At 48.4% G+C, this 115343-nt stretch carries 113 protein-coding genes and 1 other annotated feature (2 of these 114 running past the window's edge); of the genes, 26 read left to right on the forward strand and 87 right to left on the reverse strand.

Annotated elements, in window-relative coordinates:
- The 4 genes from glnA to hflX all read right to left on the reverse strand — a co-directional run.
- On the reverse strand, positions 1–1035 hold the 5' portion of the coding sequence (gene glnA, locus P402_RS0111055; protein ID WP_026828747.1) for a type I glutamate--ammonia ligase. Its footprint begins 312 nt before the window's first position; only the first 1035 of its 1347 coding nucleotides appear in the window; its start codon is at positions 1033–1035; its stop codon lies off the left edge, out of view.
- Positions 1036–1080: 45 nt separating this feature from the next.
- Complete coding sequence (locus P402_RS0111060; RefSeq protein ID WP_026828748.1) at positions 1081–1479, reverse strand: MerR family transcriptional regulator; 399 nt, start codon at positions 1477–1479, stop codon at positions 1081–1083.
- A gap of 140 nt (positions 1480–1619) precedes the next feature.
- On the reverse strand, positions 1620–2897 hold the full coding sequence (locus P402_RS0111065) for a methionine gamma-lyase family protein (RefSeq protein WP_026828749.1): 1278 nt from the start codon (positions 2895–2897) through the stop codon (positions 1620–1622).
- Positions 2898–2899: 2 nt separating this feature from the next.
- Entirely contained in the window at positions 2900–4141 is a 1242-nt protein-coding gene (hflX, locus tag P402_RS0111070) for a GTPase HflX (RefSeq protein WP_026828750.1), read from the reverse strand.
- Positions 4142–4277: 136 nt separating this feature from the next.
- Here hflX and P402_RS0111075 point away from each other — a divergent pair, with 136 nt between their 5' ends.
- Positions 4278–5252: a tyrosine-type recombinase/integrase gene (locus P402_RS0111075; protein WP_026828751.1), complete on the forward strand. Its 975-nt coding sequence runs from the start codon at positions 4278–4280 to the stop codon at positions 5250–5252.
- A gap of 65 nt (positions 5253–5317) precedes the next feature.
- Here P402_RS0111075 and hfq read toward each other — a convergent pair whose 3' ends face one another.
- From hfq to P402_RS0111100, 4 genes are all read right to left on the reverse strand, one after another.
- Positions 5318–5569 carry an RNA chaperone Hfq gene (gene hfq, locus P402_RS0111080; RefSeq protein ID WP_026828752.1) on the reverse strand — a complete coding sequence of 84 codons (252 nt, stop codon included), beginning with the start codon at positions 5567–5569 and terminating at the stop codon, positions 5318–5320.
- Positions 5570–5614: 45 nt separating this feature from the next.
- On the reverse strand, positions 5615–6547 hold the full coding sequence (gene miaA, locus P402_RS0111085) for a tRNA (adenosine(37)-N6)-dimethylallyltransferase MiaA (RefSeq protein ID WP_026828753.1): 933 nt from the start codon (positions 6545–6547) through the stop codon (positions 5615–5617).
- A 461-nt stretch (positions 6548–7008) separates the two neighbouring features.
- Positions 7009–8007, reverse strand: coding sequence for an ABC transporter permease (locus P402_RS0111095; RefSeq protein ID WP_026828754.1), 999 nt, complete (start codon positions 8005–8007; stop codon positions 7009–7011).
- Positions 8000–8920, reverse strand: coding sequence for an ABC transporter ATP-binding protein (locus tag P402_RS0111100; RefSeq protein WP_026828755.1), 921 nt, complete (start codon positions 8918–8920; stop codon positions 8000–8002). Before P402_RS0111100 ends, P402_RS0111095 begins: the two co-directional genes overlap by 8 nt.
- A gap of 126 nt (positions 8921–9046) precedes the next feature.
- On the opposite strand from P402_RS0111100, the gene P402_RS0111105 reads away from it, so the two are divergent.
- Positions 9047–9811, forward strand: coding sequence for an SGNH/GDSL hydrolase family protein (locus P402_RS0111105; RefSeq protein WP_026828756.1), 765 nt, complete (start codon positions 9047–9049; stop codon positions 9809–9811).
- 86 nt (positions 9812–9897) lie between these two features.
- Here P402_RS0111105 and P402_RS0111110 read toward each other — a convergent pair whose 3' ends face one another.
- Positions 9898–10254, reverse strand: a complete 357-nt coding sequence (locus P402_RS0111110) for a DoxX family protein (RefSeq protein ID WP_026828757.1) — start codon at positions 10252–10254, stop codon at positions 9898–9900.
- A gap of 193 nt (positions 10255–10447) precedes the next feature.
- Between P402_RS0111110 and P402_RS0111115 the strand changes: the two genes are divergently transcribed.
- Positions 10448–11596, forward strand: coding sequence for a S1C family serine protease (locus P402_RS0111115; protein ID WP_235188868.1), 1149 nt, complete (start codon positions 10448–10450; stop codon positions 11594–11596).
- A gap of 78 nt (positions 11597–11674) precedes the next feature.
- Entirely contained in the window at positions 11675–12925 is a 1251-nt protein-coding gene (locus P402_RS0111120; RefSeq protein ID WP_026828759.1) for a lysine N(6)-hydroxylase/L-ornithine N(5)-oxygenase family protein, read from the forward strand.
- Positions 12926–12984: 59 nt separating this feature from the next.
- On the opposite strand, the gene P402_RS0111125 is transcribed toward P402_RS0111120, so the two are convergent.
- Positions 12985–13845 (reverse strand): DUF4003 family protein, encoded by an 861-nt coding sequence (locus P402_RS0111125; protein WP_026828760.1) that lies wholly within the window; start codon positions 13843–13845, stop codon positions 12985–12987.
- A 126-nt stretch (positions 13846–13971) separates the two neighbouring features.
- Positions 13972–15684 (reverse strand): ABC transporter ATP-binding protein, encoded by a 1713-nt coding sequence (locus tag P402_RS0111130; RefSeq protein WP_026828761.1) that lies wholly within the window; start codon positions 15682–15684, stop codon positions 13972–13974.
- Positions 15685–15899: 215 nt separating this feature from the next.
- On the opposite strand from P402_RS0111130, the gene P402_RS0111135 reads away from it, so the two are divergent.
- Complete coding sequence (locus tag P402_RS0111135; RefSeq protein ID WP_026828762.1) at positions 15900–17342, forward strand: C40 family peptidase; 1443 nt, start codon at positions 15900–15902, stop codon at positions 17340–17342.
- Positions 17343–17386: 44 nt separating this feature from the next.
- Here the strand turns inward: P402_RS0111135 and P402_RS0111140 are convergent, their stop codons facing one another.
- Positions 17387–18574: a helix-turn-helix domain-containing protein gene (locus P402_RS0111140; protein WP_026828763.1), complete on the reverse strand. Its 1188-nt coding sequence runs from the start codon at positions 18572–18574 to the stop codon at positions 17387–17389.
- A 120-nt stretch (positions 18575–18694) separates the two neighbouring features.
- Here P402_RS0111140 and P402_RS0111145 point away from each other — a divergent pair, with 120 nt between their 5' ends.
- Positions 18695–19963: an MFS transporter gene (locus P402_RS0111145; protein WP_026828764.1), complete on the forward strand. Its 1269-nt coding sequence runs from the start codon at positions 18695–18697 to the stop codon at positions 19961–19963.
- A gap of 19 nt (positions 19964–19982) precedes the next feature.
- On the opposite strand, the gene P402_RS0111150 is transcribed toward P402_RS0111145, so the two are convergent.
- Positions 19983–20993, reverse strand: coding sequence for an LLM class flavin-dependent oxidoreductase (locus P402_RS0111150; RefSeq protein WP_026828765.1), 1011 nt, complete (start codon positions 20991–20993; stop codon positions 19983–19985).
- 167 nt (positions 20994–21160) lie between these two features.
- Between P402_RS0111150 and P402_RS0111155 the strand changes: the two genes are divergently transcribed.
- The 3 genes from P402_RS0111155 (at position 21161) to P402_RS0111165 (ending at position 23031) form a co-directional block, all read left to right on the forward strand.
- On the forward strand, positions 21161–21649 hold the full coding sequence (locus P402_RS0111155) for a pyridoxamine 5'-phosphate oxidase family protein (protein ID WP_026828766.1): 489 nt from the start codon (positions 21161–21163) through the stop codon (positions 21647–21649).
- A gap of 126 nt (positions 21650–21775) precedes the next feature.
- Positions 21776–22747, forward strand: coding sequence for a cation diffusion facilitator family transporter (locus tag P402_RS0111160; protein ID WP_026828767.1), 972 nt, complete (start codon positions 21776–21778; stop codon positions 22745–22747).
- Entirely contained in the window at positions 22744–23031 is a 288-nt protein-coding gene (locus P402_RS0111165; RefSeq protein WP_026828768.1) for an MGMT family protein, read from the forward strand. The genes P402_RS0111160 and P402_RS0111165 overlap by 4 nt, the downstream gene beginning before the upstream one ends.
- A gap of 42 nt (positions 23032–23073) precedes the next feature.
- On the opposite strand, the gene P402_RS0111170 is transcribed toward P402_RS0111165, so the two are convergent.
- The 9 genes from P402_RS0111170 to P402_RS0111210 form a co-directional block, all read right to left on the reverse strand.
- Entirely contained in the window at positions 23074–23586 is a 513-nt protein-coding gene (locus tag P402_RS0111170; protein WP_026828769.1) for a hypothetical protein, read from the reverse strand.
- A gap of 79 nt (positions 23587–23665) precedes the next feature.
- A complete protein-coding gene (locus P402_RS0111175; protein ID WP_026828770.1) occupies positions 23666–25312 on the reverse strand; it encodes an aromatic amino acid hydroxylase in 1647 nt (548 codons plus the stop codon).
- 60 nt (positions 25313–25372) lie between these two features.
- Positions 25373–25576, reverse strand: a binding site (T-box leader).
- Positions 25577–25640: 64 nt separating this feature from the next.
- A complete protein-coding gene (locus tag P402_RS0111180) occupies positions 25641–26786 on the reverse strand; it encodes an FUSC family protein (protein ID WP_026828771.1) in 1146 nt (381 codons plus the stop codon).
- 117 nt (positions 26787–26903) lie between these two features.
- The gene (locus P402_RS0111185) at positions 26904–28838 is read right to left on the reverse strand and encodes a PTS fructose transporter subunit IIABC (protein ID WP_026828772.1); all 1935 of its coding nucleotides are present in this window, start codon (positions 28836–28838) and stop codon (positions 26904–26906) included.
- Between the two features lie 16 nt (positions 28839–28854).
- Positions 28855–29775, reverse strand: coding sequence for a 1-phosphofructokinase (pfkB, locus tag P402_RS0111190; RefSeq protein ID WP_026828773.1), 921 nt, complete (start codon positions 29773–29775; stop codon positions 28855–28857).
- Entirely contained in the window at positions 29772–30518 is a 747-nt protein-coding gene (locus P402_RS0111195; RefSeq protein ID WP_026828774.1) for a DeoR/GlpR family DNA-binding transcription regulator, read from the reverse strand. The genes pfkB and P402_RS0111195 overlap by 4 nt, the downstream gene beginning before the upstream one ends.
- Before the next feature lie 231 nt (positions 30519–30749).
- Positions 30750–31577, reverse strand: a complete 828-nt coding sequence (locus P402_RS0111200; protein WP_026828775.1) for a fumarylacetoacetate hydrolase family protein — start codon at positions 31575–31577, stop codon at positions 30750–30752.
- 97 nt (positions 31578–31674) lie between these two features.
- Complete coding sequence (locus P402_RS0111205) at positions 31675–33120, reverse strand: SulP family inorganic anion transporter (protein ID WP_026828776.1); 1446 nt, start codon at positions 33118–33120, stop codon at positions 31675–31677.
- A 69-nt stretch (positions 33121–33189) separates the two neighbouring features.
- Entirely contained in the window at positions 33190–34098 is a 909-nt protein-coding gene (locus P402_RS0111210; protein ID WP_026828777.1) for a TetR/AcrR family transcriptional regulator, read from the reverse strand.
- A 164-nt stretch (positions 34099–34262) separates the two neighbouring features.
- On the opposite strand from P402_RS0111210, the gene P402_RS0111215 reads away from it, so the two are divergent.
- Positions 34263–35738, forward strand: coding sequence for a DHA2 family efflux MFS transporter permease subunit (locus P402_RS0111215; protein WP_026828778.1), 1476 nt, complete (start codon positions 34263–34265; stop codon positions 35736–35738).
- 55 nt (positions 35739–35793) lie between these two features.
- Here the strand turns inward: P402_RS0111215 and nrdG are convergent, their stop codons facing one another.
- The 15 genes from nrdG to P402_RS0111285 form a co-directional block, all read right to left on the reverse strand.
- The gene (nrdG, locus tag P402_RS0111220) at positions 35794–36252 is read right to left on the reverse strand and encodes an anaerobic ribonucleoside-triphosphate reductase activating protein (protein ID WP_026828779.1); all 459 of its coding nucleotides are present in this window, start codon (positions 36250–36252) and stop codon (positions 35794–35796) included.
- Positions 36227–38068 (reverse strand): anaerobic ribonucleoside triphosphate reductase, encoded by a 1842-nt coding sequence (locus tag P402_RS0111225; protein WP_034769930.1) that lies wholly within the window; start codon positions 38066–38068, stop codon positions 36227–36229. Before P402_RS0111225 ends, nrdG begins: the two co-directional genes overlap by 26 nt.
- Before the next feature lie 270 nt (positions 38069–38338).
- Complete coding sequence (locus tag P402_RS0111230) at positions 38339–40378, reverse strand: ATP-binding protein (protein ID WP_026828781.1); 2040 nt, start codon at positions 40376–40378, stop codon at positions 38339–38341.
- Between the two features lie 118 nt (positions 40379–40496).
- Positions 40497–40925 carry a zeta toxin family protein gene (locus P402_RS16510; RefSeq protein ID WP_235188869.1) on the reverse strand — a complete coding sequence of 143 codons (429 nt, stop codon included), beginning with the start codon at positions 40923–40925 and terminating at the stop codon, positions 40497–40499.
- Positions 40922–41020, reverse strand: a complete 99-nt coding sequence (locus tag P402_RS17195) for an AAA family ATPase (RefSeq protein WP_235188870.1) — start codon at positions 41018–41020, stop codon at positions 40922–40924. Before P402_RS17195 ends, P402_RS16510 begins: the two co-directional genes overlap by 4 nt.
- Positions 41021–41062: 42 nt before the next feature.
- Positions 41063–41743, reverse strand: coding sequence for an LrgB family protein (locus P402_RS0111240; RefSeq protein WP_026828782.1), 681 nt, complete (start codon positions 41741–41743; stop codon positions 41063–41065).
- The gene (locus P402_RS0111245) at positions 41736–42125 is read right to left on the reverse strand and encodes a CidA/LrgA family protein (RefSeq protein ID WP_026828783.1); all 390 of its coding nucleotides are present in this window, start codon (positions 42123–42125) and stop codon (positions 41736–41738) included. The genes P402_RS0111240 and P402_RS0111245 overlap by 8 nt, the downstream gene beginning before the upstream one ends.
- 175 nt (positions 42126–42300) lie before the next feature.
- Positions 42301–44112: a DNA mismatch repair endonuclease MutL gene (gene mutL / locus P402_RS0111250; protein ID WP_026828784.1), complete on the reverse strand. Its 1812-nt coding sequence runs from the start codon at positions 44110–44112 to the stop codon at positions 42301–42303.
- Positions 44113–44125: 13 nt separating this feature from the next.
- Positions 44126–46657 carry a DNA mismatch repair protein MutS gene (gene mutS / locus P402_RS0111255; RefSeq protein WP_026828785.1) on the reverse strand — a complete coding sequence of 844 codons (2532 nt, stop codon included), beginning with the start codon at positions 46655–46657 and terminating at the stop codon, positions 44126–44128.
- A 66-nt stretch (positions 46658–46723) separates the two neighbouring features.
- Positions 46724–47161, reverse strand: a complete 438-nt coding sequence (locus P402_RS0111260) for a RicAFT regulatory complex protein RicA family protein (RefSeq protein WP_026828786.1) — start codon at positions 47159–47161, stop codon at positions 46724–46726.
- A gap of 177 nt (positions 47162–47338) precedes the next feature.
- Positions 47339–48097 carry a DNA-3-methyladenine glycosylase family protein gene (locus tag P402_RS16515; RefSeq protein WP_235188871.1) on the reverse strand — a complete coding sequence of 253 codons (759 nt, stop codon included), beginning with the start codon at positions 48095–48097 and terminating at the stop codon, positions 47339–47341.
- A 12-nt stretch (positions 48098–48109) separates the two neighbouring features.
- Entirely contained in the window at positions 48110–49378 is a 1269-nt protein-coding gene (locus tag P402_RS0111270) for a DUF445 domain-containing protein (protein ID WP_026828787.1), read from the reverse strand.
- A 115-nt stretch (positions 49379–49493) separates the two neighbouring features.
- Entirely contained in the window at positions 49494–49781 is a 288-nt protein-coding gene (locus P402_RS0111275; protein WP_012369943.1) for a hypothetical protein, read from the reverse strand.
- Between the two features lie 128 nt (positions 49782–49909).
- Entirely contained in the window at positions 49910–51367 is a 1458-nt protein-coding gene (locus P402_RS0111280) for a phytoene desaturase family protein (protein WP_026828788.1), read from the reverse strand.
- On the reverse strand, positions 51364–52986 hold the full coding sequence (locus tag P402_RS0111285) for a DUF3153 domain-containing protein (protein ID WP_026828789.1): 1623 nt from the start codon (positions 52984–52986) through the stop codon (positions 51364–51366). The genes P402_RS0111280 and P402_RS0111285 overlap by 4 nt, the downstream gene beginning before the upstream one ends.
- 514 nt (positions 52987–53500) lie before the next feature.
- On the opposite strand from P402_RS0111285, the gene P402_RS0111290 reads away from it, so the two are divergent.
- From P402_RS0111290 to P402_RS0111305, 4 genes are read left to right on the forward strand one after another with little or no spacing between them, the layout of a single operon-like run.
- Positions 53501–54496, forward strand: a complete 996-nt coding sequence (locus tag P402_RS0111290) for a siderophore ABC transporter substrate-binding protein (RefSeq protein WP_026828790.1) — start codon at positions 53501–53503, stop codon at positions 54494–54496.
- On the forward strand, positions 54497–55516 hold the full coding sequence (locus P402_RS0111295) for an ABC transporter permease (protein WP_051525158.1): 1020 nt from the start codon (positions 54497–54499) through the stop codon (positions 55514–55516). It abuts the gene before it with no gap.
- 8 nt (positions 55517–55524) lie between these two features.
- The gene (locus P402_RS0111300) at positions 55525–56580 is read left to right on the forward strand and encodes an iron chelate uptake ABC transporter family permease subunit (RefSeq protein ID WP_235188907.1); all 1056 of its coding nucleotides are present in this window, start codon (positions 55525–55527) and stop codon (positions 56578–56580) included.
- Positions 56577–57329: an iron ABC transporter ATP-binding protein gene (locus P402_RS0111305; protein WP_026828793.1), complete on the forward strand. Its 753-nt coding sequence runs from the start codon at positions 56577–56579 to the stop codon at positions 57327–57329. Before P402_RS0111300 ends, P402_RS0111305 begins: the two co-directional genes overlap by 4 nt.
- A gap of 75 nt (positions 57330–57404) precedes the next feature.
- Here P402_RS0111305 and P402_RS0111310 read toward each other — a convergent pair whose 3' ends face one another.
- The 24 genes from P402_RS0111310 to P402_RS0111425 all read right to left on the reverse strand — a co-directional run bounded on the left by P402_RS0111310 (position 57405) and on the right by P402_RS0111425 (position 82325).
- Complete coding sequence (locus P402_RS0111310; RefSeq protein WP_012369936.1) at positions 57405–58577, reverse strand: glycine C-acetyltransferase; 1173 nt, start codon at positions 58575–58577, stop codon at positions 57405–57407.
- Complete coding sequence (tdh, locus tag P402_RS0111315) at positions 58577–59668, reverse strand: L-threonine 3-dehydrogenase (protein ID WP_026828794.1); 1092 nt, start codon at positions 59666–59668, stop codon at positions 58577–58579. The genes P402_RS0111310 and tdh overlap by 1 nt, the downstream gene beginning before the upstream one ends.
- Before the next feature lie 95 nt (positions 59669–59763).
- Positions 59764–60630 (reverse strand): 2-oxoacid:ferredoxin oxidoreductase subunit beta, encoded by an 867-nt coding sequence (locus P402_RS0111320; protein WP_026828795.1) that lies wholly within the window; start codon positions 60628–60630, stop codon positions 59764–59766.
- Positions 60617–62368, reverse strand: a complete 1752-nt coding sequence (locus P402_RS0111325; RefSeq protein WP_026828796.1) for a 2-oxoacid:acceptor oxidoreductase subunit alpha — start codon at positions 62366–62368, stop codon at positions 60617–60619. The genes P402_RS0111320 and P402_RS0111325 overlap by 14 nt, the downstream gene beginning before the upstream one ends.
- A gap of 202 nt (positions 62369–62570) precedes the next feature.
- On the reverse strand, positions 62571–62831 hold the full coding sequence (locus tag P402_RS0111330) for a stage V sporulation protein S (protein WP_012369932.1): 261 nt from the start codon (positions 62829–62831) through the stop codon (positions 62571–62573).
- A 29-nt stretch (positions 62832–62860) separates the two neighbouring features.
- Positions 62861–63655: a TIGR00282 family metallophosphoesterase gene (locus tag P402_RS0111335; RefSeq protein ID WP_012369931.1), complete on the reverse strand. Its 795-nt coding sequence runs from the start codon at positions 63653–63655 to the stop codon at positions 62861–62863.
- Positions 63656–63706: 51 nt separating this feature from the next.
- Complete coding sequence (gene rny / locus P402_RS0111340) at positions 63707–65269, reverse strand: ribonuclease Y (protein WP_026828797.1); 1563 nt, start codon at positions 65267–65269, stop codon at positions 63707–63709.
- 193 nt (positions 65270–65462) lie between these two features.
- Positions 65463–66506 carry a recombinase RecA gene (gene recA / locus P402_RS0111345; protein ID WP_026828798.1) on the reverse strand — a complete coding sequence of 348 codons (1044 nt, stop codon included), beginning with the start codon at positions 66504–66506 and terminating at the stop codon, positions 65463–65465.
- A 101-nt stretch (positions 66507–66607) separates the two neighbouring features.
- Complete coding sequence (locus tag P402_RS0111350) at positions 66608–67852, reverse strand: competence/damage-inducible protein A (protein WP_026828799.1); 1245 nt, start codon at positions 67850–67852, stop codon at positions 66608–66610.
- A 70-nt stretch (positions 67853–67922) separates the two neighbouring features.
- Positions 67923–68501, reverse strand: a complete 579-nt coding sequence (gene pgsA, locus P402_RS0111355; protein ID WP_026828800.1) for a CDP-diacylglycerol--glycerol-3-phosphate 3-phosphatidyltransferase — start codon at positions 68499–68501, stop codon at positions 67923–67925.
- A 64-nt stretch (positions 68502–68565) separates the two neighbouring features.
- On the reverse strand, positions 68566–69456 hold the full coding sequence (locus P402_RS0111360; protein WP_026828801.1) for a helix-turn-helix domain-containing protein: 891 nt from the start codon (positions 69454–69456) through the stop codon (positions 68566–68568).
- Between the two features lie 27 nt (positions 69457–69483).
- A complete protein-coding gene (locus P402_RS0111365) occupies positions 69484–70266 on the reverse strand; it encodes a DUF3388 domain-containing protein (RefSeq protein ID WP_012369925.1) in 783 nt (260 codons plus the stop codon).
- A gap of 94 nt (positions 70267–70360) precedes the next feature.
- Positions 70361–71065, reverse strand: a complete 705-nt coding sequence (gene ymfI / locus P402_RS0111370) for an elongation factor P 5-aminopentanone reductase (protein WP_026828802.1) — start codon at positions 71063–71065, stop codon at positions 70361–70363.
- Between the two features lie 3 nt (positions 71066–71068).
- Complete coding sequence (yfmH, locus tag P402_RS0111375) at positions 71069–72340, reverse strand: EF-P 5-aminopentanol modification-associated protein YfmH (protein WP_440287198.1); 1272 nt, start codon at positions 72338–72340, stop codon at positions 71069–71071.
- Complete coding sequence (gene yfmF / locus P402_RS0111380) at positions 72337–73590, reverse strand: EF-P 5-aminopentanol modification-associated protein YfmF (RefSeq protein ID WP_026828804.1); 1254 nt, start codon at positions 73588–73590, stop codon at positions 72337–72339. The genes yfmH and yfmF overlap by 4 nt, the downstream gene beginning before the upstream one ends.
- Entirely contained in the window at positions 73587–74138 is a 552-nt protein-coding gene (locus tag P402_RS0111385) for a cob(I)yrinic acid a,c-diamide adenosyltransferase (RefSeq protein ID WP_026828805.1), read from the reverse strand. Before P402_RS0111385 ends, yfmF begins: the two co-directional genes overlap by 4 nt.
- A gap of 31 nt (positions 74139–74169) precedes the next feature.
- The gene (locus P402_RS0111390; protein ID WP_026828806.1) at positions 74170–75897 is read right to left on the reverse strand and encodes an ATP-binding protein; all 1728 of its coding nucleotides are present in this window, start codon (positions 75895–75897) and stop codon (positions 74170–74172) included.
- 2 nt (positions 75898–75899) lie between these two features.
- Positions 75900–76616 (reverse strand): response regulator transcription factor, encoded by a 717-nt coding sequence (locus P402_RS0111395; RefSeq protein ID WP_026828807.1) that lies wholly within the window; start codon positions 76614–76616, stop codon positions 75900–75902.
- Positions 76617–76803: 187 nt separating this feature from the next.
- Entirely contained in the window at positions 76804–77970 is a 1167-nt protein-coding gene (gene ccsB / locus P402_RS0111400; protein ID WP_026828808.1) for a c-type cytochrome biogenesis protein CcsB, read from the reverse strand.
- Positions 77967–79508, reverse strand: a complete 1542-nt coding sequence (gene resB, locus P402_RS0111405) for a cytochrome c biogenesis protein ResB (RefSeq protein WP_235188872.1) — start codon at positions 79506–79508, stop codon at positions 77967–77969. Before resB ends, ccsB begins: the two co-directional genes overlap by 4 nt.
- A gap of 21 nt (positions 79509–79529) precedes the next feature.
- Positions 79530–80120, reverse strand: coding sequence for a redoxin domain-containing protein (locus P402_RS0111410; RefSeq protein WP_026828810.1), 591 nt, complete (start codon positions 80118–80120; stop codon positions 79530–79532).
- 126 nt (positions 80121–80246) lie between these two features.
- Positions 80247–81008 carry a pseudouridine synthase gene (locus P402_RS0111415; protein ID WP_014969990.1) on the reverse strand — a complete coding sequence of 254 codons (762 nt, stop codon included), beginning with the start codon at positions 81006–81008 and terminating at the stop codon, positions 80247–80249.
- Entirely contained in the window at positions 81008–81580 is a 573-nt protein-coding gene (gene scpB / locus P402_RS0111420; protein ID WP_026828811.1) for an SMC-Scp complex subunit ScpB, read from the reverse strand. The genes P402_RS0111415 and scpB overlap by 1 nt, the downstream gene beginning before the upstream one ends.
- Positions 81570–82325 (reverse strand): segregation/condensation protein A, encoded by a 756-nt coding sequence (locus P402_RS0111425; protein ID WP_026828812.1) that lies wholly within the window; start codon positions 82323–82325, stop codon positions 81570–81572. The genes scpB and P402_RS0111425 overlap by 11 nt, the downstream gene beginning before the upstream one ends.
- Positions 82326–82419: 94 nt before the next feature.
- Here P402_RS0111425 and P402_RS0111430 point away from each other — a divergent pair, with 94 nt between their 5' ends.
- A complete protein-coding gene (locus P402_RS0111430; protein WP_026828813.1) occupies positions 82420–82884 on the forward strand; it encodes a DUF309 domain-containing protein in 465 nt (154 codons plus the stop codon).
- Between the two features lie 31 nt (positions 82885–82915).
- Here P402_RS0111430 and P402_RS0111435 read toward each other — a convergent pair whose 3' ends face one another.
- The 10 genes from P402_RS0111435 to P402_RS0111480 form a co-directional block, all read right to left on the reverse strand.
- Positions 82916–83263, reverse strand: a complete 348-nt coding sequence (locus P402_RS0111435; RefSeq protein ID WP_026828814.1) for a GNAT family N-acetyltransferase — start codon at positions 83261–83263, stop codon at positions 82916–82918.
- A 196-nt stretch (positions 83264–83459) separates the two neighbouring features.
- Positions 83460–83987, reverse strand: a complete 528-nt coding sequence (locus P402_RS0111440; RefSeq protein WP_026828815.1) for a type 1 glutamine amidotransferase domain-containing protein — start codon at positions 83985–83987, stop codon at positions 83460–83462.
- Between the two features lie 97 nt (positions 83988–84084).
- The gene (locus tag P402_RS0111445; RefSeq protein ID WP_012369909.1) at positions 84085–84522 is read right to left on the reverse strand and encodes a peptidylprolyl isomerase; all 438 of its coding nucleotides are present in this window, start codon (positions 84520–84522) and stop codon (positions 84085–84087) included.
- Between the two features lie 103 nt (positions 84523–84625).
- Positions 84626–85630 carry a S66 family peptidase gene (locus tag P402_RS0111450; RefSeq protein WP_026828816.1) on the reverse strand — a complete coding sequence of 335 codons (1005 nt, stop codon included), beginning with the start codon at positions 85628–85630 and terminating at the stop codon, positions 84626–84628.
- 86 nt (positions 85631–85716) lie between these two features.
- Complete coding sequence (locus tag P402_RS0111455) at positions 85717–87018, reverse strand: pyrimidine-nucleoside phosphorylase (RefSeq protein ID WP_026828817.1); 1302 nt, start codon at positions 87016–87018, stop codon at positions 85717–85719.
- A gap of 50 nt (positions 87019–87068) precedes the next feature.
- Complete coding sequence (locus P402_RS0111460) at positions 87069–87881, reverse strand: purine-nucleoside phosphorylase (protein ID WP_026828818.1); 813 nt, start codon at positions 87879–87881, stop codon at positions 87069–87071.
- A gap of 19 nt (positions 87882–87900) precedes the next feature.
- A complete protein-coding gene (deoB, locus tag P402_RS0111465; protein WP_026828819.1) occupies positions 87901–89073 on the reverse strand; it encodes a phosphopentomutase in 1173 nt (390 codons plus the stop codon).
- Between the two features lie 124 nt (positions 89074–89197).
- Positions 89198–90082: a site-specific tyrosine recombinase XerD gene (gene xerD, locus P402_RS0111470; protein WP_026828820.1), complete on the reverse strand. Its 885-nt coding sequence runs from the start codon at positions 90080–90082 to the stop codon at positions 89198–89200.
- Positions 90083–90207: 125 nt separating this feature from the next.
- The gene (fur, locus tag P402_RS0111475) at positions 90208–90690 is read right to left on the reverse strand and encodes a ferric iron uptake transcriptional regulator (protein WP_026828821.1); all 483 of its coding nucleotides are present in this window, start codon (positions 90688–90690) and stop codon (positions 90208–90210) included.
- Positions 90691–90786: 96 nt separating this feature from the next.
- The gene (locus P402_RS0111480) at positions 90787–91323 is read right to left on the reverse strand and encodes an NUDIX hydrolase (RefSeq protein ID WP_026828822.1); all 537 of its coding nucleotides are present in this window, start codon (positions 91321–91323) and stop codon (positions 90787–90789) included.
- 186 nt (positions 91324–91509) lie between these two features.
- Between P402_RS0111480 and P402_RS0111490 the strand changes: the two genes are divergently transcribed.
- Both P402_RS0111490 and P402_RS0111495 read left to right on the forward strand, forming a co-directional pair.
- Complete coding sequence (locus P402_RS0111490; protein ID WP_051525159.1) at positions 91510–92364, forward strand: aldo/keto reductase; 855 nt, start codon at positions 91510–91512, stop codon at positions 92362–92364.
- A 68-nt stretch (positions 92365–92432) separates the two neighbouring features.
- On the forward strand, positions 92433–93089 hold the full coding sequence (locus P402_RS0111495; RefSeq protein WP_034769938.1) for a type 1 glutamine amidotransferase domain-containing protein: 657 nt from the start codon (positions 92433–92435) through the stop codon (positions 93087–93089).
- Between the two features lie 85 nt (positions 93090–93174).
- Here P402_RS0111495 and P402_RS0111500 read toward each other — a convergent pair whose 3' ends face one another.
- The 11 genes from P402_RS0111500 to P402_RS0111550 all read right to left on the reverse strand — a co-directional run bounded on the left by P402_RS0111500 (position 93175) and on the right by P402_RS0111550 (position 102679).
- Positions 93175–93789 (reverse strand): hypothetical protein, encoded by a 615-nt coding sequence (locus P402_RS0111500; RefSeq protein ID WP_026828825.1) that lies wholly within the window; start codon positions 93787–93789, stop codon positions 93175–93177.
- Positions 93790–93922: 133 nt separating this feature from the next.
- Positions 93923–94459 (reverse strand): PadR family transcriptional regulator, encoded by a 537-nt coding sequence (locus tag P402_RS0111505; RefSeq protein ID WP_026828826.1) that lies wholly within the window; start codon positions 94457–94459, stop codon positions 93923–93925.
- Between the two features lie 135 nt (positions 94460–94594).
- Positions 94595–95188, reverse strand: coding sequence for an NUDIX hydrolase (locus tag P402_RS0111510; protein ID WP_026828827.1), 594 nt, complete (start codon positions 95186–95188; stop codon positions 94595–94597).
- Positions 95185–95766, reverse strand: a complete 582-nt coding sequence (locus P402_RS0111515; protein WP_026828828.1) for a CDP-alcohol phosphatidyltransferase family protein — start codon at positions 95764–95766, stop codon at positions 95185–95187. The genes P402_RS0111510 and P402_RS0111515 overlap by 4 nt, the downstream gene beginning before the upstream one ends.
- Position 95767: 1 nt before the next feature.
- On the reverse strand, positions 95768–96658 hold the full coding sequence (locus tag P402_RS0111520; protein ID WP_026828829.1) for an ABC transporter ATP-binding protein: 891 nt from the start codon (positions 96656–96658) through the stop codon (positions 95768–95770).
- Positions 96630–97376: an ABC transporter permease subunit gene (locus P402_RS0111525; RefSeq protein WP_026828830.1), complete on the reverse strand. Its 747-nt coding sequence runs from the start codon at positions 97374–97376 to the stop codon at positions 96630–96632. The genes P402_RS0111520 and P402_RS0111525 overlap by 29 nt, the downstream gene beginning before the upstream one ends.
- Positions 97373–98137, reverse strand: coding sequence for an ABC transporter permease (locus tag P402_RS0111530; protein WP_026828831.1), 765 nt, complete (start codon positions 98135–98137; stop codon positions 97373–97375). Before P402_RS0111530 ends, P402_RS0111525 begins: the two co-directional genes overlap by 4 nt.
- Complete coding sequence (locus P402_RS0111535) at positions 98124–99317, reverse strand: ABC transporter substrate-binding protein (RefSeq protein WP_026828832.1); 1194 nt, start codon at positions 99315–99317, stop codon at positions 98124–98126. The genes P402_RS0111530 and P402_RS0111535 overlap by 14 nt, the downstream gene beginning before the upstream one ends.
- Positions 99318–99332: 15 nt before the next feature.
- Positions 99333–100082: an SDR family NAD(P)-dependent oxidoreductase gene (locus tag P402_RS0111540; RefSeq protein WP_235188873.1), complete on the reverse strand. Its 750-nt coding sequence runs from the start codon at positions 100080–100082 to the stop codon at positions 99333–99335.
- The gene (locus P402_RS0111545) at positions 100075–101061 is read right to left on the reverse strand and encodes an MBL fold metallo-hydrolase (protein ID WP_026828834.1); all 987 of its coding nucleotides are present in this window, start codon (positions 101059–101061) and stop codon (positions 100075–100077) included. The genes P402_RS0111540 and P402_RS0111545 overlap by 8 nt, the downstream gene beginning before the upstream one ends.
- Before the next feature lie 178 nt (positions 101062–101239).
- Positions 101240–102679 (reverse strand): NADP-dependent glyceraldehyde-3-phosphate dehydrogenase, encoded by a 1440-nt coding sequence (locus P402_RS0111550; RefSeq protein WP_026828835.1) that lies wholly within the window; start codon positions 102677–102679, stop codon positions 101240–101242.
- 215 nt (positions 102680–102894) lie between these two features.
- On the opposite strand from P402_RS0111550, the gene P402_RS0111555 reads away from it, so the two are divergent.
- Positions 102895–103773 (forward strand): chemotaxis protein CheV, encoded by an 879-nt coding sequence (locus tag P402_RS0111555; RefSeq protein WP_026828836.1) that lies wholly within the window; start codon positions 102895–102897, stop codon positions 103771–103773.
- Positions 103774–103883: 110 nt separating this feature from the next.
- Here the strand turns inward: P402_RS0111555 and P402_RS0111560 are convergent, their stop codons facing one another.
- A complete protein-coding gene (locus P402_RS0111560; RefSeq protein WP_026828837.1) occupies positions 103884–104249 on the reverse strand; it encodes an Hpt domain-containing protein in 366 nt (121 codons plus the stop codon).
- A 120-nt stretch (positions 104250–104369) separates the two neighbouring features.
- Here P402_RS0111560 and P402_RS0111565 point away from each other — a divergent pair, with 120 nt between their 5' ends.
- Positions 104370–105305 carry a magnesium transporter CorA family protein gene (locus tag P402_RS0111565; RefSeq protein ID WP_026828838.1) on the forward strand — a complete coding sequence of 312 codons (936 nt, stop codon included), beginning with the start codon at positions 104370–104372 and terminating at the stop codon, positions 105303–105305.
- Positions 105306–105434: 129 nt separating this feature from the next.
- Here P402_RS0111565 and P402_RS0111570 read toward each other — a convergent pair whose 3' ends face one another.
- Entirely contained in the window at positions 105435–106538 is a 1104-nt protein-coding gene (locus tag P402_RS0111570; RefSeq protein WP_026828839.1) for a PP2C family protein-serine/threonine phosphatase, read from the reverse strand.
- A gap of 123 nt (positions 106539–106661) precedes the next feature.
- Here P402_RS0111570 and ytzI point away from each other — a divergent pair, with 123 nt between their 5' ends.
- Complete coding sequence (gene ytzI / locus P402_RS16945) at positions 106662–106832, forward strand: YtzI protein (protein WP_152538833.1); 171 nt, start codon at positions 106662–106664, stop codon at positions 106830–106832.
- A gap of 123 nt (positions 106833–106955) precedes the next feature.
- Entirely contained in the window at positions 106956–107498 is a 543-nt protein-coding gene (locus tag P402_RS0111580; RefSeq protein ID WP_026828840.1) for a hypothetical protein, read from the forward strand.
- Positions 107499–107537: 39 nt separating this feature from the next.
- On the opposite strand, the gene P402_RS0111585 is transcribed toward P402_RS0111580, so the two are convergent.
- The gene (locus P402_RS0111585; RefSeq protein ID WP_034769946.1) at positions 107538–108125 is read right to left on the reverse strand and encodes a YdcF family protein; all 588 of its coding nucleotides are present in this window, start codon (positions 108123–108125) and stop codon (positions 107538–107540) included.
- 151 nt (positions 108126–108276) lie between these two features.
- A complete protein-coding gene (locus P402_RS0111590) occupies positions 108277–109098 on the reverse strand; it encodes an endonuclease I family protein (RefSeq protein ID WP_026828842.1) in 822 nt (273 codons plus the stop codon).
- A 334-nt stretch (positions 109099–109432) separates the two neighbouring features.
- Here P402_RS0111590 and amyS point away from each other — a divergent pair, with 334 nt between their 5' ends.
- A complete protein-coding gene (gene amyS, locus P402_RS0111595) occupies positions 109433–110974 on the forward strand; it encodes an alpha-amylase (protein WP_026828843.1) in 1542 nt (513 codons plus the stop codon).
- Between the two features lie 62 nt (positions 110975–111036).
- Here amyS and P402_RS0111600 read toward each other — a convergent pair whose 3' ends face one another.
- Complete coding sequence (locus tag P402_RS0111600; protein ID WP_026828844.1) at positions 111037–111651, reverse strand: NAD(P)-dependent oxidoreductase; 615 nt, start codon at positions 111649–111651, stop codon at positions 111037–111039.
- A 224-nt stretch (positions 111652–111875) separates the two neighbouring features.
- Here P402_RS0111600 and P402_RS0111605 point away from each other — a divergent pair, with 224 nt between their 5' ends.
- The 4 genes in view from P402_RS0111605 to P402_RS0111620 are tightly spaced (at most 23 nt apart) and all read left to right on the forward strand, a layout consistent with a single transcriptional unit that may run on beyond the window.
- On the forward strand, positions 111876–112799 hold the full coding sequence (locus P402_RS0111605; RefSeq protein WP_026828845.1) for an AAA family ATPase: 924 nt from the start codon (positions 111876–111878) through the stop codon (positions 112797–112799).
- A complete protein-coding gene (locus P402_RS0111610) occupies positions 112768–113871 on the forward strand; it encodes a DUF58 domain-containing protein (RefSeq protein ID WP_235188909.1) in 1104 nt (367 codons plus the stop codon). The genes P402_RS0111605 and P402_RS0111610 overlap by 32 nt, the downstream gene beginning before the upstream one ends.
- 23 nt (positions 113872–113894) lie before the next feature.
- Positions 113895–114761, forward strand: a complete 867-nt coding sequence (locus P402_RS0111615) for an ABC transporter permease subunit (protein ID WP_026828847.1) — start codon at positions 113895–113897, stop codon at positions 114759–114761.
- Positions 114758–115343: the 5' portion of an ABC transporter permease gene (locus P402_RS0111620; protein WP_026828848.1), read on the forward strand. 434 nt of this gene lie beyond the right edge of the window; 586 of the gene's 1020 nt are visible here — the first part of the coding sequence; its start codon is at positions 114758–114760; its stop codon lies beyond the right edge, outside the window. The genes P402_RS0111615 and P402_RS0111620 overlap by 4 nt, the downstream gene beginning before the upstream one ends.

The raw sequence follows: 115343 nt of genomic DNA on the forward strand, positions 1-115343 counted from the left end.
GGCTGCCGGGTCGACTGAACGGACTTCAATCCGTGTCGAGAGACCACGTGCTGCCGGTACACGGACGAGTGGTGAACGGTTACGAGCTGACCATGCCACGTAGCAAGGTGCTTCATAACCTGGAACAAGTCGTTTGTACGAGTTGACTGTCGGGTTACAGACTGCTGTGAAGGCACGTGCGTGCTTCAAGATACCAGCCGTGAACGCACGAGCATCGTCAGACAGTTGCATGTTGCTGTTTCCTTCATCGAAGAAGACATTTTCGTTGCCTTTAAAGAGGGACATGTTAGCATGCATTCCTGAACCGTTAACACCGTAAAGTGGTTTTGGCATGAATGTCGCGTGCAAGTTATGTTTCGCTGCAATTGTCTTAACAACGAGTTTGAACGTCTGGATGTTATCCGCTGTCGTGATCGCATCCGCATATTTGAAGTCGATTTCGTGTTGTCCTGGTGCGACTTCATGGTGAGATGCTTCGATTTCAAAGCCCATGTTTTCAAGCTCGATGACGATTTCCTTACGGCAGTTTTCACCGAGATCGACTGGTGCTAAGTCGAAGTAACCACCTTGGTCATTGAGTTCAAGTGTCGGACGACCGTTTGCATCCTTCTTGAACAAGAAGAATTCAGGCTCAGGACCTACGTTGAACGAAGTGAACCCAAGCTCTTCCATTTCTTTAAGTACCCGTTTGAGTTGACCACGCGGATCTCCGGCAAACGGTGTGCCATCTGGATTGTAGATGTCACAGATGAGACGTGCGACTTTACCCGTTCCGTCTTCTGTCCATGGGAAGACCACCCATGTGTTGAGGTCTGGGAAGAGATACATATCTGATTCTTCAATCCGGACGAATCCTTCGATTGATGAACCATCGAACATCATTTTGTTATCAAGTGCTTTTTCCAATTGGCTGACTGGAATTTCAACGTTCTTGATTGTACCGAGGATATCTGTGAACTGTAAACGAATAAAACGTACATCCTCAGCTTTAGCGATTTTCATAATGTCTTCTCGTGTAATGTTGCGACGTGTCATGTGACAAATCCCCTCTCCGGCTCTTTTTTATATGGTAACAGGTGCTTACTTGAAAAATCGTCCGAGCTCACCTTGAATGAGTGACGTTTTTCCATGCCGCCCTGCTTCCTGCAATTCATTTTTCAGGAGTTTATACAATTCGCCATCAGATAATTCCGGACGGGTCGTAACGACCTTCTCCGCAACTCGTTCCCGTTTGACAAGATCATTGTCAAAAATCATTTTGATCCCTGCGATATTCAGTCCCTGGTCTAGATATTCCTTGATCGTCAACAAGCGATCGACATCGTTGAACGAATAGAGGCGACGTTTCGTCTCTGTCCGCTCCGGCTTGATCAATCCTTGTTCTTCGTAATATCGGATTTGTCGGGCAGATAACGCGGTCAACTCTTGAACGACTCCGATGGGGAATAGTGGCTTGGACTGTCGTGATAAGTCTGCCATTTCGTTCCTCCTTTTTCCTTACCTCATGAGAATAAACCTCTGTGAGGCAAGTTGTCAAGAGATGTAAGGAAAGTTAACACGACTTTCTTACAAGTCAGACGTCCTGCGTAACAGAGGTCTTTTCACATCAAGCTATTTTTTTAAACCTGTTGCGGCTGAATCAATTGTTGATCCATCAGTTGATTGACGGCCGAGACAATCGCAATTTTGACGTGACTGTAAGTCAGTCCGCCTTGGACATATGCCGTATATGGCGCCCGAATCGGACCGTCTGCCGATAATTCGATCGATGACCCTTGAATGAACGTTCCGGCAGCCATGATGACATCGTCCGCATAACCCGGCATATAGTCCGGAATCGGCAATGCTTGCGCATTGACTGGAGACGCCGCTTGGATTGCCTGACAAAAGGCAATCATCGGTTCCGGGGCATGGAAAGACACCGACTGGATTAAATCCGTCCGTTCCGCTGCATAATGCGGTGCCGTATCAAATCCGAACTGTTCCATCATGCTCGATGTGAACATCGCCCCCATCAGCGCCTGGCTGACCGTATGCGGAGCCATGAAGAACCCTTGATACATGTCCTGCAGCGAATACAGTGACGGACCGGCCTCGGCCCCGATTCCCGGTGTCGTCATCCGGAACGACGCGCGTTCAATCAAATCACGGCGTCCGACGAGATAGCCGCCCGTCTTCGCGAGACCGCCACCCGGATTTTTGATCAGTGAACCCGCCATCAAATCGGCACCGACATGGGTCGGTTCGATCGGTTCGACAAATTCACCGTAACAGTTGTCGACGAAAACAATCACGTGCGGATATTGCGCCTTGATTGCTTCAATTGCTTGACCGATTTCCGCGACCGGTAAACTCCGGCGCGTCGCATACCCTTTGGAACGCTGAATCCCGACGACCTTCGTCTTGTCCGTGATCCGGTCGAGAACCGCCTCAAGATCAATCGTCTCTGCCTGTTTCATCTCGACGACGTCATACGTGACACCGAGTTCTTTTAACGAGCCGCGGCCGTCACCGCGGATGCCGACGATTTCTTCTAACGTATCGTACGGTTTACCGGTGATATACAGCAGTTCATCCCCCGGCAGCAACAAACCGAACAAGGCGATGCCGATTGCGTGAGTCCCGCTGATGATTTGTGCCCGGCACAGTCCGGCTTCCGCTCCGAAGACCGATGCATAAATCCGTTCAAGGTTATCGCGTCCTTCGTCGTTGTAGCCGTAACCGGTCGACGGCATGAAGTGAAAATCACTCACTTTATGTTCCCGGAAGGCATTCAGGACACGGAACTGGTTCTGTTCCGCGACTTGTTGTGCCTTGCGAATGCCTGGTGCGATTTTTTCTTCCGCCCGCTCGACGAACGGACGAATTGTTTCATAATGCGTTAACTCTGTAAACATGCTTACACCTCGTATTGTTTCAATGTCGAGTACAGACGTGTATCTTTGCGCAAATAGCCTTTTAAGGTCACGGATCCGTCCTCTTCATATTGTTCTGTTAAATTCATCATGACTTCTTTTGCCGGATTGTAATGGGCAAACGCGTTGACCGGAATCCGGATTTCGAGATATTCGAGAATCTCACTGATCGCTTTTTCGATTTCAACGGTCAGGCGTTCGATATCCGCCGGATCGAGTGCCGAAATCAACAGTTTCCCACCTGTGAACAAGTCCGTCAGTTGATCTTTTTTATTGAAGACTTCGAGTTGCGGGATATCCCCGGCTCCAAGTTCATCGAGTACATCATTTGTTGTCTGCATCTGATTGAGATAATGTTCGCTTGACGCATCGATGACATGAATGATCAAGTCCGCCTCAAGCACTTCTTCGAGTGTCGAGCGGAACGCGGCAATCAGTTTCGTCGGCAAATCCTGAATGAATCCGACGGTATCGGTCAAGAGAATCTGCCCGCCTTCCGGCAAGTCGAACTGACGTGTCAACGGATCGAGTGTCGCGAACAATTCATTTTTCTCGTATGTGTCGGCATTGGTCAACCGGTTGAAGATCGTTGACTTCCCGGCATTCGTATAACCGACGAGCGCGATTTGGAACGTCTGGTTTTCTTTCCGGCGTTCGCGGTAGCGGGCACGGTGGGCAACCGATGTTTCGAGCTGTTTCTTGATTTCGTCGACACGACGACGGATGTGCCGGCGGTCGGTCTCAAGTTTTGATTCTCCGGGACCACGTGTCCCGATTCCACCGCCGAGCCGAGACAACTGCGTCCCTTGTCCGCTCAAGCGCGGCAGCAGGTAACTCATCTGGGCGAGTTCGACTTGGAGCTTCCCTTCCCGCGACTGGGCACGGCCGGCGAAGATATCGAGAATCAACTGGGTCCGGTCAATCAATTTGATTGATTCCGGATCTTCGAGGGCAATCCGGATGTTTTTCATCTGTCCCGGTGTGACTTCGGCATTAAAAATAATCAAATCCGGTTCAAGTTCCTGTGCCAACGCAACAAGTTCCTCGACCTTCCCTTTTCCAATAAACGTGCGGCGGTCGATCGATTGACGCTTTTGATCGAGTCGTCCTACCACGACGGCGTGCGCAGTCGTAACGAGTGCTTCGAGCTCCGCGACCGATTCTTCATAAATATGATCCGGCACACCGGGGAGCTGACAACCGACGACGATGACGCGTTCTGACATATAATCATTCCTTTCAAAATAACAAACCTTCTGCGTTCCTAATCATACCACATGGACCTGTCGTCTGAACATTTTTGGACAGGAAACATCCGTTCGGTTTATGATAGAGAAAAGCATCTTATACAGGAGGTCTGTTATGGCACGCGAACGGCTTGACTATACCTTGCCGGAATTCATCGAACGGTATCTGTTTTTCCTCAGCGCGAGCGGCAGGCAGGACTCGACGATCCGGCGTTACCGCTATGATCTGATTGAAATCCACCGTTATATGACGGAAGTCGATCAGCCCCTCGAAACGATCGACGACTTCAAGGCGATTCCGCTCGAGACGTGGAAAACGTTCATCAATGACTATCTGATTGAAGAAAAGTTGTATCAACAGGCAACGGTCGCCAGGATTGTCACCGTCCTCAATCAGCTGAACTACCAGATTCGTCAGACAAAATCGAAGCTGATCGAATATGCCCAGCCAACACATGAGCTGACACCGCACCATGTCGCGTCACTAGCCGAATACGAGCAACTGATCCGGACGAACCGTTCCGACCGGGGATTGACGGACCATCAACTCGTCGCACGGCCGTATTTGATTGACCGGAACGAACTGATTTTACGGCTCTTTTACCGTTACGGTCTTCGCGTCCATCACATCATCGGTCTGAAGATGCAGGACTTGAATTTTGCACAGCGGGAGATGACCGTTCATGACCGGCTTGGTAATGCCTACCTGTTGAATCTCGAACGTGACGATCAGGATTTAATGCTCACCTATTTAAAGACGATTCCGGAACCGGTCCGTCCCCGGTACCACTCAACCGATCCGTTTTTCGTCGCCTTTGACTTCTCGCGGATGACGTTCCGCTGGGTCTACAGTAAAAATGCCCCGAAACAATTGTCGATCGTCATGATTACGAAGATGATGCGCCAGTTAAACGAACGGTCCGATAACAAACGGATTATCACGCCGTCGATGTTGCGGAACAGTTTCATTCTCGGAACGTATCTCGAAGAGTTAACGAAAGAGGAACGGTTGACGAAGACTTGTCTCTATAAAGAAGTTTCGCTCCGGCGTTATGCGGAAGCGGTCGACAGGCTGAAGGATTTGTTGTAACAAAAAAAAAGGAACAACGCCGTAGCATTGTCCCATCGAGTAGGCGGCCCCCCGGCCGTCTTTTTTTAACGTGTGATTTCTTCCGTTTCCGCCTCTTGTTCATACAACGTCACATTCCGTGCCGGTGCGAATGTCGAGATGGCATGCTTGTAAATCAATTGTTGTTTGCCTTCTGATTCCAAAATGACGGTGAAATTATCAAACGACTTGATCAATCCCCGTAACTGATACCCGCTGATTAAAAATACTGTTGTCGGAACTGAATCTTTACGCAATTGATTTAAGAAATAGTCTTGAATGTTGTACGTTGCCTTCATAAGCCCCCGTGCCCCCTCTATTTTTATCTGTTTTTTTACTTCAGGCTACTCCGATTTAACCGCTTTCAGAAACCCTACTGTTCTATCATAGATAATTTTGAAGTTTTCTTCAAATGAAAGCCTTCCCATTTCAATCCAATTTCCGTCAAATTGATGGCGAAACCAGGTCAATTGCCGTTTTGCGAAGCGGCGGGTGTTGCGCTTTAACGCGTCGACAGCCGGCTCAATCGGCGCGCCATCCAACACCGGCATGATTTCCTTGTAGCCGATCGCCTGCATCGCTTTCGTTTCCTTATAACCGGCTGCGACTAACTGCTCGACTTCCGTCAGCAGTCCTTGATCGAGCATCAGATCGACACGCTGGTCGATCCGGGCATACAATTGGTCCCGGTCCTCCATATGTAAGACGAACAACAGACTGTCGTACAAACTTGGTTCACTGCCCGAGACTTGCGTTTGTCCGCTCATCGCGACTTCAATCGCCCGGACGACCCGTTGGACATTGTTTGGATGAATCGCATTCGCCCGGGTTGCATCAAGCTGCCGCAAACGATCATGGAGGGCTTGTGCGCCCTCATCTTTGGCAAACTGTTCCAACTCCTGCCGTAATGCCTTATCTTCCGCCTGGACGGTAAATTGATAATCATACAAAATCGCCCGGATATAAAGCCCTGTCCCGCCGACGATAATCGGTAACTTACCTTTCGCCGCAATTTCATCGATTGCCGTACGGGCTAACGTCTGGAAACGGGCAACACTCATCTCGTCATCCGGATCAACTAAATCAAGCAGATGATGCGGAATCCCTTCCATTTCTTCGTGCGTCACCTTCGCTGATCCGATGTCCATCTGTTTATAGACTTGAACGGAGTCACCCGAAATGATTTCGCCGTTTAATTTTTTTGCTAATTCAATCCCTGTCTTCGTTTTTCCGACGGCGGTCGGCCCAACGATGACAATGACGGGCTGTTTACTCATGACATCACCATTCCTAGCTTATACGTGTTTGTAGTCAGTGTATCATATCTGCCTCCAGCTCAGACACGACAAAAAAACCGCCGCCTTTATGAAAGGAGACGGTTCAATGAGTTCTGTTAGACACGGCGGATAAAGTCGTCATAGACCGCGCTAAATACACACCACCCACAAATGACTAAGCCTGTCAGCATAATTCCCCAATCAGCCATGTTTGGCACCTCCTCTGTCGTCTTTACATACCTTTTGACAAATCCAGGCGTTCGTAAACCCTTTCAAGCAGGTTTGACACCAATTACTGGAATCGCTATGATAAAAGTACGATTGTTGCGTAGCGCAGAAGCTGACCTGCATCGGCTTCTTTTAAGAGGGATTCCCCTCTTGATTCCACGCAGATGCCCGACATCTGCAAAAAGTCCCTTTTCCATTACGGAGAAGGGACTTTTTTTTCGTTTAGACTGAAATCAGTACATATCTTTTTGCGTGAAGTTCCAGAACGCCACAATCAATGCGCCAATTGTCCAACAGAGTAAGACAGCGAGCGAAAACGGTAACGTCATCCCTTCAATCGGCGGTGCTTGTCCATCCAGGTAGTTGATTAAGCCAAAGTTCACGTTGACGAGATATTTCGAACTCGTCCAACTTGAACCAAGTGTCGTCAACAATGTGCCGGAAATCAGGACGGCCATCATGATTCCGATACCGGTTGCCGTGTTTTTGACGAGCACGGATACCATCAAGGCAATCGTCGCGACGACCGCAGTGACGATCCAGGCGAGACCAATCGCCATCAACAGATATTCCCACATCGGAATCGTATGCACGAATTCCGTCGAGAACGTTCCGCTCGGTGAGGCTTGGAATCCGGTCAGTATCGGCGCGGTCCACCCGTCATATCCAAGGACGATTCCGGAAATCGCATAACAGACGGCGGCGGTCAGGGCCATCAGCATCGACGTATACAACAACGTTGTCAGCCATTTCGCCATCAAAATTTTCCGACGGCGGACGGGACGGGACAGTAAGGTCTTGATTGTTCCGTCATTTTGTTCCCCGCTGACGATATCCGCCATGATGACGATGATGAAGAGCGGGAGAATCAGCGTCAATCCTTGAGAGAAGAATATCCGGATGAAGGTTGGTGCCCCCGGATAATTCGGATTGATGTCATTATCGAGATAGTATTGATTTTGTTTTAAGTCAAACTCTAGAAACTGACGAAACTCGTCTTGAATGCTGCTTGAGGCCAAACGGTTTTGCGTATCGACGATATCTTGTTGCAATTCGACACGCCAGTCGAGTGTACCTTGCTTCTTGATTTGCTCTTGAATGTCCCGATACTGGGCATACGTAAACATCGAGACGAGGACAACTAAGATGATGGCGACGACGGCAAACCGTTTTTTCGAGGCAATCTTCATGACTTCGTTTCGGATCAGTCCGAGCATGTTCGGATTACGCAATATGATCTCCTCCTGTCAATGTGATGAAGAGATCTTCGAGCGTCTGGACTTTCCGTTCGATCGTCCACACTTCGACGCCCGCTTCAAACAATTGTTTGTTGAGCGTTGGTGTCTTGCTGGCGTCCATTAACGTATGGACGGTATTCGCGTCGACGATTTCCGAGACTTGGACGTCAGGAGACGCCGACAGGATTTCGTTCGCCTTGAAGGCATCATCGACACGCCAGTCAACACCCGGTGCAAGTGACTCGACCAGTTCCTTGACCGTTCCGACCTGGACGATTTTCCCGTAACTCATGATGGCGACACGATCCGCCAGCATCTCGATTTCCGCCAGGATATGACTTGAGACAAGGACTGATAAGCCCGTTTCATCAACCAGCTTCCGGATGAATTGGCGTAAATCACGAATCCCCATTGGATCGAGTCCGTTCGTCGGTTCATCAAGAATCAAGACATCCGGACGGCCAAGCAAGGCTTGGGCAATCCCGAGACGCTGACGCATACCGAGCGAATACGTCCGGACTTGATCGTCGACCCGTGCTGTCAAATCGACCAAATCGATGACTTCCTGAATCCGGGCTTCATCGACGTTTGGTAACATCCGTGAAAAGACTTGCAGATTTTCGCGCCCCGTTAAATATTTATAGAGCTCCGGGTTTTCAACAATCGAACCGATTCGTTGCATCGCTTGCACAAATTGTTTGCGCACATCAAAGTCGCAGACGGTGATTTTACCGGATGTCGGTTTGATTAAACCAACAAGCATCCGGATCGTCGTCGTCTTTCCGGCACCGTTGGGTCCGAGGAATCCGAATACTTCACCGGGAAAGATTTCAAATGAAATATTATCGATGATTGTTTTCTTTCCAATGACTTTTGTGACTGATTCTAATTTTACAGTTGGTTTCACGTCTCTCACCTCTTACTATCCATTCTAGCGGAATAATGAATGATTTACCTTATTGGAACACTTCAAAACCGCACATTTCGAAAAGTTTTGCTACAATCATAGTAATAGCAAAAGGAGGAACGGTTCATGAAACGATATCTTTGGCCACTTTTTTTAATAGTTTCTCTTATTTTAACGGCAGTCTTCGGGTACGGTTTTGCCAGTGCCTATAACGATGTCGTCAATCCCCCGAAACGGGCTGTCTTGACGCCGACAAAGGAAGACCCGGTTAAAAAGGGCGGTACCTATGTCGCACTTGGTGACTCCCTGACACGTGGTGTCGGTGCCTCAAACGGAAACAGTTATGCCGCCATCGTCGGTCGCGATCTTGTCAAAAATGACCGCGTCGAACGTTTCCAAAATCTTGCCGTCAGCGGTGCCCGGACGGAAGATCTCTTAAAACAATTGAAACAAAAAGAAGTCCGTCGTACGTTGTCCCAAGCAAAAGTCATCTCGGTGACGATTGGCGGTAACGATTTGTTTAATCGTGGTGAAGGGGTCGCAAACTTTGATGCCAAAAAGACAGGTGCTACAATTACAACGGCTCAAACCAACCTTGCCAAAACGTTCCGCATCTTGCGGGAAGAAAACCCGGATGCCGTCATCTTCTATGTCGGACTCTATAATCCGTTCCGCGCCAGTGAAAACGGCAAAGCGTTTGACGCAATCGTCCAGGACTGGAACGCTAAATCCCGGACACTTGGTCTGAAATACGATATCGAAATCATCGATACGTTCAACCTCGTCCGTGATGTCAAACGTGATCTTTCAAGCGATCAGTTCCACCCGAACGACTCGACATACGAAGATATTGCTAAAGCAGCCATTCTCGCAGTCGAAAAACGTTTTTAATCGAATAACAAAAAGGGTTATCCGAAAGCAGTTGTTCCGCTTCCGGATAACCCTTTTATTCTGTCCGTGCTCCATCCCGTGCGTCTCTATTTCAAGCGTTTAGCAAAGGCAATCAAGACCCACTGTAACGGCAAACGACCCCATAATCCCCAAGCCGGTAATGTTTTCCCGTTAACCGGTTTCGGATTGACCGCCATGTTGATATTCGCCGGTAAGACGGCATATAAAAACGCCGGTAACGTCTTGCGAACACAATCAACGCCCCGTCCGGACAGCAACATCAAACCGTACAGGATTTCGATGACACCTGTAACTTGGACGAAAAAACGTTTGAACGGGATGAAAGCGGGCATAATCTTAACAAATCCCTTTTCATTCCGGAAATGACCGATTCCGGCAAACAATAAACCGGCACCGTACAGAACACGTAGTACATACTTCATCTGAATCTCTCCCTTTGTGACTAAGTTTGTTACTAAGTACGAAACACATTCAGTGTACCGAACTGACCGGCTCTACTCAACTGTTTGAGATTGTTGTCGAATTATGGGGAATGATGAGGCATTTTGGAAAAACCACCGTAATTTCATTCCGTTCGATTAAATCTGATACATTAATATTAGAAAAAAACACCACATGAAGGGATGGATTTCGATGGCAGGAAAAACAAGACAACTCTTACCGGGACTTACCGGAGGCATCATCGGTGCTGTACTTACCGCGACGGTCGCCTTTCCGATTTTGATGGATCAAGAACAGCAAGTCGCCGATACGCCACTCTCAAACGGGATGCCAAAACAAATTTCGACGACGACAAGCGATCCGGTGACGAATGCCGTCGCAACGGCACAAAAATCTGTCGTCACGGTCACGAACTATCAATCAGGTAATTCGATGAGTCAGGAAGAAGCAGCAGCGGGTTCCGGCTCAGGTGTCATCTATAAAAAAGCAGACGGCAAAGCCTACATCATCACGAATCACCACGTCGTCGACGGTGCCTCTAAACTCGAAGTCACGTTAAACAATGGAAAAACACTCAGTGCCAAATTATTAGGCAGTGACGAAACGTATGATTTAGCAGTGTTGGAAGTCAATGCCAGTGATGTCCCGTCCGTCATCACACTTGGAAAATCGGCTGATTTGAAAGCCGGTCAAACCGTCCTTGCGATCGGGAATCCGCTCGGTGAGTTCCAAAACTCCGTCACCCGCGGAATCGTCAGCTCAAACGACCGGACCGTTCCAGTCGATACGAACAAGGATGGACAGGATGACTTCAATACAACGGTCATCCAGACCGATGCCGCCATCAATCCGGGGAACTCCGGTGGTGCCTTGATTAATGAACAAGGACAACTGGTCGGAATCAACTCGATGAAGATTGCCGAGACCGGGGTCGAAGGAGTCGGCTTCAGCATCCCGATTGATGATGCCTTACCGATTTTAAAACAGCTCGAAACAAACGGTAAAGTCAAACACCCGACGCTCGGTGTCTCATTGCAGGATGTCTCGGCCTTCCCTGCCGGCTATCTGCTCGATCAAGTCAAACTGCCGGAATCACAAAAAACAGGTGTCGTCGTCATGTCCGTCGAGCCGAACAGCCCTGCTGCCTCCGCTAAATTAAAAACTGGTGATGTCATCACGAAAATCAACAATGAAGAAATCAAGAGTTTTGTCGATATCAAGACGGCGCTTATTAAATCCGATGGAAATGTCACCTTGACCATCATCCGTGACGGTAAAGAACTGAACGTCTCGACAAAAACAACGACAACGGACCAACTGTAAACAACTGACAAGATACGTTTCAACCCCCTCCCATATCGGGTATTGTTTTATAACAATATCGATTGGGAGGCTTTTTTTATGTATGATTTGATTGGCGTAGGTATCGGACCGATGAATCTAGGGTTAAGTGCTCTGGCTCATCCGACACCTTTACGAACATTATTTTTTGATGAAAGCGAACAATTTTCCTGGCACCCCGGGATGATGATTAAAGATTCGATGATGCAGACAAGCTTCATTTCCGATCTCGTCACATTGGCCGATCCGACCAGTCCTTTTACGTATCTGAACTATTTACGATCCATCAACCGTTTGCATACGTTTTATTTTTATGAAAAATTACTTATTTCTCGACAAGAGTATAATTCCTACTTGAAATGGGTCTCGACTCAACTCGAAGATTTACATTTTTCTACCCGTGTCATCGATATTCAGGATACAGGTGACAGTTATGAAGTATTGGTCGAAGAAGTCGCGACCGGTAAACGGACGACTTACGAAACACGAAATGTCGTGCTTGGGACCGGTTCAAAACCTTCGATTCCGGAAAGCTTTGACAAAGGAGTCATCCACAACACCCAATACGTCATGGAAAAAGAAGCCATCCTGCAACAGGATAAAGTCAGTATCGTTGGTTCCGGTCAAAGTGCGGCCGAAATCTTCCTCGATTTGCTGACCAGTGACCGGAAAGAGACATTTGAACTCGAATGGATCTCCCGTTCGACGATTTTTGAAACACTTGAAACCGGCAAACTGGGTGAAGAAATCTTTTCTCCGAGTTACGTCCGTTATTTTAACAGTCTGCCGTTAGCCGTCAGACAAGAAGCAGTCACAAAATTCACCCGGTCACAAAACGGGATTAGTCCGGAAACATTGCAAGCGATCTATGAACATTTATATGATTTATCAAATGAAGAACAAAATCGTGTAAAAATCCGTGCCAATCTGGAAGTCGATGAGATTTCGTACGAGAACGACTTTACCATCACGATGCGGCATACGGAACTGAATGACCAACGGACTTCAAAAACCGGCGCCGTAGTCGCTGCGACCGGCTTCGTTCCATCTCTCCCCCGCTTCATCAATCGACTTGAGATCGAGTTTGAAGGTGAACAGCAGGCATGGAAGGTCGATGCCAACTACCGGATCAGCCGAACCGTTTCAACAAATCATCATTTGTATGCGACAACGAACCTCGAACTGTCGCACGGTCCGGCAGCTGATAACCTGGGCATGTCTGTTTCACGCAATCAACTCATCTTAAATGATGTCGCTGGCAAAGAATTGTATCCGGTGGAACAACATGCAACCTTCACGACGTTTGACTAATCATCGGACATATCAATAGATCCTCGGCGAATTCGCCGAGGATCTATTTTGATTATTTCTCACGGTTTTTTCGTCAGCTCGAGCGTCGCTAAAATCAGTAAGGCCGACTGCAGACGACTTTGACCGTTTTTCGCGAGCAACAGGTGAAACGCAATCAACCAATTGACCTCATCCGAAAAGCGGTTCCGGGACCGCTCCCGGTCGACGACACGCGTCACATAAATCATATCGACCCTCTCGGTTGTCTCGAGTAAAGCCAGTAATGGGAAAAGCCGGTCCCAAATCCGAAGTTCCCGTTCTTCGAGCATTTCACACCAGGCTTGGATCCGTTTCTTTTGACCGTCGAATGAAGTGGAGGCAGCTAGAATCTGTGCCGTCATCAAACGTTCGCTCGAAGGGCCCATCCATCGTTCAAGCCATCGTTCTGCTTGTTCGACCGTTTCGATGAAGGCTACCGGAAGACTTTCCGTCTCCATCAGCGTCGACGTCACAACGTATTGTTTAGCGAGATTGAGGACAGGATGCGTCTGCCGAAGTTGTTCCAGGATTGGAAATGCATCGATTCCTTGTTCGCGGTTCAAGACTTCGCCGAGCGCAAAGAACGGCCGGACAGCCTTTTCTTTAATAAAGCGTCGTTTGATATGTCGTTCCGCCTCAATGACCCGTTCGAGCAGCCGCTCCGGTTCCGAACTGTTGAGTTGGATATGCGAAATCAAGAGCGGTGTATACCGGCTGCGCAGAGCTGAAAACCGGGTCGTCTTCTGTTTGACGATCTGCATCATCCGATCATATGCCGCTTTGTCAAAAACCGTATTGTGAATCGTATATGACAAGGCAAAAAAGCGGTGGAAATCATGTGAAGATTCTCCGTGTAACGTCGAATAGGTTTCATTATAGTTTTCACAAAACAAACCGTACATGTCCCCGTCCTCCCTTCTCTTATATGTTCCCGCTTCCTGTAAAATCATTCCGCCTTTATCCCGTAGATAAAAAAGATAAAAAAACGGAAGCCATGCTCATCTTGAGGATGAGTTGACTTCCGTTTATCAGACGCGTTGGCGGTCAAGGAGTCGTGCGAAGTATCCTCCGTTTTCGACCAGTTCTTCGTGTGTCCCGTCTTCAACGATTCCGTCTTTCGTCACGACCAGAATCCGGTCCGCTTGACGAATCGTCGCCAGACGGTGTGCGATGATCAGCGTCGTCCGGTTTTTCGATAATTCAGCAAGCGATTCCTGAATGATGGCTTCCGTTTCGGTATCAAGAGCCGACGTCGCCTCATCCAGAATCAGGATCGGCGGATTTTTCAAGAACATCCGCGCAATCGCCAACCGTTGTTTTTGTCCACCGGACAGCTTCAATCCCCGCTCCCCGATCTCGGTGTCATATCCGTCCGGTAAATCAGCAATCATCTGTCCAAGGTGTGCCCGTTCTGCCGCCTCGACGATGTCAGTCCGACTTGCCGTCAAATTCCCGTAGGCGATATTATCAGCAATCGTACCAGAAAACAGGAAGACATCCTGTTGAACGATGCCGATTTGTTGCCGCAACGACGATTTCGTCATCTGCCGGATATCGATCCCGTCAATCGTAATCGCACCGTCCGTCACATCATAAAACCTCGGAATCAATGAACAAATCGTCGTTTTCCCGGCACCGGATGTCCCGACGAAGGCAATCGTCTGACCCGGTTCGATCGACAGACTGATGTCTTTTAAAATCAAACGCTCCGCTTCATAACCGAAGCTGACGTCATCAAACCGGATAGCACCCGTTAGCGTCGATACTTGAATGGCATCCGGAGCATCCTTCAGTTCTTCATCATGATCAATCATTTCCAGGAACCGTTTAAAACCGGCCATTCCTTTTGGATAAAGTTCGAGCAACGCTGTAATCTTATCAATCGGTTTCAATAAGATGTTCATATAGAGAATAAAACCGACGAGTTCGCCATAACTGAGTTTTTTTGTATAGCTTAGATAAGCTCCGACGACGAGGACAGCGAGCGTCATCAGACGTGTCGTCAGATAAATCCCGGACAAACTCGTACTCATGACTTTGTAGGCATTGATCTTCGACTGCCGGAACGTTCGATTGTCTTTTTCGAACCGCGCCACCTCATGGGCTTCATTCGTAAAGGATTGGACGACACGGATTCCGGACACACTGTCCTCGACACGCGAATTGACTTCGGCAATATTGCCGTACATCCGGTCCCATGACCGGTTCATCCGGACATTGGCATAGCTGATCAACCAGATCAGGAAGGGAACGGCAATAATCGTAACCAGTGCAAGCGGCACATTGATCGTCATCATGATCGAGAAGGCACCGAGTAATGTCATGACGGCAATGAAGGCATCTTCCGGACCATGGTGAGCGAGTTCGCCGATGTCAAACAAATCATTCGTGATCCGGCTCATGATATGTCCCGTTTTAGTGTTGTCAAAAAAACGGAATGATTGCTTTTGGACGTGACCAAACAATTGACGCCGCATATCCGTCTCGATGTTGATCCCGAGCTTATGCCCAAAGTAGTTGACGACGAACTGCATCAGCGTGCTGATGACATATAAGCCCAGTAATCCGACACTAACTAAAATAATCCAGTTCAACTCCCCTTCTGGTAGCAACGAATCGATGAACCATTTGACAGCAAGCGGAAAGGCCAGCTCAAGCAGTCCAACGAACAAGGCGGATGAAAAATCAAGCCAAAACAACCGTTTATGCGGTATGTAATACTGATAAAACCGTTTTAACATGCGAGTCCTCCTCTCAAATTATCTTTAGTGTACAGGATTACTGAAAATAATTCTCGTTTACAAATCCTGCTTCTTTTTTTGAAAATAGTTCGAATTTCTTTCTCAAAAAATATATTTTAAAAACAGGTAAATCCCCGAACTCTTATGACAAAATGGTAACAACGATTCGATTCATGATCGAACTAGATTCATCATTCGGAAGGGAGCCACACTACGTGAAAAAGACTTTTCTCACTTTGACGACACTTGCGCTGATCAGCTCAGCTACCGGCGTCGAAGCCGCATCAACGACACTCATCTTGACAGACAACGTCAACATCCGGACTGCTGCCACTACTTCCGCTCCAGTCATTACCACCCTAAAAAAAGGAACAACCGTCAACGCAATCAAGAAGACCGGATCCTGGTACGAGATTCGTCATCAATCCAAAAAAGCTTTCATCACTGCCGCTTACGTCAAAACGGTTCCAGCAAAAGCACCGACAACTACGACCTACATAACGAACACCTCGTCCGTCAATGTGCGTGAGAAAGCAACGACTGCTTCCAAATCGCTTGGTAAACTGGCGAAGAACGTCAGTCTTTCCGTTAAAAAGAAAACCGGTGAATGGTACGAAATCAATTACAAAAACAAATCTGCTTATGTCCATACGACACTGGTCACTGCTAAAACATCGACCGTGACGACAGGGTCAAAACCGCCGGTCACGACACCGGTCACACCACCTGTTTCAACGGCTGTCAAAGCTGTCGATTCGTCAAAACAATATGAAGTCAACGCAAAAGAAGGGTTGAATGCCCGTCTGTCAGCGTCAACGACAGGTAAGATTTACAAGACGTTACCGCACAAAACCGTCTTAAAAGTAACGGGATCGCTTGATAAATGGTATCAAATCCAGCTCGATGGAAAAGACCTCTATGTCGCTTCGAGTTATGTCTCAGCGACGGCTAAGGATACACCACCGCCGCCTCCTTCGACACCGGGTGTTTCGGTCACACCGGTCGACCAGTCGAAAACGTATAAAGTCGATGCGCCGACCGGCTTAAATGTCCGGACCGCTCCATCGACGGCATCGACCATCTTTACACAACTCGCACACGGATCCACTGTTCAGGTTTCTGGTGAAACAACAGGAACGTCTGCTGGTTGGTACCAGATTAAAATCGGGACCGCTTATTACTACGTTGCGAAGAGCTACATTACGACCGGCTCTGTCTCTACTCCGGTAACACCACCGGTCACGCCGCCAACGACGACGATTCCGGCATCAGGTATCATGGAAAAAGCCATCGCCATCGGTCAACAATATCTCGGCACGCCGTACGTTTGGGGTTCAAGCAGCCCTGTCAACGGTGGATTCGATTGCTCCGGCTTCATCAACTATGCGCTGAATACGGCCGGTTACAAAGTGGCACGGACGAATGTTAACGGCTATTGGAACAATGACGGCTACCTCGGTCAAAAGTTATCGAAATTACGTCAACCGGTCCGCGGCGACATTATTTTCTTCGAAAATACGTATGCAGCCGGTCCGACGCACATTGGCATCATGTTGAACAACGATCAGTTCATTCATGCCAACACACCGTCACTCGGGATCAGTCGCCTGTCTGAGCGTTACTGGACACAAAAATTACTTGGTTTTAAATCACTTTAATCCAACAGGACCAACTGGGTGATATCCCGATTGGTCCTGTTTTTTTACGTTAATTCCGCTAAGGTATGCTCAATTTTTTGTTTGAAATGACCAGGTGATAATTGTTTTGTCAATTCTTCTACTTCTGCTTGACGGTCTAATCCAACTCCGGCCCGCATCGCAAACGCGAGCGCATATAACATCATCGCGTGATCATACTCACCACCGGCCCGCCATAAGTGCGCATTCCTCCAAATTTTCGAAACGGCGCTCTGCAGATCAAATGTGAGTTCCTCTTTTGAATCATTCCACAAACAAAGATAGACTTCGAAATATCCGATGTAATGAAGACAGGCTTCAATCTCGACTTCGATCAGCCGTTCACGTGCCTCACGAATTCCGGCGTAATCCTCACGGTGGACGGCGATTGATCCTTTCGTCAAGTCGACAAGGATTTGATCAAGTGCCGTTGCTTCCGTGAACAAAAAGAAATGCCGTAATTTTTCGAGTTCAAATTCTGCTGCTTCATAGTCCTCTTCCAAACTTAAAAATAGGGCAAGCAGCCGGTGGTAGTTACTGACATCACTGTAGACACCCTTCTCCCGCATATAGCGGATCCCTTCCCGTAAGAAAACGATCGACTGACTCCAATTATCGTTAATCACACTGACACGAATCGCCTGTAACATTTGATAGTCAAGAAACGTTTCATGCGCAAGCGGGACATCTTGAAAAATCATCATCCCGTCAATCTTTCGGTACGCTTCTTCGTAGCGGCGCAGGAAAAATAAAAAATACACTTTTGAAATCTGTACTTTAATCTGTTCATCCCGCAATCCGAGCTGTTTAAATACGTCTTCTGCCAGATCGAAGTAATACAAGCCTTTTTCCGTATCGGAAAAACGTAAAGTACTTCCATACTCGTAATATATTTGTCCTTGCCAGTAAGAATTGATGGCGGGCTCCAAATACGGTGCGAGCATCACCGCAATCTGTTCCTCTGCATAATAACCGCTTGCAGCCGAATTGATTTTTTCAATCACTTGCTTCATTTCAACGGCACGCGGATCAATCAATAACTCGTCGATGGAGACATTCAGACGTTTGGCAATCGATTGTAACGCCGGTAAGGACGGTGTCGCCTTTTCGTTCTCGATCATACTGAGCATCGACTTCGTCATGATGCCGTCTGCGACATCAGACTGCGTCATTTTTTTTGCTTTCCGTACACTTTTAATGCGTTGTCCAAGCATCGGTGGCACCTCACATATCAAATAAGTTCAATTAAATTTAACTTTTGTATTTACAATCCTCCCCTGTTCCTCTAGTATAAAGGAAAGTTCAATTTAATTGAACAAAAAGGAGGGATTATGATGTCGAAAAATTTACAACGGTTGCTGTTCGGTAAGTTTTGTTCATTATTTGCCGCCAGTCTGTTTACATTTGTTGCCGGTCTGACCGTGTTACGGGAAACGTCGTCCGGGCTTCAGTTCGCACTTGTTTTACTCGCCGGGACACTGCCGCGGATTCTGTTATCCCCCGTTGCCGGTGTTCTGTCTGATCGCTGGAACCGGAAAAAAATCATCGTCACGACTGAGGCATCGAGTGCCTTCATACTCACCGTATTTGCAAGTTACGCGACCTTTTTTCCTGTCCATACGATTCATTACATGATTGTCAGCGCCCTTTTGACTGCTCTGTCGACATTTCTTTCCGTCACCTTGATGAGTTCATTGACGCGCCTGATCGATGATGCGGAATTACAGCGTGGTAATTCCCTCATTTCAAGTATCAGTTCCCTTTCCTCAATTGTTGCTCCGATGCTTGCCGGTTTCCTGTTAGCCTTTGCACCGATTCATCTCTTCACCCTCTTACCATTAAGCTTGTTTTCCCTCGCCGCGCTTTGGAACATGCGGCTGACGTTCCGGGTCATCCCTTCTGTCAGTGAAGAAAGTTCGCCTTCACTCTGGGCAGACTTTCAATCAGGCTACCGTTATTTGTTCAAACAACGTGTCCTGACGACGCTCATCTTGATGGCACTTGTTTTGAATTTCTTTTTCATCGCCTTAGAAGTCATTTATCCGATTATTTTACTCGATCATCTCAAGTTTACAGCTTTTCAGTTCGGAACGATTGAAGCGGCTTTAGGTGTGGGGCTCTTACTTAGTTCACTGATGCTTGCTCTACCTCGCTTTACAATCAAGCGTCCATTAATGACATTGTTTCAGTCAATTGCTTTAGTCGGTATGCTGTTTCTTTCACCCCTGTTGCCGTTACTCGACATCGTTCCATCGAACTGGATATTTGGTTATTTTCTTATCTTCTCCTTCACGGTAGGGTTCATCATTCTCCGGGCAAACATTCCGATTCAACTGCTCGTGCAGCGTCAAACAGACCCTGTGTACTTAGGGCGTGTCATGGGTGTCATGGAATCACTCGCGATGGGAATCATTCCGCTCGGTATGTTGTTATTCGGCTTCTTAAGTGATCATGTCTCGCTCACCCTAATACTCGGAATCAGTTCATTTGGCTTACTCGTGACGGTCGGTATCGGATTCTTCCATTTGCGGCACGATATCAAAATGGAACGCTTACCGGAAAACCAGCTTGAAACAGAAAAAACGTCCACCCCAGCGAGCTGAGATGAACGTTTTGATAGACTTAAACCGTTGCTTTGACTGCATCCATGATCAGACGGAGTGATTGTTGTTTCGCGTCCTTGTCGGCAATCATCGAAGCAATCATCACTTCATCTGTTCCGTACGAATCTGCGAGATTTTGCAACTGACGTGCGACGTCCTCGGGATTTCCGACAATCATCCGTTTCCGGTTTTCGGCAATCCGGAACTGGTCTTGGAACGAGTACTGGTAAGCGGCTGCTTCCTCCGGAGTCGGTGTGCCTGTTGACGAGACACCTTTCTCAAGCAGGAGCAAAGACAAATCAAGACTCGAAGCCAAACGTTCCGCTTCTTCCGTCGTTTCGGCACACGTTACGAAAATTGAGACAAGTGTTTGCGGTGTCGCGTTGAACGACGTCGCCATGAAGTTATGACGGTAGTAATCCATCACTTCCTGCCCGCCTTGTCCGTTGATGAAGTGGGCAAAGGCGAATCCGAATCCGCGTTGCGCGGCATTCAAGGCACTGCCGCCGCTTGATCCGAGCAACCAGGCTTCTGGTGTCGTATCGACTTCCGGTGTTGCGACGAGTCCTGCAAACCGGTGATCAGCCGGTGCCCCGTCTTTTAAATAATCGACGAGATCATCGAGTTGTGCGCCGTAGTCGGCTCCACCGAACCGCGGTGACGACCCTTCCTGGAGTGCGCGGGTTGCGAGCGGCATGCCGCCCGGTGCCCGACCGAGTCCCAAATCAATCCGGTTCGGTGCAAGACCTTCGAGGACACGGAAGTTCTCGGCGACTTTATACGGGCTGTAATGCGGTAGCATGACGCCACCTGAACCGAGACGGATCTGTTTCGTAACGGCAGCCATGTAGGCGATCAGAACTTCCGGGCTTGATCCGGCAAGTGTTTTCGCAAAGTGATGTTCCGATACCCATAACCGCGTATAACCGAGTTCATCGGCAATCTTCGCAAGTTCAACCGTTTCATGTAAAGCTTCTGATGGCGTCTGTCCTTTTGAGACCGGCGACTGGTCTAAAATACTTAATTTCATCTATAATCTCTCCCTATGATGTTGACTTCATGCCTAAACTGTACGCCTGTCGGATAATCGAATGCAATAAAACTGCCTGTTTACCGGATGGCGACGTTTTCAATTTGAAATTCAGGGAACATTCTTAAAGTAGCCGCAACAAAAACTTAAAGGATGAGGTGTTTTTCATGTCAACGAATCATACATCAAACCAAGAAGCTGTCGAAACGGTCAAAAAATTAATCGATAAAATCGAAACGGCGATGCTGACGACCGTCTCTGATGAAGGTCTTGTCTCACGTCCAATGCAAACTCAGGATATCGAGTTCGATGGCGATCTCTGGTTCCTTACATCAAAAGAAACAGGCAAATATAACGAAATTCTTAAAAATCCGAACGTCAACGTCGCGTATGTCGACAAATCATATGTCTCAATTCGCGGGAAAGCGGAATTCGTCGAAGACGTGGCCCGTAAAAAAGAACTGTGGAGCCCACGTTATGAAGCGTACCTCGGTACGACATACGAAGATCCAAAAGTCGTCTTGATTAAGGTCAACACGGAAGGCGCTGAATATTGGGAAACTGGAAATACAACAAAATCCGTCAAACAACTGTTGAAAAAAGCAGTCGGCAACGATGACTCAAACGAAATCAACAAAAAAGTAGATTTAACGTAAGTCTCTTTTAGACCAAATCGTCTTTCGACGATTTGGTCTTTTTTTGTTCGAATTGGTTTTAACGGGACCATCTGGTGTAACATACTACTATTAGTAATCAAGTTTGTTAGCTAAAGGAGACGCATTATGGGAGAATTCATTACATTATTAAAACGCGGTAACCGTTCCGCCTTGACCGCTGGCATCGTTAACTCGATCATTGCCGTCATCAAAGCAGTTGCTTATGTCTTAACGGGAAACGTCGCGATGTTCGCCGAGATGATGCACACGTTCGGCGATGCTGCCAACCAATTTTTCGTCTTCATCGGATCCGCCCTCAGTAAGAAGGCACCAACAAAACGGTTCCCGAACGGATTTGGTCGTCTTGTCAACCTCGTATTGCTCGGTGCGATTTTATTCGTCGGCATCATGGCCTATGAAACGATTCATGAAGGGATTGCCCACATCATTCAACCAACCGAATCAACCGGTTTTTGGATCACCTTGTCCGTCTTATTCGTCGGTGTTGTCCTAGAAAGTGGTGTCTTTTATAAAGCGATGCAGGAAATCGCACATGATGCCCGCATCACGACAAAAGGTCCGAAACTGATTCTCGACAGCTTCCGTGCCTTAAAGCAGGCAAAACCGGCGACACGCCTTGTCTTCCTCGAGGATTTAGTCGCAACGGCCGGCGGTCTCGTCGCGATGATCGCCGTCATCATTTCGCATCTGACACCGTTCCATCAGGCGGAAGGGATTGCGTCGATTATCATCGGACTGATGATGTTTTATGTCGTCGGCAATGTCTTTTTACAAAATGCAGCCGGAGCCCTCGGTGAAGCCGATGAGACGATGGCAGCACGGCTCGGCGGTCTCATCATGAAAGATGCCGACGTTCGCGACATCAGCAAGCTCGAAGTCATCAAGGAAGGCGATCATTTCCATGTCGAAGTCGAGATTGAAGTTGATCCAGCGTTGACGATTGCGCAAGCGGATGACATTAAAGACCGCCTCGAACTGAAAATCCGTCTGCAACAAGGAATTATTGATGTCACGATCGGGTTTGATGAAGATGACAAGGTTCAGCAATACATCGTCTCGACCAACGAAACGCCTTGATTCCGTTCACACAAGAAGTCATTGATGTCATTCGTTCGATTCCGGCAGGACGCGTCATGACGTACGGTCAAGTCGCACGGCTTGCCGGAAACCCGCGGGCCGCACGACAAGTGGCTCGGATTCTTCACAGCCTCAGCCGGACGGAACACTTGCCCTGGCACCGCGTGTTAAATGCTAAAGGTGAGATTTCACTCGACGGTGACGAACAGCAATTGGCACTCGAGGCGGAAGGTGTCGTCTTTGAGCGTCCCGGGAAACTGTCGTTATCCCGTTATCAGGTCTAACAAAAAGGAAGTAAACCGCATGTGCGGCTTACTTCCTTTTTTTCAGGCTTTTTCTTTCATTTGACGTAAGACTTCTGCCTCCAGCTGCGGTTCCGGCGGCAACCAGCCTTCCGGTTTCATGACCTTTTGGTCGGATTCCCGGAAAATCGGTTGACCGTCCGGACCCAGTTTCGCCATGTTTGCCTGTTGGACGATTTCAAACAATGGACCGGGTTCAAGTCCCGCTTCAACGAAACTGCCCATGATGAAGTACAGAGCATCCGTTAAGGCATCGCCTTGACCAACCAACCGTTCAACTTCCGTCGTCGGATAGGTTTCTTTCAATGATTTTTGAACCGCCTGATCCAGTCCTGTCTTAAACGTCTCGATTGCTGCCAAAAAATCGGTTTCGTCCCGCGACGACTGATGCAGAAACTCAACGACTGCTTCTTCCGCTGTCCAGGTTGCCCGTTTAACTCCGCGTTCGAGTGGAATTGCTGTTGGTTGGTCCGCCCCCGGGTGGCGGAACGTCTGATGGAACTGTTTGACGTCCTGATAATAGTTCGGTTGTTTCATATCGATCACTCCCCTGTTCCGTTTCACTTTCACACGGTTTCCATTTTAACAGGTTTCAGGAGATTTCTCGATGCTTGGATTACCGCACATGGTCAAGCAGGCGCACGCCGCGACTGATCAACTCTTCCCGTTCGACCGACGTCTGCTTCAGACGGTCAAGATCGGCAATCAACCGAGGCTGATCGACTTCATCTGCCAATTCAAGTAATTCAAGACGCAACAACCAGGCATCCGGTAATTGAGTCAACGTCCGGTCAATCAGTTGTGGCAACAGTTGACGGTCGGCCCGTCCTTCACGCATTTCCCGAACCGCTTCAAAGATCGGATCAGCCGCTGTCAACGGACGTTCGATCCGTTCGAACTCAACCGTCTCCGGAATCGGTTTTAACGCTTCGACTTCTGTTCCCGGGAAGGCGGATGTGATGTCTCCGACTACCAGTTCCATCCGGTCCATTGCCGTCGTTTGACCGTCGTTCGTTAATTGAGCGTCTTCCAAGACGACGAGTGCCCGATGTCCGTTGACGTTTTGAATCGCTGAAATCTGTCCTGTGACGTGAACTGCACCTTCTGTCCAGTCCAGCTCTTCCCCGACTTTGACCTGGAGCAAGACTTCGTTCAACTCCGGTCCGTGAAGGAGTGTAAAGCCTTCCGGATGATCGGCCAGCCCTTGACCTGTCATGACTTCACCTTTCGCAGCAAGCGCCGTCGGACCGGTCAGCTTGACGAGGTGCAGAGATTCATGGATTTCCTGTGTTGCCGGTACACCGACGAGCGAGATGCCACTGTCAAAGACAAGCGTCGAAAGGTTGCCTGACTCGACGGCTTTCGTTAATCCGTGGATGCCGCCGCGGACGTATGACATCGTCTGCGCGAACTCTTCCAGGGCTTCCCGAAGCTGTTCGAATGATTCGCAGACAAACAGTTCTTTTTGCATGCTCGTGACGTCATGTTTCGTCGCCAGTGCTTTCGCAAGTGAAAACGGATGTTTTGTGACAGCGTCCGTCAAACAGTGCCGGCTTTCGCCGACCGATGACAGAAGACCGGCTCCGTAGATTTGTGGATTGTTGATATCGCCAATCAGACCAAACTCAACCGTCCACCAAAACAGACGTGAAATTTCATTTGCTTCGGAAATACCAGTCACATGGGTCCGGGTTTCAGCAAGTGCGACTTCCGCCTGCTCGATGTCTGCCGGTGTCGAGAACGGACTTTCTTTGACGATCGTTAGTTTCTTCAGTGCCTTGAAGACATCATGCTCGGCTTTATGGTTAAAGGCATGTGCCCCGATTTCACCAAACCGGCGAACGAATTCCGCGTACGTCGGATTCATCAAGATCGGCGCGTGACCTGCCGCCTCGTGCAAGATATCCGGTGCCGGTGTGTAGAGGATGTTATCGACTTTTCGGATATCGGTTGCGATCGGCAACAGACCGTGACCTTGGAAGTCAAAGAACGCAACGCCGGGAATCAAGCCGTCAACGGCAACCGTTCCCCATCCGCCGCGGCTTAAGTTCGCCGTCATATCGCGGACATCCGGAATCCGTTCCGGACTGATGCCGGATGCAGCCAACCCTTCAAGGTATGCCGGATGTGCCGTATCTTGTAAGGTATTTAAATTCAGTCGCATGACGTAACGCCAGACCGCATGATCCGTCGGCGTGTAATCATCGTAGTGCTGCGGTGCGACGTGTGGTTGTAAGTGACTTGGAATGATTGGTGTAGACATATGAATTTCCCCCTTGAAAGTAGATGAACAACAAAAAGTCCCTGCCGAACAAAGATGTTCGACAGGGACGACAAAAGGCCGCGGTACCACCCTGATAATCTACGTAGACATAGATCGCTTCATTACGGGATAACGGTTTTCTCCGCTTGCATGGCAAGAGACTCGGAAACTGTAATTCGATTCAATCTGTGTACACGTTCGCAGCGCCACGTGCTCTCTGAAACAGGGAGATTGTTTCTACTTCGGTTTCGTCTTCGTCCAACTTCTTTTGTTCTGTTATGCTGTTATGCTGTTAGCAACTAAAGTGCTGTTAAGAAGGACTATACGCTTACTTCTGACTTTCGTCAATCGCTTTTTTTCGTTTAAAGCGGTTAAATGTTTTATCACGGACTGATTTTTGTTCAATCGACAGCGACGTTACATGGCGGCGAAGCGCCCCGTTCAGCCGTTTTTCAAACAATTCCAGTTCCTGAATCCACTCGTTCATCGCGACGACGATCGGCAGGATTTCCATGATGATTTCTTCTTCCAGTTCATCCCGGTCAAGGAACGAGTGTTTGACGAAGGCAATGTTTTCTTTGACGAGATCTTCCATCGCGAGCGGTTCTTCCGTCAGTAACAGATCATACGTCAGCAAGACCTTTTCCTGACGCTGGGCAATGTGCATCAGATGATAGAACAGCTCACTCCGCAAATCATCAGCAATCGAATTCAGTGCCTTTTCCCGCTCCCGGAAACGTTCTGCAGTCGCGACACCCCGTTCTAAACACGACTGCATATGTTGCAGAATAATCAGGTTACGCAGTAACGAGACATGCCGTTGCCGGGATCCGCGAATTTCTTCCCGGTGCAGATTAAACAACGTCTTCGTTTCGAGCATCGAACGGCTCATTTTGTCGATGGCTGACCGGTAAGGTGTGACTTTCCCTTCAAAGGCAATTGCCCGGGTCACGACGAGCAGCTTCTCGAACAGTTTCGATGCTTTCTGATAATAGACGTTCCCGTAACGCGGCGGGAAAATCAGCGCATTGACGCCGAGGGCACAACCAATCCCGAGCATGACGAGTAAGTAACGGATCAGGACGATTTGCCACAATGGATCCGTCGCCCCTTCGACACTTTCCAGGATGACGATAATCATCAACACGACATGGGGAATCGTCCGGCCGAAACCAAATGCCAGCAAAATCGAGATGGCGGCCATGATGACGATTCCGATTGCCAGTGGATTAGCCGGGTTGTCACCTAGAATCCATAACGAGACAAGCGTCAGGAAGGCTCCGATCAGGTTAGCTTCTGCTTCCTCGAGGAATTGTTTCCATGTCTGATACACGGACGGTAATAACGTTGTAGCTGCTGAAATCGCAGGTAGGATTGGGCTTAGATTAAACAGGTTACTGATAATCAGCGCCAAAATGACCGCAAGTCCGGTCTTGATGGTACGTGGTCCGATTTGTAAAGACTGACCGCCCATATACAAACCTCCTTTTATAGTGGGGATACGCCCCCTATTCTTGCTCTAATACCCGAAAAACGCAATTAAAAAATCACTCCAAGACTTCTTGGAGTGATTTTATCGAATCTTTTATGCTTACGAAGCTTTTGTTCCTGTACCAGAAGTCATTTCTTTTTTCGCGACTTCTTGATCGACGAGCGGTTTTTTCAAGATCGAGAGGATCGCGGCTCCGACGAGTGATCCGATTAAAATCGCACCTGCGTAGCTGAGTACTGCCATTAATGTGCCTGATGGTCCGTCAAGTAATGGGAAGACGAACACACCGCCGTGTGGTGCCGGAAGCAACACACCGAAGACGATTGTCAACGCACCGGCGATTGCTGAACCGATGACGCTTGACGGGATGACACGAAGTGGATCTGCTGCTGCAAATGGAATCGCACCTTCTGTGACGAATGACGCGCCCATTGCGTAAGCGGCGATACCGGCTTCGCGTTCTTGTGGTGTAAATTTCTTACGTGCGAACAACGTAGACGAGAATGCTACGAGAAGCGGTGGAACCATACCACCAGCCATGACGGCTGCCATGACTTCCGTGTTTCCTGCTGTTAAAGCAGCTGTTCCGAAGACGTAAGCTGTTTTGTTGATTGGACCACCCATATCGATTGCCATCATCGCTGCGACGAGCATACCGAGCAGGATGGCGTTACCGCCACTGAGACCGTTAAGTGAATCTGTTAACCATGTCATGAAAGCAGCGATTGGTTCGTTGATGACAAGCAACATGATCATACCTGTGATGAATGAACCGAACAGCGGGTAAAGCAAGACCGGCTTGATACCTTCAAGAGCTTTCGGAAGACCTTGCAAGACTTTGACGAGTAAGAGAACAACGTAACCGGCAAGGAAACCGGCGATCAGTCCACCGAGGAATCCGGCATTTCCTTGACTTGCGAGGAAACCGGCAATCAAACCTGGTGCGAGACCTGGTTTATCGGCGATCGACATCGCGATGAATCCGGCAAGAATCGGAATCAAGAGACCAAAGGCTGCTTTACCAATCGACATCAATTGAGCGGCAAATTCGTTGTATGAAGGATCTTCAGGATTCGCTGAGTTAATGCCCCAGAAAAAGCTAATTGCGATTAAGAGTCCACCGGCAACGACGAGTGGTAACATCGCGGAAACCCCGCTCATCAAGTGTTTATAGAAACCACCACGTGCTGGTTTTGAGCTGTCGCTTGATCCACTACCTTTATAAACCGGTGCATCCTGTTTGACGGCACGGTCAATCAATTCTTTTGGTTTACGGATTCCTTGAGCGACCGGAACTTCAACAACGTGTTTCCCGTTGAAGCGGTCCATTTCGACAGCTTTATCCGCAGCGACGATGATCGCTGTCGCTTCTTGAATGTCTTGACTTGTCAGACCGTTTTTGACGCCGGTCGAACCGTTTGTCTCAACTTTGATCCGTACACCCATTTCTTCCGCTTTTTGACGGAGTGCATCTGCCGCCATATACGTGTGGGCGATGCCGGTCGGACAAGCTGTGACGGCAAGAATGTATGGGGCGTCCTGTGCGACGTTTGAAGACGAGACATCGACTGGACCTTCTTCTTCCCGTTCTTTCGCTTCGATGGCAGCAATCACTTCATCTTCCGAACGGGCCGAGAGAATCGTATCGCGGAACTTCATGTCCATCAGATACACCGACAGTTTGGATAACGTTTCAAGGTGGGCGTTATCGGCATTTTCGCCGGCTGCAATCATGAAGAACAAACGGCTTGGTTGTCCATCGAGTGCTTCGTAATCGATGCCTGTCGAACGTCCGAAGGCGATAGCCGGTGATTTGACGGCTGCCGTCTTCGCGTGCGGAATCGCAATTCCTTCGCCGAGTCCAGTCGTACTTTGCGCTTCCCGCGCCAAGATGGCTTCGCGGTAAGCCGAGCGGTCATTTAATTTTCCGGCACGATCGAGTACATCCACCAATTCATCGATGACGGCTGCTTTGTTCGACGAACGTAAATCGAGTTGGATCGTATCACGTGTTAACAGGTCTGTAATTTTCATGAGTTTGTCACTCCTTTTAGGATTGAATGAGTTCAACGACTTGGACATCGGTCAATAAACGGTCAATATCTTCTTTTGTACATAAACCAAACGAGTAAGCGGAAGCACTGCCTGTCGTGACCGCGTAACGGAATGCTTCTTCCGGCGGTCGCCCGAGGGCGTAACTGGCGACGAATCCTGCGACAAGTGAATCTCCGGCACCGACTGAGTTGATCAGTTTACCGGCTGGTGTGTTCGCCGTGAAGGCACCCTGCTTATTGACGAGTAAGGCTCCGTCCCCTGCGAAGGAGATGATGACATTTTCCGCGCCGCGCTCAACGAGTTGTTGGGCGTACGGGACAGCTATTTCTTTTGAAGTGATGTCGACATCAAAGATTTCGCCCAGTTCGTGGTGGTTCGGCTTAATCATGAACGGACCGAGCGGCAACACTTCAAGCATTGCTTCTTTCGTCGTATCGACGGCGAACTTAACGCCCCGTTTCGTCAGGACTTGCGCAATCTTCCGGTACAAATCTTGTGGCAGACTGCTTGGAATGCTGCCGGCGAAGACGACGATGTCACCTGTCTGCATCGTTTCGAACGCTGCCAGTAGTGCCTGTAACTCTTCATCCTTGATTTTAGGACCTGCTGCGTTGAGTTCTGATTCCTGATCGGCACGGATCTTAACGTTGATCCGCGTTTCGTCGGCAATCGGTGTGAAGGCTGTCAAGACGCCTTGCTTTTCCAGTTCGTCACGAATAAATTGCCCCGTACTGCCACCTAAAAATCCAAGAGCTTCCGTCTCGACGTCGTAATTTCTTAAGACTAACGAGACATTGATTCCTTTCCCGCCTGCTACTTTTTCCGCTTGTTCCACACGATTGACTTGTCCGGCCTCAAATACGGGCAACGTGACGTAATAGTCGATCGATGGGTTGAGTGTTAGTGTATAAATCATTTCGCGTTCACCACCTCTGTATATTGACTGTATTTCGCTTCTTGTTCGCTTGATGTCATCGTAATGATCGTTGCCGCACGTAGTGACGCGACCCGGCTAAAACTGATTTCATCTAATTTCGTCTCATCAACTAACACATAAGACTTTTTCGCTAACTCAATCGCGGTCTTCTTAACGAGTGCCTCTTCCGGATCTGGTGTCGTAAAACCTTGATTCGGATGAACACCGTTCATCCCAAGGAAAGCGACATCAAAATGGTAAATCAACATTCCTTCACGTGCATTATACCCAACGAGTGCCTGGGTCGAATGCTTGAGTTGCCCTCCGACGACGAACGTCGGGATACGGTGATAGAGTAACGTATTCGCTAGAGGAAGACTGTTCGTCACGACTGTAATCGCCTTTTGTTCGAGGTAAGGAACGATGGCTAGTGTCGTCGTTCCTGCATCGAGATACACATACATCCCGTCTTCGATCAAATCGGCCGCAGCTTTCGCGATCCGGTCCTTCTCTTCGACGAAACGGTCACTTTTCTCGAAATAACTCGGTTCATCAATCTGCATATGGTTGGCTGTCGCCCCGCCGTGAACCCGCCGTAAATGACCGGCTGATTCAAGTTGTGATAAGTCCCGGCGAATCGTTGATTCACTGGCTCCCGTCTGATCCACAATGGTTTGCATTTTGACGACTTCTTCCCGAGCGAGCAGCTCGAGAATCAGTTGATGGCGTTTTTTCGTTAACATGAGTTTCCCTCCACATCCTTAATATAAAGCGTTTACATTAAAAAATCAATCAAAATCATTCATTTTTTTATGTTTTTCGTTAAAAAACCTTCAAAATACGACTTTATTCGACAATAACATCCTGTTATACATCTATTATACATCAAAATCAGTCATATCATGACCGTTTCCACAAAAAAACCGCTCATTCTCTGAGCGGTTTTAAACAATACAGTCATCTGATATTGAATTTTATGCTTTAACGTGATTTTGCAGATGACCGATTCCTTCAATCGAAACATCCACGACATCTCCGTCCTGAAGATATGTCGGCGGCTTCATACCGTGCCCGACGCCGGCCGGTGTGCCTGTTGCGATGATATCCCCTGCTTCAAGTGTCATTCCGTGGGAGACTTCCGTTAAAATCGTCACGACATCCCGTAACATCAGCTTCGTCGAACCCGATTGCCGCAGTTGACCATTGACGCGGGTCTCAACCAGTACATCTGCCGGATCAAAGCTGTCTTCCGTTACGATGACTGGACCGAACGGACAAAAACCATCAAGTGATTTACCGCGGAAGAACTGGACATGCTCTTTTTGCAAGTCACGTGCCGTCACATCATTGACGATACTGTAACCGAAGACGTGATCCAGCGCATTTTCCGGCGTCAAGTCACGACCGGATGTCCCGATGATGATTGCAAGCTCGCCTTCATAATCAAGTTGCTCGGTTAAATCCGCATGCCGCTCGATTGCTTCAAACGGACCGACGATTGAACTCGGCGCTTTCGTGAACAAAACGAACTTTCCAGCCCCTGCCGTATCCATCTCCTTGATGTGATCGGCATAGTTCTTCCCGACACAGATCACATTACGCGGCGGTATGTAGGGTGCCAGTAACCGGATGTCGTCGTTCAGCCGTGGTGCGACATCCAAATCAAGATCCATCTCGAATCCCCGTGCGATGACTTCAAGCAACGAATCCGTATAAACCTGCGCCGTCACGTCATACCGGTAACCTGCTTCCTCGACCCCAATCCGTGACTCTCCTTCTTGCTCAAACCGAAACCATTTCATGACTATTCCCCCTTTTTTCCAGTATACCGAAAAGTCTCTCCGGCCGTCTGCTTTCGCAAAAAAGAACCGTCCGAAATATATCTCGGACGGTTCTTCTTCAAGCGATGCGACGGGCTAACCGGTCGACAAGTGCCTGTGATTCTTCATTTAAGGAAACCAAGTCGACTGACACACCTGCTGCCTGATATTTCAAGACGACGGTTTCAATCGCTTCCGTCGCCGAATCATCAAACAGATGCGCTTGTGTGAAATCAAGCGTAATCCGTTCGAAGTCGCTATCTGCCGGCAAATCGAATTGTTCGACGAACGCTGTCGTCGACGCAAAGAAGATTGGACCGTTGATCCGGTAGACGACGTTTGTCCCTTCGACCTGACGTTTGACAGCAATTCGCGAAATTTTCGACGCGAACAGAATCGCGGCGAGTAAAATCCCGACCAGTACGCCCATCGACAAATCATGCGTCAAGACCGTCACAAGAACCGTGGCCAACATGACAGCGGAATCACTTTTCGGAGAATCTTTCAGCATTTTGAATGATCCCCAGTCAAATGTCGCATACGAAACAAAGAACATGACACCGACGAGTGCCCCCATCGGAATCGTCATCAGTAAATCGTTCATCGTCACCATCAACAGCATCAGAAAAGCTCCTGCCGTAAATGTCGACAGTCGACCGCGTCCACCTGATGTAACATTGATGACCGATTGACCAATCATCGCACAGCCCGGCATTCCGCCAAAGAATCCAGCCACGATATTGGCGATTCCTTGTCCGCGGGATTCGGTTGCTTTATCCGACGTCGTACCGGTCATCTCATCGACAATCCGTGCCGTCAACAACGATTCAATCAATCCGACAAATGCGAGTGATAAAGCATACGGGAAAATGATTTGCAGCGTCTCAAGCGAAAACGGAACGTTTGGCAAGAAGAAACTTGGAAGTGAAGCTGAAATTTGTCCCATGTCGCCGATGATCCGTGTATCCAGCGAAAAGGCAACCGTTAAGACCGTCATGATCGTAATCGCGACGAGTGGTGCCGGAATCACTTTCGTAAACCGCGGGAAAATCAGGATAATGGCAAGAGATGCCACGACCATCGCATACATGATCCAGTTCTGCCCTTCAAACTGCGGCAATTGTGCCGAAAAAATCAAAATTGCCAAGGCATTGACGAATCCGACCATGACGGCTCGTGGAATAAAACGTAATAATTTTGCGACACCGGCGACGCCCAAAATAATCTGGAAAATCCCGGCGAGAATACCCGCTGCCAGTAAGTAATCCACACCATGATCTTTGACGAGCTGTACGACAACGAGCGCCATCGCCCCGGTTGCGGCTGAAATCATCCCCGGACGGCCGCCAGCAATCGAGATGACGATGGCAATGATGACGGACGCATATAAGCCGACCATCGGGTTGACTCCGGCAATCAAGGAAAACGCGATTGCTTCCGGAACCAGTGCCAAGGCAACAACGATTCCGGATAACAGGTCCGCTTTCGGTTGCAGGACCCATTCTTTTCTCCATTGTGAAAACATCTAATTCCTCATTTCTTTATGTTCGAACATTTTTTTAAAATAGGACGTTTCACCTGAAACGACAAGCCTTTATTGTAACAGTGTCCGGATTCGGACGATTTCATCGACCATGTCCTGATAACGGACCATGATTTCCTGACCGGTGAAGATCGGATCCTCCTGCAACGTCTCGAGTGCCCGCTTCAGCAGATGGATTTTCGGTTTTTTCCGTTCCAGTAATTCTTCATAGATGAAATCGAGCACTTCATCGTGAGCTTCCTTTGATTCCTCCGAAATGGCGGACAGTGTGATCAGCCGTTTCATATGAGCATTCGTCTTCTCGAATAAATCTTTCCGGATGACGACCTCATCTTGCGGACGGTCGAGCCAGACCGACAAGAAGCGCGGCGGAATCAATTGTTCTTCCGTCCGGCTGACATCTTCGACGAGATGCGTCAACCGGTTGAAGACATAACGGACGACCCGCTCCGGTTGCGTGTTCCGTTCCGATTGCCGGAAGAAGTACATCGCATATTGCAACATTCCCGTATAAATGACGGCTAAATCGAGCAGATACGGTGTTTTCGCTTCTCCGAATAAATCGCGCAATCGATTATATGTCCATTCGATCTCGAGCAGCCGGTTATTTTCCATGAACGCTTTTAATTCTTTTTCATTAGAAGCAATCGCTTCTTCAAACAACGTATACAGTTTGTACTTCTGCATTAGTTCGAGGTAGCAGTTCCCCTGCTGAATGAATGTCTCGTAATCCGAGACGTCGCGTCCGACCAGGATTTCTTTTCGGGCGTTACGCATCTTTTCGAAGACCGTGTTGAACACATCAATGAACAGTTCGTTTTTCGACGAAAAATAATTATAGAACGTTCCTTTGGAGACGACACTTTGGTCTAAAATGTCCTGGATCGAGGTTGACTGATATCCTTTTTCAACGAATAGTTGGTAGGCAGCATCAAGGAGCTGTTTCTTTTTCGGGTTCATAACATTATCCTTTTCTTTAAATGATCTGTTTTTCAAAAACCACTCATTTACTTTAGTGTATAAAGCAAATAATTTGTAATGTTTTGCTTCAGACGGTAAGATAGCTAAGTCGTAGAATCAGTGTATAACAAAATAGACTTACTGTACAAAAGGAGCATAACGAAATGCAATCAACGAAGCAATCATCTCGTCTTTATTTAATCTTAGCGGTCTTGATGGCCGGCGCCTTCGTCGCCGTCCTGAACTCGACGCTGTTAAATATCGCTTTACCATCCATCATGAAATCATTCAACATTGAAGCCAGTACGGCGCAATGGCTGACAACCGGCTACATGCTGGTCAACGGAATCATGATTCCGACGTCGGCTTTTCTCGTTCAAAAATTTTCGACTCGCCAGTTGTTCTTGACGGCGATGGGCTTATTCTCAATCGGTACCATCGTCGCCGGTCAAGCCGATCTGTTTCCGGTCCTGCTCGGCTCGCGGATGTTACAGGCGTCCGGTTCTGCCATCATGATGCCGCTGTTAATGAACGTATTGTTAAACGGCTTCCCAATCGAAAAACGCGGACAAGCCATGGGGATTTTCGGTCTTGTCATCACGTTCGCACCCGCAATCGGTCCGACATTATCCGGTTGGGTGCTGGAACATTACGAATGGCGGATGCTGTTCCATATCGTCACACCGATTTCCCTGCTTGTCCTCGTCATCGGATTCTTCTTATTAAAGAAAGAAGTCGTCACGAGTACACTGCGTCTCGAAAAACTTTCACTTGTCTTATCGAGCTTTGGGTTCGGTGGATTACTGTACGGTTTCAGTTCAGCCGGTTCGGCCGGTTGGGGATCGTGGACAGTGATCGGCGCCCTTGCCATTGGTGTCATCAGTCTCGCCTCGTTCATTATACGCCAATTCCGGCTCGATGAACCGATGCTTGAGTTCCGAATCTTTAAATATCCGATGTTCGCTTTATCGCAAGCCATTTCAATGGTTTTAAACATGTCGATGTTCTCGGCGATGATCCTGATGCCGATTTACGTCCAGACGATTCGCGGTATCTCACCGTTCCACTCCGGACTGTTGATGTTGCCGGGTGCACTCGTCATGGCCTTCATGTCACCAATCACCGGTCGTCTGTTTGACCGGTTCGGTGCCCGGGTTCTTGCGATAATTGGTCTGTCCTTGACGGTTCTGACGACCTTCTTCTTCAGCCGTCTGACAGCGGATACGGCGTATTCGTTCCTCGTCATCATGTACACGTTACGATTCCTCGGGATTTCAATGGTCATGATGCCGGTCATGACAAACGGGTTGAACCATATCCCGCAACACTTGACACCGCACGGGACAGCGCTCAATAACACGTTGTCGCAAGTCTCCGGTGCAATTGGTTCAGGACTGCTCGTCACCGTCATGACAACACGGACCGCCGGGTATGCAAAAGAATTGGCTGCAAGCGCTACGCCAACGACCAATCCGCAAACGATCATCACGCAATCGATGGTCGAAGGCATCAACGATACGTTCTTCATCGCTACTTTGCTCGCATTACTCGCTCTAGGTTTATCCTTCTTCATTAAAAAACGGAAAGTCGATCAAGACGTCGTTCACATCGAAGAAGCACGTGAAAAAAAATACGCATAATCATCAAACAGGTCGTTTCCTCTCTCATTGTCATGAGAAGAAACGACCTGTTTTTTCATCCGAAAAAGCTTTGAAGCTGTTTCTTATTTAAGATCCGTTGATTGGTACTGCCACGAATCGATAAGGAGTAATCGTGAAGTGTCTTGATATACCGTCCGTCGATCAAACCATCAACTCTCGAGAGAATCCGTCGGGCCAGAGCGTCATCAAGCAACTGTTCGAGCCGGTAACCGGTAAACAGATAGATATCATACCCGGTCAATGCATTGATCAGCTCGTATAACGCCTCTTGTTGCAAAAACGGTTCTCCGCCGGAAATCGTCACCCGGTGCGAACCAATCTGTCGAATCTGTTCAACGACATGCTGCAAGCTGTAGTCCTCTCCGCCTTCAACCGCCCAGGAATCCGGATTATGACATCCGGCACAGTGGTGAGGACAACCGGCAAAAAAAATGACCGTTCGCAGACCCGGACCGTCGACGACGGAATCAGCGAGAATGTGAAGTAGTCGCATGCTGCACCCGATCCCGTTCTTCTGCCCGTTTCGCAGGATTCCACCGGTCCATCGTTCCGACCAGGTATCCGGTGATTCGGCGAATCCGCTCGATCTCTTCTCCACCACACACCGGACAGGAGTATTCAATCGTCTGTTCCGTCCGGCACGTCAGACACCGGTCAATCGGATGATTGATTGAACCGTACCCGATACCGGCTTCTGCCATCAAGCGGACGATATCTTCGATCGCTTCCGGGTTTTCCGCGAGTGCTCCGTCCGTCTCGACATAGGTGATGTGTCCGCCGTTGCATAACGCATGAAACGGTGCTTCCAAACGGATTTTTTCGCGGATGGTCACACTCGTATCGACCGGCAGATGAAACGAGTTCGTATAATACGATTTATCGGTCACACGTTCGATTACACCGAATTGCTCTACATCCGCGGCCGTGAATTTTCCGGATAATCCTTCTGCCGGTGTCGCGAGTAAAGAAAAATTCAACCCGGTTTTTTTCCCGTACTGATCGACGACCGTCCGCATCAATCGAATCAAGGCTTGTCCAATCCGGTGGGCGAGTTCCGATTCCCCGTGATGTTGTCCCGTCAGGATGATCAACGCTTCCGCCAAACCAATGAACCCGACGGATAACGTTCCTTGCCGCAAGACGGGTTCGACCCGGTCTGATCCAGACAGCGTATGTCCGTCCCGCCAAATATGCCGATATAAAAAGGTAAACTCGTCCGCTGTCCGATTCGCCTGGTAATGGTACCGTTCAAGCAATTGTTCGCAAATCACTGCCGTATAGGTGGAGACGGCTTCAAACATCCGGTCCAGACTCTGCGTCATCATGGCCAGGCGAACGAGATTCAGACTCGTAAACGACAGATTCCCCCGCCCGACGACGGACGCTCGACCTTGCCGGTTCTCAAGGACACGTGTCCGGCAGCCCATGTACGCCACTTCTTCGTCCGGTTCACCATCCGGTGATTGGTTGAACGGGGCATCGAGAAAGGCAAAGTTCGGAAACAGACGTTTCCCGGTCACTTCGGTCGCCAGTTGAAACAAATCATAGTTCGGATCCTCCGAATGAAAATTGACCCCTGTCTTAACCTTAAAAATCTGAATCGGAAAAATCGGTGTCTCCCCTTTTCCGAGTCCTGCCCGTGTTGCTTCGAGAAGTGCGCGAATCAACAATCTGCCGAACGTTGAGGTATCCGTCCCGTAATTGATGGAGATGAACGGGACTTGCCCGCCACCACGTGAATGCATCGAATTCGTGTTATGAATAAACGCTTCACAGGCTTGATAGGTCATTTCATACGTTTCTGACATCGCATAGGCCCGCTTGCGTCGGTTGGACCATTTCGGGACCAATTCCCGGATTTTCTTCAGTTGCCGCTGAAAGGTTTTTTCGACAAACGGAGCGAGATCGTAATCAAACATCGGATAGGACTGCCCGCCGTGCTGCATGTTTTGATTCGCCTGCATGATGATGGCAGCAAGTGCCAACGCCGAGCGGATATCCTGTGCCGGACGAATCGATCCGTGAGTCATCGTAAATCCTTCCGTTAACAGCCGGCTAAGCGGCAGTTGGACACAGGTCGTCGTTCCGGTCACATAATAGTCGGCATCGTGGATATAGATGATATTTTCAGCAAGCGCCTGTTTCGCTTCGGTCGACAACAACATGTCCTGCATCATCTGTTTTGCTGCGGCACCCGCAAGACGGTTTAGCTTCCCGAGTGGTGATTTCCCATCGACATTGGCATTTTCCTGCATCTCATCCGTTGACGGATGTTGAACGATTTGTTCGTATAACGTCTGTACGTCCATCTTCATCTCTCCCTAAAGTCGTGTGGTTTCTATCTGTATCCCCACTATAGCGAGAGCTTTCCGAGACCGGCAATCCCTGCATATCTGAAACGATTTGCAAGCAAAACCGTCACTTCGTCACGAAATGTTTTCAGAAAATCGGACGAAATTCGGTCTATCCAACGTTTCCTCTCGCCTCTCTCGATATGAGAAACCTCACTTCCAACGAAAAAAGACAGGGCAGGAAAAGCGGATGATTCTTTCCGCACTCCCTGTCCTGTCCGATTTGAATTAATCCATTTCAATCAATGTATCGGAGACACTTGGTAACAATACCTTAAATACGGTGCCTTCTCCTAAAATTGATTCAACATCAATATTTCCATCATGTGCCCGAACGATTTCTTTACAAATTGAGAGGCCTAAACCCGTTCCACCGATTTTCCGGCTGTCGGAATTATCGACCCGGTAAAATTTACTGAACAGGTGTGGCATCGCACTGCTTGGAATCCCCAAGCCGAAATCCCGGACACTCAATTCAATCTGATTGTGGTGATGGGTCAAGGAAATGACGATATCGCCACCATCCGGTGAATATTTGATCGCATTGTTCAGTAAGTTTCCAATCAACTGTTTCATGCTGTTTTTATCCGCATTAATCAAGAATTCATGTTGCTCATCCACATCGAGTTGCAAGCGATGTTGTTCCGTCGCCGCTTGATAAAAACGTGTCTGTTCCCTCAAGACATCGATCAGATCAAACACTTCTTTATCATACGACTGTTTGCCGGACTCCATTCGTTGAACGTTCAAGAAATCGCTGACCAAATCCGTCAGCCGTTTTGATTCATCATGAATCGTCTGCAGATAGCGTTTATTCCGTTCGGGATCAAGCTTTCGTTTAAGCATCAGTTCGGTAAACCCATAAATCGACGAGAGCGGTGTCCGCAGTTCGTGTGAGACGGTGGAAACGAGCTCCGACTTCATCCGGTCGATTTCGGTCTCCGCCGTGACATCGCGGAAAACGAGAATCGTTCCTTTCGCCTGTTCGCCCTGGGTGATCTCTTCCGCATAAACCTGAATGAAATATTCTCCTTGATCAATCGATAAAGAGAACATCCCTTCCGGAATCTGACCGGACAAGACTTCTTCGAAATACGCTTCGAACGCCTCTTTTTGGTCAACCTGTTCAAACATCGTCTCAGGCCGTACTTCGAGGAAGGTCATCGAATCATTGTCTTCTTCAATTTGCAAAGATTCGAAGATATCAAACAAGGCTTGGTTTCCGAGAATTGCTTTTTCATCATGTTTGATATATAAAATCGCTTCCCGGACTGAATTGAGGAGTTGGGCGGTTTCCTTTCGTTCATACTCCATCTGCTCGTATAACGACATCCGCATCAGAGAAATGGCAATCTGTTTCGAGAACGATTCCAGTTCATTTAATTCCTTTTTATTAAACGCTTGATCGAATCGTGCCAAGTAGAGACATGCAATCAACTCTTCTTTTGCCGGATCCATGATGGGAATGACCCCTTCATAGATGTAGTACGGAAAGCCGATCAACGTATCGTTGGCCACTTTTTTCGACGAGTTCGCCATCTCTTTTGAAATCATCACCCGTTTGAGCAGCAACGATTCTGTTTTCAGACTTTCCTGTTGTTCCTCCGTCATCTCTTTTGGGACGACCGAAGAAATTTCATTGTTTTTAATGAGCAACAAGGCGCCAAACTCTGTTTTCGTCAAACGCACGATTGTACTGATGACCGAGGAGTAGTCAAACAAGCTTTCCTTTGAGGCCAACGTCTCAATCAATTCGTTTCGGTCTTGCAGATGCAGTTCGTTCGAACGTGTCACTTCCAGTGCCCGTTCTAGTTCGTTTTGTTTTTCTTTCAGCGTTTCTTGATTTTGTTCCATCAGTTGATTTTTACGGGATAATTCCGTATGTTGTGAAGAAATTGAACGCGCCATTTGATAGAAGGATCGTGTTAACTGACCCACTTCGTTTTCAATCGGAATGTCGTGTTCGAGCGAAATCGATTTTCCTTCCGCCAAACGCTGACTTTTGATATTCAATTCGTGTAACTGCATTGTCGACCGATGAACAAGCGGCCGGACAATGAACAATAAACATAAAAGAAAAATCAATAAGTTCAAAAACCAAAACCATTGTGTTTGCTGAAGCTGATCGAGAACCTGTTCTTTTGTCTGACCTGCTGCATTGTCGACATACAGATAACTGACAACAGACGTCACCACACCCAGTGCGAAGACACTGTAAAAAATCGCCATCAACTGTCTCCCTAATTTTTCGGTCATCCATTGTTTCATATTCATAAAAGCCTCCTACTAAAACTAAAAAAAATAAAGATCTGATGCGAGACTTGCATGCCGCATCACACCTTTATTTCCCTCAATCGTTTGGTTTCAATCCTTCTATTCCCAGCACTTAGTCAGGCGGCATCAGCTGAATGTCACACAATAGACCAATCACATCAACGATTTGCTGTTTTGACAAATCATCCGTATCGACATGGTTGGAGAAAACAGGATGTGCCAAGGCACGTAAACGTTCATCCGCCTGTCGTCCTCCCCATGATTGTGCGCGTTCGAAACGGCTTCTCAGACGACGCCGGATGGTTGCTGGACTTGCCATCAGCGCCACGTGTTGCACCTGATGCCCATTGCTTCTTAAGGCGCCGATGATTTCGTCAAAATAATCCGGATTTGTCAGCGTCATTGGTACGATGATGACCGCAGACGGCTGGTCCAATTGTTCGAGTAATACCAGATTCAACTGACGCCACAGCGGCTCATCTTGAAAATCATCTGCCAGCGTTTCGCGTGGAAGTTGCTGACGTAACAGCTGACCGGTCAATTCAGGATCAAACAGATATGATCGATTCGTTGCTGTAATCCTTGGGCAGCCATCGTTTTACCGACACCAAACGTCCCATTAATCCAAATAATCATTGTTCGGATGTACCACCTTTTTTTCCTTGGAAGTATTTTCCTTCAATATACCATTTGAATAATCCACGGTGCAAGGACACTGGCCAGGACAGCCGTCAACACCATCGTCAGCAGACCAACCGCCCCTTCACGCTGATCGAGACTCATCGATTTCGTCGCCCCCATGACATGGGCGATCGAGGCCAAACCGACGCCGCGACTGACGAAATGCCGAATCTTCAGACCGGTCATCAGTCGTGGACCGACGATTGAACCAACAAGCCCTGTCACAAGAACAAATGTCGCCGTCAAGGCGAGTGTTCCGCCGGACCGTTCCGAAATCGCCAAGGCGACAGGTAGCGTGACCGACTTCGGCAACAAGGCCAGATTCGTCGTCCGTTCAAGATGCAAGAGCAGTCCGAGCATTAAATCCGATGTTAATGCAATCAGCGTTCCGATACCGACACCAAGCAAAATCTCCGGAATAAAACGACGGACGTGATGACGGACATGGTAAAGCGGAATCGCGAATGCCGTAATCGCCGGTCCCAACATCTTTGATAAATACTGTCCGCCTGACATATAAACGGTGTGTGATGTCCCGCTCAGCACTAAGATGACAATGACGGCAGACGTCACTGTCAAAATCGGCAACATCCAGATAAACGGGTATTTCTGATACAACCAAAAGGCTCCGGCAAATAGCAGAACCGTCAGCATGAACCAAAGCAATGCTTCACTCATGTATGGTCCCCTCCTCTTTCCGGCGTGCCAGACGGTCGACGATGTACGCCGATCCGGTCAAGGTCAGCAAACTGCTGATGACAAGAATCACAAGCACTTGCAGACCCGATTGACGCATAAAATCGGTATAGTCCATGATGCCGGATAACGCCGGTACAAAAAACAGCGGCATGACCAACAATAGGAGCTTTCCCCCACGCTCCACATGGTCGATTTGAAGCAGACGGCTTTTTAATGCCAGATACAATAAAATCAATCCAATGATGTTTCCCGGTAACGGCAAATGCAAAGTCAGACTGATCCAGTCGCCAATCATGGCAAAACAAGAGATTAGAACGATTTGCAGGATAACGGTCACACCCAGTAAAGTTTTTGAACGCATAATGATTTCCCCTTATTTAACGTATTCGGGATTCATTATCCGCCTCACTTTGTGAACAATCAATGAAATGAGCTAGATTTGTCGAAGTAACCGTTCTCACAGGCAGAGAACCGTTTTTCTGTCACAATACAGACTGAAAACAGACCAATCTGTGTGAAAACAGATTGGTCCTTCTTTACATGACGCGCTTAAAGAGTTTTTCCAGCTCATAGGTCGTCCATTCGATGATGACCGGTCGACCGTGTGGGCATGTGAACGGCATGTCGGTTTTCGCAAGATCGGCAATCAATTGACGCATCATCTCGTGATTAAGAGGATGATTCGCTTTGATTGATTTTTTACATGCCATCATGATGGCGGCGTCCTCGCGGTAACTTTCGAGATCCACCTTCCGTTTCATCAAGGCTTCATCCATCAATTCCTGAATCGTCTCCTCTTGGCGATGGGACGGGAACCACGTCGGAACTTCACGGACGATGAAACTTTGTGGACCAAACGATTCCAATTCGATCCCGACATCACGCAATAACGGCAGGACTTCATCCATCCGTCGCATATCATCGCTTGCGATCTCAAACGTGTACGGCAACAACAGCTGCTGCCGTTGTTCGAGCGGGCGGCCGAACATGACTTTATACGTTTCATATTTAATCCGTTCCTGGGCGGCGTGTTGATCAATCAGATACATGCCGTCCGCTCCGGCACAAACGATATACGAAGAATGAAGCTGTCCGATGACATCGAGATGCGGAAACTTCGGACCGGTTGCGATCGGCTCGTCTACTTGTTCCGGTTGCAGGTGTGCTTGCGGCTCAATTGATGGCTCCCGGTTTGGTGTCACGGTCCGGTCATCACCCGTCTCCGTTCGTTTCGGGATCGGGTAGTTCCAGACCGACCGTGATGACAACTCTTCAACCGGTTCCGCAACGTAAGAAAACTCTAACTTCTCCTGTGCACTCGGATCTCTTTTTGGTTTCGGCGGGGTGACTTTCGGGATCAACGTCTGGCGGCTGAGCGTCAACCGGATCGTTTCTTGAATCAGTTGACCCAGTTCTACTTCTTTTGACAGGCGGACTTCCCGTTTCGCCGGATGGACGTTGACATCTATCAACAAGGGATCCATCGTCACTTCAATCACAGCAATCGGAAAACGACCAATCGGCAATAGTGTATGGTATCCATTTAAAACCGCTTGCGTCAGCGCGAAGTTTTTGACCGAACGTCCGTTTAGAATCAGCGTGATGTAATTTTTCGAAGCGCGTGTCACTTCCGGTTTGACGAGATGACATGTCAGCTGATAATCGGCCGTCGCTCCGGTCGCGACGAGTGTTCCTTGAATCGTCTGATGTCCGTAAACGCTGGCCAGTGCCTGCCGGACGTCTCCGGATCCGTTCGTCTGAATCAAAACTTTTCCTTCATGGACAGCGTACAGTTTGACGTCCGGATGGGCAAAAGCGACCCGGTTCAGGATATCCGTTATGGCTGCCAGTTCCGTATGCGTCGTCTTGAGGTACTTCAGTCGAGCCGGTGTATTAAAAAATAATTGCTCGACCGTCAGTTCCGTTCCGCGGTTCATCGCAATCGCCGAACGCTCCGTCAATGTCCCGTAATCAAGTGTCAGCTGAACCCCTTCCTGGTCTTCCCGCTTCGTTTTCAGCGTCACTTTACTGACGGACGCAATCGAGGCCAATGCCTCTCCCCGGAAACCAAGTGTCTTGATCCGGAACAAATCGTGTTCATCCTTGATTTTGCTTGTCGCATGGCGGACGAAGGCAAGTTCTGCATCTTCCGGATAAAAACCGTGACCGTTGTCACGGATCGTCATTCGTTTCATACCCGCTTCTTCCAGTTCAACATCGATTTGCGTCGCACCCGCATCGAGTGCATTTTCGACCAGTTCTTTAACGACAGAGGCGGGGCGTTCAACGACCTCACCTGCCGCAATCCGGTTCGCTAATGAATCCGATAGTTCCCGAATGATTCCCATGTGTTACGCCTCCTTACTTTCTTGCTTCTGCCTGCAGACGGTACAACGTGTTTAATGCTTCAAGCGGTGTCATGTTAATCAGATCAAGCGTCTGAATCGTTTCCCGCACCGGATCTGGCTCGGCAAAGAGACTCAGCTGATCGACGGGTTCCGCCTGAACGACTGCAGGCGGCGGAGACACAATCGCCCGCTCCTCAGTTTGTTCGAACTCCGATAACAAGACTTCCGCCCGGTCAATCAAGGAATCCGGCAGATCCGCTAACCGTGCCACATGAATCCCGTAAGATTGATCGGCTTTTCCGTCACGGACTTCATGCAGAAAGACGACTCGTCCATCCTGCTCGACCGCCCGGACATGGACGTTCGCGAGCCGCGGCATCGACTCCTCAAGAATGGTCAGTTCATGATAGTGCGTCGAGAACAATGTTTTGGCTCCGACATGCTCGGCGATGTGTTCGACGATAGCTTGCGCGAGGGCCATTCCGTCATATGTCGATGTACCGCGACCGATTTCATCGAGGAGAATCAATGATTGGTCGGTTGCCCGGGTCAAGGCCTCTTGTGTCTCGACCATCTCGACCATGAAGGTGGATTGTCCACTGACCAAGTCGTCGGCGGCTCCGATCCGCGTAAAGATTTGATCAAAGACCGGTAACTCTGCCCGGCTTGCCGGTACAAACGATCCAATCTGATGCAGCAAGGCAATCAGGGCAAATTGACGCATGTACGTCGATTTACCGGACATGTTTGGTCCCGTGATCAACAGCATTTCCCGATCCTCGTGTAAGGCGATGCCGTTCGCGACATATTCTCCGCGCGGCAGGACCGTCTCGATGACCGGGTGACGTCCGTTTTCGATAATCACGTTCCGTCCTGTAATCGTTAGCGGTCGGACATAGTCATGACGTTCTGCGATTTCCGCCAAGGCGACGAGGACATCCAGTTCCGCAATCCGCCGACTGACCCGTTGCAGGCTTTCAATCTGTGTTTTGACTTGATCCCGGACTTGGCAGAACAGTTCGTATTCGAGGGTAATGCTTTTTTCTTCCGCCCCGAGAATCAACGCTTCCTTCTCTTTTAGTTCCGGCGTGACATACCGCTCGGCGTTCGCAAGCGTCTGTTTGCGTTCATATCGTCCTTCCGGCAACAGTTTGGCGTTGGCCCGCGAGACTTCGATATAGTACCCGAATACCCGGTTATAACCAATTTTCAGCGTCTTGATACCGGTCGCCTGACGTTCACTCGCTTCAAGTGTTGCCAGCCATGTCTTTCCGTCTTTTGATGCCATTAGTAGTTCATCCAGTGCCGGGTCGAAGCCCGGTTGGATCATCCCGCCTTCTTTCGTCGAGATTGGCGGGGCCTCGACAAACGCACGGTCCAGCAAGTTAGTCAGTTCCTCATGTGGATCGAGCCCGAGTGCCAGTTGTCCCAAGCGGTCGCTCAACAGTTCCTCAAGCGCGGCTTGAATACGCGGAATCAAGCGGAGCGTCGATTTCAATTGGACGAGATCACGGGCAGAAGCTGTCCCATATCCGACTTTCGCGACCAATCGTTCCAAATCGTATACTTCCCGCAGCGTATCTTTCAACTGTTGCCGCTCAAAATAATGCGCCAACAATTCTTCGACGGCGTCGAGCCGTTCTGTAATCGTCCGTTCCGACAGCAATGGTTTTTCGAGCCAGCGTTTCAGCATCCGTCCGCCCATCGCTGTTCCGGTCACATCTAACAGACCGAGCAATGACCCTTTTTTATCGCCGGTCCGAGCAGAACGGACCAGTTCCAGATTCTTGACGGTATTCGGCTCCAGTTGCATAAAATCAGCCGCTTCATAGACCAGCGCCGGTTGTAAATGCGCAAGCGACCGTTTTTGCGTATCGTGCATATACGCGTACAAGACAGCAAAGGCATCTGCTTGTGCCGCATCAATCGCCCGGTCACCGTGCGGATGACTTTCCCGGCGTGTACTTTCCGTCATCGGAATCTGCAGATGGCTGAGTGCCGCTTCGTGTTCTCGCGTCGTGATGATGATTTCGCGCGGCAGGATGATGCTTAACTCCTTCGCGACCGCATCAAGCGTCGCAACACTCGTCAAGGCACTTTCTCCGGTCGAGACATCGCCGCGGGCGATACCGAATCGTCCATCCTGTTCGACGACTGCAACGAGATACCGGTTTTCTTTTTCCGTCAACGACGACATCAAGGTCCCCGGCGTGATGACTTGGACGACTTCACGTTTGACGAGTCCTTTCGTCAACTTCGGATCTTCGACCTGATCGCACAAAGCGACTTTATAACCCCGTTCGATCAATTGTTCGATGTAGCCGTTTGCCGCATGGTGCGGCACACCGCACATCGGGATCGGGTGTTCGGCATTCTTGCCGTTTTTGGCCGTCAATGTCAATTCCAGTTCATGTGCCACTTGTTTGGCATCCTCAAAAAATAACTCATAAAAATCACCGAGACGATAAAATAAAAAGGCATCGGGATAATCAGCCTTAATGGAAAAATATTGTTTCATCATCGGCGTATTGTGGACTGCTTCCATGATTTTCACCTCATTCGCGTAAAAAGCCGACGGGAATCCGTCGGCTTTTCCAATTCAGTTCATTGATTAATAGCCGCAACCGCCGCTTTTATTTTCTGCTTCCATACCGCTGCCTGTTTTCCCCGCCAAGACATCGCCATCTGTCGCTTCGATGATTTGATCCGTGATTCCGTTTGAGATCGTCACCGTCACATATTGAAGAAGTCCGTTTACTTCTTCCTGGGATTCTTGGAATTGTTGCACGACCGGCATCTCGTCGAGTTCTGCGAATAATTTATCCAGTTTTGCTTCGACACGTGCCAATGCTTCCGTTTTACCGTAATGCTGGCAGTTGACTGCTTCTTTTTGCAGGAACTTGATTTGTTTCATCATCTTTTGAACTTTTTCGTTCCCGTTGATGTTCGCTTCAGCAGCTTTGAATCGTTCTACTTCTGATGTCTCAGAAATCATTTTCGCGATTTCATTGGCCTTTTCGATGATTTGTTCATCTGTGTACATAAACATTCGTCCCCTCTATCGGAAGCGGTGATCCCGCTACGCTTATCGTATCTACGAACGATGACTCGTTCTTAACGCATTCATTATACCGTTCTCTTCAAGGGGTGACAAGAATAGTTCCTTATTCAATCGATCGCCACAACAAATAGGCGGCATGACTGCGGTACGGCGCAAATTCTTCCGCTAACAGGACCGCTTCTTCGACACTTGGACGACTCCACGCAACCGTTCGAACGCCCGTAAAATGCCAATGTCGGACGCTGGAAACAAATCTTCCCGTCCATAGCCAAACATCAAAACGTTTTGCACTGTCCAGGGACCGACCCCTTTTAGGGCAATCAATGTCTCGGCGATCGTTGCGTCAGACGCTTCCGTCAACTCGTCAAAATCAATCTCGGTCCGCGCTGCACCAAGGAGATACTCGACTTTTCGTCCGGATAGTTGAAGTGCTCGAAGCTGATCCGGTTCGATTTTCCGTAACTGGTCTGCCGTCGGCGGGAAAATCACCCCGTCCTGTTCCGTTCCGAACGTCCGGCAGAACCGTTCCATCAGGACTTGCGCAAATGCCAGATTAATTTGTTGATGAATGATTGACCGGATCAGTGCAGTAAACGGACTGATATCGAGCACAAGCCGCTCCGCTCCGAACGTCGCCACGACTTCCGAAAGCGACGTCTTTGATAGGTGCTGACTTGGATTCATCGTATCCAGACGAAACCGACGGCACAATTGCTGCACCATCGGTTCCCGTGGACCTTTCCCGGACAAAAGAAGTGTCCGAGGCCCGGATGCTTCAATCTGACCGACGAACTTTCCTTCCGGCAACAAAAGCGGGACAAACAATCGACCGTCCTGTTCGACTTGTAAACGGTCACCGCGAAGTCGCTTCCGGATACCGGCAAAGTCATACTCCTCTTCTAAAATCACTTGTTCCTGCCACATACCATCGCTCCCTCAGCCAATGAATAGTTTGATTCCACCCAGAATCAGACCAATGAAAAAACCGCAAATCGCGCCGTTGACGCGAATCCATTGCAAATCGTTCCCGACCTTGTCCTCAATCATATGAATTAACGTTTCCGTATCAAAACGATTTAAGTTTTCCCGGACCAAGCCACCGATTTTTTGATGGTTTTGATCAACGAACCGAACAAGCTGGTCTTTCATCCAACGGTCACTTTCTTCTTTGAACGTCGGATGTTGATCCCACTCGTTCAGCGCTTGGTTCATCAATGGTAAAGCACGGCTTTCCCAGAAGGAGTCGGATCCTAAATACGTTTTCAGCTCCTCGATTCCTGCCGTGTAGGCCCGGTTCAAGACCGGTTGCAGATCAAAGCGATCCACTTCCGCTGCTTTCCATTGGTCAATTTTGGCAAGCCGCTCTTCATCTTGAATCAATTGCGCTAAATTTCGGCGGACGTGATCGAGAATCGCCAGACGGTTCGGATGATGCACTTTTTTCATATCTTCAATCACACTCAGCAGAACCGATTGAATGACAAGACTCAACCGTTCTTCCGAATAAACCTTTTGTACCGTCTTCGCCGTAACGCGTAAAAAGGTATTTTTTTCTTGATCAATCATCGCGTGATACGCCAGGCGTCCAATCTGATCACGAATCACGGGGTCTTCGAGCAACCGTTGCCCGTAACCGAGTAATTGATCGATTGCGAGTTCATCAAGGCGCCGTTCCTCGTTTAATCCCATCAATCGTTCTGCCAATCTTTTTGATGGATAAGCTTTGACCGTATCGGAAATCCGCTCATCGACGACTTTCAGAATCGCCTCTTTCGGCAGTTTGTGCAAAATACCGGTCAACAGTTCCGTGACCGTCGAACGAAACGCCGGTAACAGGACAATCGAACGCAATAATTTGATGAAACGGTCGGCTAGCGTCATATGCCGCAACTTTTCGACGATACTCTCTTTATTGAGCAAATCTTTTTCGAGCATCTGGACGATTGACTCGATGACCCGCTCCCGGTTTTTCGGCAAAAGGTTTGTATGGGGAATTTTCAGTCCGAGCGGATGGCGGAATAACGCTGTGATGGCAAACCAGTCCGCAATCCCGCCGACAAGGCCTGCTTCAAAACCGCTTTGCAGCCAAAACACCCAATCGTTTTCTTTAAACGGCAACGAGGCAATAAAGCCGACTGCCATAAAAATCAGGGACACGGTCGCGAGACGACGGGTCGATGATTTTGGTTTTATTTGTTGTTGCAAGATGGTTCCTCCTTCTCGCTGCATTTTTTGTCATACTTCGTATACGTTATGAAACGCATCCAAGTTTCGACATGAAAGAGTCCCAGCCTCATCCGGACTGGGACTCATTATGTAGTTAAAACGTAAACTCACCGAAATTTTCGCCGTCCCATGTTGCTGTGGCCGTCGATACAAAATAGACGAGTCCGTTTCCAAATGTATTTTCCATCAATGAAACGATTTGATGGCCGGCTGTCTGTTCGACGAACGCCAAGCGGACTTCCTCTTTTCCTTGATAAATCCGTTCATATACGCTTAATCCCCGGGCATTGATGAAGGTGCGGGCGTTTGTAAAAATCAACGGACCGACTTCCGGACGACGTTCTTGAATGAAATGTTGACACTTGTCCTCAAACTGATTCAATCTCGTTCACTCCTTCTCTCTCTTTTTCGCTCATGATTAACTACTTCCCGTCTCGCCTCAATCATAATCCTGTTCTCCAAAAAAAGCGACCATCCGGCCGCTTCTTTCATGATTTACCAAATTCTTTTCTAAATCTTCACACCAAATTCCCGGGCCACATGAATGGCGGAAGTCGTCGCCCCAATCGTTCCGGCACCCGGAAACACAGTATCCCCGATGATATAGAGTCCCGGGACACCCGTCCGAAACGAGGCAGCGCGAAACAGACTGGTTGACGGCAATTGCGGATATCCACCGACACCGCCATCCGGACGTGATGTATAGCGGACCCAGGCACCCGGTCCACCGGGATGGCGCTCGATGACTTGATTTCTAAAACCGGGAAATTCACACTCTAAAATCGTTTCGAATTTTTCCTGCATGGTTTCGACTTGCCGGTCATAACGCTCCCGGTCGTCACGTGCGAACTGACCAATCGGAATATGACAGGACATCGTCAACGTCCGACACCCGGCCGGTGCCCGATCGATGTCTCCTGTCCGAGATAAAGAGATGAACGCATGACCCGACGGTAAAATCGGATTGTGAATTTGCCGAAATGCGTGGTCATCTTGAATGATTGTCTCAGGAATCGCCGCATAATACGTAAACGTCGCCCACTGCGTTAAGTCAGCTTGCCGCTTATACGTCCGGCGTAATACCGGCCGCAAGGAGGGTCCGACCAGTTGTTGCATCGCTTCAATCGGCACGGCACCGATGACGGCATCTGCAAGTAAGAGTCGTCCCCGCCGGTCTTCCAGTAAAAAACCATCCGCCGTTTGACGCACAGAGGTGATTTTACGACCGAGCAACACCGTCGCGCCGTCCGTTTCAGCAGCAGCCTTTAAACGTTCGGCGATCCGATAGAGTCCACCCGGAACATAATACGCCCCGTCATGATAAATCGATAACGCAACAGCTCCAAGCAACGCCGAAGCTTCTTTTCCCGTCTGCATACTGTCGAGTAAAATCCCGTCGATCAGTTGTGCAAAAATTGTCCCGTCCAACTGATGTTTCCGGAGAATGTCACCAATCGTCCGCGTCAGATAAGGTAGTAATGGCAAACTTGCTTTTGTTTCTTGGACGATCATCCGCGCATCGTGCAACGTCTTAAGCGGTAATGCCGGTAATGCCTGCATCAACGGTCGGACGTGCCGCTGAATTCGATCCAGTTCATCAAAAAAGTGTTGAATCGAGTCTGCCTGATCGCGGAACTGATTCTTCAGATGTGCGATGAAACGGTCACGGTCACGATAATAGAGGATGTCATGCCCTGCCAGCTTGATTGCCATGACGGTTTCGAGCAACTCGACAGGCTGGTCGATTTGCAGATGCTGCAACACCCGGTCATGAATACCGCCGGACTCAAAACCCATTCCGAGTGTCGCTCCGACCGGATAGGTGAAGTCTTTTCGGGTAAACTTACCCGCTGACCCGCCCCATTCACGGCTTCCTTCGCACAAAGTCACGTCATGCCCGTTTCGAGCGAGTAACGCTGCAGCGGTGACTCCCGCTATTCCGCCTCCGATGATGACAATCCGTTTCATGACGGTTCCTCCTCTGTTTCTGTGACTAGATTTTCTTTAAACAAAAAATTGCGGACTTCTTTGAAAACCGGTTCCCGGCGATGGATCGTAAAATGATCATATTTATAAGATTTCGTTTTGATGTTTTCCGTATACGCATTAAGCGCAAACGAGCTTTTGAGCGGAATCAAATTGAAGTCTCCGCCTTTCGCCCCAAAAGAATAGACCAGCACATCCCGTGGCCATGTGTCCAAGCGATCCTTCAGATTTTTCATCGCCGCTGAATTTTCAGCCAAATCCTGAATCGCCGGACTGTTTGTATTCGTCCCGAACGGAGCAAGTGTCAATCCAAGCGTCGCATAATCCGAACCGCTGATCGGTGCATCGAGCGTCACCACTTTCCGGACATGGTACGGAATATCTTCTTTCAGCGTATAGGCGACGACATCGACCCCGCCCATACTGTGGCCGACCAGTTGGATGTCCGTAAAAGTCGCCTGTTGCTTTTGGTCATACTGTTCAATTGCTGCACTGAGCCATTTTTGTTGATTAGCAAGACTGGCTTCATCGTCTTCAAAGACGATTCGGACAAGCGGATACCCGGTAGTAGATGGTTTGACGTCACACGCCACTTTCCCGTTACGCGAGACATCACACCGTCCGCCGTCATCTGCCAGCTTCTTTTTCGTGAAATCATCAATCATCGGCAGGAATGTCCGCTCTGTCCCGAACAATCCATGGACCATGAACGTCGGTGTGATTTCCCCGACCTGTTGCGTGACAATCTGCTTTGTCGGCGGCGGGGCACTCGACGTCTCGTCAGCAAAGAACCACCAGGCACTGCCGCCGACTAGCAGACAGACGAGTACTGAGATGCCAATTGTCTGAAGTTGTCGGCGCCGTAATTTCCGGACATGATGGACAATCCAGAATACGAGCAGACAAACACCAATCAACAGGACGATCCCGGTTACGATCCAGCCGGTCGGATTCGGAACATAGGCAATCAGCTGTAACTGGTTGTCCTTTGTGCCGTACAGTTTCCACGAAACATTGTTATGGTTCGCCCAGTCGATTTTTTCCCCGTTCTGCAGACCAATCACTTTCGGTCCATGAAGATTGATTTCGATATCCGCCTGCCGAAGATAACGATCAGCTAATTTTTTAACTTGTCCAGTCGGCTGATAGCCTTTGATGTTCAACCGGTCAATACTCAAATCAATGTTCGTATCCAATCGATACGTATTAAACCAAAATCCTTTTTCCTGTTTGACTTCATACGTCGTATCCGGTGGGATGAGAATACCGCCGATCCCTGTTTTCCATTCATCTTTAATCGTTGCCAAGTCTTCAAATTTAGCAAATTTCTTTTTCATCCGGATACCTTCATAATCATCCTGCGTCCTGAACGTCTCTGCCGCGTACCCGTTCTTCTCAGCCTGTTTGACATACGTATTCCAGTCCGGATTCAAATTAAGTAGTCGCGCTACAGGATGCTCTTTTGCAGCATATGTCGTTTTTAAGGTGACACTTTTATCGGTATGGACCGTCGCATCATATTGAATACGGATACATCCCCCAAGTACCATTGCCATCAAGGCAAACGACAGGACAATAAGTTTTTTTCGTTTGCTGATCAAATCGTCACACGCCCTTTCTCTCTCCTATCGTCTCATTTTCTTTTCCCTAAGTCGGAAGTCCTCATGCTTCAAAATAAGAATGTCCAAAAAAATGTAACAGACTTTAACCTGTCACACTCTATTTATTTAGATACTTGGAAACCATTCCAATCTCTTTTCGCTACTTTTTCAGAAGAATAGTAGCTGATTCCATTTTTAATCTTTTAAAATCCATTATTTTCGCCATTATAACAATTCTTATAGCGGTTATCAGCAATTGAGTGCCTGTCCTTCAGCATATGATTTTTGAAAAATGTGTAATGATTTTTATTTCCGTATAGTTTATAGAAATAAAAAATCGGAAAGTCCGGCATACCAAATTTGTCATTGCATCTCCATTTTTTGTTTGTTATCATTCAACTTGAATATGACAATGATAATCATTATCAATTAATTCGTGAGAGATACAAACACCTACATATTCACGAACGGATTGAGTTGATGCATTGTCCACATCAAAAGGAGATGAATCAAAATGGGGACACTCAAAACATCGATGGTGATCAGCTCTCTCGCCTTCCTACTCGCCGCGTGCGGTACTGCAAACGAAACGACTACGACGGACAGCAAGAAATCTGCCGCTGAAACGGTCGAAATCACTGATGCACACGGTACAGTCAAGGTACCTGTAAAACCGAAGAAAGTCGTGGCACTCGATAACCGGACATTCGAGACACTCGCTGCCTGGGACGTTGAACTCGTTGCTGCTCCGGTCGGACTGTTACCGGCGGAATCACCTTACGCCAAGGACAAGGACATCGTCGACGTCGGGATGCACTTCGAGCCGAACCTCGAAGCGATTGCCGGGGTTGATCCCGATGTCGTCATCGTCGGTCAACGCTTTGCGGACTATTACGATGACATTAAAAAGTTGGTCCCGGAAGCAGCTGTCATCGATCTCGACATCGCGTTACCTGAAGATTCCGGAACGCCGGGTGAACTGTTAATTAAAGGTCTCGAAGATACGACACAGACACTGGGTCAAATTTTTGCCAAGGAACAAGAAGCAGACCGACTCGTCACGACCTTCGAACAATCGATTCAGGACGTGAAAAAATCCTATAACGGAAAAGACAGCGTCATGTCGGTCATCGTTTCAGGTGGAGACATCGGTTTCTCTGCTCCGATGAGCGGTCGTGTCTTTGGACCGATGTATGACATCTTCGGCTGGAAACCCGCACTTGAAGTCAAGCAAAAATCAGGCAACGATCAAGGAGACGAGGTTTCGGTCGAAGCGATCGCACAAAGCAATCCGGACCGTTTGCTTGTCTTAGATCGTGACGCCCCGCTCGGAAACGCAAAAGATGCTGTTCCCGCAGAAGACGTCATCGATCGTGCACCGGCGCTCCAAAAGACGACAGCCGTCAAAGAAGACCGGATTGTGTATACACCAAAGGATATGTACTTGAACGAGTCGATTCAGACCTATTCGGAATTTTTCCAAAGCGTTTCGAAAGCGTTCGTGAAGTAAATGGAACAGACTAAGCCGCAACAAGTGAATGGAAGTGTTGAGCCGAATGCTCGACCTTCCTTTTCTGTCGTTTGGACGCCGCCGTTCATCATCGCTCTCCTGATCATCGGTCTGCTTGCCGTTACTTCCCTGTTGACCGGAGTCTATGAACTCAGCAACACGGCGAATGACTTTTCTATGTTTTGGATTACACGTGTTCCGCGAACAATCGCCCTGATGCTGACAGGTGCAGCGATGGCGATGGCGGGACTCGTCATGCAGCTGATTACACAGAACCGGCTCGTCGAACCGACGACGACCGGTACGATTGAATGGGCGGGACTTGGACTATTGACCGTTTATCTGCTTGTCCCGGCACCGACACTGATGATGCGGATGACCGGTGCGATCGTATTCGCTTTTATCGGCACGATGGTGTTCTTTTGGTTCCTGCGTTCGGTCCAGCTCCGTTCTTCGCTGATCGTACCGATCATCGGACTGATGCTCGGCGCTGTCATCTCGGCCATTTCCACTTTCTTAGGTTTATACTTCCGGGCGAGTCAGGCACTGGAAGGATGGTTCGTCGGATCGTTTTCATCCGTCCAGATCGGTCGCTATGAATACTTATGGATTATTGTCGGGGTCACGTTTTGTATCTTTTTTCTCGCCAATCGCTTAACGTTGGTCGGTCTCGGTGAAGATATCGCGACCAGTCTCGGTATTCATTACAACCGTCTCATGATGCTTGCGACAGGCCTGATCGCTCTATCCGTCGGAATCGTCGCGACGGTCATCGGAAATTTACCGTTTCTCGGTCTGATCGTTCCGAACCTTGTCTCGATGATGCGCGGTGATGACTTGCGCAGTAACTTGCCATGGGTCTGCGTCATCGGGATGGGGACGGTTCTCATCAGTGATTTGGTTTCGCGGACGTTGATCCGCCCCTTTGAACTGCCGGTCTCACTGATCCTTGGAACAGTCGGTGCAGCAGTCTTCATTCTCATCCTATTGCGGCAACGAAAAAGAGGAGGTATCCGATGAGTACAGTCATGCACCGAAAACCAAAACCCTACCGAAGTGAACGAATAACCGCTCATACAAGTGACCGGAATGCTTCTGCCTTCCCGTCCAAACGACATGCACGCCGCTACTGGATCTTGTTGTCCCTGTTTCTGTTCGGTGGACTGCTCTGTTCCCTTGGTCTCCTTCTCTACAACAATCCGGTACCCGTTCAGTCACCTTCCTTTTGGCCGGTCGTCGAACGCCGGATCACAGCCGTCGCGACGATGGCGATTGCCGCACTCTGCCAAAGTCTCGCCACCGTCGCCTTTCATTCGGTCACGAATAACCGGATCATCACGCCGTCCCTGCTTGGATTCGATGCGCTGTACTCAACGATTCAAACGTCGATGATCTTTTTCTTTGGTGCAGGGGCTCTGATCGGTTTTTCCGGAACGGGAGCCTTTTTGACACAAGTCGGTCTCATGCTCGTGATGAGTCTGTTGCTCTACGGATGGCTGTTATCCGGAAAATATGCCGATTTACAACTCCTGTTGCTCGTCGGGATCATCCTTGGCACCGGACTGAATTCTCTTGCAAGCTTCATGAGACGGATGCTTGACCCGTCTGAATTCGATATTCTGCAGGCCCGATTGTTCGGTTCAGTCACGAATGCCGATTCTGCCTATTTTCCAATCGTGATTCCGGTCGTCCTGATCGTCAGTGTCTTGTTGTTCCTGTCGGCGAACCGTCTGAATGTCATCGCCCTCGGAAAGGACGTCGCGACCTCGTTCGGCGTCAATCACCGCCGAAGCGTCATCTATATCCTCATCCTTATTTCCCTGCTCATGGCGATGTCGACGGCACTGATCGGACCACTGACGTTTTTCGGTTTTCTCGTTGCCACACTCAGTTATCAGGTCGCTTCCACGTATGACCATAAGTACGTCTTGCCGATGGCCTTTTCGATTGGTTTTCTCGTTCTGACGAGTGCTTATTTCTTTATGTATCATATTTTCAATGCACCGAGCGTCGTCTCCGTCATCATCGAACTGTTTGGCGGTTTGATTTTCTTAACGGTGTTATTACGAAAGAGGTCCTTATGATTAAATTAACGCAAGTCAAAAAAACGTATACGGATCATGTCCAGATCGGTCCGCTTGAGTTAGAGATTCCGAAAGCGGGTCTGACCGCACTGATCGGACCGAACGGCGCCGGTAAATCGACGACACTGATGATGATCGGTCGTCTGTTGCAACTTGATGAAGGACAGATTCAAGTCGCAGGACTCGATGTCTCAAGCACGAAGTCAAAGGATTTAGCAAAAATCATGACGATTCTTCGTCAGGAAAATCATTTCGTGACCCGGCTGACGGTTCGCCAACTGGTCGGATTTGGCCGGTTCCCCTACTCGCAAGGGCGCATGACACTGGAAGATGAGAAAATCACGTCAAAATACATCGACTTTCTTGACCTGACACCACTTGAGAACCGTTACCTCGATGAACTGTCAGGCGGACAACGTCAACGGGCTTATGTCGCGATGGTCTTGTGTCAGGAGACGGACTACGTGTTGCTTGATGAACCGCTCAACAATCTCGATATCGCCCGGTCCGTCCAGATGATGGGATATCTGCGTCATGTCGCGGATGAGCTTGGAAGAACGATCATAACCGTCTTACACGACATCAATTTTGCGGCGAAATATGCCGACCATATTTGTGCGATGAAACATGGACAGATTGCTGCATTCGGTACGGTACAGGAAATCATGGTCGCAAACACGCTCTCCGATATTTTTGAGACCGATCTCGAGATTATTGACGGACCATACGGACCGATTGCCGTTTATTGAAATCAAGCATGAGGAACACCAAAAAGGGACGGCGCATCGTAGTGATGTGCCGTCCCTTCTATGTTTTCGTACCTTTTAAATCAATTCCAGCTCTTGACCGACTTGTTTAAACGCTTCGAGCGCTTGCTCCAAGTCTTCCCGTGTATGTTCGGCTGTGACGATTGTCCGGACACGTGCTTTACCTTTGGCAACAGTCGGGAAGGCAATCCCTTGTGCAAAGACACCGTGTTGACGCAGGCGGTCTGACAGCTGATGGCATAATGCTTCGTCGCCGACGATGACCGGTGTGATCGGCGTCGTCGACGTGCCGATATTAAAGCCGAGTTCCCGTAATCCGTGTTTGAAGAATTCCGTGTTTTCCCAGAGACGGTCAAACAGTTCTGTTTCTTCTTCCATGACACGAAGCGCTTCCCGGTTCGCTTCAACGACTGCCGGCGGATGGGACGTCGAGAATAAGAACGGACGGCCTTTATGAATCAGATAGTCTTTGACGTGTTGTTCACACGCGACGTACCCGCCGAGAACACCGATCGCTTTTGAGAGTGTCCCGACTTGCAACGCGACCCGTCCGTCGAGACCGAAGTGATTAACGGTTCCGCGGCCACTTTTTCCGAGAACACCGGATGCATGGGCATCATCGACCATGACGAGGGCATCATATTTTTCAGCCAGTTCAACGATTTCTGGGAGTGGCGCGATATTACCGTCCATCGAGAAGACACCGTCCGTAACGACGAGACGTGTCCGCGCGTCTTGTGTTTCCTGCAGAGCCGCTTCCAAGTCCGCAAGATCGACGTGATTGTAAATCCGGCGTTTCGCTTTTGTCAGACGAATCCCGTCGATGATTGATGCATGGTTCAAGGCGTCAGAAATGACGACGTCTTCCGGTCCAAGCAAGGCTGACAACACACCGAGGTTTGTCGCGAATCCTGATTGGAAGACAAGTGCCGCTTCCGTATGCTTAAAGGTCGCCAGTTCCCGTTCGAATGCTTGGTGCATTTCGAGTGTTCCGGCAATCGTCCGGACCGATCCTGTTCCGGCACCGAATTCAAGAGCAGCGTCCGCTGCCCGCTTCGCGAGACGCGGGTGCGCCGCGAGTCCGAGATAGTTGTTCGACGACAGTTGAATCAATTCTTTCCCGTCGACCGTCACCCGGTTGTGCTGGGCACTTTCGAGTGCGACGAGTTCTCGGAACGTCCCCGCTTGTTTCATCTCTTCTAATTCTGTCCGTAAATGCTCAAAACCCATTAATTCGTCCCCCTTGGTTGTAGTACGACCTTTCCACATTTCCCTTGTCGCATCAATTCGAATCCTTCTTCAAACCGTTCGAGTGGTAACGTATGCGTGATCAACGGTTTAACATCGACTTTTCCGCTCGATAGGAAGGCCGATACCTGACTCCATGTCTCATACATTTTCCGGCCTGTGATCCCTTGCACGCGGACACCTTTAAAGACGACATGATTCGTCAAGTCGATTTCGACCGGTTTGACCGGCAGACTCAAGATGTTAACGTCTCCTCCTGCTGTCACCATCTCGAATGCTTGACCAATTGCGACCGGATGACCGCTCATTTCGCAGACGACATCAATGCCGTCCCCGTCCGTCATCATCCGGACCCGCTCGAGGACATCTTCATGACGCGAATCGATGACGACATCCGCGCCCATCGTCTTCGCAAGCTCTAAACGGTACGGGTTGACATCAATTGCGATGACTTCCGCAGCTCCTGCCGCTTTCGCGACGGATACGGCCATCAGACCGATCGGACCACAGCCGACGACTGCCACCGTTTTCGCACTGACATCACTTGCAAGGACCGTATGGACGGCATTACCCATCGGTTCTTGAATCGATGCGATAGCGGCCGGCATGTCCTCCGGATTGACCCAGAGATTTTCTTCCGGCATGACGACGTACTCGGCAAAACAACCTTGTGTGTCGACACCGATGATTTTTGTGTTTTTACAAATGTGATACTGCCCCCGCAGACACTGTTTGCATTGATGACAGACGATATGTGTTTCCGCCGAAACACGGTCGCCGAGTTTCAGACGCTTCGTCCCTTCACCCAGTTCCACGACTTCGCCTGAAAACTCATGTCCGAAGACGTACGGCGGATTAACGCGTGACGCCGCCCAGGCATCCCATTCGTAAATATGGACATCCGTCCCGCAAATTGAAGTCGCCTCGACACGGATCAAGACTTCACCGCGTTTTGGTGACGGAACCGCCACTTCTTTCAAGACAGCGCCAAATCCCCGTTCCTCCTTGACGAGTGCCCGCATCGTTTTTACTTTTGTCGTATCTTCTACAGCTGTCACTAGTTTTGTCATCATTCCCCGACTCCTTCGTGGTCCTTGCCTCTTTCTCTAATCGGTCCAGACCAAGTATTGAGCATCCCCAACTAACCAAACAATCATTCACTTCTAGTTTACATGAATTCAGCCGCAAGTTTACCAAATGTTTCTTCATTCATATCGAGATTTGCAAAAGTCAGCCCCTGATCGGCATACCCGTCGATTTGTGACTGATAATCCGGACGCGAATCGTCTTGATAAATCAAGCCCATGACGAGACCGTTATGTTCGTGGACGACCCGTTTTGCAAGGTCCAGATTCGTCGCATCATAGTCATCGAGATCATCCAGTTTCGTCAGATTCTGTTTAAACCAGTCGTACGTGTTGACTTTATTGAACGTCACACACGGACTGAAGACATTGATGAAGGCAAATCCTTTATGTTGCGTCGCCTGTTCAATCAGACTCGTCAATCCTTTTAAGTCATTCGAAAAACTTTGGGCAACGAATGTCGCGCCTGCCGTCAAAGCGAGTTCGACTGGTGAGACACTCTTTTCGATCGATCCTTTGGGCGTCGACTTCGTCTTAAAGCCGAGCGCCGACGTCGGTGACGTCTGTCCCTTTGTCAAACCATAGATTTGATTGTCCATGACGATGTACGTCATATCGACATTTCGTTTGAAGGCATGAATCGTATGTCCCATCCCGATGGCGAATCCGTCTCCGTCACCACCGGACGCGATGACCGTCAATTCACGGTTCGCCATCTTGACGCCTTGGGCAATCGGTAACGACCGGCCGTGAACGCCGTGGAACCCGTACGTATTGATATAACCGGAAATCCTTCCCGAACAGCCGATGCCGGAAATCAAAGCCAGCTCCTCCGGCTCCAGTCCGACATTTGCGACTGCCCGTTGGATGGCTGCTTGAATCGAAAAGTCGCCGCAGCCGGGACACCAGTTCGGTTTGACATCGTTTCTGAAATCTTTAAAGGTTGCCATGGAAAACCCCTCCTGCAACGACTTGTTCCACCACTTCCGCCGGATAGAACGGATCGCCGTTGAATTTTAAAATATGTTCAATTTTTTCTGCAAAACCGCAATTCATCTGAATCAGTTTCGCGAGTTGTCCCGTCGCATTGTACTCCACGACGACGACCTGTTTTGCCCGTTCGAGATGCGGACGGACGAGTTCACTCGGAAACGGATGCATCTGCCGGATATGGAGATGGTCGACGTGAATGCCTTGTTCTTCAAGACGCGGCATTACTTCTTCAATCGTTCCGCGCGTCGAGTTAAAACCGACAAACAGAATATCTGGTGCTGCATGCTGTTCTGTGACAAGGACCGCATCCTTCATCCGGAACTGACTTAACTTCCGGAGGCGTTTCGTCATTTGATCGACCCGGTTCTTCGTCGCTTCCGACGGACGGCCTTCTTCGTTATGTTCGACTCCCGTCACGTGATGGATGCCATGTTTTGTGCCTGGGACGACACGCGGACTGATCCCGTCTTCCGTCACTTCATACCGTTTGAAGTACGCTTTCCCTTCAAGTTCCGGCAGTTCATCCAGCATCAATTTCCCGCGACGGATTTCAACCCGATTGACATCGAGCGGTTCGACAGACTGTTTCCCGAGCGATAACATCAAATCCGTCAAAAGAATGACCGGACATTGGTATTCTTCCGCGATGTTAAACGCTTCGGCTGCATCGTAAAACGCTTCCTCGACCGTCGACGGCGCGAGGACGACTTTCGGAATTTCACCGTGTGTGCTGTAAATCATCGCCATCAAGTCGGACTGTTCCTGTTTCGTCGGCAGTCCGGTCGAAGGCCCCCCCCGCTGTGTATCAATGATGACAAGCGGCGTTTCCGTCATTCCGGACAAACCGATCGCTTCTGCCATCAGCGACAGACCGGGTCCGGCTGATGCCGTCAAAGCACGCACGCCGGCGTAGTTGGCACCGATTGCCATCGTGACTGCGGCCAGCTCATCTTCCGTCTGAACGACGGTTCCACCGAACTGCGGTAATTTTTTAATTAAGTACTCCATGATTTCCGACGATGGCGTGATTGGGTAGGCAGCCATCAGACGGGCCCCCCCGGCAACCGCACCAAGCGCAATCGCATCGTTGCCGATCATGAACATCCGTTGCTGTCCGTCTGCCGGATCGAGGACGAAACGTTCCGCTGTTCCAGCCATCGCTTCGAATGCCGCTGCCCCTTCGCGAATCGCCGATAAGTTTTTCTCGACCATTTCCGGTCCTTTGCGGCCAAAAATCTGTTCCACGACCGCCTGGAAACGTTCCGGTGCAATCCCGAGAATCGCACTCGATGCCCCGATTGCAACCATATTCTTCATCAACGACGTTCCGAGTCCTGAGGCAATTTCCGTAAAAGGAATCGGATACAGGACAGCACGTGTCTGGTCCGGGTTGGTCGGATTGAACTTCGCGTCGGCGATGATGATCGCGCCTTGACGCAACTCATGGAAATTGACGTCGATTGTCTCCTGGTCAAAGGCGACCAGAATATCGAGATCGTCGGCAACGGTCCGGACTTCGTGTGTCGCGACCCGGATTTTGTTGTTCGTATGTCCACCTTTGATGCGTGAAGAAAAATGACGGTATCCATATAAGTAATAACCAAGGCGGTTCAAGGCAATGGCAAAGATCTCACCCGTCGACTCGATCCCTTCCCCCTGCTGACCGCCTACTTTCCATGACAATTGATTGTACATCGACGTTCGCTCCTTTTATCCCCTGAAATGATTGAAGCTGTCTGCTTCACTATCCTCCCCCATGATACCGATTTCCCGATACTTGTACAATGCTCCTCTGGCGAATCAGTTGATTTTTTCCGGCTGTCCGCCATAAAAAAAGACCATCTACTCCAACGAGTAAATGGTCTAGTTTAACGTAGGACCTATGTCCAATGATGCATCATCGTGGTTCAATGATTAGTTTGATTGCCGTCCGTTCCTCGCCATCAATCATGATGTCGGTAAATGCCGGAATACAGATCAAATCCATGCCTGCCGGTGCAACAAATCCTCTTGCGATTGCCACCGCTTTGACGGATTGATTGAGTGCACCTGCTCCGATTGCCTGAATTTCGACAGAACCTTTCTCTCGAAGTACACCTGCGAGCGCTCCGGCGACCGCATTCGGATTCGATTTAGCTGATACTTTCAGGACGTCCATGCATGTACCTCCCAATCAAAAATCAAAGCTCAATCAAAGAAAATCGATTGATCCGTCAAGTGGATGCGTTCAATCTTCGTTGCTTTTTTTGATACATCATCAATATGAATCAAGACTCCATTTAATTGTTCCCGTCCTTCTGCAACTTCAAACCGGGTTGGGAGCTGTGTTTTAAATTTTCGTAAGACATCTTCTTTTCGCATCCCGAGGACACCGTCGAGCGGTCCTGTCATGCCGACATCCGTGATGTAAGCCGTTCCGCCTTCAAGAATCCGTTCGTCAGCTGTCTGGACGTGAGTATGTGTCCCGACAACCGCTTGGACACGACCCGCCAAGTGATAGCCCATCGCAATTTTTTCACTTGTTGCTTCCGCGTGGACATCAACGAAAATCGCATCGACCTCGCCTTCGACTTCAGCAATCAGCTCATCCACAGTCCGGAAAGGATCGCCGAGCGGTGGCAAGAAAACGGTTCCCTGGACGTTGATGACCGCGATTTTCTTGTTGCCGACTTTTAAGACCATCATCCCGCGGCCGGGTGTCCCTTCCGGATAATTCGCCGGACGGACAATCCGGTCCGCGTCATCAATCCAGTCAAAGATATCGCGATTGTCAAACGTATGGTTACCCATCGTGACACCGTGGAACCCAAGTTCTAGTAACTGATGATAAATCGATTTCGTGATTCCACGGCCATGCGCTGCATTTTCTCCATTGACGAGCATGACCGTCGGATTGTATTTGGATTTAATACGTGCCGTGAACTGCTGTAAGATATGACGGCCGGGTGCCCCGACGACATCTCCGATAAATAAGATTTTCATGAAACATACCTCCAAGTAATTAAAAAAAGTGGCGGTCGCCCGCCACTTTGCTTATTTTGCGTATTCGACCGCTCGTGTTTCCCGAATGACCGTGACTTTGATATGACCCGGATAATCGAGTTCTTCTTCGATTTTTTTCCGGATATCGCTTGCCATCTTATGGGCAAGGACATCGTCGACGACATCAGGACGAACGATGATCCGTACTTCACGACCAGCTTGAATCGCAAAGGACTTCTCTACCCCGTCAAACGATTCTGAGATTTCTTCCAGACGTTCAAGACGTCGGATGTAACTCTCGAGTGTTTCTTGACGTGCACCTGGACGGGCGGCAGATAAGGCATCTGCGGCTGCGACCAGAACGGAAATGACAGATGTCGCTTCCGTATCCCCGTGGTGGGAAGCAATCGCATTGATGACGGTTGGATGTTCTTTGTACTTCGTACCAAGTTCCACACCGATTTCAACGTGACTTCCTTCCACTTCGTGGTCAATCGCTTTCCCGATATCGTGCAGGAGACCGGCCCGTTTCGCAAGTGTTACATCTTCTCCGAGCTCAGCTGCCATCATACCGGCAAGATGCGCGACTTCGAGTGAATGGAACAATACGTTTTGACCGTAACTCGTCCGATACTTCAAGCGACCGAGAATTTTGACGAGATCTGGGTGAATCCCGTGAATGCCGACATCATATGTCGCTTCTTCACCGATTTCACGAATCCGTTCATCGACTTCCCGACGTGACTTGTCGACCATCTCTTCAATCCGTGCCGGGTGAATCCGACCGTCTTGAACGAGTTTTTCAAGTGCCATTTTTGCCACTTCCCGGCGAATCGGATCAAACCCGGATAAGATAACCGCTTCTGGTGTGTCATCGATGATTAAATCGATACCTGTCAACGTTTCAAGCGTCCGAATGTTTCGACCTTCACGACCGATGATACGGCCTTTCATTTCGTCATTCGGCAAGTTGACGACAGAAACCGTCGTCTCTGCGATATGTTCCGCGGCGAACCGTTGAATCGCAAGTGAAAGAATGTTGCGTGCTTTTTTGTCTGCTTCTTCTTTTGCTTTTTGTTCGATTTCTTTTTGAAGAATCGCTGCGTCATGCATAGCAGCTTGTTTCGTCTCATCCATGATGATAGCTCTAGCCTCGTCTTGCGAAAGATTCGCAACACGGACGAGCTCTTGGCGTCCCTGTTCATACAGGTCCTCTACTTTGCGTTCTAACTCTTCAGCTTGATGCTTCCGTTTCGCGATCTCTGCATCCCGCGTATTGATTTGTTCTTCCTTACGGTCGATGGAATCAACACGGCGATCGAGTGTCTCTTCTTTTTGGAGCAATCGTCCTTCTTGTTTCGTTAACTCTTGACGACGTTCACGAAGCTCTTTTTCGACTTCTGTCCGAAGTTTAAAAGCTTCATCTTTCGCTTCGAGCAATGCTTCTTTTTTCGTTGCTTCCGCTGATACTTGTGCACGTTCCACGATTTTCGTCGCTTCTGTTTCCGCGCCTTGAATCTTCGCTTCTGCAATCGATTTCCGCAAGAAGTAGCCTACGATGAATGCGATCAGTATTGCGAGGAGAAGTATGACAATCCAAGTTGTTGTACCCATGGGTTCACCTCCCCTTTACAAGGTGTTTCTTAGTTCATTTCGGTTATTCATCGAAGCTGTCTAAAAAACGTACATCTATATTGTAAGGATAGCACTCGTTCATTGTCAACGAACGGGCGGGAAAGAATTCCTATGTTTTCCTCTTTTCAACAAAAAAAGAGCAGAATCTGAATCGATTCCACTCTCTCTCGGCTTATTCTGCAAACAAATCTTCGTCTTGACCTTCTTCAAAATCAACTGGATCTTTGCGGTCAACGAGACCGTGATGCTCACGAATCAACCGTTCGACCTCATCCGCAACATCCGGATGTTCAATCATGTATTGTTTCGCATTTTCACGTCCTTGACCAAGACGCTCGGAATTGTATGAATACCAAGCTCCACTTTTTTGGACGATATCGAGATCTGTTCCAAGATCAATCAATTCACCAAATTTCGAGATTCCTTGTCCATACATGATATCGACTTCCGCTTGTTTGAACGGCGGAGCGATTTTATTTTTAACGACTTTCAGTTTCGTCCGGTTTCCGACGATATCTGTACCGTTTTTCAATGCTTCTGCACGACGGACTTCAAGACGGACTGATGAATAGAATTTCAAGGCACGTCCACCTGGAGTTGTTTCCGGGTTACCGAACATGACACCAATTTTTTCACGAATCTGGTTGATGAAGATGACGATTGTTTTTGATTTGTTTGTCGCACCAGACAATTTACGTAACGCCTGACTCATCAAACGGGCTTGCAGACCCATATGCGAGTCACCCATTTCGCCTTCAATCTCGGCTTTCGGGACAAGTGCCGCTACTGAGTCGACAACGAGGATATCGACAGCTCCTGAACGGACTAAAGCTTCAGCGATTTCAAGTGCCTGCTCTCCTGTATCCGGTTGTGATAACAGTAACTCATCGATGTTGACACCCAGTTTGCTAGCATAAGCCGGATCAAGTGCGTGCTCAGCATCAATGAATGCCGCCTGTCCGCCTTGTTTTTGAACTTCAGCAATCGCATGAAGCGAAACTGTCGTTTTACCAGAAGATTCCGGACCATAGACTTCGATTACCCGTCCACGTGGATATCCACCTGCACCGAGCGCTATATCTAATGTGATTGATCCAGAAGAGATTACGGATACTCTCTGATCTGGGCTTTCACCTAGTTTCATGATTGAACCTTTACCAAATTGTTTCTCAATCTGGCGTAATGCCATCTCAAGTGCTGCTTTACGATCACTCACGTAGCAGGCCTCCTTTTATTTATCTTACTGAGATTATTGTACTTCTTTTGAGACCGAATAACAAGCATTTTACGAACATTTATTCGTATAGTTGAAAGAAATCATCTTTTGCCCATTTCGTCTGTCGGGCTGATATTTTGGAGGAGCATGAAGTAAGCATCCTTGACGGAACGTAATCTAATCATACCACGGTCGAAGGCCGGATACGTCAATTCAAGCACTTGTGTACCGCTTGTTTGTGCCAGCGCACAATAGACTGTTCCGACGGTTCGTCCACTGTTACTTGTCGGTCCGGCTTCACCGGTCAGGGCGATGGCAAGATCCGTCTGATAGAGTTTGCGTGCCCCTTCCGCCATCGCAACGGCAACGTCCCGGCTGACTGCCGTCTGTTCATCAAGCAATGTCTGCGGCACCCCGAGGACGTTCACTTTCGCGTTATCCGCATACACGACGGCGCTGCCCCGGAAGACGTCACTTGCTCCTTGAATGTCGGTCAAGCCGCTCGCAAAAGCACCACCAGTTAACGACTCCGCTGCTGACAAGGTCAAGCCGGCTTCCCGGCACCGATTCAGAACGACTTCAGGTAAACTCGTTTCTCCGTAGCCGTAAAAATGGCTTCCGACTTCGGCAAGCACTTGCTGCTCAAGCGCATCGAGCATGTCGAGGGCGACTTGTTCATCAAGCGCCTTCGCAGTCAGACGGAGGCGGACTTCCGCCAATTCGGCGTACGGGGCGACGGAAGGATTGCGGGCTGTCCGGATGAGCTCTGCCAATCGGTCGTTTAATGCCGACTCTCCGATGCCGAAGAAACGTAATGTTCTGGATTTAATCGTTTCCTTGCCTAACAAGTGGTCGAAATGGTCTGCAATGATCCGCTTCATTTCCCGTGGAACACCCGGCAACAGAATATACTGATGATCTGCTGTATGAACGGACATCCCTGGTGCAAGCCCCGCTTGATTCGTTAGCACATCGGCTTGATCGATGACAAGGGCCTGTTTTTTTTCGTTCTCCGTCATCGTGCGTCCCCGCGTTTTTAAAAATGCCTCAATCCGGTCGTAGGCCGGTTGATCCACATGAAGCGTCCGTCCGAGCAGTTCCGCCACGACCTCTTTCGTCAAGTCATCTTCCGTCGGTCCAAGCCCCCCGGTAATGACAATCAATTCCGCCCGTTCCTGGGCCCGTGTGACGACTTCGACCATCCGGTCCCGGTTATCTCCGACGACCGTATGGTAATGCACGTCAATGCCGCATGTCGCAAGCCACTCCGATAAATACTGGGCATTCGTATTCGCAATTTCCCCTAACAACAATTCACTTCCGACAGCAATGATTTCTGCTTTCATTTTACATCCCCGCTTTCTTGACTATACGAAAAGACTGTTCGGGTTGACGAACAGTCTTGTTTGATCCAACTTACATGGATTTCGTAATTAATTTGATATTTTTCGAGAAATACTCGACTCCTGAATAAATTGTTAAAATCAACGCCAACCACATCGTGATTTCCGCAAAAGGAATGTTGAGTAAGGCAAATCCGATATCATGCAGTAAAAAGGCAATGATTGATGTCAACTGGACCCAGGTCTTCGCTTTTCCGGAATTTCCGGCTGCCAGGACGATTCCTTCATCTGAAGCGACGAGACGGAGTCCTGTTACAGCGAATTCACGGCATAAGATGATGACGACGACCCAAGCGGCGACGAATTCAAGTTCGACTAAATAGACGAGTGCCGCAGCGACAAGCATCTTGTCGGCAAGTGGATCCATGAATTTACCGAAGTTCGTGACCAGTTTATTTTTCCGGGCAATATACCCGTCGAGCCAATCGGTGATGGCGGCGACGGAAAAGATCATCGCGGCGACGAAGTGGGAAACCGGTAGTTCCGCTCCTAAGACATCCCACTGTCCCCAGTCTGGATTGATGGCTAAGACGGCAACGAACACGGGAATTAGTAACACGCGTAAGACCGTTAATTGATTGGGCAAGTTCATTCTCGTATCCCTCCTTTTCGGGTTATGTATGCCAGCAAAACGGCTGACATGAAGAAGACACGCCTTATGGCGTGGCTACTTTCTTCAAGTAAATATTTTGAACGAGGAGGGAGCGGTTAAGCTTAAGCTCCTGATTATTGACGAGAATCCGGTCGATTCCTTTGATGGAACCGATTCGAATCCGAATCACGTCCGTTTTGGCATTTTTGACGACGATTGGATTTGGATCTGACGCATTGATATGGTCAGGCGCGAGTGCTTGTCCTTCTAAAGAAGTATCCCGTACACCAACAAATGGTGACGGTGACGCATCTTTTTTAATCTGAATGGATACACTCATTGTACCATCTGCCGGTACTTCATAGGTGATGTCTTGACCGGCTGTCGTTTTGACTGCCAACGGTTTCTTCGTTTCTTTTTTAACAGGTTCTTCTTTTTTCGCCGGTTCTTCTTTCGGCTTTTCCGCTACCGGTGCATCGGCTTCCTCACTTGGTGCGTCACCTTCGTCAATCGTGACCTCACTTTGTTTCGGCGTCGCCGTTTTCGTTCCGTCACCGTCCTGGAACGCCTGGAATCCGTAATACAAGGCAACACCGATTGCAAAAATCAAAGCAATGATGATGATATTCGGAATCCAACGTTTGGCGACACTTTTCTTCGGTGCCGTTGACTTGGAATAAGTGGCCCGGCGAGACAGCTCAACGACAGGTTGTGCTTCCGGTTCCGGCAGGTCACGTTTGTAGGTTGCAAACACTTCGTCGACATCAAGACCAAGTGCTTCTGCATACGTCTTGATAAAGGCACGTGCATAAAAGGCACCCGGCAATTGTTTATAGTCGCCTTCTTCAATCGCAACAATGTAACGTTTTTGAATTTTTGTCGTACTTTGAATTTGTTCAAGAGAGATTCCTAACGTCTCCCGTTGTTCCTTTAAGTAGGTTCCGAGCTCAGTCATCGGTAACACACCTTCCATTTTCAATACTTATTCGAAATTGAACCAATCGTTCCCGCCATGGGCACGAGGTGGTTCGGTGACAATGATTTCTTCTGTCGAGTTGCGTAATTCAATGATGTAATCAAAATCATCCCACGTGTATTCGCTCGATTTAACAAAAGCATCTGGGTGTTCGACGATTTTTGTAGCCGGTAGCCGCATGACTTCACGTAAAATCTGCCAATGCCGCTCGTCGAAATGACGCTGTGAGACAAGCGCATCGATGATATAAACATAGTCGCCTGTCCGTTCATCGTCGAACAATGAAGTCCGGACGGTCTGTTTGATTAACGTCGATGAAAGAAATAACCATTTTTTATTGGCACTGACACTCGCCGCCACGATTGATTCGGTTTTCCCGACACGCGGCATACCACGAACACCAATCAACAGGTGTCCGTCCTGTTTGCAGAGTTCCGCCATGAAATCGACGAGAATCCCCAAATCTTCCCGGACAAAACGGAACGTCTTGATTTCGCCGCTACTGTGGTCGATGTAACGACCATGGCGAATCGCAATCCGGTCCCGGAGTTTCGGTTTACGAAGCTTAATCACATCGATGGTCGTCATCGTCTTTAAGATGGCTGCAAGTCGCGGGATTTGATCCGGTTGCTTGGTTTGAAGCAACATGCCCCGACGCTGGTGATCGACACCGTTAATCGTGACAATCGAAATATGTAGCATCCCCATGAGTGACGCGATGTCCCCTAATATCCCAGGACGATTGACGTTCAGTTCGTACTCCAGATACCACTGTTCGAATTCACTCACGCGCCCAGCCTCCTCTTCAAATCGATTATCCATCCCTCATGTTAAATGATTTTTTGAAAAATGAAAAGCATTCCCCTAAGCAAATTTCACCGGACTACATCCATCCGCCGTCAATTTTAAGAACGGCACCGTTCATGTAAGCCGAATCTTCTCCCATTAAATACGTTATGGCGGATGCGACTTCCTCGACCCGTCCAAAACGACCGGCCGGAATTTCGGCAAGTGCCAAGTCCCGGTCTTCTGCTGAAAAGACGGCATTCATCGGTGTCTCAATCCAGCCCGGTGTAACGGCATTCACCCGTCCGTTCATCGCACCAAGCTCTTTACTGTACGACTTGACGAACCCAAGTTGTGCCGCCTTGCAGGTCGAATAGACGACTTCACCGGCCGCACCAAATTCTCCTAATACACTGCTGACGACAACAATCGAAAGCGATGTTGAAAAAGCTTTTTGACTAGTCAAGGTCTGGGCAATCCGGATCAAGGATTCGACATGCAACGTCATCATCGACTCGATCGAGGAACGGGACTGATCGACGAGCAGACCACTGAAACTCGTCCCGGCAATGTGAACGAATCCTTCGACAGACGGTAACCCGTCACAAAATGTCATCAAGTTCTCCCGGTCAGACAGATCGCCTGTGACGATTTCCGTCGTCACAGGCAACTGTTGGACCATCTGTTCGAGCTCATGTTGTTTTTGGTGGGTGTGGAGGACCAATTCATGCCCTTCCGCTGCCAATCGTAAGACTGTTGCCCGCCCAATTGCTCCGCTTGCTCCCGTAATTAAAATCCGCATCGGTCAAGCGTACGGTTTAACGATTGAAATCGCACGATTTTCAAGCGCGAACAATTCATCGAACCGGGCTTCGATTTCTTCTTTTGTAATCGATGCAATCAAGGTCGGTAACGTGAATAGATTCGTTCCGGCAAGTGCATGACGTGAGAATTGATTAGCAATGAATTCGGGTGAGTTCAACGACCGTAAGAACTTTCCTTGCATCATATTACGTTTCCGGACGACTTCCGTCTCTTCGAACTCGGGACGAACAGATAATAATTTTTCATATGCTGTGATGAAGCGGTCCGGATCTTCCGTCTCCATCCCGAATGTCGCAAATGCAAATTCTTCTTCACTCGAATAATCAAAGCTGAACGTATCATCGATCAGGCCGTCTTCATACAGCTCGAGATACGTCGAAGACGTTTGGTCAAATAACAGGTGTAACAACAGTTCGCTTGTCAGTTCCCGACGCAATTGTTCCTGTCCACCGAGTGAACTGTCTTTATAACCGATCAAGACTTTTGGTGACTTGACGTCCAGTTCCAGTTCAAATCGTTTACGGAAGACATTTTTCGGCTCGATACCGTAATCACGTTCGATTGCCGGACGATCCGTGTAATCTTTTTTCGCCTGATTCGCTTTGATCAAGGCAAGCGTCTCGGCGGGATCAATATTACCGACGACGAACAGGACCATATTGGACGGATGATAGAACGTCCGGTAACACGTATAGAGATCGTCCGCTGTAATTTGATCAATTGATTCCGGCGTACCGGCGATGTCGATCCGGACCGGATGTTTCGCATACATCGATTCGATCAGACCAAAAAATAAACGCCATCCCGGATTATCTTGATACATCTGGATTTCCTGTGTGATGATGCCTTTTTCTTTTTCGACACTCTCTTCCGTGAAGTACGGATCCTGGACGAAGTCAATCAACGTTTCAAGATTTTGTTCAATCAACGATGTCGCAGAGAACAGATACGCGGTACGCGAGAACGATGTGAAGGCATTCGCCGATGCACCGAGTCGCCCGAACTCTTGGAAGACATCCCCTTGTTCCGACTCAAACATCTTGTGCTCAAGAAAATGCGCGATGCCATCCGGGACATTGACCCACTGTCCATCTTTTTTAAAGCGGTTATCAATCGATCCGTAACGCGTCGTAAACGTCGCATACGTCTTTTCGTAACCTTTTTTCTGAAGTAAATACACAGCAAGTCCGTTATCGAGCTGCTCAAAAAATACTGTTTCGTCTGTATCGTGATACGTCAACTGTTCCATTATTCTTCACCTCGCAATAGATAAACTGCCTCAAGCTCGATCGTTGCTGCTAAACGGACGACATCCTCACGTGTTGCCGTCTCGATGAGATGAATCTCATCTTCAAGCGTCAGTCCCCGCATCTTCGATCCATTCAACCAGCCGATCAATTGTCCCGGCTGATCCAGAATTTGCCGACGGGCATTGATTAACATCGCCTTCGTCTGCGTCAGTTCCTCATCCGTGAACTGCCCCGCTTTGAGATCCTTCAGTTGTTCGCCGATAATCGTCTCGGCTCGCTCCGCCTGTTTTGTCTCGACGCCGGCATAGACGTAAAGTGCACTGTTCAAAGCTGCATAACGGGATGCTGCGTAATACGCGAGACTTTCTTTTTCACGGACATTCATGAACAGCTTCGAATGCGGGAATCCGCCGAATAGCCCGTTAACAATTTGCATCCGAATTGAATCAACGGACGTCGGATCGACACTGACACGATATCCCAAATGCAATTTACCTTGTTTGATTGGTTGCGTCTCTGATGAACGTTTGACACCCATCACTTGTTTTTGAGCCGGAATATAATGACTTGCCTTTTCCTCGTGGGAAGGTAAGAACGATAACGCATCTTCCATCTCATCTTGCGTGACATGACCGACGACAAATACATCAATCCGGTCCTGTTCGACCATCGAACGATATGTATCGCGTAAGGAAGCCGGTGTGATTTGTTCCAGTGCCTCAAGTGTACCGAGTGAAGATAACGAAACCGCTTCTCCCGGTGCCATCAGCTCGAGCAAACGCTGTTGGGCAAAACGCATCTTATCATCGTATAACGAGCTGATCCGGAGAGCATGCAAGCGTTTTTCTTGTTTGACGAACTGTTCCCGGAATCCACCCTCTGTCAAGTCTGGATAAAATATCATCTGTTCGAGTAGATCAAGTGCCTCCTGAAGCAACGTCTCATGTCGGACAAGGTCGCCGCGAACAACATCGAGTTGGAATGAGATAACATGTTCTTCGCCGAATTTCGAGGCATCGGCATATAGACCCGCATCGTATAGTGTCTCAAGAGGTTCCCGTAAAGCTTTCATCGACGGATAGGCGGCTGTCGACTTCTCCATGATATATGGCAACAAGGCACGGCTCGTCAGCGTCTTCTCTTCGAGTGGTGCTGAAAACGTCACGAGGACCGTCGTCGTCTTGAATTTATCGGTCGGAACGAGATGAAATGTCGTTCCTTTTTTGTTCCACGTTTGAAATGACTGACTCATGCTTCTCCATCCTTTCGTTTAAACACATGGGCACTGCGTAAATATTCGATGTCCGCTTTTTCATTGACCGCGTTTTCGTAACGGGCCGCTGTAAAGAAGAAATCGCTTAGACGGTTGATGAACGGTAATAAATGGTGGGCCTGTTCGACATCCACCATCGCCCGTTCGACACGCCGGCAGACAGTCCGCGCAACATGCAGGCAAGCTGCTGCTTCCGTGCCTCCAGGTAAGATGAACTTATCGAGCGGCGGCGACAGTTCCGTTAGACTGTCAATCCAACTTTCGAGATCTTCTGTAGCAGTCGTGCTCAGACGGGATGCTTTCGGTTCGACATACATTAAGTCACTCCCGCAATCGAACAAGACGTGCTGGATAACTGTCAATTGTTCTTTGACTTCGATTGATGTCGCTTTTGTCCGGGCCAGTCCGACAAAACTGTTCAGTTCGTCCAGTTCGCCCATTAGTGTAATCCGGACATCATTTTTTTTGACACGTCCACCGACGAGTGATGTATCTCCCTCATCACCTGATTTAGTATAGATTTTCAAACGACTCACTCCTATAGCGAAAGGAAGCGAATCATAAAGTTCGCTTCCTTTGTTTTTTTGGTAATTGAATTCGGAAAATGGATCCTTTACCCAGCTCACTTTCGACCTGGACTTCCCCATCGTGCGACCGGACAACGTTTGCAACAATCGCAAGACCGATTCCAGTTCCTGTCTTGCCACGTGTCCGGGCTTTGTCCGCCTTGTAAAAACGGTCAAAGACGAACGGAACATCTTCTTCCGGAATACCGTCCCCTGAATCAATTACAGATAAAGATATAGTTTCCCTATCTTCCGTGATTTCAATCTTAATTTGGCCATCTTCCGTATACCGCAACGCATTTCCAAGCAGGTTCGTCATCACTTGATCCATTTGATCCGGATCGGCTTCAAACTGAGCGTCAGGACCGGTCACTTCAAATGAGACCCGCTTTTCAAGCCCCATCTGTTTGAACTTCTTGATCATCCGGTTGGCGAACGGAACCGCATCGATCGATTCAATCCGTTTTTCCTGATACCCGGCTTCCATCCGTGCCAAATCAAGCAAATCATTGACGAGGCGGGACAACCGTTGTGACTCATCGTAAATGATGGACGCAAACTCTTTTGTCGCCTCATCACTTTCCGTCATACCGTCGACAATCGCTTCTGAATAACCTTGCAACATGACGAGCGGCGTCCGCAATTCATGACTGACGTTTGCGACGAAGTCGGCACGCATTTTCTCGAGTTGCTGGGCTTCCGTCATATCACGCAGGACGGCAACTGCTCCGATTTGCTCTTCCTGCTCAAGCAACGGGCTGACGATGATGATATAAAAGCGGCCATCCCGTTCAAAGGACACCGTCATTTCTTTTTCTTTGCGCATAACCGTCTGGAACAATTCGATCAACTCATCCGGAACCGGTCCCCCCGCCAAAAATGCCTCGGCCGGCGGATTAGTTGCCAGTAACTCACCTGATTCCGAGAAGGTCAAGACTCCGTCCGCCATACACCTTAGGATGGACGATAACAAATGACGTTCCTTATCAAGATCCGTGACATACTGATTGAGTTGACTGCTCATTTCATTAAACGCAAGCGCCAAATCACCAATTTCGTCACGCGAACGCTGGGTCAGACTCTGATCAAACTTTCCTTCACCGGCCTCGACGACTGCTTGACGAATCGTGCGGAGCGGTGCCGTAATCCGGGTCGACAGGAAGAAGGCAAAGACGGTCGTTCCGATGATTGCCAGCAACACACAGAGCTGAATGATTTGTCGTGCCCCTTCATTCGCCTGTTCGATGTTCGTCAACTGTTCGATCAGATACATCGTCCCGCTGCCGCTTTCCGTGATGAACGGAGCACGGTAAGCAAGTGCCGCTTTTCCATTAAACGTCTCATAGTTCCCGATGGCCGTCTCCCCTTCTTCACCGTCAACGGCTTTCCAGTTCTGACGTTCGAGTTCTTTGATGATCCGCTTTGCTTTTGTTTCCGAGATATTCGTTTCGACCGTATTGTCCTTCGTCGTCGCAATCAAGGTCGCCCCGTAAATATCGGTAATCTCGATAGCGGTCGCCGATCCTTCTTCCAGTCCGCTGTGGGCCTGAAAGACCGTTTCGACCTGCTGACCGAGTTTTGCCAGATGGCCCCGCTCCTGTTCGATATGGAATGAATTAAAAAATTCGAGTAATAAAATCGTCAAGGCAATCAAGACGACGGAAACGAGTAATAAAATCGTCCCCCACAATTTAATGACGACGCTCTGTAACCATTTCATCGTCAGGCGGGATTATTCTCGAACTTGTACCCGACACCCCAAACCGTCGTGATCATTTGGGCTGCACTTGGTGACAGACGGTTCAGTTTTTCACGCAGTCGTTTGACATGTGTATCGACGGTCCGTAAGTCTCCGAAAAACTCATAGTTCCAGACTTCTTTCAGTAATTGTTCCCGCGAAAAGACTTTATCCGTCTGTTTCGCCAGGAAATACAGCAATTCATATTCTTTTGGTGTCAAGTTGACTTCCTGCGATTCGACTGTCACCCGGTGGGCATCATTATCAATCGTCAAATGCGGGAAGACGATGACGTCTTTTGTTTTCGCATCCGTATGCAGGAATTTTGTTGCACTGGCCCGGCGTAAAATCGCTTTGACGCGGAGTACGACTTCACGGGGACTGAACGGTTTGACGATATAATCATCCGCGCCCATCTCAAAACCGTGAACCCGGTTCGTCTCTTCGCCTTTTGCCGTCAGCATGACGATCGGTGTTGCTTTCGTTTTACGCAGTTCTTCACAGACCTGCATGCCATCAAGCTTCGGCATCATCAAATCAAGTAGAATCACATCATATTCCGTTTCAAGTGCCATCTCGAGAGCCGTTTCTCCATTGTCGGCTTCTTCAATCGTAAAGTTCTCACGTTCGAGATACATTTTTAATAAACGTCGAATCCGTTCCTCGTCATCAACGACTAAAATACGCGCTTCTTCTGACATCAGTTGATTCCTCCCATGAACTAATCTGTCTCACTCTATCCTACTACTCTCCTAGTATACTATGAAACAAAAGAAATAGCGTCTCTGACCGCGGAAATCAATCGTCTCGCCCAAAAAAGGATGGACGACGGAAGTTCTCTTCCGTCGTCCATCCTTGAATGATGATTCTACTAGTTGATTTCGTTACTTATGCGTATGAGTGAAGACCGGCAACGACCAAGTTAACGAAGACGAGGTTGAACATGATGACGGCAAATCCACCGACACATAACCACGCTGATTTTTTACCGATCCAGCCGCGCTGAATCCGCATGTGCAGGTAGAAGACATAGAACAGCATGGTAATCAAGGCCCATACTTCTTTCGGATCCCAACCCCAATAACGGCTCCAAGCCATCTGTGCCCAAATCATTGCAAAAATCAATCCACCGAGAATGAAGACCGGCAAACCGATTGCGATCGCACGGTAGCTGATTTCATCTGCTGTCTCAAGATCAATCTTACGGGCGATTGGTTTGAGGCTCTCTGCCAAACGTTTCCGTAAAATGACGAAACGAAGCAGGATGTATAAGACGAAACCGCCAATCAGTGACCACAAGACTGTATTGACTTTATTGGCATTGAGGAAATTCGGCAATTCGATGACAGCGCCAGAACCGGAAATGATTTTTCCGTTTTCAGGACCTGTTAAGACCGGCATCGTATAGTCATGTTGCATCGTCGCACCGTTTTTCGCGACATATTCGATCGTCGAATTCGTTCCGAGTGCGTTAAACAATAATCCGACAATGATATAACCGACGACACACACGAGTGAGAACATGACGACTTCAAGCCATGTCCGTGTTTTCGATTCTTTGTTGAAATCTGTCGCATGGATCAAGTACAGCAATCCGGTCGCGAAGCTGACCGCAAGAATTCCTTCTCCGAGTGCTGCCGTCGTGACGTGAATTTTCAACCAGACACTTTGAAGTGCCGGAATCAACGGTTGAACTTCATCTGGGAACATCGACGCGTAAGCGATGACAAGCAACGCGACCGGCATCGCAATTAATCCCAGGACGTTATTACGGTAAATACCATAGACGATCAGGAAGCCAAGCACCATCATCATCCCGAAGAATGTCGTGTACTCATATAAGTTCGAGACCGGTACGTGTCCGGCTCCTGCCCAACGTGTAAAGAAGTAACCAAGCTGCGTTGCAAATCCAAGGATTGCGAGTGAGAAAGCAATCTTACCGGAACGGGTCGGTCCCTTTTTCCCACTGGTCGCAACTGCAAAGAATCCGGTACTGATCAGATATAAGATAAAAGACGTAAGCAGTAAATTACCGCTTAAACTAAGCAGATTCATTTCGATTCCCCCTCTTCCCGCAACTTCTGCCGGTCTTCCAGTTGCGGAAGTCCCACTTCAGTCAAGGCGAGATTGACTTCTTTTTGAAGTCCAAGTGCGTTTTTATTCGTAAATCCGGCAATGTTAATCTGCCCGTTTGTTTCTTTTAACCAGAGTCTGCGGTGTGGCCAGTACATGCCGAGCAACAGCCCGACCATGAAAATCATACCGCCTGCAAATAAGAACGGAAGCGTCAAATCTTTTTTAATCCGGACACCAGAGATGTTCGACAGTTCCGTACCGGCGAAGCCCATCTTATATTGGTTTTCATCGCCGCCGACATTGAGCTTAATCCCGATCAGACTCCGTTCACCTTTTGGATGTTCCGGTGATTTGATTGTAAAGACAAACGCCGGATTAACCGGCCGTGACGAATTCGTCGTTGGTTTTCCGTCTTTGACGACGAAGTCCGGCAAGAAATCTTTCAGTTCAACATCATAACCGTTCTTTAATTTGTAGGTTTCTTGCGGATTGCGCAAGTCGACTTTAATCGTATCGATGACTTTACCCGTCTTCTGATTCTCGATGTTGAATGACATCGTCTTGAATTCCGGATCCGCTGCATATTGTTCCTGGAAGACTTGATAATTTCCGAATTCAAACGGTTGGTTTACGGCGGTTTCACCGGTTTTAACTTTTTCAAGTTTCGGTTTGAAATCATCCATCATTCCGGTTTTTTTATACAACGTCATCTGCGTATCATAGTTTTTCGGAACACTTCCGCCGGCCCGTTTCAAAGCTTCTCTGAATTTCTCAGGCTCTTTTGCCGGGTCATAAAACTCGATGTTAAACGAGTTGTTCTCGAGATAATACTGATTATCCGTCGCTTCGACCGGCAACGTTTCGCCTTCACGAATCCAAAGCAACTCGTCTTCGTGCATGCCGGGAACGATTCGCAACATCGCTCCACCAAAGAACAGGACAAGCCCGATATGGTTGATATACGGACCCCAGCGGCCAAAACGTTGTTTCTCAGCGAGCAAGGAACCGTCTTGTCGGCGGACCTTGTAGCCTTTTTTCTTCAGCAACGGTTCGATGGCATCAATCTGTTTAACCGTCCCAGCCGCTTCAGCGCCAAATCGCTGACCGCCCATGAAACGGTCGGACTGGATGACCGGTTGTTTCTTCAACGCACGATACAGCGGGAAGAAACGGTCGATCGATACGATAATGATCGATAACAGTAGTAACGTAATCAGTCCAATGTACCACCAGGATTCAAACAAGTTATGGAAGCCGAGGGCATAATAAATTTCACCGGCCGTGCCATATTCTTTACCGTAAAATTCTTCCGGCGGAACCGCTTGCGGAATGTACATTTCCTGCGGGAAGATGGTTCCGACTCCGCTCGCGATGATGATTAACCCGATCAACCATAAGCCGACTTTAACGGATGAAAAGAACGTCCAGGTCCGGTCGATCCACGATTGATTTTTTCGTTTTGAACGAAGCTCGGCTTCCTCATAACGCATATCCAGTTGCTTATATTCCTGCTGCATCATAAATTCCCCCTCGATGCGTTACTCGTTTGCTTTTTTGATCATTTCTTCTAACTTCGCTTGGTCAATTTCACCTTCATACTTTTCAACAACCTTACCTTCTTTGTTGATGATGAAGGTCACCGGCAGGTTATAGATGCCGTATGCTTTCTCGACGGCACTGTTCGTATCCATCAAGACCGGATAGTCGGTTCCTCCGATTTCCTTGATGAAGCTTGATACTCGGACCGGTGTCTCACCGACGTTGACTGCTGCAAAATTAACACCTTCTTTTTGCATCATGTCGTAATTATCGTTGATCAACGGCATTTCTTTTTTACATGGCTCACAGAATGTACCCCAAAAATTGAGTAAGAGTCCTTTGCCTTTGTACTCGTCCATCGTATGTTGTTTTTCTCCATACAAATCGACAAGTGCAAATCCTGGCGCGTCATCTCCGGCAAGGACACGACCGTCCTTATCACGTGTCGCCTGATCAACAAACTGCATGATAACGACCGCACCGGCGAATAATACCATCGTCATGATCATTAACCGCCAAAATGAACGTTTTTTCTTCTTTTGCTTCGCGGCTGCTAGCCGCTCATCCGGGTTCTGATTCGTTTTTTTCATGTTGCACCGCCTCCACCCATATTGTACTTGAAATCGCTTAATTGTTGACAGAATGTGAAATACGTTAATCGTTTTGTCACAAACAAAGAAAACTCAACCCGCAGGCTGAGCTTCTCGCTTTACAAATTAACGTTTTTTTGTGTTCTTACGTCTTTTCGTAGGGGGAGCAACCGGATCCGCCAGCTCACGCAATTGATTGACTTCTTTTTTCGAAAGTTCACGCCAGTCGCCTGATGTTAATCCAGCAAGCGTCAGGAAACCAAACTGTTCCCGTTTCAACTTGATGACTTCTGCGCCGAGTGTTTCGACCATTTGACGGACTTGACGGTTATGGCCTTCATAGATGACCATTTCTAAAATCGCGGTATTCTTTTTCTTATCGACATCGCGCATCTCGACACGTGCTTTACCAGTCTTGAATCCGTCCGGCAAGACGACACCTTTTTCGAGACCTTTGACATGATAGTAGTCCGGCACGCCTTTGATTTTGACGATGTAACGTTTCGGTACTTTGTATTTCGGATGGAGCAAGAGATTCGAAAACTCGCCGTCGTTCGTCAACAGCAATAATCCGCTTGTGTTGTAGTCGAGACGACCAACCGGGAACACGCGGTGACCCGGAGGAACAAGATCGACGACCGTTTTACGGCCTTTATCATCTTCTACCGTCGAGACGACACCTGTTGGTTTATAAAGCATGTAGTAGACGTGTTCTTCACGTTCCAGTTTGACACCGTCGACTTCGACTTCCGCACGTCCGCCGACTTTCGTCCCGAGTTCCGTGATGACTTTCCCGTTGACTTTGACGCGACCTTCTGTGATCAATTCTTCTGCCTTGCGTCGTGATGCGACACCGGCTTGGGCAATAATTTTTTGTAGACGTTCCATTAATTTATTCTCTCCTCTAGTGACGGTTCATTCCGGAAAAACAAATCCCCGTCCGCTTCAAGTGTTTCTTCAAACTCAAGCGGCGGCAATTCTTCGATACTGTTCAGTCCGAAGTGATCCAAAAAATGATCCGTCGTTTTATACAATTTGGCACGCCCGACGCCTTTGGCGCGTCCGGCTTCATCAATCAATCCTTTTGCACTTAACGTGTGGATGACACGTTCCGTCTTTACACCACGGATGACTTCAATGTCCGCGCGGGTAACCGGCTGTTTGTAGGCGATGATGACGAGTGTCTCCATCGCAGCGCGTGACAGGCTGTCCTCTGCAAGAGACCCGGCATACGCCTGCACATACGGTGACATTTCTTTACGGGTGACCATCTTGAAGACACCGCCGGATTCGACGATTTGCAACACCCGTTCGTCCGCTTCAAATATTGTCTGAAGGGCATGTAACTGTTCCCGAGCCGCTGCCTCACTGATTTCAAGGACTTGACTCAGACCACGCGGATCGATTCCATCGTCTCCGACGACGAATAACAAACTTTCAATGATTCGCTCATACGCCAATCTGATTCTCCTCCTTCACTAAGGCACGCAACAAGATGTCGTCGTTCATTTGCTCACAGGCGACGACCCGTTGTTTGACCAGTTCGAGTACGGCCAAAAAGCTGACGACCAATTCTTCAACGGTCGGTTGTTCCGTAAAGAAACCAAAAAATGTCGTTCCTTCATTGGCAAAAACATATTCCGAAACATGAACCATCTGCTGTTCAAGTGTCCGTTCTTCCCGTTTGACGGTTTTCGAACGACGTACTTTCCAGGCGACGCGTTGGCGCATTTTTTCATAAGCACGCAACAAATCACTAAAAGACAGGTTTCCACTATAATCTTGATTGTCCGCATCCAGATACGTCATCAAGTCTTCCGGCTGTTTTGAAAACAGTTCGAGCCGCGCTTCTTCCTTTTCCTTTAAGACAAGTGCAGCTTCTTTGTATGCTTTATATTCAATCAGTTGCTGAATCAACCCTTCACGTGTCGGATCCTCTTCAAAATCCGGAACTTCTTCGAAATCCGTCTGTTCGACAGGTAACAGTTGTTTACTTTTTAATTGCAGGAGCGTCGCTGCCATGACAAGGTATTCACTCGCAACATCCAGTTCGAGATGTTGCATGGCCCGAATATAGGACACATACTGATCCGTGACGATCGATACGGAAATGTCATACAGGTCAATCTCTAGTTTACCAATCAAATGCAACAACAAATCCAACGGGCCTTCAAACGCATCCATCTTTACACTGTATGATTCCATGATTCTCCCTGCCCATCAACGTTTTTTGCGCCTTAGTATACCACACATCACCTGATTTCGACTATGCTATATTAAAAGGAAAGGAGATCAATCCATGCATCCAATCGAACAATTTGCCTTTGAATTCAATGTCCAACACGACTATTTTGAATGCCACGAAGTGCTCGAAGAACTGTGGCAGGCCGGGCAACGACAAGATGAATCCCTCGTCGCCTTGATTCAGCTTGCCGTCGCCCGCTATCATCACCGCCGCGGCAATGTAGCCGGGGCGATGCGGACCTACCCGAAAGCGTTCCAAAAACTTGAACGCCATGCCGGGTCACTTTCCAGTCAAGGAATTGACGTCTCCCGACTGCTTGCCTTACAACCATTGTTCATGCAGCCCGACTACCAGCATATTCCGTTGCCACTCGCTGACGATTTGGAACAACGGATCAGCAGTCTGCCAATCGAACAGTTGCAGGACCTATCGTTCTTGCGGCATAAACATGTCCTCCGGGATCGACAGGACGTCATCACGGCACGACAGATGGCACTTGCAGCACGTCAAAAAAAATGAAAAACCGGTCCGTAGCTACATGGACCGGTTTTTATTGATTTTTCCATTTCTCAACAAGTCGACTCGTTTCGTCCGTTGCACCCGTGATTTCTGTCCGCAACATCTTTTCTGCTGCATCGAGTAACATATACGACATCCGTTCCCCGCGGAACGATGGCGACAAGGCGATATGTTTCAATTCAGCGTGGCCATCCACTAATTGAAATCCGATGATGCCGATAAAATCTTCATCCTGTTTATAGAGATACAACTGCTGATTCTCATCTTGTTCATAGGTTTGAACCGTTTCAAGCAAATACTTCGGATCCTTCACTTCGCACGAAAAAGCGATTAACCCCATCGCGGTCCGTTCATTCAACTTTTTATATTTTACTAGCATCTGATTCTACACCTTCCTAGTTTCAACAACTCTCAGGAACATGATCAACTGAGACTTGTTTATTCTACACCTTCTCGACCTGAAATGCTTCACTTTTCGTCAAATCGACTAAAAAGATGGGCGGGTCGTCTTATTTAAAACGAGGCCTCCCTGTCCGTTGACAGAGAGGCGAACTCGTACAATAAGATGAGGAAGATTAGTTTGCTCCTTCAAGGACCTTGATGAATTCGCGCATATAATCCGGCAAATCGGGCGGGCGACGGCTCGAGATGATGTGTCCGTCGACTACAACCGCTTCATCGTGCCAAATTGCTCCGGCGTTCGTCATGTCATCCTTGATTCCAGGTGTACTCGTGACGTTGATTCCTTTTAACACACCGGCTGAAATCAGGACCCATCCGGCGTGACAAATCTGACCGATCGGTTGTTTCACCTGATCAAAGTGACGGACCATCGCGAGGACGGAATCGAATCGCCGTAATAAATCCGGTGACCAGCCGCCCGGTACTAAAATCGCATCATAATCTGCCGGATTAATCTCGTCAAACGTTTTGTCTGACACAATCGGAACACCGTATTTTCCGATATATTTTTCATCAGCCTTTTCACCGACGATGTCAACAGTCGCTCCTTCTTCGCGTAACCGGTGAACCGGGTACCACAGCTCTAAATCCTCAAAGTCGTTACTGACAAGTTGAATAATCTTTTTTCCTGCTAACCGCATCATAAATCGCTCCTTCATTTTTCAGTTCTTGTTGTCACTTCCCGTATTGAGCGAAAAAAAAACTTCCCTTCTTTGATCAAAGAAGGGAAGAAATCACTTACGCTTCGACGCGAATTTCTTTAATGCCAGCGCCTTGTTTCATTTTTGTCGCATGTTCAAGACCTGATGTCACTTGTCCGAAGACTGTGTGAACGCCGTCGAGGTGTGGTTGCGGCTCGTGAACGACGAAGAATTGGCTTGAACCTGTGTTACGGCCTGCATGCGCCATTGAAAGCGAACCGGCTTTATGTTTGTGCGGGTATGATGTTGACGTTTCGCACGGAATCGTCTTACCTGATCCGCCTGTACCGTTTCCGATCGGGCAACCGCCTTGTGAGACGAAACCAGGGATGACACGGTGGAAGTTCAATCCATCGTAGAAGTTCGAGTTCGCAAGGTTCTCGAAGTTTTCTGTTGTGATCGGTGCATCGTCGTTAAACAATTCAAACTCAATTTTATTTCCGTCTTCTAATAAGATATATCCAGTTTTTTGCATCGTATACCAACCTTTCGTGCTTTTCAGCTGTGGTGTTCGCCACGGCATTCGTGGCTCCGTTACCTAGTGTATCAAATCTTCACAAAAAACGCAGGTTTTTTACTCATTCCACTGCCGATTCGAGAATTTCGAGCTGAACGGTTTCACCGGCAATGACCGATATCCGAATGCCGTTTGGTAACGGGAAGACCGGGTCGGTATGTCCGAAGTCTGCTCCGAGAACGATCGGGAAGTCATAACCGCGGGTCGCCCGCAACAGAATGTCCTTCAGCGGGAAGTCCGGATCAAACTCGACTTTACTGTGAAAACGTCCGACGACGATCCCGGAAATCTTATCATACGCTCCGAGATGACGGAGTTGCGTAAAGTACCGGTCAATCGTCTCCGGCGTTTCACTTTCGTCGTCTTCAAGCATCAGGACCGCACCGTCAAGCGACGGCATGTATGGTGTCCCGGCAAGCAACAGCAATGTCCCAAGGTTACCGGCAACGATTGGTCCCGTCCCCTCGCCTGTACGGGCGACGACGTACCCCTCATTGACGACGTGCGTCCGTCTCCGGTCATCATTGATGTCCCAGCGCAGGCCTTCATCCGTCCATTCATCCGATGCTTCGATTTGACCGATCGGTTCCGTCTGCATCAACATTTTTTCAAACCATTTTTTTGTATAGTCATCGAGACCATGCAGTTGACCAAATTGCGGTAAAATAGCAGGCCCGACGAATGTCGTTAATCCGGTCTTCGTCTGGATGCCGGACAGCAGTGCCGTAATGTCGCTGTATCCCATGAAGATTTTCGGATTATTCCGGATCAAGTCGTAATCGAGTTCATCGAGCAACTGATGCGAGTTAAAGCCGCCGATCGTCGCAATGATCGCTTTGACATCCGGGTTTTGAAACGCCATATGTAAATCTTGAAGCCGTTCCCCGATTGTTCCTGCCGTATGACTGTGAACCGCTGTCGCATTCGGCATGACGAGGACCTTAAAACCCATCCGTTCCAGTGTTTCAATCCCCCGTTGCAGACGACGCGGTACATAAGCTGCGACCGCAGAAGCCGGCGAAAGAATCGCAATCGTATCGCCGACGTTTAATTGAGCTGGTTTCATTTGTGTTCCCCCCTCACGTTCTTCATTTCACTATAACAAAAAACAACCGACTGGGAAAGAAACCCAGACGGTTGTAAGAAAAAACCTTATTGAATGACCGCGTGAACGAGCGGACGTGCTTCCGGCTTCGTGTCACTGATGTGATACGCGTGATCCATTTTTTCGATGGCTTGATCAAGCGTTTCTTTGTTCGAACGGAGTGTCGCGATGACATCACCGACTTCGACTTTGTCGCCGACTTTTTTGAACAATGTGACGCTTGCTGCATGATCGATGACATCCGTTTTCGTTGCACGGCCTGCTCCGAGAATCATCGCTGCAACACCAACTTCATCGGCAATGATTTCTGAGACGTATCCGGCTTTCGACGCGACGAAATCTTTTTCGAATTTCGTTTCGAGTGCTTTTGACATATCGTCGACGAGTGACGCATCGCCGCCTTGTGCTGCGATGAATTTCTTGAAGACGTCAAGTGCTGCTCCGTTTGCGAGACGCGACTCGAGATCCGCATACGCTTCGTCGAACGTCGGATAGAACTCACCGAGGACTGCCATGTGTGATGCAATCGTCAAGGCGATGACTTTCAAATCGCGTACATCTTTCCCTTGCAGGACTTCAATTGCTTCTTTGACTTCATTCGCATTTCCGATTTCGTTTCCGAGCGGCTGATCCATGTCCGTGATGACGGCAATCGTCTTCCGGTTAACACTTTTACCGATTGATACCATTTCTGTCGCAAGTGCTTTCGCGTCTTCAAATGATTTCATGAACGCGCCTGAACCTGTTTTAACGTCGAGGACGATACTGTCAGCACCGGCTGCGATTTTTTTCGACATGATCGAGCTTGCGATCAACGGAATCGAGTTGACCGTCGCTGTCACATCACGCAATGCGTAGAGTTTTTTGTCAGCAGGTGTCAGGTTCCCTGTTTGACCGATGATAGCCATCTTGATGTCGTTGACTTGTGTCACGAACGCTTCTTCCGATAACTCCACATCAAATCCTGGGAAAGCTTCGAGTTTGTCGATTGTTCCGCCTGTATGGCCAAGACCACGTCCGCTCATCTTCGCGACAGGAATCCCGATTGATGCGACGAGTGGTGCCACGATCAGACTGATTTTATCACCGACACCGCCTGTTGAGTGTTTGTCGACCTTTTTACCGTGGATACGTGACAAGTCGATGACATCACCAGACTCGACCATCGCCATCGTCAAATCCGCGATTTCGCGATCTGACATACCTTGATAGAAAATTGCCATCGACATCGCTGACATCTGATAATCCGGAATGTCACCGTTCGTGAAGCCTTCTACCATCGCTTTAATATCAGCAGTTTGTAATTCGCCGCCGTCTCGTTTTGTTGCAATCAAATCTACCATACGCATAATAAGTTCCTCCTCAAGGGGTCGTTCGTATTTTTATCGAGCTTAGATTCTTACATTTTTTTGATTGAACCGCGGACAAGTGACAGGAAGTGGGCACGGACACGTTCTGTCGTCTCCATGACTTCTTCGTGATGAAGCGGTTGATCGAGAATTCCGGCTGCCATGTTCGAAACACACGAAATTCCAAGTACGCGCATGTTCGAGTGGCGGGCCACGATGACTTCCGGCACCGTCGACATTCCGACGACATCTCCGCCGAGCAACCGGGCGAGTTGCACTTCTGCCGGTGTTTCGTATGTTGGACCCGTGTTCCCGAAGTAGACACCTTGACGGACTGTAATACCGAGCTCATCGGCAGTCTCTTGCGCAAGACGCAACAATTCCGCATCATACGGTTTTGACATGTCCGGAAAACGTGGTCCCATCTCATCAACGTTTTTACCAATCAACGGGTTTGTTCCGAAGAAGTTGATGTGATCCGTGATCAACATCAAGTCACCCGGTTCAAATGCTTCGTTACAAGCGCCGGCTGCATTCGTGACGATCAGTGTTTCGACACCGATTGCTTTCATGACACGGACCGGGAATGTAACCATTTCCATCGAGTAGCCTTCATAAAAGTGGAAACGTCCTTGCATCGCAACGACTTGTTTGCCTTCAAGGGTACCGAAGACGAGTTGTCCGGCATGACCTTCTACTGTCGAGACCGGGAAGTTCGGAATATCACTGTATGGAATCGCAATCGGATTTTCGATATCGTCTGCGAGGACACCAAGTCCTGAACCAAGAATCAAACCGATTTCTGGTTTTGCCTGCATTTTACTCTCTAAATACGCACGTGTTTCATTCCAATTGACTGTCATCTGAATCGCTCCCTTAAAATTAAAGTTCTGACAAGAAACTCTTACCGTGTGCCGGTAGCTTCACATTGAAGTTTTCCGCAACCGTTGCTCCAAGGTCGGCAAACGTCGAACGGATACCTAAATCTTTGGCAACACCGTTTTTCGAATAGACCAACAGCGGAACATACTCACGGGTATGATCTGTTCCCGGATGGACCGGATCATTTCCGTGGTCTGCCGTAATGATCAACAAATCATCTTCTTGCAGACGGTCAAAGACTTCCGGCAGACGGGCATCAAATTCTTCTAATGCCTGACCGTATCCTTGTGGGTCGCGACGATGACCGAACAATGCATCAAAATCGACGAGGTTCAAGAAGCAAAGTCCCGTAAAGTCACGGTCGAGTTGTTTGACGAGTTGATCCATGCCGTCCATGTTTGATTTTGTCCGAATGGCGTCCGTGACTCCCTCACCATCGAAGATATCAGCAATTTTACCGAGCGAGATGACATCGAGACCCGCTGTTTCGAGTTCGTTCATGACAGTCCGGTCAAACGGTTTCAGCGCATAGTCGTGGCGATTTGAAGTCCGGACCCATGCTCCTTGCTCACCGAGGAACGGACGGGCGATGATCCGGCCGAGCATGTATGGATCGTCGCGCGTGATATCACGGGCATACTCGCAGATACGATAGAGTTCTTCAAGCGGAACGACTTCTTCGTGTGCTGCGATTTGAAGCACGGAGTCTGCTGATGTATAGACAATCAAAGCACCTGTCTCGACATGTTCCTGTCCGAGTTCATCGAGAATTTCTGTCCCTGATGCCGGTTTGTTCCCGATGATTTTCCGTCCAGAAAATGTTTCCAGGCGACCGATTAAATCTTCCGGGAATTTCTCAAAGACGCGGAACGGCGTGTCAATCCGCAGGCCCATGATTTCCCAGTGACCGGTCATCGTATCTTTACCGGCTGAGACTTCTTCCATTTTTCCGAAAGAAGCAATAGGCGCAGCATCCGCTGACACACCTTGAACCGGTTCGATATGCGACAGACCGAGCTTAGCAAGATGCGGCATATTCAGACCATCACGTTGTTCTGCGATATGTCCCAGCGTATGCGCACCAAGATCACCGAATTGTTCTGCATCCGGCGCTTCTCCGATTCCTACAGAATCCATGACCACTAAAAATACACGTTTGAATGGTTGAGCCATATTAAAATTCCTCCTATATATTTATTGCTTATTACTAAAGATAAATCCCGTTTGAATTTTCCCGTAAATAGACTAGACAAAACACTCTATTTGTCTGAAGTCAGACCTTTTGATGGTAAAACCATCACGCGCGTGGATGATGGTTCTTATAGACATCATGCAGTCTGGCTTTGTTGACATGTGTGTACATTTGCGTCGTCGATAAATCGGCATGCCCTAACATTTCCTGAACGACACGTAAGTCTGCTCCGTTCTCGAGAAGATGGGTCGCAAACGAATGACGCAAGACGTGGGGAGTGATGTCTTTTTCAATTCCCGCTTCTTTCGCCCGGCGCTTGATCATCTTCCAAAAACCCTGCCGCGATAAACGATCGCCGCGGCTGTTGAGGAACACATAGTCCGTTTGTCGTCCACCGAGACTGTTACGGGCCAGTTCAAGATAAATCGAGACGCTGTCAATCGCCGTCTGACTGATCGGGATGATGCGGGTTTTGTTGCCTTTTCCAAGACAGGACAAGTAACCAAGTTCGAGTTGTAAATCGCCCAGTGTCAGTTGTAACAGTTCGCTGACACGCATACCGGTTCCGTAGAGCAATTCAAGCATTGCTGCATCCCGCCGTACGAGTGGATCATTTCCGACGACCGAGTCAAGCAAACGGACGATATCGGTTTGACTCCAAACAACCGGCAGTTTTTTATCCGGCTTCGGCAAGTCAAGATGACGTGACGGATCATGACGGACGATTTGACGTTCTACTAAAAACTGATGGAACGATCGAATCGAGCTCGTCGACCGCCGAACCGTCGCTCGTGATTTTTGTGCCTGTAACAAGGATTCAATATGAAGGACGATATGGTGGCGTGTGACTTCTTCCGCGGACGAAATCCCTTGCTGTTCAAGCGTCGTCAAATACTGGTTTAAATCATTTCGATAAGCAGCTGCCGTGTTAACTGACATCTGCCGCTCAATCACTAAATAGTCGATAAATGTCTCCAGTTGTTGCCTCACTGAACTCATCCTCTGTCATTAAGAAATCGCTTACTTTCCCATCATATCAAAGGTGTAAACCGTTGTGAAGAGGTCTGACCTATATTTTTCAAAAAGAAAAACCGTCCTCTTTTTGATGAGGACAGTCAGACGGTTTGTGTTTGCGATTGTTCCAGTGCCTCACGTGCATGCCGCTCTTGGCACACCCGGCACACACCATGAAACGTCAAACGGTGATCTTTGATCTTAAATTGGAAACGCGTGACGATTTCTTTTTCGACTTCTTCTAACATATCATCTAGGATTTCCTCGACGGATCCGCATTCGATACAGACGAGATGATGATGCGAGTGACTCGCACCTTCTTGCCGTAAATCAAACCGGGATACGCCGTCTCCGAAATTGACTTTATCAACGACTTCAAGTTCCGTTAATAATTCAAGCGTCCGGTAGACCGTCGCAAGTCCAATGTCTGAGTTTTTTTCTTTGACCAATAAAAAGACATTTTCCGCACTTAAGTGGTCCGACTCATGCTCCAGTAAGATCCGTACGGTCGCTTCACGTTGGGGAGTCAGCTTATATCCTTTACCGCTCAGCTGTTTTTTAATGCGTTCAACACGACTTTCCATCATAGCGCCCCCTTTGGTCGAAACTGATGGTTTTATCATAGCCGATAATCCGTCCTTTTTCAAATTAAAATGATTATCAACTGAAAATCATTCGCTTTAGAATGATTTTAATGTACGAATGTGCCAATGCTGAATCGCCATGATCGTTTTTGCATCGACAATTGTCCCGTTCGCAATAAGTTCCAGTGCCCGTTCAAGCGTCAACGTCTGGTTCTCCAAGAACTCATCCGCATCCAGCTGGCGTTGTCCTGCAGTCAAACCCGTTGCTTCATAAATATGTACACGTTCACTGCAAAAACCGGGTGCGCCGTAAAAATCAAACACATGTGTCAGCTTATCTGCGGCGTATCCGGTCTCTTCTTTTAGTTCACGTCCTGCGCATTCTTCCGGATTTTCCCCTTTTTCCAACTTGCCTGCTGGGATTTCAATCGATAATTGTTCAAACGCTTTCCGGTATTGCTCGACGACTAACAGATCTCCTTTTTCATCAAACGCAATGATGGCGACTGCACCGTTATGATAAACCAATTCACGGACAGAGGTATTACCGTTCGGAAGACTGACGACATGTTTCTCGACGTTAAAGACTTTTCCTTCATAAATAACTTCCCGTTCTAATGTTTTTTCTTCCATCATAGACACCTCTTCTAATCGAATTTCTTCTCTTTCATAGTATGCCTGTTTTTTGATTCTTGATGCAAGCCTGTTTCCTTTTCCGCCGGAATGCCCATTCCGTACAAATCCACTCAGGAACATCCTCGATCAAATATGGTAAACTCATACACAGTAGCACTAGTCGAAAGAAATGAGGGATTGAATATGACACTAGGTTTAGGTACGATGACGATTTTAAAACGGGGGCAAGAGGAAGCAACCGAGATTCTTCGGACAGCGCTCGACGAAGGCATCATCCACTTCGATACGGCGGATGTTTACGCGAACGGTGCAGTCGAATCATTGATCGGACAGACTTTTTCACCGGAGGATCGCAGCCGGCTGTTTCTGGCGTCAAAAGGCGGTAACCGGATGAATGATACGGGAACCGGTTGGACGTGGGACCCGAGTTACGACTATCTGAAAAAAGCGTGTTTTGAGAGTCTGAACCGTCTCGAAACACCGTATCTCGATCTCTATTATGTCCATGGCGGAACGATGGACGATGATCTTGATGCCTCGATTCGTGCCATGAAAGACTTGCAGGAAGAAGGACGGATCAAAGAATACGGACTCTCGTCACTCCGTCCGAACGTCATTGACTACTGGCTCGAGAACAGTGATTTCTCATATTTGATGACTCCATATTCTTTACTCGACCGTCGGATCGAAGAGTTATTACCGCGACTGCAAGAGCGCAACATTAAACTCGTTGCCCGTGGACCGCTCGCAAAAGGTCTCCTGACGACGGAAAGTATGTCTCGTCTTCAGTCGGTCGACCGGTTCGAACAGTACGATAAGGAACAACTGGAACACCTTTTATCAATGTTACAAGACTACCCGCTCCCGGCTATGGCACTTCAAGCCATTGACCAACAAGCTGATATCGTTCTGCCGGGCGCGTCAAGCGTGTCGCAACTGCAATCGAATCTGCAAGCGATGCGGGAACCGTTGACTGCTGAACAGATTGCGCATGTCTTGTCACTTCTTCCTGTCCACACGTATACAGAATATCGGTGAGGTTTGAATTTTTCACCATCAGGGAAACTTCTTCTTTGTAACGTTATTACAGAGGAGGAGTTTTTATTATGTCTAAAATTTTAATCGTATCTACAAGTGCTGACGAAATGAACGGTCATAAAACGGGTTTATGGTTCGAGGAGTTTGCTGCTCCATTCAACCTGTTCAAAGAAGCCGGTCATGATGTCACAGTCGTTTCAGTTAAAGGCGGCGACGTACCGATTGATAAAGCATCGATGGTGAAAGAAATCCTGCCTAAATTCCAGGAAGCACGCCGTGCCCTGCACGATACGACGCCACTTGCCGATGTAGATCCTGCTTCGTTTGACGCTGTCTATTTCCCAGGCGGTCACGGTGCAGTCGTCGACTTCCCGAATAACCCGCTCGTTGCCGGTGCCATCGAAGCAATGGTCAGAAAAGACGGTATCGTCGCATCAGTCTGCCACGGTCCTGCTGCCTTTGCCCACGTCACGATTGATGGAAAACCATTCGTATCAGGTCGTCAAATCAACGGCTTCACGGATGAAGAAGAAAAATCAACAGGACTCGAAGACAAAGTTCCGTTCCTGCTTGAAACGACATTACGCGGTGAAGGGGCAACCTTCCTGACTTCCGATGCCGGAAAAGAATTTGCCGTCATCGACGGTAATGTCATCACAGGTCAAAACCCTGCATCAAGTGAAGCTGTCGCTAAACTCGTCATTGCTAAACTTGCAACTGTCTAAGCAACTCTTTCTACACGAAAGCCCCGCTCCGATGCGTACATCGGAACGGGGCTTTTCATGTGATTCAGCCGAAGAAAAATCGAATTTAAGGTAAAACCCGTTCATAGGCTGCGATTTCATGACTCAGTTCTTCTAACTTCTGTTTTTGGGTTTCATATTGTGGTGTCAGCTCGAGATGTTCCTGCTCCAGACTCGTTTGTTCCGCCGGAGTGAACGTACGGGGAACAACCCGTCCCCGCCGGTACCACCGTTTTGGGATAATTGTCGGTTCCGGACCCGATCTTAAGAGATGATCATATGCCGACCGGACTTCTTCGAACTGATCTTTGACAGATGGATGCTCCTGACGCAATTGTTCGAGGCGTGTCGCGACGAACGGTTGCGACTTCAGCACCAGCTGCTGTTTGATTGACTGCTTCAGAATCTGTTTGACTTGTGACCGTTGTACATCTGATTCTGCTTCGTCCGCTACAATCTCAAGATTAAGCTCTCCCGCTTCATCTAAAATCTGCTCCATCTCTTCGAACGATAACCAGACCATCTGTTGCGTGACGAACCGGTCAATCAATCCGGACTCTTCATAATAATCGCCAATTTCTCCGCCTAATTTTAATTCGGCGACGGCATAATGCACTTCATGTTCAATCATCTCATCCGTTACTTCATCCAACCACTCTTCATAATCTGTAAATACACTCACGTTCTGTACTCCTCCTCTAATCCCAATACAATTCATTTACTGTACCACAACGTCTGGCCCGAATGCGCTTTTGACGACGTAAAAAGACCAATCCTCTTTTCTGACAAGTGGATTGATCAAGTGAGTTTGTTGCTCAGACATTCGTCTGACTTTTTTTTATTTCTTCCATCGCCCAGTCGCACCAGTCAAGATAATTCAGCATCATCCGTAAGCCGTATTCACTCGTCAAGGTTTCGCCAAGCGTTGCCCCGTTCTCTAAATGATCTTTTCGCCAGACCTTCATCATATCGACGGCAAACTGATGATGCCGCTTCGATTCTTCCAAATACAGAATCGCTTCATCCGGCGGTAACAGATGCAATAACGATACCCGCATCAAATTTTCATCTTTCATCTTCGGCTTGAATTCACTTGGTGCACGCAACCAGGCGACAAGTGCCGTTTGACCCGCTTCCGTAATCGAATAGACTTTTTTATCCGGTAAGTCTTCTTGGACGATATAAACACTCGTCACAAGCTGATCGTCTTCCATCTTCAACAATTCACGGTAAATTTGTGTATGATGCGCCGTCCAAAAATGTGTCATCTGCTTTTTGAACGTCGTACTTAAATCATATCCGGTCGCTTCTCCTTGAGTTAGCAGTCCGAGCAATGCAAATCGTAACGCCACTGGCTGCACCTTCTTTCATCAAATGTATATATTGTTAATTATCTCAAACAAATGCCCATTATGCTACTTTCTGCCTAGCTTTATCATAAAAAAGACGAAAGGACTGCCGCAGAAAATAGCGTGACAGTCCTTTCGTTACATTTGTTGTACCCGATATGCCTGAATTCCTTCGTTCACACGCCTCCAGTATGCAAGCGGATGCGGTACGAATTGATCCCGTCGGATAACTTCTTGATCAATCGTCTTAAACGTCTCTGCCGTCTCGTCTGCCAATCGGGCAAACTCAGTAATCGGTAAGGCAATCAATCGACTGACCTCTTCTGCTTGCAACCTATACTGTTCCAGCGGCACCGCTGAATCCGTCAGGTACAGATGGACACGTTCACGATCCTTTAAGTCCGCTAGTATCAATTCTCCCAGGAAGACACCTAGCGGAACTAACTGATTGAACTGCCGGACGAGACCGATCTCTTCTTCGAGTTCGCGGATCCCGTCCGCCGGTGTCTCACCTGCGAGCAAATGTCCGGCTGCCGTAATATCAAACAACTCCGGAAAATCTTTTTTCTGTTTCGCCCGTTGTTGCAACAAAACGTGTCCTTTGTCGAGATCGATGACAAAACAATGAAACGTTTCATGCCATAATCCGTCCCGGTGTACCGTCTTCCGGGTTGCCGGATACAACGGCTGACCGGATGAATCGACGACCATCAAGTGTTCCGATTCACTCATCGCAACACCTTCGAAGCTTGATAAAAACGTTCGCCGACGGTGTACAACTCAGCAATCAAAAAGATGACGGCAATCCAAATGATGGCGCTTGGGAACAGTAACATCGCGGTCAGAAAAAGAAATCCTTCCGTCCGTTCGACAAGACCAGGTTGATACTGAAATGATTTGAATCCATAATTATCGCTGACCGCTCCAATCGCAAGAAACATCGTCATACCAATGACAAATGAAGCGACGAGTAATAAAATAACGACTTGCGTCTCCGGAAACCGCAGGGCAATACCAATCAAAACGGATAATTCCACGATTCGATCGAGGACCAGATCAAGAATCGTCCCGATCGGCGTTGTTTTTTCCCGTCGCGCCATTGTTCCATCGACGACATCAAGCGCTCCGGACAGCCATAATAATAAAATTGCGATTCCCATCATATCGTTATAGACAAAGAAACCGGTCGAGGCACCAATGATGCCGGAAATGATTGTCACTTGGTTGGCTGAAAGACCCATCTTCTTCAATAATGTCGCCATTTGCTCAAAAAGGGGCTGGACGACTTTTCTGGCGCGCGTATCTAACATGCTACCCCTCCTTTCTCACAAGATAAGCTGTCACCTTTTCGCTGAACGTCTCTGTCGTTTGAACGACAAGCCGCTCTCCCGTTTGGCGCTCCACTTCATAAAATCGAACACCGTATTGCGTCAGCTCTTTCGTAATCGTAACACGTTCCTGTAATCCATTCGTCGGTCTTAAGACCAACTTCACTTCGGATAACGGATACCACTCACCGTCCAGGCGCACTCCGTCGCCAAAGAACGGACTTTTTTCCGCTAACTCAATCGGATGTCCCTGATCAATGATTTGTCCCCGCTCCATAACGTAGACATAATCCGCCATTGCCATCGCTTCCTCACGGTCATGCGTGACAAGCAACGTCGTCACACCTTGCGCAACCGTCAAGCGTCGAATCAGCGTCCGAAGTTCACGGCGGCGCGGTAAATCAAGGCTCGAGAACGGTTCATCCAGCAGCAGGAAATTCGGACTGCTTGCCAAAGCGCGTGCGAGACTGGCCCGTTGCTGTTCTCCGCCGGATAATTCATGGACAAAGGCATCCGCCCGTCCTGTTAATCCGACTTTAGTTAACCACTCTTGTACGTCCTGTTGATGACCTGTCGTCATACCAATCCGGATGTTTTGTCCGACCGTCAAATGAGGAAACAGTAACGGACGTTGGAACAACATCGTTACTCCACGTTGATTCGGAGCGACGTGCGTCATGTCGACTTCACCGAAACGAATGATGCCGTCTGATACTTTCTCAAGACCGGCAATCAACCGTAACAGTGTCGTTTTCCCACTTCCACTCGGACCAACGAGCGCAACACATTGACCAGACGCAATGCGTAAATCAATTGCCTGCAGGACCTGTTTCTGGCCAAATCGTTTATTGACGTGCTGAATCGTAACGTCCATCTAACAGCCTCCGAACTACTTGCACCCATCCTTCTAATAAAATGAGTTGCACAAAATAAATCAATAAAGGTAAAACCAATAACCAAATCGTCGCTTCTTTAGCGGCGACCAAGGAATTTCCGGAATAGAGCGGAAACGCTTCAAGCGCAATCATTTGAACGACTCCGCCCCCGATTAAGATAACGAGCGCATACTGACTCAAAGCGATGACCGTTACGAGTAACGTGACCGATTGGATGGCAGAACGCATCATCGGTCCTGTCAAAAAAAGAAAACGTTTGAAGCGGCTTGGTTCAATCAACACCATTTGCTCCATCATCTGTTCACCCAGTGCTTGAAACGCATTCGTATAAATCCGAATTGTATATGGTAACGTCGGAAGCAGTAAAACCAGCAACACACCAATAAATTGATCGGCTAGCCCTAACCGGATCCATGTCAGATAGAGACCAAACGACAATAATAACACCGGTAAGAACAGTGGCAAACTGATCAACAGTTCCATATACCGGATGGGTCGCCCCGTCCGAAATGCAATCGCCTTTCCTGTAATATAGCCGATCAAATGATTGAGCAGTGTTAATACGCCAATCATCGAAACCGTTGTCGTCAAGGTGTCGAACAAACGGGGATTCCAGGTCCAGGTGGACGGAATCAGTCCGAGCAATGGAGCCAGGACCAGCAAAGCTACTATTACTGTTATTGCCCGTCTTCTCATTCTACCCGCCCCTTACTGATCCGCTCCGTTAACGGGCGAATCATGCGTGTAAAGATCAATAACAACAAAAATAAGATTCCAGTCAAGAGAACACTGATGGCAAAAGCTTCCGGTTGGCGGGATAAATCGCCTTGTGTATACAAATCAAACGTATAGACGCCAATCAGCTTCGGATACGTCACACCGAGCAACGCCGGGACTTCATATGCAAATAAAGTAAAAGCAAAAACAATAAAGGCTGCCTCGAGAACAGGAAACAGCAAAAATACTCCTTTTCCATGCCAAAACCGTTTCATGCGCGATAAACCGAGCATCAATCCCAATTCTTCGTACCGGTGATCGAGGCGCCGGTAGACCGGCAACAAATAAAAAAAGACAAACGGAATTTCTTTGTAGAGATACGTCAAGATGATGCTGAATTGATTCCCTTCATGCGGACCGACGACCGGAAAATCGCTCAAATAAAGAATGGCCAAATAGGCTGCACCGAGGTGTGGCAAAAATAACGGAACAGCCAAGAATTGTGTCGTCCATCCTGTTTGCTTGGCGAAAAATCCGGCCAACCACGCTCCGACCAAAACAGACAGCACCGTACTGCTGACTGCTACATACAAGCTGATGCCGATACTTTCCAAAAATACCGGATCCACGAACAACCGGCTGTAATCTCCCCAGGTCGTCATCGAAAGACTGACGAAAAGACCGTAGCCGACCATACCGGTAATCAGCAAAGTGGCAGGCCAGGCATTACCGCGCCACACGTTCCGGCCAGTCTTTCCGAATCACATCAAAGAAGGCCGGATCCAGTTCAGCACGGACTTTGCCCTCAAATGCCGCTGGTTTCGGTGTGGATTCCGCCGCCGGAACGTCTTCAAACGCCTGTTTTTCCGTCGAACTTAACGTCGTCAAATCTAAACTTGTTCCGTCCCCCCAGTACGTGCCGTCAAATTTCTTGAGTTGGGCATCCGGCGACAATAACGTGTTGACTGTGACTAGTGCTCCATTGGGATTTGGTGCATTAAACGGAATCGACAGGAAATGGGTCGAGGCAATTGAACCCTCGGTCAAGACTAGCGGACGTGTCTCTTTCGGGAATGTCCCTGATTTCACTTCCTGTTCCGCCCGACGTTCATTGAAGCCCATCGTGAACGCAACGCTTCCTTTTGCATACAACTGGTCAAGCTGTGCTAACGTCTTCGGATACGTTTTGCCTTCTTTCCATAAATAAGGTTTCAATTCATTTAAATAGGCCCACGTTTTCTTAAAGTCCGCTTTCGGATCTTTTAACGTTTCTTTCGACTCGACCCCATACATGACGTGGCGGACAAAGGCATTTCCCGTAAAGTCCGTCACTTCCGGATACGTGAATTTACCCGGATTTTGTTTGACCCAGCTTTTAAGTTGCTGTAAGTCTTTCGGTGGTTTCGCGACACTGGCTTGATCATAATGGAACGTATATTGAACTTTTCCCCACGCCGCTTCCAGGTGATCAGTCGGTGTCCCGCTATCCGATCCTTGTGCTTGTGGATCCACGTATTTCATGTTCGGCAACACTTTCGTGATTTCACCGTATAATAAGCCGTCCTTTTTCGCATTCCGGAAGTTGTCCCCGTTGATCCAGACGACATCAATGACGCCTGTTTTTTTCCCGGCTTTTTTTTCCGCCCGAAGTTTTTGAATCAAATCAGCTGTTTCAATCGGAACACGCTTTAATGTAATCTTATGCTCTTTTTTCAGCTTCGGTGCTACATATTCATCGATGTAGGCATTGATCCCCTCGTCGCCGCCCCACATATACATCCGGACGGTCGTCTCGTTTGCATCTTTTTCAATCGATGTATAAGAAGAACCTAATACTTTTTCCTGAACCGGTGCTGCCGGAGACGCACATCCGGCAAGAAACAATCCTGTTGCTGCGATTCCAATCATTTGCTTCATCATGTGTAAAAAACCCCTTTATTTTTTATCAAAACCTGACTTACCGAGCCATTCAATGATCCGCGGAAACAGTCCGTAGGCTTTTGCAGAACCTTCCATCCAAAACGGCGCATTGACCTCGCGTTTTTCTCGGATGATGGCTCGAGTAACCGTTCGTGCCAATTTTTCTTTCGACAACACGATGCTCGCGACATTTTTTTCGTATTTCCGGCTGAGATCCGCCCGAATAAAAAATTCCGTCGCAATCGGTCCAGGATTGACGGTCATGACATGAAGCCCCTTCGGCTTCAGTTCAAGACGCAAAGCATTGGAAAACTGATATAAGGCTGCTTTTGTCATACAATAAATCGTCGACTTAGGTGTAGGTAATTTCCCCGCCTGACTCGCCACGTTGACAATCATGCCTTGAGGACGAAACAGCGGGAGACAGGCTTTCGTCAATCGAATCGGGGCCAGGACGTTGACCCGGTTCATCGATTCGATGGTTTCAACCGTCGTCTCCTCTAAAAAACTGAACTCCCCGAAACCGGCGTTATTAATTAATACATCAATCATGCCATACCGCTCGGCGATTTGATCAGCCAGACGCTCCGGTGAATGTTCTAAATCATAGACAACGTATTCCGCTTGCAGTGTCTTTGCGACCTGTTGCAACCGATCTTCCCGCCGGGCGACTAAGATCAAGTTTGCTCCATGCCGATTCAGCTCGTATGCGAGGGCTTCCCCGAGACCGCTGGAGGCACCGGTCAAGACAACCGTTTTATTCATGAGATTCATGTCCACTGCCCTTTCTCGTATACCGTAAAATCCCGTCTTGTTTTTCGACAACAATCTGTCCACTGGCCACAAGGTAGTCGAGGCGTGCTTTCATCTCACTCATGACGAGCGGGAACGATTTCTTCAAACGGTTTCCGTATGTCACTTGCGCGAGTTCAAACAACGTTTTTGTTCCCTCGATATGTTTCAACAACTGTTCGCCCCGCGCTTTACGTTGCAACAGACGTTCTTCAATCAAGGACGGGACATCGCGAATCGGCTCGCCGTGTCCGGTATAGGCAATCTCAATCCGTTCGCCTTGCAGTTTACGGAGGGAACGCATGTAAGCGAGGACCGGTCGTTTCATGTCCGATTCATCTCCGGGTTGCGGTTGCTCGAGCAACGGATTGGGTTCGACGCGCGCCAACAGGTGATCTGCTGCAAACAGGACTCCTGACTGACTGAGGATACCGATTTGATCGCTGGCATGACCCGGTAATTCGAGTACACGGTAGTCGCCTGACGCCGTAATGGCATCCCCTTCTTGCAGGGTATGATCCAGCTGTCCCTTTCCGAGCCATTTCAAAGCGGATAAATAACTCGGTAACAGCGCACGTATTTCGTCCGGTACACCAAATGACAACGCCAACCGTTGCAGGAAGTCATCCCCGTTGCTCAAAAAGGCTTGATCTTGTTCTAAGTATGGTCTCAGACGGGCATGTCCATGAATCGGAATCCCCTGTTCAGAAAAACGATAGGCGAGTCCGGCATGATCTGCATGATGGTGCGTCACGATTACTTTATCGAGCATCGAAACCGTCACTCCGATTTTCCCGAGACCCTCTTGCATCTCTTGCCAGGCTTGATCCGTATCCGGACCACAATCGATTAAAATGGTTTCCGTTCCGGTCCGTAACAGATAACAATTGATATCTCCGACAGGAAACGGTGTCGGAATGGGTAAAGTAAAGATTTCATCTTCTCGTCGCATCGATAAACCCCTCTTCTCTCTGGATGGTTTCCTTCATTATAGAGAGAAAGAAGCGACAGCGGCAAACTTTGTCGCCCTCAAATCACTAAACCTCTAAAAAGAATACGGCGGACGACAGCATTTGGATGCAAAAAAGCGACCTTTCCGCAGATTGAAAGGTCGCTTTGATCAAACTATCTTATTTTAAGTTAAGAACTGTTAATTTATCGCGTGTCATGGAAGCAAGACTTCGTCCGACACCTTGTACACCAAGACCCGATGATTTTACACCGATGAATGGGAAGTGATCGGGACCACGTTCCGTCCGACCATTAATTTGGACAGAACCTGTTTCAAGCGCATCTGCAACACTGAACGCTGCGTCGATGTTTTCCGTGAAGACACTTGCTTGAAGACCGTATTCCGATTCATTCGCATACGCGATCATTTCCTCGACCGAGTTGACACGAATGACAGGTAAGACCGGTCCGAACGGTTCTTCCCATGCAATCCGCATATCACGTGTGACATGGTCAAACAATGTTGGTTCGATCAAGTTTGCCGTCCGGTTTCCACCTGTGACGAGTGTTGCGCCTTTTTCGTTCGCATCCGTAATCAGACCTTCGACGAAATCAGCTGACTTCGCATCGATCAACGGTACGACAACACTTTCGTCTTCCGGTGAACCGACTGTCAATTTCGCGATTCGAGCAGACAATTCTGCGACGAGGGCATCTGCCTGAGGTTCAAGAACAAATACACGTTTAATTGCTGTGCAACGTTGTCCGGAATACGAAAACGCACCGCTGATGATGTGATCTGCCGCTAGCGAGAGATCCGCATCCTCAAGAACGAGGGCCGGGTCTTTCCCGCCAAGTTCGAGAACGAGTGGAATCATCGACGATTGACGCGAGAGATGTTGTCCCGTCGCTGTACCACCTGTGAACGTAATCATGTTGATGCCGGGGTGAGCTGTCAAATAATCACCGATGACCGATCCGCGACCGGTTACGAGATTGACGAGTCCTGCCGGCAGACCAGCTGCGACAAGTGCTTCAACCATCAATGTACCGCTGATCGAACCTTGTGTTGCCGGTTTGAAGACAACTGCGTTTCCGGTCATCAAGGCAGGTGCCAGTTTCGCCGCTGCGAGGTTGACCGGATAGTTAAACGGTGAAATCGCAAGTACGACACCAAGCGGTGCTTTTTTGATGATGGCGATTTTTTTCGCACTTCCGCCCGGGAACGAGTCCCCTTGCATCATCTGACCGTCAAAACGGAGGCCTTCTTCTGCTGTATAACGGATGATTTCTGCCGTCCGTTTCACTTCTTTGATTCCGTCAGCAAGTCCTTTACCAACTTCACGCATAATGACTTCGCCGATTTCGTCCGCACGCTTTTCAAGTTCCGTTGCCCACGCATGAAGCAATTCGGCCCGTTTATTGGCAGGGACTTTCGCCCATTCTGCCTGCGCTGTTTTAGCAGACGCAATTGCCCGGTCTACTTCTGATTTTGTCATCGCTTGGACACGACCGACTGTATCTTCTTTATAAGGGGAAGAAATTTCAATGGTTTCATTGGATTCACTTTCCTGCCATTGTCCATCTAATAAGTATGTGTATGTTGTTGCTGTAGTCATTCCACTCGACCTCCATTTATTTTTTCTCTCTCACTTCAGTGTGTGGCTGCATAGCTTATTGTAATCAATTGGTCAGACAAATGCCAAACATTTTGCTTAACATAAAATGAAAGCGATTTCAATAACTTTTTTATTCTTTTTGTTGTGGAAGAGTTGCTTCTTTCTGCCGATAACTAGTCAGAAGTGCAGTGCAGGATGGAAAGGGGATCAATTACGTGTACAATCAACACGATATTTTATTAGAAGCTGGAACAAATGAGTTGGAAATCGTTATTTTTCATTGCGGACCGTATACGTTCGGCATCAATGTCATGAAAGTCCGGGAAATCATCGTTCCACTACCGATGACACCACTACCTGGGACACCGGACGCTGTCAAAGGATTGATCGAACTTCGGGGTGAAGTCATGACGGTCATCGATTTACCGACCGTCATCGGCGTGGCTCATGAAGAAACAACAGACGATCGCTTGATCATCTGTGAATTCAATGGCGAGAAGAGTGTCCTCCGCGTCGATTCCGTAACGGAAATCCGCCGTATTTCGTGGGAACAGATCGATACACCAAATGAACTCGCACGGGGGATCGAAGGTTTGACGAACGGTGTTGTCAAGACCGGAGACAAGATGATCATCTTGCTCGATTATGAAAAAATCGCGCTTGAACTTTCGCGTAAAGACATCTTCGCCCGGGAAGAAGGTCGTCGCGTCTCGCCACGGAACCGGTCGAATAAAACCATTTGGATTGCAGAAGACTCGGAAATGTTACGGACACTTATCATCGAAACACTCGAAGAAGCTGGTTACGATAGTTTGAAATGGTTCATCAACGGAAAAGATGCCTTTGATGCCTTTGAAGCGGGAAGCGATTGTGATCTGTTGATCACGGACATCGAGATGCCCAAAATGGACGGTCTTCACTTGACGAAACGCCTGCGTGAAGATGATCGTTATACCGATTTGCCAATCGTCGTCTTCTCCTCATTGATCTCTAACGATCTTCGACATAAAGGAGAATCCGTTGGTGTCAACGCTCAAATCACGAAACCGGAAATCGGTCGATTGATCGAAACGGTCGATACATACGTGCTTTGAATCGTTATTGTCGTACACAAATATCCGTCCCCTGATTTTCAGGAGACGGATATTTTTAATATAGGCATGATTGCGACAGAAGTCGTGTCAACGGTATCTAATCTTTCACCTCAGACAGAATCCGTATTTTTACCAAGAAACACATCTAACCAAATTTTTCTGAAACCGACCATACATTCTTCAATCCGAGTCAAGACTTCCGGGGCATTCGTGACCGAACCCGTTTCCGCCTCACGCTCTAGAAGTTCAAAATCATCTGCTAAGTCATCCGCCGCTACGGAATAGGAGGCACCTTTAAGTAAGTGAGCTAATTTCTCAGTCTGTACCGCATCTTCTGCTTCGACCGCATCCTTGAGTTCCGGAAACTTCCGATCAAACTGAGCAATGTACGTCTCACCAATTTTCTGTAAAAATACGTCATCGCCACCGGCAATCAGACGTAGTTCTTCTAACTTCTTTTCATTAAAAAAAGGCATCTTTTCCCCTCCTCTTTTTCTATATTATCATTAAACGTTTTAAAAAAAAATCTGAGAATCATTTACACGGTCTATAGAGTATTCCTATAATGAAAAAGTGAAGAGCAGGAGGGATAGACAATGTTGACGATTTATCGAAGTGATGTGACGGGGGCAGTCAACGAGATTCAGGAGTTTACGAAAGGTTCCTGGATTCATCTTGTCAATCCGACAAAAGACGAAGCCGATCAAGTAATCGCTGCTACGAAAATTCCTGAGGATTTTATTTATGACCCACTTGATGTCGAGGAAAAACCTCGTTTCGAGAAAGATGATGAAGGTTTGTTGATGATCGTCGACGTTCCTTACATCGAAGAAGAATCATCCGGACGTCGTTACAATACGATCCCGCTTGGTATCATCGTGACGTCAAGACACTTTATCACGGTCTGTTCGCAACAGTTGGATGTCTTAACGTTATTCTCAAGCGGAAAGCTCCGTGCATTCCGGACGAATTACCGTTCCCGATTCGTCTTTCAAATCTTATATAAAGTCAGTTCCTCATATCTCCGGTTCCTGCGGCAAATTGACCGCCGGATGGATGAGCTCGAGGAAGAATTACAACGTTCGATGCGAAACCAAGAAATCTTCCAATTAATGAACTTACAAAAATCGCTCGTATATTTCATGACTTCTTTGAAGTCAAACGATGGAGTACTCGATCGGATCATCAAAACACCGAGTCTTGAAAAACACGAAGACGATGAAGACCTGCTCGAAGATGTGTTCGTCGAACACCGCCAGGCCATGGAAATGGCCCAAATCTACAAAGACATCATCAGTTCGACAATGGATACGTTTGGTTCCGTAATCTCGAACAACGTCAACTTCGTCATGAAGTTTCTCGCGTCGATCACGATTGTCATTTCGATTCCGACGATGATTTCGGGAATGTTCGGAATGAACGTCCATGTACCATGGGAAGGCGAAGTCATCGGCTTTTGGATTGTCTTCGGCATGATGATTTTCTTCTCTGGCTTAGCTGCCTTTATTTTGTGGCGCCGCCGTTTCTTTTAGTGCTTATGAACTGATGGACAAAAAACCACTTACTTTTAAATGCCTTAGTCTAGGAAAGCGTGTTGAGACGACTGTCTCTTCGGCTCTCTCTGCCTAAGTCCATCAAAAGGAAAGTGGTTTTTTTGCAGATTAATTAATTTCGACGGTTACGAGACATAAATCGTCTGCATCGTCACTTTGATCCGGTTGAATCAATTGATGAATCGCCGGCCCCTGTTCTTGAATCAATTCACGAATCGCACTGATGCCTTCATCGATTCCCTTACTGTACAATTCCATGAAGCCATCTGTATACAAGTAGACACAACCTGGCGAAACGAGGTCAATCGTCTGGCTCGTATACTCCGAATCTTCGAACATCCCGACCGGTAATCCCGTATTCTCAAGCGGAATGATTTGATTCCCCATCCGCAGTAAGCCCGGTGGATGCCCGGCATTCGCATAACTGAGTTTCATTTCATCCAGTTCGATGTACAAGTACACGGCTGTAAAGTAAATTTCCGTTTCATCACCCGGGAACAAGCGGCTCATCTGTTTGTTTAATTCCTCGAGTACTTTCGCCGGATCGCCAATGCGATGTACGAGTTCAAATAAAATCGAACTCATTCCCATCGTAATCAGAGCAGACGAGACGCCGTGTCCCATGACGTCAAATAAGATGATTCCGTATTTTTGCGGCGAAATCCGGTACCAGGCATACATATCGCCTGCCAGTTTTTTCGACGGAATGTAGGTCGCCATAATCCGGATGTCTTCGTCCTCGATATTCGCACTTAACACGCTTTGTTGAAGCTTTTGCGCTAAATCAAAGTCTTCCTGTAAGACTTTTTCGTAACGCTTTCGAGCATCAATCGCTTGTTTAAGTGACATCGCGTTTCGGACACGGGCTAACAATTCCGTTTTCCGAATCGGTTTTGTCGTGTAATCAGATGCACCGGCATCAAGTCCATCCGCGATATCTTCTTCGTTCGATCGACCGGATACGATGACAATCGGTAACTCATCCAAGCCAAACCGTTTACGAATTAAGCGTGTCGTATCGATACCGCTGATTCCGGGCATTTCGACGTCAAGTAACACGACGTCAAGTGTCTCGGTAAACACCGGGTCTTCCATCAGTTCCATCGCTTCTTCCCCGCTCATCGCTTTGACTACATCGTATCCTTCGTTTTCAAGCAAACGTTCTAAAATCATTAAATTGGTAAACTCATCATCTACGACCAGTATACTCATGTCGTCTCACCTCGTTCCATCAACATATTCATTGAAAATAGTTTAGCACACAATTTGCATTTTCGTTTAGACGAAAGATGCTTTTTCCGTCATACTAAAGAAGAATGAAAGGAGGAATGGGTCATGTGGCTTTATGTCGTCTCCATTCTAATCATCGTGTTCGTCTTAGTCGCTTCAATCCTCGTGATTTCAAAGGGTTACGGGTACAAAGGCAACAAGGATGACATCGAAATCGATTACGATGAAATCAACCGTAAACTATCTGAAAAACACGATGACGAGCATCGATCGTAAGACCATCTCAGACCATCATATCATCGGATGGTCTTTTTGTTGTATTACAAATGCATGTTTTTAGTTGTGAGATAAGGGTATATTCCTATCATGGTCAAATCATACTTTAAGGGAGTGTCAATCATGCAACCAAACTTACCAAACGATCCACATGCCGTACATGCCGAAAACCCGAATCGCCAGTTCGATCAGGAAACTTCATCTGGTCGTCAAGTCAGTTTACTTACAGGAATGCTGCTAGGCGCAGTCGTCGGCGGTCTCCTGACGTTACTCAGCTCGTCTAGCCGTCAAAATACGAAACAAAGCCTGCGCGGTGCTAAAGACTCTGTCTCGACGCTCGCTTCATCAATTAAAGAAGATCCGTCAGGCAAAGCATCACAAGTCATCAACCAAGTAAAGAGCGCTTCAAGCATCATTCAAGAAGTCGCATCTGATGTCCAAAACGTTTACGATAAAGTCAACACGGAGCTTGAGACCGTTAAGACTGATGCATCGTCTGTCAAAGAGACAGTCAACGAAGCTAAAGGAGATCTCAACTCTATTAGCAGTAAAGTCGTTGAAGCGAAAGATGTGGCACTCGGAAAAGAAGAAGCACCTCCCGAGCACCAACCAAATAATGCGCAGCACGATGATTCGAAACAAGATCATTCTCAATCAAACAAATAATTCGATGACACCTTCCCGGACGATCCGGGAAGGTGTTTTTCATTGGAAGTGTTTCACGATAATCGCAACACGTTCCCGCATCCCGAAACGTAGTACGCCGGACAGTGGTGTCGCAGCCGGAATGGCATCGGTCTTTAAGTCCATCTGTTCTGCTTCTTTTCGGGCACGGTACAAATGAAAGTCCGATGTCACGATCGAGACACGGTTTTCAGATGCCGGTAACAGCCGTTTTGAAAACATCAGATTTTCAGTCGTCGATGTCGATTGATCTTCAAGCAACAATCGTTCTTCACTGATTCCTCCTTGAAGCATCCCGCGTCGCATCGCTTCCGCTTCCGAAATCGCCTCTCCGTCCCCTTGTCCTCCGCTTAAGATAAACGTCGTATCCGGAAATTGTTTTCCGTACCGGACGGCTGCCTCAATCCGGTTACTTAGAATCAATGAGGGTTTCTCGCCTTTGACACCGGCTCCAAGCACGATGACGTACGGATGCTTCCCGTTCGCAAGCGGTCGTTCCCCCTTCGCGATGAACCAGCCGATGCTGAACCAGAATACGATGAGTAATAAGAGTAACCCAAGACCGGCCTTATAAAAACGGCGTATGATATGTTTTAATGTTTTCTTCACGATTATGTCTCCTCAGTGGTAAGATCTTGCTGTCTTTTTGTCACCTCTTTCAATACGCCTCGCCACGTAAAAGGTTTCAACTCGTTTTTACAAAAAAAAAGCGACACCTCCGCAAAAAATCGGTGTGTCGCTCTGCCTTATCTGCCTGACATTAATTTCCCCAAATCGATGTCACGTATTCCGGATGATCGATGAACGGATTACGGTTTTTTTGCCATTTCTCAAAGATGATATCGTTTCGTCTGATTTCCGTCGCATCGACCGGATCAAGTTTGTTCCAGGCTTTTAGCGTCGACAGTTTTCCATGGAGTGGATTCGTACCGTTGCTGACGTTTTCTGATGCCTCTAAATCAATTTCACCGCCGCCTTCATAGCGGACTGCCATGTAAAAGATCATGCGGGCGATATCGCCTTTGACACGTGTCGGCGGCTCCCATGAATCGCTGTCGCGGTAGCAGTCACAACCGGCATACTTCGTTCCGCCGTTATCAAAATCAAGATTTCCCCGTGCGCTGTTGACGACGACGTCTTCTGCCCGAAGATGGTGCAAATCTGTTCCCGGTCCGTTGCTTGTTCCGAAATCACCGTGTGACTTCGCCCAGACGTGTTCCCGGTTCCATTGACCGACGTTCCCGCCGTTATTGCTCTTGGCAATCGATTTACCCGTATAGAGTTCGATGACATTATTTGCATTGTTCGGATCTTGATCCGTTTCCTTCAGAGCAGTCCAAACCGTGTCGTATGACACTTGCGTATGGTTATCGATGATATCGTGCAGTGAGGCTTTTAATGCCGCACCTGTTTTACCCGATGCTGGTAGATAATACGCGTCGATCGTCGGCTGTGACGTGACCATCTGAGGTCCGGCAACGATTTTCGTCGGTTCTGTTTTCGCGATGACTGGTGTAAACGAAATTGACCCAAGTGCAAGTGCAGCGACAAGCGCCCCGCTGATTTTCGACTTCCAATTCATACTGTGTTTCCCCCTTGGTTACATATGTATGTGCTCGTCTTACCTCCTCATTTTCACACCTCCTTTCACATCTGAGAAGCTGGACAAAAGACCTTGAAATCCCCGAAAAGAAACTGAATCAAAATTCATTCGGTTGTTCAAGAGTCCGATGGTCCTGTTTTTTTCTTTAGAACAGGTCAACCGACCAGTTATTCTTCTCATCAAAAAATATTCCAGGTTCAAAAGTCACGAAAACAAGATGTTCAGAAATAAACGCCACGGGTGATACAGCAACTTTCAAAACTTGCTATACTGTAAATGCAAACGCTTTCATAAACTTACAGGAGGTCTTTTCATGAAACAAAAACGTTTGATTGTCGCAACACTCGCGACCGCCACTTTTTTAGCGCCACTTGTGCAACCGATTGCAGTGGGTGCGACAGCGGATAACGGTACGATGATGCAGTATTTTGAATGGTACGTTCCAAATGACGGCAACCACTGGAACCGTCTCGGCAGTGATTCGACGAAACTCGATCAACTCGGAATCACCTCTGTCTGGATTCCACCCGCTTACAAAGGGACGACCCAAAACGATGTCGGGTACGGGGCTTATGATTTATACGATCTCGGGGAATTTAATCAAAAAGGAACCGTCCGGACGAAATACGGAACGAAAGCTCAACTGAAAACAGCCATCAGCCAACTACATACAGCCGGCATCGATGTCTACGGGGATGTCGTCATGAACCATAAAGGCGGTGCTGATTTCACGGAGGCTGTTACAGCGGTCGAAGTCAACGGCAGCAACCGGAATCAGGAAATTTCGGGCGATTACCAGATTCAAGCCTGGACCGGGTTTGATTTTGCCGCACGAAACAATACGTATTCAAACTTCAAGTGGAAATGGTACCACTTTGACGGAACCGATTGGGATCAATCTCGCTCGAAAAGTGCCATCTATAAGTTCCGTGGGACCGGAAAAGCCTGGGATACCGATGTTTCGACCGAAAACGGCAACTACGATTACTTAATGTATGCCGATATCGATTTCGATCATCCGGAAGTCCAGCAGGAAATGAAAAACTGGGGCAAATGGTACGTCAATGAACTCGGTCTCGACGGATTCCGCCTCGATGCCGTCAAACACATCAAACACGGTTATCTCGCAGACTGGCTCGCAAACGTCCGGCAGACGACCGGAAAACCGTTATTTACGGTTGCTGAATATTGGCAGAACGATCTCGGAACCCTGCAAAACTATTTAAGCCGGACGAACTATCAGCAATCAGTCTTCGATGCTCCGCTCCACTACAAGTTCGAGCAGGCGAGTAAAGGCGGCGGCTACTATGACATGCGGACGATCTTTGACGGAACGCTCGTCAAGAGTAATCCGGTCCAAGCCGTCACGCTCGTTGAGAATCATGATTCCCAGCCGGGGCAGTCGCTCGAGTCAACCGTTCAATCCTGGTTCAAACCGCTTGCTTACGCCATGATTCTGACGCGTGAACAAGGATATCCGTCGGTCTTCTACGGCGATTACTACGGAACAAAGGGCACGTCGAACCGTGAAATACCGGCGCTTGCCTCAAAAATCGATCCGCTGTTAAAAGCGCGGAAAGACTTTGCCTTCGGAAAACAAAACGATTATCTCGATAACGCCGACGTAATCGGCTGGACACGCGAAGGTGTGACGGACCGCACAAAATCAGGTCTTGCGACGATTCTGTCCGACGGTCCGGGCGGCAGTAAATGGATGTATGTCGGGACGCAAAATAAAGGCGAGGTCTGGACGGACATCACAGGCAACAATACGGCTTCCGTTACCATCAATCAGGACGGTTACGGTCAATTCTTCGTTAACGGCGGCTCGGTTTCTGTTTACCGCCAGCAATAAGTTCATACAAAAAAACCGGTTGTTCAAAGGACTTTTCCGTCCACTGAACAACCGGTTTCTTTTTATTCGGCGAGTCCGATGCTGCTTCGGACATGTTCGTCCTGTTCGATTGCTTCCAGTAAAAAGTGAGCGACATCCGCCCGGTTGATTTGTTTTGCCTGCTCCGGAACACCGCTCTCCGTTTGGCGATATAAGCCGGTCAACGGACCATTCATCAGACGAAGCGGTCGCGCGACCGTATAGGCGACGTCCGCCTGCTTCAACAGTTCAATCGCCTGCCGGTGATCCTTTAAGGGATTTTTAAGAATCTGTTGTGCAAGTAACCCTTGAGCTCCCGGCAGTTCCTGATCGACGCCTGCAGAAGCGACGTAGCCGATTCGTTCGACTCCGTTCACCTTCATCGCATTCACGATTCGCAAGAGACTCCGTTCTAAAAATCCGCTGTATGCCAGACTCTCGGTCCCGAGGGCCGTCAATACTGCCTCTTGTCCCTGCATCGCTTGATTCACTGCGTCTTGGTTAAGTACGTCTCCTTCAATTACATGCAGTTTCTCGTCCGTCAATTCCAGTTTGTCCGGGTTACGGACGAATGCCGTCACCGTATGTCCGTGGGCAATCGCCTGTTTGACCAACTCCTGTCCGGTTTGTCCGGTTGCTCCGAAAATAATCAGTTTCATAAAACGGCCTCCCTTTATCTGTTCTTTTACTCATGTACCCTTCCCTTTCGGTCAGTAATCGTCCGGCATTTTATTGTGAATCAGAAAATTGTTTCTTCTTGTTTTCCATTTGTGCTAAAATTCAGTTAATAATATTGGATATTTTTTCCTTAAGTTGCTTCATTTCTTAAATCCTTTTCAAAATGGCTGTTTGAAGTTCATTCCACTAGACGGAGGCGTACATATTGAAACTACAACAATTAAAAGACCAGCTCAATACGATTTATCTCGGAAAGTCTGATGTCATCGATTTATGTTTGACGGCATTGATTGCCGAAGGCCACATCCTACTTGAAGATGTACCGGGTACCGGGAAGACGATGCTCGCTAAAGCCCTTGCCAACAGTTTCGACAGTGCCTTCTCCCGGATTCAGTTCACGGCGGATCTTCTCCCGTCTGACGTCATCGGTTCCGACTTCTTTAACATGAAAACACAGGAATTTGAGAACAAACGTGGTCCTCTGTTTGCGAATGTCGTACTGATTGACGAAATCAACCGGGCTGTCCCACGGACCCAGTCTGCTTTGCTTGAAGCGATGGAAGAACGCCAAGTCTCAATCGGCGGGACAACGTATCAGATGCCGGCTCCGTTTTTTGTCATTGCCACGCAGAATCCGATTGAATCTGCCGGAACCTTTCCGCTTCCGGACGCCCAGCTTGACCGCTTCATGGTGGCGATTGAAGTCGGATATCCTGATCTTGAACACGAACGCCAACTGTTGAACGAAGTATTGGCGAACGTCCGGAAACAAGCCATCGGTATCGCGACAGGCGGCGACTTGATTACATGGCAGGAAGAAGCACGGCGCGTTCATGCGTCTCAGGATGTACTCGATTATCTATTGTCGATCGTCCAGGCAACCCGTCACCATGCTCTCGTCGAAGTCGGCGTCAGTCCCCGTGGTGCGATTGCTTTACTTCGGGCATCACAAAGTTATGCCTTCCTCAACGGACGCGATTTCATCATTCCGGAAGACATAAAATACTTGGCGAAACATGTCTTGTCCCATCGTTTAACATTAACGCTTGAAGGCGGCATCAAAACGACGAAAGCCGATTTATTACTGCATCTGCTTGATGACATTCCGGTCCCGGTTGAAATGGGGTGATGTCATGCACATCGAACGTTCGGTTCCATTTTGGCTGGAACGCCGGCTCTTTTCCGTTTATGTCATTTTGACGTTCGTTTTCTTATTCATCCCGGGATTGTCCTTACTCGGTTTTTTATTCGCAGCAATCGCCACCGTTCACTACGTTGTCGGGCAGACTGAAAAACAACTGAAGCGCGACGTTGCCTTGGAATGGAAACATTACGAACCGCTGATGTTTAATCAGGAGTCGACTGCGTTGCGTTTGCAGCTGTTCGGTCTTGAAGCCCTTGAAAAATTAGGACTGAAGACCACCCTTCGGCTGCACACGGATAACGGTCTCATTTTCCCTGACATGGATCCGCTCCACCCGCATACGTATCATGCCGTCATCGGATCGGACGAACAAATTGAAATCCCGATTCAGGCGATGCGGCGGGGACCGGCGCATTTTGACGAACTCACCCTGACAATCCGGCTGCCGTGGCGGATGGGCGTGTATCTGTTTACCTTTGATGCATTTCCTCATTTCACGGTCTTACCTTCGCTGACGGCACAGGCGACACCACTCCTGTTGCATCGGCTTCGGATCGGGGATCGTGCCGACCGGTACTCTCCACTGAAAAATAAGCTCGTTCAACTGGGGGCAAAACCGTATACGGCTGAGCCGTCGAAAGAAATCGACTGGTATGCGACAGCCAAGACCGGCCGTCTGCAGACCAAGGTCTTTGAGACGAGCAATCAGGATACGTTCAGCCTCGCCTTGAATCTGTCCGGACCAAGCGGTTACGGACTGCATACGAACTTTGAGACGTTCATTGATCAGACAGCGTTTCTCGCAAGTGAGCTGATTAAAGAAGGCTGTAAAGTTGAACTGTTTTTAAACCATCTCGACGCAAACAACCGGATGACCCATTTAAAGCTTCAGGAAGGGCAGCCTCAACTGAAACAAATCCTGTTGACGTTATCGACCCTGTCGACGCGGGACACCTATATTCCAACCGGTCAATTCGAACGGTACGTCACACGTCGAAAACACCGAAATAGCCAATTGATTCAAATTGGTAATGATCATATTCAAGCTATCGGTTAAACCGTACTTGCAGGAGGGACAATATGCCGTCATTTCTCATCCGTAAAACCACTCAACTCGTGTTCGCCTTCTTTGTTCTGGTCGTCATCAGTGCTTTACCGCATCTGATTGTTCAGATGCGACCGGATTTCCCGAAGTATTTCAACACAGTGCAACAACAGCTCAGTCTGTTGACGTCTTCACATCCATTAACGTATTACAATGCAACGGCTGGAGAAAACAGACTGTTACTTCCGGATCTTCAGCCGTTCATTCAGGAGACGCTCGTCATCTTCAGCAGCGCTCTGCTTTGTTCATCGATTGCGGCTTTACTTTATGCGTTTTTATTTTACCGGGCCGGAGCAAAAATCCGTTCCGTCTTGACGCAAACTGCCCGACTCCTGGAAATGATTCCTGATTTATTTTGGATCATTTTTTCACAATTCATCATCGTCATTTTATTCAAGACGACCGGATTTGATCAAATCGAGGTTGCTGGGGGATTTAGCGATTCGATCCGGTTCCTGCCGATTTTGACATTATCCTTAACGACCGTTTTTTTCTTCATCAAATGGCTGACCGGCCGGATTCAGGAAGAACAGCATGCAAGCTACCTGGAGTTGGCCCGCGCAAAAGGTATCCACTCGTCCCGGCTGTTTTGGCAACATTTGATGCCAAATCTGTTTTATCGTTTTTATCTGTTTTTCCGGACGAACATCATTACGATTCTTTCGAGTCTGGTCGTCATCGAGTATACTTTTAACGTCCAGGGACTGTTTCGTTTTATCTTAATCAATCAGGATTTTTCGATACTGCTTGTTTTATTGCTTTTAATCTATCTGCCCTTTTTCATATTAGATACGGTGGCAGAACTTTGTATCCCCCTCTCGTGGAAAGGAGAGATTTCATGAGACGTGTTTTGAGATATGACTTCATCTTTTGGATGTGCCTGTTGTTCTTTGGAACATTGTTGTTACTCAGTTTCGGTAATGCCGTGTTTCGTGACGGACAGGTCGATCAAATTCAAAATCTCTATTCGAAAGACGGAACATTTATCGCCACCTCACCACTTGAACCCTCCACGGATCGTTGGTTTGGGACGGACCGTTCCGGAAACGATTTGTTTCAGGTGATGATTGAAGGGGCCAAGTGGACGATTGGTGTTTGTGTCAGCGTCGCCTTCGCCCGAATCGTTCTCGCCTTGCTGATCGGTGTCCTGCTCGCTTTCCGGGGAAAACGGCTGTATACGGCATTACGTCTCCTGCTGGACGGTTTCTTGATCATTCCGATTTCGTTGCTTGCCTTGTTTATTTTATTGCCGGCTTTCCTATTTATAGATCCCGCCTCGGTTCCGTCCGCGTTCTCGCGTGTCTTCCTCGAAGTCAGTGTCTTGACGGTACTCGGTTTACCGGCATTAGTGCTGTATTTAATCGGTGAGACCCGGCAATTGCTTGCACAAGAATTCATGCTTGTCGCCCGCACACTCGGCGGAC

The organism is Exiguobacterium sibiricum 7-3 (genome assembly GCF_000620865.1).
Taxonomy (GTDB): Bacteria; Bacillota; Bacilli; order Exiguobacteriales; family Exiguobacteriaceae; genus Exiguobacterium_A; species Exiguobacterium_A sibiricum_A.

Bases quoted from the DNA above. Each gene is read 5' to 3' on its own strand.
- P402_RS0111060 (WP_026828748.1), bottom strand. From the start codon at position 1,479: ATGGCAGACTTATCACGACAGTCCAAGCCACTATTCCCCATCGGAGTC.
- P402_RS0111065 (WP_026828749.1), bottom strand. From the start codon at position 2,897: ATGTTTACAGAGTTAACGCATTATGAAACAATTCGTCCGTTCGTCGAG.
- hflX (WP_026828750.1), bottom strand. From the start codon at position 4,141: ATGTCAGAACGCGTCATCGTCGTCGGTTGTCAGCTCCCCGGTGTGCCG.
- P402_RS0111075 (WP_026828751.1), top strand. From the start codon at position 4,278: ATGGCACGCGAACGGCTTGACTATACCTTGCCGGAATTCATCGAACGG.
- hfq (WP_026828752.1), bottom strand. From the start codon at position 5,569: ATGAAGGCAACGTACAACATTCAAGACTATTTCTTAAATCAATTGCGT.
- miaA (WP_026828753.1), bottom strand. From the start codon at position 6,547: ATGAGTAAACAGCCCGTCATTGTCATCGTTGGGCCGACCGCCGTCGGA.
- P402_RS0111105 (WP_026828756.1), top strand. From the start codon at position 9,047: ATGAAACGATATCTTTGGCCACTTTTTTTAATAGTTTCTCTTATTTTA.
- P402_RS0111110 (WP_026828757.1), bottom strand. From the start codon at position 10,254: ATGAAGTATGTACTACGTGTTCTGTACGGTGCCGGTTTATTGTTTGCC.
- P402_RS0111115 (WP_235188868.1), top strand. From the start codon at position 10,448: ATGAAGGGATGGATTTCGATGGCAGGAAAAACAAGACAACTCTTACCG.
- P402_RS0111120 (WP_026828759.1), top strand. From the start codon at position 11,675: ATGTATGATTTGATTGGCGTAGGTATCGGACCGATGAATCTAGGGTTA.
- P402_RS0111125 (WP_026828760.1), bottom strand. From the start codon at position 13,845: ATGTACGGTTTGTTTTGTGAAAACTATAATGAAACCTATTCGACGTTA.
- P402_RS0111130 (WP_026828761.1), bottom strand. From the start codon at position 15,684: ATGTTAAAACGGTTTTATCAGTATTACATACCGCATAAACGGTTGTTT.
- P402_RS0111140 (WP_026828763.1), bottom strand. From the start codon at position 18,574: ATGCTTGGACAACGCATTAAAAGTGTACGGAAAGCAAAAAAAATGACG.
- P402_RS0111145 (WP_026828764.1), top strand. From the start codon at position 18,695: ATGTCGAAAAATTTACAACGGTTGCTGTTCGGTAAGTTTTGTTCATTA.
- P402_RS0111150 (WP_026828765.1), bottom strand. From the start codon at position 20,993: ATGAAATTAAGTATTTTAGACCAGTCGCCGGTCTCAAAAGGACAGACG.
- P402_RS0111155 (WP_026828766.1), top strand. From the start codon at position 21,161: ATGTCAACGAATCATACATCAAACCAAGAAGCTGTCGAAACGGTCAAA.
- P402_RS0111160 (WP_026828767.1), top strand. From the start codon at position 21,776: ATGGGAGAATTCATTACATTATTAAAACGCGGTAACCGTTCCGCCTTG.
- P402_RS0111170 (WP_026828769.1), bottom strand. From the start codon at position 23,586: ATGAAACAACCGAACTATTATCAGGACGTCAAACAGTTCCATCAGACG.
- P402_RS0111175 (WP_026828770.1), bottom strand. From the start codon at position 25,312: ATGTCTACACCAATCATTCCAAGTCACTTACAACCACACGTCGCACCG.
- P402_RS0111180 (WP_026828771.1), bottom strand. From the start codon at position 26,786: ATGGGCGGTCAGTCTTTACAAATCGGACCACGTACCATCAAGACCGGA.
- P402_RS0111185 (WP_026828772.1), bottom strand. From the start codon at position 28,838: ATGAAAATTACAGACCTGTTAACACGTGATACGATCCAACTCGATTTA.
- pfkB (WP_026828773.1), bottom strand. From the start codon at position 29,775: ATGATTTATACACTAACACTCAACCCATCGATCGACTATTACGTCACG.
- P402_RS0111195 (WP_026828774.1), bottom strand. From the start codon at position 30,518: ATGTTAACGAAAAAACGCCATCAACTGATTCTCGAGCTGCTCGCTCGG.
- P402_RS0111200 (WP_026828775.1), bottom strand. From the start codon at position 31,577: ATGAAATGGTTTCGGTTTGAGCAAGAAGGAGAGTCACGGATTGGGGTC.
- P402_RS0111205 (WP_026828776.1), bottom strand. From the start codon at position 33,120: ATGTTTTCACAATGGAGAAAAGAATGGGTCCTGCAACCGAAAGCGGAC.
- P402_RS0111210 (WP_026828777.1), bottom strand. From the start codon at position 34,098: ATGAACCCGAAAAAGAAACAGCTCCTTGATGCTGCCTACCAACTATTC.
- P402_RS0111215 (WP_026828778.1), top strand. From the start codon at position 34,263: ATGCAATCAACGAAGCAATCATCTCGTCTTTATTTAATCTTAGCGGTC.
- nrdG (WP_026828779.1), bottom strand. From the start codon at position 36,252: ATGCGACTACTTCACATTCTCGCTGATTCCGTCGTCGACGGTCCGGGT.
- P402_RS0111225 (WP_034769930.1), bottom strand. From the start codon at position 38,068: ATGGACGTACAGACGTTATACGAACAAATCGTTCAACATCCGTCAACG.
- P402_RS0111230 (WP_026828781.1), bottom strand. From the start codon at position 40,378: ATGAAACAATGGATGACCGAAAAATTAGGGAGACAGTTGATGGCGATT.
- P402_RS17195 (WP_235188870.1), bottom strand. From the start codon at position 41,020: ATGATTATTTGGATTAATGGGACGTTTGGTGTCGGTAAAACGATGGCT.
- P402_RS0111240 (WP_026828782.1), bottom strand. From the start codon at position 41,743: ATGAGTGAAGCATTGCTTTGGTTCATGCTGACGGTTCTGCTATTTGCC.
- P402_RS0111245 (WP_026828783.1), bottom strand. From the start codon at position 42,125: ATGCGTTCAAAAACTTTACTGGGTGTGACCGTTATCCTGCAAATCGTT.
- mutL (WP_026828784.1), bottom strand. From the start codon at position 44,112: ATGGGAATCATTCGGGAACTATCGGATTCATTAGCGAACCGGATTGCG.
- mutS (WP_026828785.1), bottom strand. From the start codon at position 46,657: ATGGAAGCAGTCCACAATACGCCGATGATGAAACAATATTTTTCCATT.
- P402_RS0111260 (WP_026828786.1), bottom strand. From the start codon at position 47,161: ATGTTTATGTACACAGATGAACAAATCATCGAAAAGGCCAATGAAATC.
- P402_RS16515 (WP_235188871.1), bottom strand. From the start codon at position 48,097: ATGTGGCAGGAACAAGTGATTTTAGAAGAGGAGTATGACTTTGCCGGT.
- P402_RS0111280 (WP_026828788.1), bottom strand. From the start codon at position 51,367: ATGAAACGGATTGTCATCATCGGAGGCGGAATAGCGGGAGTCACCGCT.
- P402_RS0111290 (WP_026828790.1), top strand. From the start codon at position 53,501: ATGGGGACACTCAAAACATCGATGGTGATCAGCTCTCTCGCCTTCCTA.
- P402_RS0111295 (WP_051525158.1), top strand. From the start codon at position 54,497: ATGGAACAGACTAAGCCGCAACAAGTGAATGGAAGTGTTGAGCCGAAT.
- P402_RS0111300 (WP_235188907.1), top strand. From the start codon at position 55,525: ATGCACCGAAAACCAAAACCCTACCGAAGTGAACGAATAACCGCTCAT.
- P402_RS0111305 (WP_026828793.1), top strand. From the start codon at position 56,577: ATGATTAAATTAACGCAAGTCAAAAAAACGTATACGGATCATGTCCAG.
- P402_RS0111310 (WP_012369936.1), bottom strand. From the start codon at position 58,577: ATGGGTTTTGAGCATTTACGGACAGAATTAGAAGAGATGAAACAAGCG.
- tdh (WP_026828794.1), bottom strand. From the start codon at position 59,668: ATGATGACAAAACTAGTGACAGCTGTAGAAGATACGACAAAAGTAAAA.
- P402_RS0111320 (WP_026828795.1), bottom strand. From the start codon at position 60,630: ATGGCAACCTTTAAAGATTTCAGAAACGATGTCAAACCGAACTGGTGT.
- P402_RS0111325 (WP_026828796.1), bottom strand. From the start codon at position 62,368: ATGTACAATCAATTGTCATGGAAAGTAGGCGGTCAGCAGGGGGAAGGG.
- P402_RS0111330 (WP_012369932.1), bottom strand. From the start codon at position 62,831: ATGGACGTCCTGAAAGTATCAGCTAAATCGAATCCGAATGCGGTCGCC.
- P402_RS0111335 (WP_012369931.1), bottom strand. From the start codon at position 63,655: ATGAAAATCTTATTTATCGGAGATGTCGTCGGGGCACCCGGCCGTCAT.
- rny (WP_026828797.1), bottom strand. From the start codon at position 65,269: ATGGGTACAACAACTTGGATTGTCATACTTCTCCTCGCAATACTGATC.
- P402_RS0111350 (WP_026828799.1), bottom strand. From the start codon at position 67,852: ATGAAAGCAGAAATCATTGCTGTCGGAAGTGAATTGTTGTTAGGGGAA.
- pgsA (WP_026828800.1), bottom strand. From the start codon at position 68,501: ATGAACTTGCCCAATCAATTAACGGTCTTACGCGTGTTACTAATTCCC.
- P402_RS0111360 (WP_026828801.1), bottom strand. From the start codon at position 69,456: ATGACTGAGCTCGGAACCTACTTAAAGGAACAACGGGAGACGTTAGGA.
- ymfI (WP_026828802.1), bottom strand. From the start codon at position 71,065: ATGCGGATTTTAATTACGGGAGCAAGCGGAGCAATTGGGCGGGCAACA.
- yfmF (WP_026828804.1), bottom strand. From the start codon at position 73,590: ATGAGTCAGTCATTTCAAACGTGGAACAAAAAAGGAACGACATTTCAT.
- P402_RS0111390 (WP_026828806.1), bottom strand. From the start codon at position 75,897: ATGAAATGGTTACAGAGCGTCGTCATTAAATTGTGGGGGACGATTTTA.
- P402_RS0111395 (WP_026828807.1), bottom strand. From the start codon at position 76,616: ATGTCAGAAGAAGCGCGTATTTTAGTCGTTGATGACGAGGAACGGATT.
- ccsB (WP_026828808.1), bottom strand. From the start codon at position 77,970: ATGAATCTGCTTAGTTTAAGCGGTAATTTACTGCTTACGTCTTTTATC.
- resB (WP_235188872.1), bottom strand. From the start codon at position 79,508: ATGCAGCAGGAATATAAGCAACTGGATATGCGTTATGAGGAAGCCGAG.
- P402_RS0111410 (WP_026828810.1), bottom strand. From the start codon at position 80,120: ATGAAAAAAACGAATCAGAACCCGGATGAGCGGCTAGCAGCCGCGAAG.
- P402_RS0111415 (WP_014969990.1), bottom strand. From the start codon at position 81,008: ATGGAACGTCTACAAAAAATTATTGCCCAAGCCGGTGTCGCATCACGA.
- P402_RS0111425 (WP_026828812.1), bottom strand. From the start codon at position 82,325: ATGGAATCATACAGTGTAAAGATGGATGCGTTTGAAGGCCCGTTGGAT.
- P402_RS0111430 (WP_026828813.1), top strand. From the start codon at position 82,420: ATGCATCCAATCGAACAATTTGCCTTTGAATTCAATGTCCAACACGAC.
- P402_RS0111435 (WP_026828814.1), bottom strand. From the start codon at position 83,263: ATGCTAGTAAAATATAAAAAGTTGAATGAACGGACCGCGATGGGGTTA.
- P402_RS0111440 (WP_026828815.1), bottom strand. From the start codon at position 83,987: ATGCGGTTAGCAGGAAAAAAGATTATTCAACTTGTCAGTAACGACTTT.
- P402_RS0111445 (WP_012369909.1), bottom strand. From the start codon at position 84,522: ATGCAAAAAACTGGATATATCTTATTAGAAGACGGAAATAAAATTGAG.
- P402_RS0111450 (WP_026828816.1), bottom strand. From the start codon at position 85,630: ATGAAACCAGCTCAATTAAACGTCGGCGATACGATTGCGATTCTTTCG.
- P402_RS0111455 (WP_026828817.1), bottom strand. From the start codon at position 87,018: ATGCGTATGGTAGATTTGATTGCAACAAAACGAGACGGCGGCGAATTA.
- P402_RS0111460 (WP_026828818.1), bottom strand. From the start codon at position 87,881: ATGACAGTCAATTGGAATGAAACACGTGCGTATTTAGAGAGTAAAATG.
- deoB (WP_026828819.1), bottom strand. From the start codon at position 89,073: ATGGCTCAACCATTCAAACGTGTATTTTTAGTGGTCATGGATTCTGTA.
- fur (WP_026828821.1), bottom strand. From the start codon at position 90,690: ATGGAAAGTCGTGTTGAACGCATTAAAAAACAGCTGAGCGGTAAAGGA.
- P402_RS0111480 (WP_026828822.1), bottom strand. From the start codon at position 91,323: ATGGAAGAAAAAACATTAGAACGGGAAGTTATTTATGAAGGAAAAGTC.
- P402_RS0111490 (WP_051525159.1), top strand. From the start codon at position 91,510: ATGACACTAGGTTTAGGTACGATGACGATTTTAAAACGGGGGCAAGAG.
- P402_RS0111495 (WP_034769938.1), top strand. From the start codon at position 92,433: ATGTCTAAAATTTTAATCGTATCTACAAGTGCTGACGAAATGAACGGT.
- P402_RS0111510 (WP_026828827.1), bottom strand. From the start codon at position 95,188: ATGAGTGAATCGGAACACTTGATGGTCGTCGATTCATCCGGTCAGCCG.
- P402_RS0111515 (WP_026828828.1), bottom strand. From the start codon at position 95,766: ATGTTAGATACGCGCGCCAGAAAAGTCGTCCAGCCCCTTTTTGAGCAA.
- P402_RS0111520 (WP_026828829.1), bottom strand. From the start codon at position 96,658: ATGGACGTTACGATTCAGCACGTCAATAAACGATTTGGCCAGAAACAG.
- P402_RS0111525 (WP_026828830.1), bottom strand. From the start codon at position 97,376: ATGAGAAGACGGGCAATAACAGTAATAGTAGCTTTGCTGGTCCTGGCT.
- P402_RS0111535 (WP_026828832.1), bottom strand. From the start codon at position 99,317: ATGATGAAGCAAATGATTGGAATCGCAGCAACAGGATTGTTTCTTGCC.
- P402_RS0111540 (WP_235188873.1), bottom strand. From the start codon at position 100,082: ATGAATAAAACGGTTGTCTTGACCGGTGCCTCCAGCGGTCTCGGGGAA.
- P402_RS0111545 (WP_026828834.1), bottom strand. From the start codon at position 101,061: ATGCGACGAGAAGATGAAATCTTTACTTTACCCATTCCGACACCGTTT.
- P402_RS0111550 (WP_026828835.1), bottom strand. From the start codon at position 102,679: ATGACTACAGCAACAACATACACATACTTATTAGATGGACAATGGCAG.
- P402_RS0111560 (WP_026828837.1), bottom strand. From the start codon at position 104,249: ATGCCTTTTTTTAATGAAAAGAAGTTAGAAGAACTACGTCTGATTGCC.
- P402_RS0111565 (WP_026828838.1), top strand. From the start codon at position 104,370: ATGTTGACGATTTATCGAAGTGATGTGACGGGGGCAGTCAACGAGATT.
- P402_RS0111570 (WP_026828839.1), bottom strand. From the start codon at position 106,538: ATGAGTATACTGGTCGTAGATGATGAGTTTACCAATTTAATGATTTTA.
- ytzI (WP_152538833.1), top strand. From the start codon at position 106,662: ATGTGGCTTTATGTCGTCTCCATTCTAATCATCGTGTTCGTCTTAGTC.
- P402_RS0111580 (WP_026828840.1), top strand. From the start codon at position 106,956: ATGCAACCAAACTTACCAAACGATCCACATGCCGTACATGCCGAAAAC.
- P402_RS0111590 (WP_026828842.1), bottom strand. From the start codon at position 109,098: ATGAATTGGAAGTCGAAAATCAGCGGGGCGCTTGTCGCTGCACTTGCA.
- amyS (WP_026828843.1), top strand. From the start codon at position 109,433: ATGAAACAAAAACGTTTGATTGTCGCAACACTCGCGACCGCCACTTTT.
- P402_RS0111600 (WP_026828844.1), bottom strand. From the start codon at position 111,651: ATGAAACTGATTATTTTCGGAGCAACCGGACAAACCGGACAGGAGTTG.
- P402_RS0111610 (WP_235188909.1), top strand. From the start codon at position 112,768: ATGACATTCCGGTCCCGGTTGAAATGGGGTGATGTCATGCACATCGAA.
- P402_RS0111615 (WP_026828847.1), top strand. From the start codon at position 113,895: ATGCCGTCATTTCTCATCCGTAAAACCACTCAACTCGTGTTCGCCTTC.